The sequence below is a fragment of the Nocardia sp. NPDC050630 genome (assembly GCF_044457245.1).
Taxonomy (GTDB): Bacteria; Actinomycetota; Actinomycetes; order Mycobacteriales; family Mycobacteriaceae; genus Nocardia.
Genome location: NZ_JBITGN010000015.1, coordinates 1 through 115,343 on the forward strand (window position 1 = coordinate 1; position 115,343 = coordinate 115,343).

Here is a 115,343-nt window from a genome sequence, read left to right on the forward strand (position 1 = left end):
GTCGAGACTCGCGCCTGCGGCGCATGCGCTTCGACGGCTCGGACGCGAGACGGGCCGCGAACGGTCGCTCGTAAGACTCGCTCCGTGGTGGTTGGTGATGGCGGGACGTTCAGCACCTGACGCACGCGTCCCCGAAGATCAAGTCCCGCGCCTGCGGGCGTATGCGCTACGACGGCTCCACCACGAGACCAGCCACGAACACCTCGCTCACAAAACACAACTCCGTGGCGGTCAGTGATGTCAGGATGCTCGACCCGATCTCATCGTTTGCTGCAGGCCGCTCGGCGATCGGATAGCCGGTACGAATCCGCGGCTCCCAACTCATTTATCGACGCACTGCTGCCCAATTGCTCATGGGTTTCGAACTTGTCGGTGCCATGCGGCACTATCTGCGCTATGACCGCGCCGATGCTCGTCGCACTGATGCTGGTGTTCGCCGCCGGGGTAGGGCTCGGCTGGCTCGGGCATGCCGCGCGCGCCGGGCAGCGGGCGACGGCCGCGGAGGCGAGACTGGCAGCCGCCACCGATAACGAGCGGCTACTGCGGCAATCGCTCACCGCGGCGAATGAGGATGCGGCGCGCCGACATTCGCATGCCATCGGCGCGATGGTCGATCCGCTGCGGGAGGCCGTCGGTGCGCTGAACCAGCACATCCAGCAGGTCGAACATCATCGCATCAATGCCTATTCGAGCCTGCGCGAACAGGTCGCGGGAATGCAGCGCACATCACATCAGCTCACCAGCCAGACCAGTCAGCTGGTGGCCGCGCTGCGCGCACCGCAGGTGCGTGGGCGCTGGGGTGAGATCCAGCTGGAGCGGGTGGTGGAGCTGGCGGGTATGACCCGGCACTGCGATTTCGACACCCAGGTGAGCCGGGCCGCGCGCAGCGACGGCACGACCGAACGCACCGGCATGGTGCGCCCGGACCTCGTGGTCGATCTCGCGGGCGGCAGGCAGATCGTGGTGGACGCGAAGGTGCCGTTCACCGCCTATCTCGATGCCACCATGGCCGATGACCCGGACGAGCGCGCCGAACTGCTCGGCCGCCACGCCAAACATCTGCGTGCCCATATCGATCAGCTGGCCGATAAGGGCTATTGGCTGGCCTTCGATCCGGCGCCGGAGTTCGTGGTGCTGTTCGTCCCCGGCGATCCGTTCCTCGATGCCGCGCTGACCACCGATTCCGGCCTGCTCGAGTACGCATTCGGCCGCAACGTGATCCTCGCTACTCCGACAACTTTGATCGCGTTGCTGCGCACGGTCGCCTTCGGCTGGCGGCAGGAGGCACTGTCCCGCGATATGGCAACTGTTCAGCAATTGGGTCGCGAGCTCTACAACCGGCTCGGCATGACCGGACGACATCTGGACCGCCTCGGCGCGCAACTCGGTAAGGCCGTAGACGCTTTCAACTACACGGTCGCCTCGGTGGAGTCGCGGGTGATGGTCACCGCGCGCAAACTGCACGATCTTGAAATAGCCGAACAGGAAGTGCCCGCAATCCATCGGGTCGATTCATTGCCGCGAGCGGTCGGCTTCGCCGACGCCGGCGATTAGCCCTGCGACGGCCGTGCCGTAACACCGCCGAGCGCGGCGGCGGTTAGTGTCATGGTGTGGCTGCTTCCCAACGTGTGCGAACCCGGGTGCCCGCGCCGCATCGTTCGATCCTGCCCTCGGTGCCGGGTATTCCGGCCGGGGCGGCGGTTCTGATCGCGGTGGCGTGCACGTTTTTGGGGTTCCTGATCGATGCCCACGGCGAGAATGACGAGCTGACCGGGACGTTCAACACGTTGTACGTCCTGGGCTGTGTCGCGGCTGTGCTCGCCGTTCGCTTTCGCGGACTCTTCACGACGATGGTGCTACCACCGCTGTTGCTATTCGTCACGGTGCCGCTGGCTTATCAGCAGCTGCTCGGTCATGCCTCGACCGGCCTCAAGGACATTCTGCTGAATCTGGCGATCCCGCTGGTGAATCGCTTCCCGATCATGGCGCTGGCGACCGTGCTGGTGCTGGCTATCGCCGCCGGGCGGATCCTGCTACACAGGCGCGAAGAAGCCGCGGGACGTGCCGACGAATCCCGTCGCGGCACCAGCTGGGGGCGCAGCAATGCAACCAAACGCCCCAGGTCCGAGCGCACCGGCGCCGGTGCGCTCGCCGATGCCGCGCGCCGCCGCACCCGCCGCGCCCAGGTCGATACCTCCGACCTCGATACCGATCTGCATCTACCGCGCCCGAGTCGGCGCGGAAGTTCGGAAGTGGCAGACACCCCGCCGCGCGTCGGCAGCGCCGCAAAGAGCGCCCGGGGCGACGAACGCCGCGAGCGCCGATCGAGCACCCGCGCCGCCCGCCCAGCCACGGCAGCGGCCCGAGGCGAGGCCGAACCCACCCGAGCCGCACGACCGGCAGCGGCAGCCCCTCGGGCCGAGGCCGATGCGAACCGGGCGGCAGCAGGCAGGCGGCGCGGCGACGCCCCACCGCCACATCCGCAGCCCAATGTCCGCTACCGCGAACGTGATTCCAGCCGCACCGAGCGCCGTCGTCCGGAAAATCTCTAGCCGGACGCCATCCTCAGCGCAGCTCAGCGACGCGACGTCCGCAACTCCCTCGGCAGTGCGAACACCAACGTCTCGTTGGCCGTGGTCACCGGCTGCACTTCACCGAAACCGTGCTCTGCCAACATATCCAGCACACCGCGCACCAGAATCTCGGGCACGGACGCACCGGAGGTGATACCGACCGTGCGCACACCTGTCAGCCATGCCGGGTCGACCTCGCGGGCATAGTCCACCAGGTACGCGGCCTTCGCGCCCGCGTTGAGCGCGACCTCGACCAGGCGCACCGAGTTCGACGAGTTGCGCGAGCCGACCACGATCACCAGATCGCATTCCGGCGCCATCGCCTTGACCGCGACCTGACGGTTCTGGGTGGCGTAGCAGATATCGTCGCTCGGTGGATCCTGAAGTCCAGGGAAACGCTGCCGCAGCCGCTGCACCGTCTCCATGGTCTCGTCGACGCTGAGCGTGGTCTGGGAGAGCCAAATCACCTTGGACTCGTCGCGCACGGTGACCTGATCGACCGCATCCGGACCGTCGACGAGCTGCACGTGCTCGGGGGCCTCCCCCGCGGTGCCCTCGACCTCCTCGTGCCCTTCGTGACCGATCAGCAGAATGTCGTAGTCGTCGCGGGCGAAGCGCTTGGCTTCCTGATGCACCTTGGTCACCAGCGGGCAGGTCGCGTCGATCGTGCGCAGGTTACGGGCGGCCGCCGACTCGTGCACCGCGGGTGAGACACCGTGTGCGGAGAACACGACCAGTGCCCCCTCGGGCACCTGGTCGGTCTCATCGACGAAGACCACACCCTGCTCACGCAGTGTCTCCACCACGTGGCGGTTGTGCACGATCTCCTTGCGCACGTAGATCGGCGCGCCGTGCTTCTCGAGCGCCTTCTCCACCGTCTCGACCGCACGGTCCACACCCGCGCAGTAGCCGCGCGGTTCGGCTAGCAGCACGCGCTTACCACCGTCGGCATCGGCGGATCCGGAACCGGCCGAGCTGGCGATTCCGACGTTCAAAGGGATGGCCGAAGACATGCCCCTCAGCTTACGTGCGGCCCGAGGGATAGTAGGTGGCCGGTCAGGTTGTTCTCGACACACTCGCACCGTGCGAAAAAATGGACGGATGATGCAGAACCCCCGGCGCGCGCGGTCAGGCCGGGGCAGACAGCACGCAGTGCGCCGCGCGCGAATTAGATTCCGTGTCTGTGACACCAGTGCTTTGCATAGCATCCCGTATCGGGCAGGCTAGGAGCATGTTTCGACCACCGTTCCTGGCCCGGGTCGCCGCCGGCGCCGCCGTATACGCCATCGAAGAAACCCGACGGCTACCAACTGCCGCAATGAATTTCCCGATCACTGCGATCAGCCAGGTGCTGCAGACCACCATGCACGTCCAGCAGTTCGTGACCAGCCTCGCGCTCAAGGGCGACGGCGTATTCGACCGTCTCACGAACACCCCGGTCGAGCAGCCCGACTGGGCCACTTTCGACGAGGACACCGAGCCGGAGTTCACCACTCCCGCCCACACCAGCCGTTTCGACCTGTACGCCGAGGATGAACCGACCGACTTCGCCGCCGACGCCGCTCGCGCCGGTGAGACCAACGGTCACGCCGCACCGGCGCAGCCCATCGCCGTGCCGGAAACCGAGGTTTCCGAAGCGCCCGAACAACAGCCCGAGCCCGAGATCGTCGAGCCCGAGGTGGCCATCCGCTACGACTACGCCAATATGACCCTGGCCCAGCTGCGCGCCCGCCTGCGCATGCTGACCGTCGAGGATCTGAACGCGCTGCTCGAATACGAACAGCAGACGCGTGCCAGAGCGCCGTTCGTGACCATGCTGACGAACCGGATCGCCACCGTGCGGGCCCAGTGACGGAACCCGCCGCGTCTTCGTCGACGGTTGGCCGGGAATCCGCCGGCCAACCCGACCGAGCGGCTCCGGCCAACTCCGCCGAACACCCGTGGCCGGTGCGTTCGGTCGCCATCAAAGTCGCGCAGTGGATCGATCGGCTGGGCAGCATCTGGGTGGAGGGGCAGATCACCCAGCTCAATCTGCGTCCCGGCACCAGCACCGCATTCCTGGTGTTGCGCGATACCGCCGCCGATATGTCGCTGTCGATGACCTGTCATCCGGATCTCATCCGCCGCTCCGCCGTACCGCTGCAAGAGGGCAGCCGGGTTGTGGTCTACGGCAAGCTGGCGTTCTTCACCGGCCGCGGCACGATTTCCTTGCGCGCGATGGAGATTCGCCCGGTCGGCATCGGCGAACTGCTGGCCCGCATCGAACGGTTGAAGGCATTGCTCGCCGCGGAGGGACTCTTCGATCCCCGGCTGAAGCGGTCGATCCCGTTCCTGCCCAAGACAATCGGCCTGATCACCGGCCGCGCCAGCGCCGCCGAACGCGATGTGCTGACCGTTGCCCGAAACCGTTGGCCCGCAGTGCGTTTCGAAATCCGCAATACCGCGGTGCAGGGTCCGACCGCGGTGGCGCAGATGGTGCAGGCGCTGACCGGACTCGATCGCGATCCGGCCGTCGAGGTCATCGTGCTGGCCCGCGGCGGTGGCAGCGTCGAAGATCTGCTGCCCTTCTCGGATGAGACGCTGTGCCGCGCGATCGTCGCCGCGACCACACCGGTCGTCAGCGCGATCGGACACGAACCCGATAATCCGCTGTGCGATCTGGTCGCCGACCTGCGCGCCGCCACACCCACCGATGCCGCGAAGCGCATCGTGCCCGATGCGGCCGCCGAACTGGCCGGGGTCCACGATATGCGCGCCCGCGCCGCCGCCGCACTACGCGGCTGGGTCGACCGGGAGACCAGGGCATTGGCCCAGCTGCGTTCGCGACCGGTGCTGGCCGATCCATTGCGCGAACTCGACCGCCGCTACGACGAAATCGAACGCCTGCGCACCGCCGCCCGCCGCACCGCCGAACATCTGATCAGTACCGAAACCACCGCAACCCGCCACCTGCGCGAAAAACTCACCGCGGTGGGCCCGGCCGCGACGCTGGCCCGTGGCTACGCTGTCGTGCAGCGCGTCAGCGGTAAGGAGCGGCATGTGGTCCGCTCGATCGAGGACGCGCCCGCGGGCAGTCAGCTGCGGATCCGGGTCGCCGACGGCGCCATTTCCGCCGCCGCGCTGGGCACCCAGGCGTTGGGTACCCAACCCTCGGGCAAGACCGACACAGGGAGGAACTGACCTTGGCCGACCCCGGCAAGGACGACGAGTTGGCCGAGATCTCCACCTTCGGCTACGAACGCGCCCGCGACGAACTGGTCAACGTCGTCAAAATGCTCGAACAGGGCGGCCTCGACCTAGACGAATCCCTCACGCTGTGGGAGCGCGGCGAAGCCCTGGCCGCCCGCTGCGAGCAACATTTGGCAGGTGCGCGTCAGCGGGTCGAGAACGCGCTCTCGCGCACCGACCTCGAAAGCGATGAATGACCATCCGCCGCGCGACCCCCGATATCCGCACCAAGGACATGGCGGCCAGCCGCGAGTTCTACCGGCGGCTCGGCTTCGAAGAGGCCATGGACCTCGGCTGGGTGGTGACGATGGCATCGCCGACCAACCCGACCGCCCAGGTCCTGCTGGTCGGCCCGGAAGCCGAGCAGCAGCAACCGGATATGAGCGTCGAGGTCGAGAATGTAGACGCCGTGCACGCCGAGTTGGTCGCCTCGGGCGCGGACATCATCTATCCGTTGCGTGACGAGCAGTGGGGCGTGCGCCGATTCTTCGTCCGCGACCCCAGCGGCACGATCGTCAACGTGGTCAGCCACCGCTGACGCGCGATTCGAATCGGCGAATCCGTTGCGCAGCGCGCCCCTGTGTCCGATGATGCGCACCCCGGCTGGTCCCGCCCACCGATTCACCCCCGGCGCTGGCTTCGGCCCTGCGAAATTGTGCACGGCGCCAGAGTCCGGAGCCTGCCCGGGGCCGGACGAGGCCCTTGCCCTGCGAATTGGGTGAGCGGCTAGCGCTGTAGCGGCTGAGCTGCATCTATAGCCGCAGCCAACGTGGTGAAGGCGGCGTGGTTGCCCGCGCCGGTGATCAGCACACGGGACTTGCCGAAGTCGGCGATCCATGCGGTCTCCGAACCCTGCTCGGCGTAGACGACCCACTTCTGGTCGCCGACCTGCTCGGTGCCGGTGCCGTAGCGGGAACCGAGTACGAAGCGCGACAGCGCCTCTTCGGTCGCGCTGCTCTGGCTCATCCGCATATAGGTGCCCTGCGGTGTGATGTAACCGACAGTGCTGACCGGTCCGCCGCCGGAGCTTGTGATGGTGTCGCGGCTACCGGAGTTCGGCGTCCAGTGTTCGGGCAGGCTCGGATTGCGGATCGGGAAGGGCATCGTCTTCGCGTCGTTGGCGAGTGCGGCCGTCACATCGAAGTGCGGAATCTGGCCCTCGGTCGGCCCCTTCGCAGCGAAACTGCACTGGCTGGCGAGCCCGGCGAAGACCACGGCGATCAGCACCAACGGGATCAGTGACCAGAACAGATCCCGGTAGTCGTTCAGAATGCGGGGCTTTTGGTACGACACGCTCCCAGTATCCACGCCCAGTTCGGCACGCTCGTCCACAGGTGGTCCGAGATCTGGAACGGTAGTACCTGATCGGGAACGGTCACGCTTCTGAGAGAATCAGCGGTAGCAACGACCGTAGGAGGCACACCGTAATGACGGCATCTTCGCCCGCACCCAGCCGCCGCGAGGCACCGGACCGCAACCTCGCGCTCGAACTGGTCCGGGTCACCGAGGCCGGTGCGATGGCCGCGGGCCGCTGGGTCGGCCGTGGTGATAAGGAAGGTGGCGACGGTGCGGCCGTCGACGCCATGCGGCAGCTGGTCAGCTCCGTTTCCATGCGCGGCATCGTGGTCATCGGTGAGGGCGAGAAGGATGAAGCGCCCATGCTCTACAACGGTGAGCTGGTCGGCGACGGTACCGGTCCCGAGGTCGACTTCGCGGTCGACCCGATCGACGGCACCACCCTGATGTCGAAGGGTTCGCCGGGCGCCATCGCGGTGCTCGCGGTCGCCGAGCGCGGCGCGATGTTCGACCCGTCGGCGGTGTTCTACATGCACAAGATCGCGGTCGGCCCCGATGCGGCGGGCGTGATCGATATCTCCGCCCCGATCGGCGAGAACATCAGCCGGGTGGCCAAGGCTAAGAGTCTGTCGAAGTCCGATCTCACCGTCTGCATCCTGGACCGGCCGCGCCACGCCGAACTGATCCAGCAGGTCCGCGACGCGGGCGCCCGCATCCGCCTGATCTCCGATGGTGACGTCGCTGGTGCGATCGCCTGCGCCCGCCCCGACTCCGGCACCGATATCCTGGTCGGCATCGGCGGCACGCCCGAGGGCATCATCGCCGCCGCCGCCATGCGCTGTATGGGCGGCGAACTCCAGGGCATGCTCGCCCCGAAGGACGACGAGGAACGCCAGAAGGCCATCGACGCGGGCCACGACCTCGGCCGCATCCTCACCACCAACGACCTGGTCGCGGGCGACAATGTCTTCTTCTGCGCCACCGGCGTCACCGATGGCGACCTGCTGCGCGGCGTCCGCTACTTCCCCGGCGGCGCCTCTACCGAGTCCATTGTCATGCGCTCCAAGTCCGGCACCGTCCGCATGATCGATGCCTACCACCGGCTCACCAAGCTGCGCGAATACTCCTCGGTCGATTTCGTCGGCGACGAGGATGCGGTGCCGCCGCTGCCCTGATCTTCTCGTCGGCATCGAGCCCGGTCCGTTTCGGATCGGGCTCGACGCATTTTCCGCGCTGTGCGCGATCAGTGATGACACCGGTAAGCTCCGGAATCCCCTACAGACCAAGGAGTTCCGATGGCGATCCTCGGGAAACTGTTGAAGAATCGGCGCGCCGGAGACCATGGTCTCGCCTGGCATCTGCCGAACCTCGCGGCGGAGGCGACCTTCGAGGTCAACAGCCCGGATTTCACCCATGAGTCGCCACTACCCGAGGTGCACGCGTCCAAGCGGATCGGCGGCCGAGACGTATCCCCCGCGCTGGCGTGGACCGCACCCGACGGTGCGGCCCAACTGCTGCTGGTCGTCGAAGATCCGGACGCACCAACAGGATTGCCATTCGTGCATTGCGTAGCCCTGTTGGAACCGACGCTCACTGAACTGCCCCGGGACGCGCTGCGCGCCGATGATCCCGCACCGGGCGTCAGCATCCTGCGCTCCGGCTTCGGCCACGGCTACCGTGGTCCGGCCCCGATCAAGGGCCACGGACCGCACCGCTACGCCTTCCAACTCTTCGCCCTGACCGAGCCGATCACCACAGTCGGTGGCAAGCCCGCGGCGAAGGCGAAACCACGCGAGGTCTTCTCCGCCGCACAGGCCGTCGCCCGTGGCCGGATCGATGGATTCTACGAACGGCCGTGAACGAGTGGTTTGTCTACGCGGCGGTCCCGAGGTCGCAGCGTCCAGGAGGCGATCGTCAACGTGGTCAATCCGAGCAACGCGATTACCTCGCCTCGCTCGTAACCAGTCGTCAAGTGGGAAGCGATGGCCCCGGTGTATACGAAGAACACCCCCGCGTACGCCCACCCCTTGCAGAGGCCCATGCGCGGCGCGAGCAGTGCCGCCGCGCCCAATATCTTCCGAATACCCAGTAGGAGAAGGAAATACGTGGGATAGCCAAGGTCCACGACAACGTCGCGAATGAACTGGATGCGCGCGATATCCCAGACGCCGCCGACTCAAAGTTCCGCCGCGACCACCCGATCACCCGAGCGACCCCCGGCAGCGCCCCACCCAAGTCGCCGATCCAATGAACACACTCACGACGCCCCCCGCCAACACCCACGAATCAAGATCAGGTGGCACTGATGGCGGGGCTTCTCGGCCGATGCCGCCGCCAGTTCCACCTGATCTTGATCGCTGGCGTGTGGGTGGGGTGGGTGTGGGTGGCGGGTGTGAGTTAGGGGTGGTTGAATTCGCCGGCGTTTAGGCCAGCGGTGAATGCGGACCACTCGGCGGGGGTGAAGGCCAGGGCGGGGCCGGTCGGATTCTTCGAGTCACGCACCCCGACCAAGCCTCCATCAAGGAACGCGACCTCCACACACTGACCATTGGACTCGCTGTAGCTGCTCTTGAACCAGCGTGCCCCGGACAGGTCAACGGTCACCGTACTTCTCCTTCGCTACCTGTCGGAGCAGGTCTCGCGTGTTCTTCTCATCGAGCGCTACCCGTCGGATAGTGTCAGCCATTTCAGTGTATCGCTGCACCAGCTCAGGCTTCTCGAGGTACAGGTCGCTACTCATACCACCGTCGAGGTAGACCACGGGCGGCTCGATCGGCTGGCCCTTACTATCGGTGCCGAAGTCGAGGATCACGAACGAGCTGTGCAGAATGCCACGCGTGAATCCCGCTGCGTAGGGATGTATTCGGAGGCTGACGTTATCGAGCTTGCTGACCTCGGCAAGCTGCCGCAGTTGCGCCGCCATCACCCGTGGACCTCCGACGATCCGGTGCAAGGCGGATTCGTCGAGCAGTATTTCCAGCGCAAGCGGGGTGGCTTTCCGGGTGACAACCACCTGGCGGCGCAGGCGCACCTCTACCCGATGCTCGACCTCATCGCGGGTCCCGTCGTGGAGGAACGCACCGATCAATGCACGGGCGTAGTCGGCAGTTTGAAGAAGACCGGGCACCTGCACTTGATACGACGTCAGCCTGCGCGCCGACCGCTCCATACCGACGTACATGTTGAATGCGTCGGAGAACAATCCGCCGAGCGAGGTGACCCCGTCCTCATCCTTGGCCGCGGCAGCACGCGAGGCGAGGTCTACGGCTTGCTTCGTCTCGTCGCCATCCACCTCGTACAGCGAACACAGCTCGCGCACATCCTGTCGCCGTGGGTTGACGGTGCGCCCAGTTTCCAACCGTTGTAAACCGTTGTAGCTCAGTTGAACCGCTCTAGCGGCGTCCTGAATCGCCAAGCCTTGCCCCTCGCGCTTCTCGCGTAGAAAACGACCCAGCTGTCGACGCAGCAGTGTCGGTGATTCGTCCCCAGGCATCCGGTCCGCCCCTCAAAAGTGAACGTACTTGCGCTCGATTTTCGAACATCGTTGTACCGCAAGTCCGCACCGCATCCATGGGCTTTCAACTGATTGATCCGAACATTCGGTTCTGCCCGGTGTGGGCGCGCATCCGGTGGTGTGCTGTATACGCGCCCGGTGAGAACTCTCTTCCCTCGTCAGGAGTTGTTTCGGGGCACCGGGCGCACCTACAACCGTCGATGATCCGGGAGGTCGGCAGATGCCGAGCCGAGAGCTGCCACAGCGTGACCCGTTCGTCGGGCCGCCAACCACCTACAGCGGTGCACCGGCCGATGTGGTCGAACTGTTCGCCGATGCCGTCCGCGAATGGGCGCAGATCACGCCCACCGAGTCGTCCCGGTGCCGGGGTGTCGAGTCCCCCGGCATCGGGCGCGCCAACGGAGAGGTCGCGTGATGCGCCGAGACGCGTTGCGCACCACGCGAACCCGAGACGGCCGCAAGGTCGCGGTCTGGCAGCTGGTCCACAGTTCCGCTCGCATCCTGCGCGTGCAGTTCCCGCACGAATCGTTCACCGCACATCGGATGCCCTCGCGCACGCTGCTTCCGGACGCGCAGCCGGGAACGATCGTATTCGACGCCTACTCCGACCTCGCCGACGCACGCGAGCTGCTTCCCACTCACGACGACCTCTGGGACGCATTGCGCGATGACTACTGGGCCGCTCTGTTGTGCGGAATCGACTGCCCAAACCAATCGGGGCACAGCACAAATGACTGAGACCCCGCCCCAACGCAAGGACATCGACCCTACCGTGCGCGCACTGCTCACCGCGTTCCATCAAGATACCCAGCACAAACTCGAACTCGCACCGGTGGATACCCGCCCGCTGTGTCAGCGCGCGGACGGTTCCGAGTGTGAGGTGGGCGAAGACGGCTGGCCCACCGAGTACGACAACCCGGGTACCGGTGAGTGACCACTTTGCGTTCTACCGACGCCGCGCCCGCACGGTCCGTATATGGCCTCACATACCTTTCGCCCAGCTCGCACACCGACGCACCGCACGAAACGCCGTGCCCCGAACACGAAGGAATGCGGGAAACCCGGCAGGTGTGCGGGTCTGCGGTATTCCGGCGACGGGTGTGCGAATCGCCTCAGGCGTGGCAGCCCCATGGCGTGCGTCCGCGGCATAGGGTCGGAATTATGACGACCGAGGAGATGCAGTACCGGATCGAGCACGACACCATGGGGGAAGTTCGGGTTCCCGTGGACGCGTTGTGGCGGGCACAGACGCAGCGGGCCGTGGAGAACTTTCCGATCAGCGGGCGCGGGTTGGAGCGGGGGCAGATCCGGGCGCTGGGCCTGCTCAAGGCCGCGTGTGCCAAGGTGAACAAGGATCTGGGGCTGCTCGATCCAGCGAAGGCGGATGCCATTATCGCTGCGGCCAATGAGATCGCCGAGGGTCTGCACGACGACCAGTTCCCGATCGATGTCTTCCAGACCGGCTCGGGCACCAGTTCGAATATGAACGCCAACGAGGTGATCGCCTCGATCGCGAAGGCCAACGGCGTGACCGTGCATCCGAACGACGATGTCAACATGTCGCAGTCGTCGAACGACACCTTCCCGACCGCGACCCATCTCGCCGCCACCGAGGCCGCGATCAAGGATCTGATCCCGGCGCTGGACCATCTGCGACTGGCGCTGCTGGACAAATCGACCGAATGGCGCACCGTGGTCAAATCCGGCCGGACCCACCTCATGGACGCGGTGCCGGTCACCCTCGGTCAGGAGTTCGGCGGCTACACCCGTCAGGTCGCGGCGAGTATGGAACGCATGATGGCGGCGCTGCCCAGGCTCGGTGAGCTGCCCATCGGCGGCACCGCGGTCGGCACCGGTCTCAACGCGCCCGCGGGCTTCGGCGCGAAAGTCGTTGCCGAACTGGTGGTGTCGACCGATATCGACGCACTGTCGGAGGCACAGGATCACTTCGAGGCGCAGGCCGCCCGTGACGGTCTGGTCGAGGCGTCCGGCGCACTGCGCACCATCGCGGTCAGCCTCACCAAGATCGCCAATGACATTCGCTGGATGGGTTCGGGCCCGCTGACCGGCCTGGGCGAACTCCAGCTGCCGGATCTACAGCCCGGCAGTTCGATCATGCCCGGCAAGGTGAATCCGGTACTGCCCGAGGCGGTTACGCAGGTCGCCGCGCAGGTGATCGGCAATGACGCGGCCGTCGCGTTCTCCGGTGCGAGCGGCGCGTTCGAGTTGAACGTCTACATCCCGGTGATGGCGCGCAATCTGCTCGAATCGATTCGACTGCTGGCCAATGTGTCCCGACTGTTCGCCGACAAGTGCATTCGCGGACTGATCGCCAACGAGGATCATCTGCGCACCCTCGCGGAATCGTCACCGTCGATCGTGACGCCGCTGAATTCCGCCATCGGCTACGAAGAGGCGGCCGCGGTCGCGAAAGAGGCGCTGAAGGAAAAGAAGACTATCCGTCAGACCGTGATCGATCGCGGCCTGCTCGACGAGAAGCTCACCCTGGAAGAACTCGATCGCCGCTTGGATGTGCTGTCGATGGCCAGGGTCGAGGACGGAAAGTAGATCGGAATCAGAAAACGCGGTCGAGCGTCACGTTGGACACTTCACGCCGATTCGACGTGACGCTCGAGCGCATACGCGCAGGTACCCGAGCTGGTCGTCACGGAATGATGCCGAGAGCCGCGAGAAATGTGACGACGGTGAGAAAAGAAACCGGCCGACGCACGAAACTGTGCGCCGACCGACTCGCTTTCTGGACGTAACCGCGACAATCAGGCCAGCGATCCGGTCCGCAGATGCGCGAGTTCCGCGCGCGCCTTCTCGCCGTCTTCACCGATATCGGTGCGGGTGAAGAACTGCCACCGCTCCAGCAGCGGGCCGAAAACCAATTCACCCTCCTTGGCACGGTCGTAGATGCCCGCCTCGGCGAGCACATCGTCGCTGCTGCGCCCATCGGACAGCGTCACCGACGGCACCTGGAAACGCGTCACGCTGTCGGCGATGGCGCGCATGGTCTGATCCGGTGCGACGCCGAACGCCGCGCTGACCAAGTTGGCGAAGAAGATCGACTGCAGCTCGTCGTCGGCCGCGATGCGCTCGGCGATGGCGGTGACCATCTTGTTCGCCCCGAGCGCGGCGGTGTTGCGATGCCGGATGGCGGCGGCCGCCTCTTCGAAGGCACAGGTGGCGAGCACATCGAGCAGGTGCAGCGCGGGACGCCGGAAGCCCTTGGTCATATGGTCCATGCGCAACCGCTCCAACTGCACCGGGTCGACCGACCGGGTGACCATGAGGTAGTTGCGGATCATGATCTCGTGCCGGTTCTCCTCGGCCGTCCACCGGCCGACCCAGCGCCACCACGACCCGGTGCGCAGGTACTTGCCGATCTCGCGGTGGTAGGAGGGCAGGTTGTCCGCGATGAGCACGCTGACCGTCAGCGCCAGCTTGGCGGTCTCGCTCAACTCGGATTGATCCGGCTCCCAATCGATTCCGCCGAGGAAGCCGAAATTGCGGCCGTCGTCCCACGGCACATAGTCGTGCGGCTGCCAGCCGTCGGCGGCGGCGATGTGGCGGCGCAGATTCAGCTCCACCTCGTCGGCGAGGGACGCGAGCAGTTCGCGATCGGTCAACAGAGTTTGCACTAGCACAACCTAGCGGCTGGGCCCCGCGATGCGGGGATCTACGAATAGGGAATCGGTACCGGCGTCCGAGCGTACAAGCACCAGCTCTTTCGAGCGAACCGCGAGCACTGACCAATAATGGCACGCCGATAACGGCACGTCAGCGCCCGGACGCCGGTGCGAATCAGGACTTCGGCGTGACGGTCGTATTGCCGTCCACCCAGGTAATGGTGCCGCCGACGAAATCGCTCTGCTTACCGCCGGGGATGTCCTTCTCGTCGCTGGTCGGGTAGCCGAGATCGCCGTCGGGGCCGCCGTTGTCCTCCCACGCCTTGCGGATTTCGCCCCATACGATGTGCGCGCCGTTGTCATTGCTCCAGACGATCGCGCCGCCGGTGAAGTCCTGCCACTTGCCGTCGTTGGGGGCATCGTCCTCCGTCTTCAGCGGCGCGCCGAGCGGACCGGTCGGACCGCCGGACCGCACGTACTTGTCGAAGATGATGCCCGAGACGGTGATATCGCCGCCCTGGGTGGCGATCTTGGTCTCCTCCGCCGCGTCGGATATGTGCTCCTCGCCGTGCGCGGCCGCCGAGGTGGTCGTCATGGATGCGGCCGAGTTGTTGTCCTTGTTGTCGTCTTTGCTGCAGCCGGTGGCCAGCAGCAGTGCCGTGGCCGCGGTGACCGCGGTGAATCCAGCCGTTCGTCGAGCGAAGTGGTGCATTTCCATCCTCTCGAAAGTGGCTCTATCGATGACACCGCGGAGGCGGTGACGTCGCGCGTAGCCTAGGCCGAAGTCCGGCAACGGCCCGGCGAATCCTTCCGAGACTCGCCGGGCCGCCGCTGAACAGGTATCACGCGGATATTACCCGTCCGATTGTGATGGGAAACACACCCTGGATAGTTGCTGCCGTTCGCTATGCGCTCGGGCCGTACTCCTCCAACATCTCGGTCACCAGCGCCGCGATCGGCGACCGTTCGCTACGGGTCAGCGTGATGTGCGCGAAAAGCGGGTGGCCCTTGAGCTTTTCGATCACCGCGGCGACACCGTCGTGCCGACCGACCCGCAGATTGTCGCGCTGGGCCACATCGTGGGTGAGCACCACGCGCGATCCGGTGCCTAGTCGGCTGAGCACCGTCAGCAGGACATTGCGCTCGAGCGACTGCGCCTCGTCCACGATCACGAACGAATCGTGTAGCGAGCGTCCGCGAATGTGGGTGAGCGGCAAGACTTCCAACATGTCGCGGCTGAGCACCTCCTCCATCACCTCGCGACTGGCCAATCCGTCGAGGGTGTCGAAGACGGCCTGCGCCCACGGGCCCATCTTCTCGCTCTCCGATCCCGGTAGATAGCCGAGATCCTGCCCACCGACCGCGTACAGCGGACGAAACACCACCACCTTGCGTTGTGTGCGCCGCTCGAGCACCGCCTCCAACCCAGCCGTCAAGGCCAGCGCCGACTTGCCGGTACCGGCCCGCCCGCCGAGCGAGATGATCCCGACGCTCTCGTCCAATAGCAGATCCAGCGCGATGCGCTGTTCGGCCGAGCGGCCGTGCAGTCCGAACGCCTCGCGTTCACGGACCAACTGCACCCGCTTGTCCGGCGTGACCCGGCCAAGGGCGCTGGAGCTCGCGCCGAGCAACCGGATTCCGGTGTGGCACGGCAATTCCCGCGCCTCGTCCAGGTCGATCACGGCCTCGGTGTAGAGCTGATCGATCTGCGTTTTGGAGACATCCACCTCCACCATTCCGGACCAGCCGGAGGTCACCACGTCCTGGGCGTGGTATTCGTCGGCGTGCAAACCCACCGCACTCGCCTTGACGCGCAAGGGAATGTCCTTGGACACCAGCACCACCTGACGGCCCTCGGCCGCTAGATTGAGCGCACAGGCCAGAATGCGGGAGTCATTGGTGTCGGTGCGGAATCCGACCGGGAGTACCGCGGGGTCGGTGTGGTTGAGTTCCACCTGCAGCGTTCCGCCCTCGGTGCCGATCGGCACCTGCTGATCCAGCCTGCCGTGCTGCAGACGCAGATCGTCGAGGTTGCGCAGGGCTTCCCGCGCGAACCAGCCCAGTTCGTGATGGTGGCGCTTACCTTCGAGTTCGCTGATCACGACCAGCGGTAATACGACATCGTTTTCGCCGAACCTGGTGAAGGCCCAGGGATCCGACAGTAGAACCGAGGTGTCGATGACGAAGGATTTAACACCGGAATTCTGGGAATGCGAGGGGCGGGCCCCCTTCGCGGCGGCTTCGCCTTTCGCGGAGCTGGAGTGCGCCGAGGGAGCGGGAACGGAGCGTGCAGCAGTCACGGTGGGCTCCTTTATGTTCGCGCGGCACCCGCACGAACGATCTCGCTGGACCGGTCCGTCCTGATGGGATCCGACTTGCGTCAGATGCCACGAGGGCCGGGTGCCGGCCCCCTCGTACTGAGTAACTCAGTCACGGTTCAGGACCTCCCGTACGAGCCACAACGACGCGGCCCGCACCAACGACGCTACCGCCGACTGCCCGGTCTCCGCTCGGGCACTGGTAGGCGTGTCCGTGAATTTGTCGTTAACCCCTGCTTCGTGTGCGAGATAGAGTCGCAGGTATGGCCGGTAACGAGGAGTTGGAGAAGCTGTCGTCCAAGGAGCTGCACGACCGTGCGGTCCGGCTCGCGGCGCGGCGCGGCGACATCAAATATCTATGGCGGCTACTGAAGTCGATTCCGGCCGCCGAGGCAGCCGCGGGCGATCTCGGTGAGAGCGAGGCCGACATCAAATACGTGCTGCCGATGATCGACGACTACATCCATGCGGGCGACGGCAAGATCGCCGAGGTCCTGCGCCCCTACTACCTCGACTACCTCGCCAAACACACCTGACTCCCCGCACCCGGCCCTCGGCGAAAGCGCCGACGGTGATCGAATGGCGGCTGTCGCGGCGCTGAGCCACCATGCGACTACCAAACCTCGAGTGTGATGGATCAGCCGCGGGGCAACGCAGCGCGGATGAGTCCGACGGCAGTGCCGCGCAGGACGTTCTCCCAGGAGAAGTGGTCGTGCCACAGGATGATTCGGCCGTCGCGCAGTTCGAAGGTGCCGCAGACCCAGAACGCGATCCGAAGCGGGCCCACGCGTAGGATGTCCGTGCGATCGGTCAGCACACAGTCGCCGTCGGCGGCGATGTGATGCATTTCAGCGGCGAAGCCGATGGTGTCGCGGTTCAGTCCGCGCAGGATCTTGCGTGTGAGGCCGCCACCGACCGTCGGCAGTGAGGTGTTCTTCCAGACGACATCGGGGTGCAGGAGGTCCAGCGCCTCGTCCACAGCACCGATCTCGAGTGCGGCGAAGAACTCCCGCACCGTGGTGATCGCGTCCTGTTTCAGTTCCAGTTCGTCGGTCATGCACTGAGCGTAGGCGGTGGCCTCGCATTCATTCGCCCATGCCGCTAGGGTCGGCCACGGTCCGCGATGAGGACACCCAGACCATCGAGAATTCGGTCGATGCCGAAGCTCAACGCATCGCCCGGGCCGCCGGTCGCGGGTGAGGCGCCGGTGGCGGCGGCCTCCTCGGCGAAGGCGGCCGCGACCAACGGATAACGGTCACCGGCGGCGACCAATATCTCGGCGAACTGGCCCGCGATCTGCTGCGCCGTCTCCTGTCGATCCGCAGTCGTCGCCTGCTGCACGAGGCTGCGGATGTGTCCATTGAGCAGCACGATGGTGTCCAGCCGCTCCGGCCCGGTCAACCCGGTGCCGTCGAGCGCGGTCAGCGCGGCGTTCACCCAGCCCATTTCATTGGGGCCGATCGCGCGCACACCGATGGTCAGACTGATCGACCAGGGGTGCGCACTGTAACGCTCGAAGATCGTCTCGGCCCAGCGGCGCAGTCCGGCCCGCCACCACTGCTCATTCGAACTCTGGTGCGCCGCGACGACATCCGGCGGATCGCCCATCGCGACATCCACCATCAGCGCGGTGAGCTGTTCCTTGCCGGGCACATACCGGTACAGCGACATCTTGGTGAAGCCGAGGCGTTCGGCCAGCCGCTGCATGGACAGATTCGCCAGTCCTTCGGCATCGGCGAGCGCGATGGCCTCCGCGACGATCCCCTCCAGTGACAGCGCGGGCTTGGGTCCACGCTTGGGCCGCTGCTGGGTGCCCCAGAGCAGTTCGACGGTGGTGGGTGCAGGCATTTCCACATCCTTACGCATCGCGTGTTGACAAGTAACTGTGTCCACCATACTCTAATTCGTGTCCGGCGGATACAGATTCCACTGGACACAGATAAAGCCTCAGGAGACATCATGCGCAGCAAGACCGTCCTCATCTCCGGCGCGAGCATCGCCGGCCCCGCCCTCGCCTACTGGCTGACCCGCTACGGATTCGCCGTTACGGTGGTCGAGCGCGCGCCGCACCTGCGACCCGGCGGCCAGGCCGTCGACTTCAAGGGCGAAACGCACCGGAATCTGCTGCAACGGATGGGCATCCTCGAAGAGGTCTACGCACACCGGACCGGCACCACCGACACCGTGTTCGTCGACGACAACGGCGAGCAGCTGGCCTTCATGTCCGGCGATTTCACCGGCGGCGATGTGGAGATCCTGCGCGGTGATCTGGCGCGGATCATGTACGAAAAGACCTATCAGAGCTGCGAGTACGTCTTCGGTGATTCGATCAGCACGCTGACCGAGACCGATTCGGGAGTATGGGTCGAATTCGAGAAGGGCGCGCCGCGCAGTTTCGATCTGGTGCTCGGTGCCGATGGAATCCATTCGCGGGTACGGCGATTGGCATTCGGTCCGGAGAAGGACTTCGTCGAGCACAAGGGCCACTACTACTGCGTCGCGGGTGCGAGCCCTTGGGCCACCAGGACCGAAGGAAAGCCCGAGCGCGCGACCGCCTTCGGCTACAACGCTCCGGGCCGGTTGGTCATCACCGGCGGGCCGAAGGCGCAGCAGCTGTACATGTTCGTCGCACCTGAACTGGACTACGCCCGTGACGATGTCGCGGCACAGCGGCGGATCGTGCGGGAAACCTTCGCCGGAATGGGCTGGCAGGTACCGCGGATGCTTTCGGAAATGGCGGAATTCGACGATTTCTACCTCGACGCCATCGCCATGGTGCGGCCGATGAAGAGCTACGCCAACGGGCGGATCGCACTGGTCGGCGATGCCGGATACGGAAATACGCTGGCGGGCTTCGGCACCGGCGCGGCAGTTGTCGGCGCGTATGTGCTCGCGGGTGAGCTCGCCATGGCCGACGGCGACCACACGGTCGCGTATGCCCGCTACAACGAGATCATGCGCAAATACACCAAACTCGCGGACGCCGCCGACGCCGGTCGGTTCCTCTGCCCGAAGACCGCGCGCGGCATCAGGTTCCGCAACTGGTTCCTCGGTTCGAAGGGAATGGCCATGATGGAAAAGATGTCCGAGAATGCCAAGACCGTCGACCTGAAGGACTATCCGGCGCTGGTCGGCGCCGCGGATGCGCACTGATCGGCCGACCGGATGGTCTGGCATGGCGAGATCGGCCGTGTTTCGATGGAACCGGGATGGGGCCGAGTGCGTCTATAGGGTCAGACGGCACTGACGGAAGGGGCTGGCTCGGCCATGACAGGACAGATGGACGGCCGCGCGATCACCAATCCCGAGAACGCGCAGAACTTCTCGCACGCGGAGATCAAACAGGCTGCTGACCAGATGAATCCGGCCGCACTCGACGGTGCGATCGATGCCTGGTCGGCCATCGCAGCCGCGGTGACCAAGGCCGGACAACAGTTCGAAGCCGCGATTCAGCAAGCGGTAGACCAACATTGGGAGGGCGCCGCGGCCGACCGGGCGGTGCGCGGCATTCGAGAGTATGCCGCGCGGGTCGGTGAGCTGGGCGAGTCGCTGGATCAGCAGTCGACACCGCTATCGGCGGCGGCGAGTGCGGCAGGACGGTTCAAGGTGGCCGTGCCGCCGGTGGTGGATAGCTCTGGGCCGGAGCTGCGGAATTCGCGGGAGGAGCAGGCTCGGGATGATATGAGTACGTTTTATATCCAGCCTTATGGGAGTACGGCGCTGTTGATTCCTACGTTGCCGGCGCCGGTTGATCCGATTTCTGGGGTGGCGTGGGCTTTGTGGGGTGGGAGTGGAGGTTCTGGGAGTACGGGTAAGGCGGAAGAGAGCGGTGGGGGTTCGGGTAAGGCAGGTGGGGGCGGGAATACAGGCGAAGCAGACGGAACCAGCGCAGCTGGGGATACGGGCACATCGAAGGACACCGGTGCGGCAGGGGATACAGGCACTAGGGAGGGCACCAGCGGGGCCGGGAATACGGGCAAGGCGGAAGAGAGCGGCGGGGGCGGGGATCCGGGTAAGGCAGATGGGACCAGTGGGGGCGGAGATTCCGGTAAGGCAGGCGGGACCAGTGGGGGCGGAGATTCCGGTAAGGCAGGCGGGACCAGTGGGGGCGGAGATTCCGGTAAGGCAGGCGGAACCAGTGGGGGCGGAGATTCCGGTAAGGCAGGCGGAACCAGTGGGGGCGGAGATTCCAGTAAGGCAGGCGGAACCAATGGGGGCGGAGATTCCAGTAAGGCAGGCGGAACCAATGGGGGCGGAGATTCCAGTAAGGCAGGCGGCAGCGGGGGCGGGGACACAGGCAAAGCAGACGGAACCAGCGCAGCCGGAGACACAGGCAAGGCTGGGGATATAGGCACGAGGGGCGGCACCAGCGGGACCGGGAATACAGGCACGTCGGAAGACACCAGCGGGACCGGGAATACCGATAAGGCAGAGCGCACTAGCAGAATCTGGGATCCGAAAAATAGCGTGGACACAGGCAAGGTGGATGCCTCAGGCAAGACTGGAGCTGTTACCGAGCAAACTATTTCGTTGACTCAGAACAATGGCTCGTCGACCATGCCCGGCTCCTCTACGCATACATCTACAACTTCGGCCGCCCCTTCGTCCGGCCCGCCGATTTCACCGACCACCGTCACGTCCGGCGGGATCGAGCCGGGGACCTCGATCTCGACGAGTGCTTCCCCGAGTCCTGCGGGTGCGCCTAGCCCCGACGGCGCACCCAACCTCGGCAGCGGACCCAATCTCGGCGGCATACCTAACTCCGGCGGCGCACCTAACCCCGGTGGCACACCTAACCCCGGCAGCGGACCCAATCTCGGCGGCATACCTAACTCCGGCGGCACACCTAACCCCGGTGGCACACCTAACCCCGGCAGCGGACCCAATCTCGGCGGCACACCCAACTCCGGCGGCACACCTAACCCCGGTAGCGGACCCAATCTCGGCGGCACACCCAACCCGGGCGACGCACCTAATCCCGGCGGCACAGCTAATCCTGGCCGCGCACCCAGTCTCGGCAGCACACCCAACCCCAGCGGCGGGCCCAATCTCGGCAGCACACCCAACCCCGGTAGCGGACCCAATCTCGGCAGCACACCTAACTCCGGTGGCGCACCCAATCTCGGTGGCGCACCCAACCCGGGCGAGGCACCTAACCCCGGCAACACACCCAACCCTGGCGGTGAGCCAAATCTCGGCGGTGCACGCTACCCCGGCAGCGCACCTAACCCCGGTGGCGCACCCAATCTCGGTGGCGCACCCAATCTCGGTGGCGCACCCAATCTCGGTGGCGCACCCAATCTCGGTGGCGCACCCAACCCGGGCGAGGCACCTAACCCCGGCAACACACCCAACCCCAGCGGCGGGCCCAATCTCGGCAGCACACCCAACCCCAACGGCGGGCCCAATCTCGGCAGCACACCCAACCCCAGCGGCGGGCCCAATCTCGGCAGCACACCTAACTCCGGTGGCGCACCCAATCTCGGTGGCGCACCCAACCCGGGCGAGGCACCTAACCCCGGCAACACACCCAACCCTGGCAGCGAGCCAAATCTCGGCGGTGCACGCTACCCCGGCAGCGCACCCAACCCCGTTGGCACACCCAATCTCGGTGGCGCACCCAACCCGGGCGAGGCACCTAACCCCGGCAACACACCCAACCCCGGCAGTACACCCAACCCCGGCGGCGCGCATAGCACCAGCGAGACTCCGAGTCCTGGCAAGTCGGTGCTGGGAACCACACCGGGAGCGACGGCGGCTCAGCCGAGCGCCAGTACGCCGAGTCGGGTGGGTGCGGTGGGTACCGACGGATACTCCGGGATGTTTCCGCCGGGCGCGCGGCCCAGACGGGGTGAGGACGGTGAGCACAAGTCGGCTAGGTACTTGCGCACCGAGGAGCACGGCGAGGAGTTGATCGGCGAAGTGGAGAAGACCGTGCCGCCCGTACTCGGAGCGCAATGATGACGCAGTGGACCTTGTCCGCCGAGCAATTCGCGGCGGCCTGGTTCGGCACCGGCCTGGATCGCATGCCTTTTCCGTTTCGCTTCACCAGCCGCTTTCCCCGACTCCACGAATATCGCGCCTACCAGCGCCAATTCTGTGCGGAGCTGGCCCGCGAGGACAATGCGTCGCTGCAGCGCGCCATCGGGGTGCTCGCCAAACCCGACTGGCGCATCGAACTGTTCGGCATCGATAACGCACGCGGTGCGATCGAACTGCGCGCCATCGGCTGCGCCACCCGCACCGGACCGGGCGTCATCGCATTGCAAGCGCCCGCACCGGATGGCGGCAAGGTTCGGCTGCGGCGCGTCCGGGTCGACCAACTCGCCACCGAACTGATTCGCCTGCTCCCCGATCCGCCACCCGGCACCGCGGCCGAAAAGAGCTATCTCCTCGACGATCTCAACGACGACCGCCCCGACCCATTCGGCAACTCCCCATCCCGCGCCGTCCAGGATCGCTACCGCCGCTTCTGGCGCCAACCATGTGATTCCAGCGGCACCGTCACCGTCCTGGTCGGCCCCCGCAATGCCGAACCCTTGCGCACCGGAAAACTCCGCTGGATCGACACCAAGGCCGGCCGCTACTGCGAAGTCCCTGCCAACCGCGCCCTCATGATCCGCCCCGCCACCAGCGCCGACATCACCCGCTACCTCGACGACTCGATCGTCCGAGCCAAAGCCCGCGTCGACCAATAGGCCCCACGATGCGCCGGTCCATCAAGGCACGGTTGGATGCGGGCGGCGAGGGACAGCAGGATCGACATCGGACGCAACTCCGGCCTTCTTCCAGACATAGGCAAGCAGTCCGGAAATCCAGCGGTCGAGGACTCGATCTTGGCTGCCCATGGGTGCGGCCGGTCGGCGCAGCAAGGTCGAGGCAGGACAACCGGCTACAGCCCGAGCATTTCACAGCACGGCCGGGGATTGGTACGTAGAGATCAACCGGGCGCGCGGACCAGGGCGCGGGGTATGCCAAGGCGACCCAGGGCGAGCGGCAGCCACCGCCCCGCGAGGAGGACAATTCAAGATCAGGTGGCACTGGTGGAGGGGCTACTCGCCCGATGCCGCCATGGATACCACTTGATCTTGGTTAGCTGGCCGGGGCTACTTTTGGGCAGCGGCTAGGTGGGCGGATACGAGGGTGACGAGGAGGGTGTCGAGGTCGAGCCAGGGGAAGCTGGGACGGTCTTGGCGCAAGGTGATCAGGCCGTGCATGGCGGCCCAGAGGCAGGTGGCGGTCGCGGTCGGGTCGATGCTGCCGCAGGTTTGGGCCGCGTCGGCCAGGAGTCGGAAGAGCGGCAGCCCGGGCATCTGGGCATCGGTCGGTTCCCAGCCCGGGGTACCCGCCGTGCCGAACAGCACGCGGTAGTGGCCCGGGTTCTGTAGGCCGTATTCGCAATAGGCGCGACATATTTCGGTGAGGCGGGTGGGGCCGTCCGACGATGACGCTACCGATAGCGCCGCGCGCAATTCGGCGAAGCGGACCTCGTATACCGCGGTCAGTAATTCCTGTCGGTCGGCGAAGTGCAGGTACACACTCTGCGGCGCGATTCCCGCCGCCCGCGCGACGGCACGCAGCGACAGCGATTCCTGGCCGTCCAATGTTTCCAGCAGGCGACTCGCCGCCGCCACGAGTTCCTCGCGCAGGCGGCCGCCTTCGCCACGGCGGTTGCGGTCCCGCGCGGTGGTTTTCTTCGCCGTCACCTTGACAGGCTAACAAGACAGGTGTCAACTGACAACCATCAGTAGACATCTGTCTTGTTAGGAAAGCTCATGTCCGTCATCGTGACTCGCGTTGTCCACGCCAGTGTCGTGCTCGACTTCGACGGTGCCAGAATCCTCACCGATCCGTGGTTGTCCGAACGCCGCTTCTACTACCAGGGCGAGCCGCGCAGCATCGCCACCGCCGTCGATCTCCCGGAGTTGGCGGGCATCGTGATCAGCCACGCCCACTACGATCACTGCGATCTGGGGGCGCTGCGGAGCTACCCGGACAAGAATGTGCCGTTCGCCGTCGTGCGTGGCCTCGCAAAACAGGTGCGGTCGGCTGGTTTTCACAATGTCGTCGAGTTGGATCCTTGGCAGACAACGCATCTCGGCCCAGTGGAGGTGACCGCCACGCCCGCTAGCCATGGCGTCCCCGAGGTCACCTTCATACTGCGCGCCGACGGCCACAGTATCTTCTTCGGCGCGGACACCCTCCGCATCGCCGAACTGGACGAAATCACCGATCACTTCAAGGATTTGGATTTGGCGTTACTGCCCATCAACGGCCTGCGCATCCGACCCGCGTTCAACCATCAGGTCGTCATGGACGCCACCGAAGCCGCCGACCTCACCCGCGCCCTACACCCTCGGCTCGCCGTCCCCATCCACTACGCCTTCACAAGCGGCACTCTCGGCGACCGACTGATGACCAAATCCACCCGCAACCGCCCCGACCTCTACCGCGATGCCACTGCCGCCCTGGCCCCGGACACCACCGTTCATATTCTCAGCCCCGGCCAACCCCTCCCCCTCTGAATGACCGCCCGCCCATCTGTTGCCCCACCGACCTATCCCCTTCATCGAACGGTGCACGCGCAGACAACCGACGAGGGGCAGCCACTGCCGATCCACATCCGCTCACCCGATTCATGTTCGAGCAGCCCCGTACAACCGACAGAACAGGAGCCCAACCAAGCATCCGGCGGACGAGTCCGCTGCCCGGTTGGAACCGGCTAGGCGTCCGCCGACGGAGACGCTTTCGGTCTTGTCCACGAACGAATTCGCCTGGGAGTCCCCGCGCGAATGGATACCCTTGGCGCGCAGCCGGATTCCCAGGCGAATATGACAGCTCAGCCGAAACGAATTCGCCTGGGAATCCCCGCGCGAACGGATACCGTTGGCGCGCAGTCGGATTCCCAGGCGAATATGACAGGTTCAGCCGAGCAGGTGCCAGTCCTCGAGGCCGTTGTAGAGCGGCAGGTCCCGAGCGAGCTTGGTGACGCGGGCACGCAAGGTGTCGACGTTGGAGCCCCCGGCCAGTGCGGTGGCGATGATGTCGGCGACCTCGGTGAATTCGGCATCGCCGAAGCCGCGGGTGGCCAGGGCGGCGGTGCCGATGCGCAGGCCGGAGGTGACCATCGGCGGGCGCGGGTCGAACGGAACGGCGTTGCGGTTCACCGTGATTCCGATTTCGTGCAGCAGATCCTCACCCTGCTGACCGTCGATCTCGGAATTGCGCAGGTCGACGAGCACCAGGTGCACATCGGTGCCGCCGGTGAGGACGCTGATGCCCTTGTCCTTGACATCGGCGCCGCCGAGTCGCTCGGCCAGAATCTTGGCACCGGAGAGGGTGCGCTCCTGGCGCTCCTTGAATTCGGCACTCGCCGCGATCTTGAACGCGACGGCCTTGGCGGCGATCACATGCATGAGCGGGCCACCCTGCTGACCGGGGAACACCGAGCTGTTGAGCTTCTTGGCGTACTCCTGCTTGGCCAGGATCAGCCCGGAGCGCGGACCGCCCAGGGTCTTGTGCACGGTGGAGGACACCACATCGGCGTAGGGCACCGGCGAGGGATGCAGACCCGCCGCGACCAGCCCCGCGAAGTGCGCCATATCGACCCACAGCTTCGCGCCGACCTCATCGGCGATCTCCCGGAACGCCGCGAAGTCCTGGTGCCGGGGGTAGGCCGACCAGCCCGCGACGATCACCTTCGGGCGCGAGCTGAGCGCGGTCTTGCGCAGCTCCTCCATATCAATGCGGTGGTCTTCCTTGCTGACCCCGTAGGAGTGCACCTCGTAGAGCTTGCCGGAGAAGTTCAGCCGCATGCCGTGGGTGAGGTGGCCGCCGTGCGCGAGGTCGAGGCCGAGCAGCCGGTCGCCCGGCTCCATCAGCGCCATCAGCACCGCGGCATTGGCCTGTGCGCCGGAATGCGGCTGCGCATTGGCGAATTCGGCGCCGAAGAGTTCCTTGGCGCGGTCGCGGGCCAGGGTCTCGACAACGTCGACATGCTCGCAGCCACCGTAGTAGCGACGGCCCGGATAACCCTCGGCGTACTTATTGGTGAGCACGCTGCCCTGCGCCTGCAGCACCGCGCGCGGCACGAAGTTCTCCGAGGCGATCATCTCGAGGGTGTCGCGTTCGCGGGCGAGTTCGCCTGCCATCGCGGCAGCGAGCTCGGGATCGAGCTCACCGAGGGATTGGGTATTGACAGAGGCGGTCGTCTGCGTCACCTGGCCGAGTCTATTGTCCGGCCGCGCCGCACCGATCAGGGGGTTCTGTGTGTCGGTATGCATCGCAACCTCCGTGGTCCGGGTGCCCCGGAGTGCGCACCCCGAGGCCCATGAGCCCGGCACCCAGGCGCGCGGTGCGGGGCGAGGGTGCTTCCCGGTGGTTGCTTCCACCTCGAGTGCGCCAGTCGCGGTCCCATCATCTTATCCGTGGGTCGGTGACGGGCCGATACCTCGAGCCCCGGGTACGGCGGACCGCAACAAGGCGGTGAGGTGCAGTTGCGCATCGTCGAGCGGCCGGGTGGATTTCAGCGCCCGCGATTGGATGACGGCGCCCTCCAGCGCACTGATGACGAATCCGGCCAGCGAACGCGCGTCCTCGGCGGGTAAGCCCTTGTCGCACAAGGCGTTCGCGAGTCGGTCGGTCCAGTCGGTCAAGACAGTGCCCGCGGCGGCCTGTACCCGCGGTTCGGATTCGGCGAGTGCGGCACCGACGATCGGACATCCCGTGGAGAACGCGGACTTTTCGAGCGTGCGCCGCCACCAGCCGATGAGCGCCGCGATCCACTGCTCGGCGGTTCCGGAGCCGGTGATCTTGTCGGTCACCGCGACCAGACGCGCGCCCGCCGTCTTGGTCGCGACCTCGACCAGCTCGCTCTTACCGGATGGAAAGTGCTGGTAGAGCGAGTTACGGGAGGCATGACTGCGTTCGAGCAGCGTGGCGAGCCCGGCGGCGTGCACGCCCTGTTCGCGCACCAGCTCGATGGCGCTCTCGATCAGCCGGTCGCGCGGACCCAAGGTCACCGCCATCCTCCTTGCTCATGCTTGCATGAACCGATCGGTCCATGCTGCAATCATGACAGATGTGGACCAATCGGTTCACCGAAAGGACGGGATTCATGAGAGAGCGAAAAATCGACACAGCCGCCCGGGCGGTCATGGCGAAGCCGAGCGCCAGCGAGGCGCAGTCATGAGCGCACCGACCGACCTGTCGCAGCTGTCGGGACTCGAACTGCTGCGTATCGCGATGACAACCGACTCGCGGCCGCCGTTCATCGGCGATCTGCTCGGCCTGGAAGTCGAAGAACTCGAATTCGGCAAGGCGGTCTTCGCGCTGCGAACCCGGCCCGATTTCGCCAACCCGCTCGGCACCACACACGGCGGAATCTGCGCCACCCTGCTCGACTCGGTTATGGGCTGCGCGGTGCACACCACGCTCGATGCCGGTGTGGGCTACACCACGCTGGAACTGAAGATCAACTACATCCGCGCGGTACCCACCGACGGCCGCCGCCTGATCGCGACCGGCACCACCATCCACGTCGGCCGCACCACCGCGACCGCCGAGGGTCGCGTTGTGGACGACCAGGGCAAGTTGGTCGCACACGGCACCACGACCTGCGTCATCTTCCGCTCGAAGGAGCACAGCCATGACTCAACGCAGCACAGCAGCAGCCGCACGCAAGTTCCGTCGTGAACGGCTCGTCGGGCGCTATCTCGTCAACCCCACTGTCGGACTGCTGGATCGAATCGGTATCCGCTCCTCGATGATCGCCGAGTTGGAGACCATCGGCGCCAAATCCGGACAGCCGCGCCGCGTGCCGGTCACCGTCTCCATCGATGACGATGGCGCATGGCTGATCTCCCAGCACGGCCATCGCGCGGGTTGGGCCCGCAATATCGCCGCGAATCCGCAGGTCCGGCTGCGTCAGGGCAAGCGCTGGCACACCGGCACCGCGGCCTTCGTCCCCGATGACGATGTGATCGCCCGCGCCCGGTCCTTCGCCAAGGGCCACGCCGCCGAATCGGCCACAGCCTGGACGATCAAGGCACTGGAATCCGACCCGATCTCGGTCCGTATCACGTTTACCGCAGCCTGAGGATGCCTCTCACGCTCGCCGAGCGGGGGCGCGCGATAGACGTAGTCTCCAAGTGCACGCCCGTTGTGGCGACGGCAGCCCTGTGTACTGGGTGCGCGGGCCCAAGGAGAGCGTTCGGCTGCGGCGATCGCTTCCGGAAGAAGCCGCAGGTCGACCGTGCCTCTTGTGCAAGGCTATTGGAGGTAGACCGGCGTTAACGCCACGGCCTGCGCCACCGGTTTCACTGGCGAGATTGTCCACGCCACGACCCCGAGGACGCGCCATGCTGAACCCGATCTCGATCCCCACGTCCCCGCTCGATGCCCTCCTGCGCACCTTCTCCCAGTTGATCTGCACCATCTCCAGTGGCGGCTGCGCGGTCATCCAGTAATCACATGGCGCGAAGGGCCCCGGGGGTGAGGGGTTCGTCGAGCAGGCGGCGGAAACGGTCGGCGCGGTCGTCGGCGTCGACGGCGCGGTCCAGCCAGCTGCCGAGCAGGCGGTAGCCCTCGACGTAGGTGCTGATGTAGGCGCGCCACAGGGGTGAGGACAGGAAGCGCAGCGATTGGCGGGCGCGTTCCTGGGTGGTCAGGCCCCAGCGCTGCAGGAATTCGGCGACCTCGTCGGCGTCGCGGCGCTGGTCGTGCAACAGCAGTGCGGCGTCCTGCCTGACCCCGAGCAATTTGGCCGAAGCATTCGAAAGCTGTTCGGCGCGTTCACCTTCGAAACGCAGCCCTAGATCGGCGTAGATCTCCTGCGCCCACTTGCCCCAGCCTGGTCCGACGATCGAGCGCAGCGCCAAATCCGCCAGGCCCTCCGCCATCAGGCACTGCGGGGTATTCACCAGGAACAGCGTCTGCTCGGCCTGCCCATCGGCCACCAAACCGGCCTCCTTGCGGCAGTGCTCGGTGTGATGGCCGGGATAGGCCTCATGCGCGATGAGGCCGGGCAGATGCGCCATATGCTGTTTGAGATCGGAGTTGATCGCCACCCGGGAGTGATAGTTGCCCAGGTAATAATTGAACCCGGACCAGGGCTTATCCCCCACCACCTCATAGGTGACGCGCTCATGGTCGGGCAGCGGATAACGCTCGCGCACCCGTTCCCGCAACGCGCTCGAGAACGCCTCGACGCATACGCTCAAGCGCTCCGGCGGAATCTCATCGGCCTTGCGGAAAGCGGTCACGCGCTCGGCGAGGGGGCCGTCACCGACCAGCACCTCGTCCATCTGGCGGTGCGCGTCGCGGTAGTCCTCGACATCGCCGGGCGCGATATCGACATCGAAGTACGCGCGTACCTCGTCGACGAACCCGATATCGTCGCCCGCGAACTTACGACCGGAGCATTCCAGCGCGCGCAGGTGCACATCGAGGAATTCCGTCCGCTGCCCTGACAATCCGGCCGCGGGTAGTTCCGCACGCAAAGCTGCCGCCCGACGCGCCAACTCGCGCGGTTCGGGAGCGGGCGCGTTCTCCACCTCGCGACGCAGCGCCGGATCACCGGTATATGCGTCGACGAAACCTTCCTCCAGCCGGTCGAATGCCAAACCGAGCCGCAGGTACTCGGTCACGAGGGGATGCGCTTCCATGTCCGCCGACATTAGCCGCTGACGGCCATGTCATCGACCGGTCACCACCCCCTATCGGCACCCCGCGTTTCCCACGATGTTGACGCAGAGCAGAATTCGCCTATGCGAGAGCTGGACCGAATCTCATACAGTCGGCGCGCGACGTATGCGTGTTTGTCCGAACGGAGTGTCGGGTAAGTGGCACGAATGAGCGAGCCGAGTCCCTATGTGGAATTCGACCGGAAACAGTGGCGGACGCTGCGTAAATCGACTCCTCTGGTGCTCACCGAGGAAGAACTGATCGGTCTTCGCGGCCTCGGCGAACAGATCGATCTGGAAGAGGTCGCCGAGGTCTACCTCCCGCTCGCTCGCCTCATCCACCTGCAGGTCGCCGCACGTCAGCGGCTGTTCGCCGCGACCGCGACCTTTCTCGGGGAGACCCATCCCGATCAGCAGGTGCCATTCGTCATCGGTGTCGCGGGCAGCGTCGCGGTCGGAAAATCCACCACTGCCCGTGTACTACAGGCGCTGCTCGCGCGGTGGGATCACCATCCGCGTGTGGATTTGGTCACAACCGACGGATTCCTATATCCGACCGCGGAACTGACTCGCCGCGGCCTCATGCACCGCAAGGGTTTTCCGGAAAGTTACGACCGCCGCAAACTACTGCGCTTCGTCACCGAAGTGAAATCCGGTGCGGCCGAAGTATGTGCGCCGGTGTATTCACATATCTCCTACGACATCGTGCCGGGCAAGTTCCACTGCGTGACTCAACCCGACATTCTCATCGTGGAGGGTCTCAATGTGCTGCAGACCGGTCCGCGGTTGATGGTCTCGGATCTGTTCGACTTCTCGATCTACGTCGACGCGCGCATCGAGGACATCGAGAACTGGTACGTGCAACGGTTTCTCACACTGCGCGAGACCGCCTTCGCGGATCCGAACGCGCATTTCCACCACTACGCGGGCTTCACCGACGACCAGGCGACGGCCGCGGCGAAGGAGATCTGGAACTCCACCAACCGCCCCAATCTGGTGGACAACATTCTGCCCACCCGGCCGCGCGCGACACTGGTGCTGCGCAAGGACGGCGACCACAGCATCAACCGGCTGCGGTTGCGCAAGCTCTAACCGAAGCGACTGCTTGCAGGTCGCTCGAAGGGCTCACAGCCGCCAGGCCGCGTCCAATCGGGCGGCGACGTCGATATCGCGTACCGCGGCGATATGCGGTTTGCGGATTTCGGTCGCGATATAGCGCGCCACGAAACGTCTGATCTCGTGATCGACGCTGGCCAGGATGCGCAGCAACTGTCCGCGTTTGGTGGCGGTGGCCACATTGATCCGGACATCGCTCGGGCGCGGTTCGGCGATATCGATGATGACGCGCAGCGGTTCGGCCGTCCGCACGCTCAGGTGCAGGTGAATATTGCCGTCGATGTGGAAGCGGTGCCGGTCGACGGCGAGATCGAGCAGCAGATCGACATCGAGCGGGATGACGAGTTCGAAGGAGATGACCTCGTCGACGAACCGTTGCAGCTTCGGCTCCCCGAGTCGTACCTGCGCGGCGACCTTCGCCAACTTGGCCGGCCCGACACCGATCGGGCCGAAATCGAAGCCGGCACCGGTCAACTGGTCGAACGCACCGGAGATGCGCTGCTCCGAGGCCGCGTATTCCAGAAAGCGCCGACCGAATTCCTCATACCCGATATAGGACATGTCCCCATCCACTCACCGCGGGTTCACTTTTCGGCCCCAACCCGGATCGCCGAAACGACCACAACGGAGCGAGTCTTACGAGCGAGGAGTTCGCGGCCAAAGACCCAGCAAATTAAACACCGAAGCGGCGGTGTCGAGCGGCGTAGTCGCGCAAGGCGCGCAGGAAATCCACCCGCCGGAATTCCGGCCAGTACGCCTCGGTGAACCATATTTCCGAGTATGCGCTCTGCCACAGCAGAAATCCGGAGAGCCGCTGCTCACCGGAGGTTCGGATGACCAGATCGGGATCCGGCTGACCGGAGGTGTAGAGGTGCTGGCCGATGGAGTTCACCGATATCGACTGCACCAGATCCTCGCCGGTCTCCCCCGCCGCGATCTCCTGGCGGACCAGCTTGCGGACCGCATCCGCGATCTCCTGCCGACCGCCATAGCCGACCGCGACGTTCACATGCACACCGTCGCGTCCGCTGGTGCGTTCTGCCGCGGTGCGCAGTCGCTTGGCGACCAGTTCCGGGAAGCCGTCGAGCGTGCCGACGATGCGCACACTCCAGTTCTGTTCCGGTGCGGACAGCTCCTCGACGACATCGGTGATCACTTCGAACAGGGTCTCCAGTTCGTCGGGATCGCGCTGCAAATTCTCGGTGGACAGCAGATAGACGGTCACCATCTCGATGCCCTCGTCCGCACACCAGCCGACCAGTTCGGCGATTTTCAGCGCGCCGACCCGATGTCCGTGGCTCACATCGGTGAAACCGTTTTCTCTGGCCCAGCGCCGATTACCATCGCACATCACCGCGACGTGCCGAGGATGTTGTTTGCCGGCCAGCTGCTTGGACAGCCGCGCCTCGTAGATGCGGTATGGCAAACCACGCACCTGACTCGGAAGCTCCACGGCGACCAACCCTACGCCTCAGCGGCGCGATCTCGGCATCGACTGTGTTCGACTACGGTGTTCGCGGAACCTCAAAACTTACGGTACCGTAGGTTACCGACGGGTATCACTAGGAGGTAACTCGTGTCCGAAATGGTCGGCGCGACCGATGCGACACCGGTGGCGATCCCGGGCACATCAGCACTGCTCAAACCGCGGATGCGCGGGTGGATTCACACCTGGGCGGTCGGCATCGCGGCAATCGCGGTGCTCGTATTGGTCTGGAAAGCCGCGAGCGTCTCAGCGACGGCAGGCTGGTCCACTCTGGTCTACGGGTGCACCGTCTGTGGATTGTTCGGCATCAGCGCCGTCTACCACCGCGTGACCTGGGCCACCGTGAAGGCACGCATTCAGATGAAGCGTGCCGATCATTCGATGATCTTTCTGTTCATCGCAGGCAGCTATACGCCATTCGCATTACTCGGCCTACCCGGACGGACCGGACAGATACTGCTGCTGGTGGTATGGCTGGGCGCGCTGGCCGGGGTGGCATTGAAACTCTTGTGGCCGACCGCTCCCCGCTGGGTCGGAGTACCGCTGTATCTGCTGCTGGGTTGGGCGATCGTGCCGGTGGCCGGACAGCTCAATACAAATATCGGCATCGCACCACTGATCCTGTTGCTCATCGGCGGCCTGGTCTACAGCGGCGGCGCGATTCTCTACGCGACCAAATGGCCGAACCCGTGGCCTCTTGTCTTCGGCCACCACGAGTTCTTCCATGCCGCGACCGTGCTCGCCGCCCTCTGCCACTACGCCGCGATCTGGTTGGTCGTGCTGCGCTGAGAGCGTCTGGGCATCCCCTTATTGACCGGGCACCCCGGACACAGCATGCCCGGGCCTAACCTGGCCGGCCAGCCGGAACATCGCGGATATGCCGAATTGCCCTTTGCGGCAATAGAGTTGGGGACGGATCCAGAAGATGGCGGGGCGATATGGCACAGCAGACGATCGAGACCGGTAGAAAGCAGGCCGTGAGCGAGCGGGGGATCGGCTACCGCTGGGGCGTTGCGATCGCGCAGCATCGGCGGGTCGTCGTCGTGGTGTGGTTGGTGCTGATCGCCGCGTGCGCGGTCGCCTACCCGCAGCTCAACGGTCGCCTGGAGGCGATGGAGTTCCATGCCGACAAGGCGGAATCGACGCGGATCACGGAACTGCTCGCCGCGCACTATCCCGATCTGGGAGCCGAACAGGTTGCACTGGTCTTCGATTCCGAGCAGCGGACCGTCGATGATCCGGCCTATCGGGCGATCGTGGAGCGGGCGGTAGCGGATCTGCGTGGAGTGCCCGGGGTGCGGGTCGCGATGGGTCCGTTCCAAGGGGATCAGAAGTCACAGATCTCGGTGAGCAGGCATGCGGCGCTCGCGGTCATCGGAATCGACGGCTCGATTCCGGTGCGGGCGGAGTTGGCCGGTGAGCTGCAGGAACGTGCGCGACGGTTTTCCGCTGACGGGGTGACCGTTGGGCTCACCGGCTTTTCACCGGTGCTGCGGGATCTCATGGAAATCGAGGTGACCGATTCCGGGCAGGCCGAGGCGCTGGGCCTGCCGGTGGCATTCGTGCTGCTCATCCTCGCGCTCGGCACGGTGGTCGCGGCATTGGTACCGGTCATGGTGGCGTTGAGCGGGCTCTTGCTCGCGTTCGGCGGACTGTTTCTGCTGTCGCATGTGATGGCGACCAGTTCGTTGTTGCTCGCGGTCGCGACGATGATCGGCACCGGCATCGGGCTGGACTATGCGATGTTCGTGGTCAGCCGGTTCCGTGAAGAGCTCGCGAAGCCGGGCGGCAGTTCCGCGGCCGGTGTGGCGCATGCCTGCGGGATCGCGATCGCCACGGCGGGCAAGACGATCGTCGCCTCGGGTTTCATCGTGATGATCTCGCTGTGCTCGCTGATTGTGGTGCGCGCACCGGTGTTCCGCGGCATCGCGGTCGGCGTCGCGATCGCGGTGGTGGCAACGCTGATGGTGGCGCTCACACTGCTGCCCGCGGTGCTGGCAATGCTCGGGCCCCGGGTGAATCGCGGCGCGCTGCCCGCGCGGTGGCAGCCGTTGGAGACCCGGCCCGGATCGGATGCCGATCCGGCAAGCGGGCGCTGGGCGCGGTGGAGTCGGACCGTGATGGCGCGGCCGGTGATATTCGGTACCGCGGCCGTGCTAGTGCTGCTGGCGGCGGCCGCGCCGCTGACCGGAATTCGCTACGGCATGGATATGGGCACCGCGGCGATGGGCGACACCGCGTCCGGCAAGGCGAGCAAGGTCGCCTCGGAGAATTTCGCGCCCGGACTACTCGCGCCGATCACGATCGTGATCACCGGTTCCGGTGATACGCCGCTGCCTGCCGCGGCGAACGGCGAGGTGCAGAACTTCCTGACCGCACTGCGCTCGGATGAGCGCATCCAACAGGTGCTGCCGATCCAGCGAGACGGGCGCGTCTTCGCGATGGTGGTGGCCAAGACCGCATTCGATTCCACCGAGGCCGATCAACTCGTCCGGGAGATTCGCGACCGGGCCACCGCACTGCCTTCAGACGTGCTGGTCGGCGGTGCGACGGCGGAGTTCGCGGATATGTCCGACGAGATCACGGGGAAACTGCCACTGGTGGTCGCGCTGGTTCTATGCTGCTCGTTCGTGTTCCTCATTGCTGCCTTCCGCAGCATCGCGCTACCGATCAAGGCAATAGTGATGAATCTGCTGGCCACCGGCGCGGCCCTGGGCATCACCGTGGCGGTGTTCCAGTGGGGCGTCGCGGAGTCACTGCTCGGATTCCGCAGCACCGGATTCATTCAGGTATTCCTGCCGACCATGGTCTTCGCAATTCTGTTCGGGCTGTCGATGGACTACGAGGTGTTCCTGATCCGCCGGATCAAGGAATTCTGGGAGGACTCCCCGCGAACCGCGACCGATAACGAATACGCCGTGGCGGCCGGGCTCCAACACACGGCCCGCCCGATCAGCGCGGCGGCGGCGATCATGGTGGTGATCTTCGGCAGCTTCCTGACCGCGAGCGTGCTGGAGCTGAAGCAGATCGGGTTGGCGCTCGCGGTGGCCGTCGCGATCGATGCGGCGCTCGTGCGATTGGTCTTGGTGCCCGCGCTGATGAAGTTCTTCGGAACGTGGAACTGGTGGCTGCCCGCGTCGGGGGCGCCGGTGCGCGTCGGGGTTTCGGTGCGCAGGCAGGCGCCAGCGCAGGCTGGTTCCGCTCCGGATGTCAGGGCACCGTGATCACCAAGCTGGTTGTTTGGGCGCTGAAGGCGCGGTGGGGGTTGGCGGCGGTGGTGATCGCCGCGAATCTCGGTGGGCTCGCGGTGATCGTGACCGAGTTATGGCTCAGTGGATTTTTCGGCCGGATCGGGGATGACTGGCGGCGCATCATCGGGTTGGCGTCGATCTATCCGGTGGTGGGTTTCCTGGCCGGGGTCGGGCTCGCCGTGCGCGATCGGACCGTATATTTCGGGTGGCTCGATGACGGGCGCAAGCCCACCGCCGAGGAGGCGCGACGACTGCTGCGCCTACCGATCGCGATAACCACCCGCGCCCTGGCGATATGGCTGCCCGGCGTGATCGTGGCGGCCTCGATGCTCTCGCATCTATCCGCCCACAACAGTGCGGCGGTGACCACGGCGCTGTTCACCCTGGGCGCGCTGCAATCTGCCGGATTCACTTTCCTGATCGTCGACAGATTGATCCGTCCGACCATTCCGGTGGTGTCGAGGGTGCTCGGCCCCACCGCGCATTGGAGTTCCTCGGTGCTGATGCGAGTCGTGATGACCTGGGCGGTGGCGGGTGCGATGCCGCTGCTCATGCTGATCACGGTGCTCGCCGATCCGGCCTCCGGCGCACCGGACCGCGTCCGCGCCGCCATCTACCTCTCCATTGTCGGCATCGGATCCGGCGCGCTCGCTACCACGATCCTGGCCCGTTCGGTCGCGACCCCGATGCGCACGCTGCGCCGGGCGCTCGATCGGATTACCAGGGGCGAGTTCGACGTTCGGGTTCCCGTCGGCAGCACCAGCGAGATCGGGCGGCTGGAGAATTCGGTCAATGAACTCGCCGTCAATCTGCGTGAACGCGAGCGAATGCGGGATGTATTCGGTCGGCACGTCGGTGCGGAGGTCGCCGAGCGGGCATTGGCGGGCGCGAGTGTCGATCTCACCGGCGACGTGCGCGAGGTGTCGGCGCTGTTCGTCGATGTCACCGGATCCGTCGAGTTGTCCAGTGGTCTGACGCCGCACGATTTCGTAGCCAAACTCAATCGACTGCTCGCCATCGTGGTTGCGGCGACCGAGGAGAACAACGGGCTGGTCAACAAGTTCGAGGGCGATGCGGCACTGTGTATCTTCGGTGCGCCGATCGCATTGCGGGATAATGCGACACCCGCGCTGCGGGCAGCGCGGCGCATTCGCGACGAGGTCACGGCCACCGGCGAGCTCGATATCGGCATCGGCGTCGCACGCGGGCGGGTATTCGCGGGTGATATCGGCTCCGATACGCGGTTGGAGTACACGGTGATCGGCGATGCGGTCAATGAAGCGGCACGGCTCACCACCGAGGCGAAGGAGGTGCCGCGCCGAATCCTGGTAAGCGGTGCGGTCACCGAGGCCGCAGCCGAGCACGAGCGCGCGAAATGGGTTCTCTACGACAACATTTCGTTGCGCGGAATGCCCGAACCCACCGCGTGCTGGACCGATGCGGAGGCCGCTTCGACCCCTGATGGCGCGGAGCCCCCCAGCGATGCGGCAGCCATCAGTGGGATCACCGAAGTACGTACGGCAACCGACTCCGCTTCCCACGATCGCTGATCGCTGGACCGGGTGGCCTCGGCCGGATTCAGGGCGGCGCCTGCGCCGAGCCGTTCCCGGCGGGTCGTTCGGGCAATCGGCCGGAACAATCTCCGCCGCGATATCGGAGACGTCGCGGCCATCGGTGCCCACTCCCACCGTGGGCGCATTGCTGCACCTAAGCCCCGCCTGTGGGGCTAGCGGCGGTGCAGGGAGGCGCGTAGTTCGGGTGGGGTGGTTACTGGGAGATCGCAGACGGAGCCGCGGCAAACGTAGGCGGCGGGGGCGCCGTTGACTGGGGAGCGGTCGGTCAGGAGGGGTACCGAGTTGGGGGGTGCGGCGATTATGACGGTGCCGCCTGGGGCTTCGGTGCGGGCGGTGGTGAGCAATTCTGTTGCCGAGCTCGCGTTGTCGGGGAGCGCGATAGCTACTTGGAGGGGGCCGCGGAGGGCGGACTCGGCTACGGTCAGCCATTGGCCTGCCGAGCGTGGGGCGCGGGCGAGGACGACGGCACCGCGTTGCAAGGTTTGCTCGGCCAGTTCGCGGTAGCGAAGGGCAGGGTCGGCGGCGCTGATGGCGGCGGCCGTGAGCAGTGCTTCGGCCAAGGCGGATGCGCCCGCGGGGGTCGCACCGTCGATGGGATCGCGAGGGCGGGCGACGAGGGTTTCGGCGTCGTCGGCGGTGTCGAACCAACTGCCGGGTGCGGCGGGGTCGGCGAAGTGTTGGATCGCCTTGTCGAGCAGGCGCTGTGCGTGTTCGAGCCAGTCGAGTCGACCGGTGGCCTGGTGTAGGGCGAGCAGGCCGGTGACCAGCCAGGCGTAGTCCTCCAGAACGCCTGCAGATGTGCCGACCACTCCGCCGAGCGAGGCACGGCGCACCCGGCCGTCGACCACATGCTCGGCCAGCAGGAAGCGAGCGCAGCGGGCCGCGGCTTGCACCCAATCATCTTGTCGCAGTGCCGAACCCGCTTCAGCAAGCGCGGTTATGGCCATGCCGTTCCAGGCGGTCACCACCTTGTCGTCGCGGTCCGGCTGCGGACGTCGCGCACGGGCCTCGCGCAGTGTGGCGCGGACACGTTCGAAGCGTTCGACACCAGTCCCATTGTCGGACAATGCATCCGGATCGGCATACCTGGTGAGCACCGAGGTGCCCTGTTCGAAGTTCCCAGCGGTAGTTACCCCGAAAATCTCTGCCGCCCAAGCACCTTCGATAGGCCCGAGTTCACCGATCAGCTCGGCGGGGGTCCAAACATAGGTCGCCCCTTCGACACCCGGTCCGCCCGGCTCCAAGTGGGTGTCGGCATCCAGCGCGGACGCGAACCCACCCTGGTCGGTGCCGAGGTCATCGAGAATGAACTCGACTGTCTCGCGAGTAACCCTGTGTGCCAAGGACTCTCGCTCGGGGCTTCGGCGCGCGAGGTGTGCGTAGGCGCGCAGCAGTTGCGCGTTGTCATAGAGCATCTTCTCGAAATGCGGCACCACCCAGGCGGCATCGACGGAGTAACGGGCGAACCCGCCGCGCAGCTGGTCGTAGATGCCACCGCGCGCCATGGCTTCGGCCGTCCGATTCACCACATCGAAGGTCGCGGCATCGCCGGTGCGCTCCCAACTTCGCAACAGTCCCTCCAACAATGCCGATGGCGGAAACTTCGGCGCACCACCGAACCCGCCGTGCTTCGGATCTTCATCGCGCAGCACCGCCGCGACCGCATGATCGAGCAGTTCGGCCGAAATCGTCAGATCGGCCTCGGGCAGCCCGGCGGCCTGCGCCCGCAGCGCATCGGCTACCTGCGCAGACGCCTTGTCCACCTCGTCACGCCGGGTGTTCCAGGTATCGGTAATGGCCGTGAGCAACTGGGTGAACGACGGCATCCCGCCGCGCGGCACCTTCGGGTAGTAGGTGCCGCAGTAGAACGGCTCACCGTCCGGTGTGAGGAAGCACGTCATCGGCCAGCCGCCCTGACCGGTCATCGCCACGGTGGCATTCATATAGACCGCGTCCAGATCCGGCCGCTCCTCACGATCCACCTTGACGCACACGAAGTTGTCGTTCATCTGCGCCGCCGTGCGCGCATCCTCGAACGATTCGTGCGCCATCACATGGCACCAGTGGCAACTCGCGTATCCGATCGACAGCAGCACGGGCACGTCCCGCTCCCTGGCCTCGGCCAGCGCACGGACATCCCATTCCTGCCAGTGCACCGGATTGTCCGCGTGCTGGCGAAGGTACGGAGAGGTTGCGTTCCCGAGCCGGTTCACCCTGTCAGCTTCTCACGGCATGCGGTCCACGTCAGGTATGCGGCATGTGCACGGCGATCTCGCGCCGTGATCGCAGGTCGAGTTTGGCGAGGATATTCGATACGTGGGACTGAACCGTGCGGCGGGACAGGAACATTTGCGCCGCGATACCGGAATTGGAGCAGCCATCGGCGACCAGCGCTGCGACCTTGCGTTCGGTATCGGTCAGCGCCGCCCAGCCGGATTTGGGGCGGTTGCGCCGACCGCGCACACCGCGCCGAAGCCCGTACGGTCGCACGCGTGCGACCGTACGGGCGCTATCCCACGATGCGCCGAGTCGGCTGTAGATGCCGATCGCGGTGTCCAGCGAGTGGCGGGCCTCGCGATCACGTCCCTCGGCTGCGAGCAGTACGGCGGCGTTCTCGTGTGCCTGCGCTTCGTAGAGCGGCCGTCCGGACCGCAGGAAGGCCTCGGCGGCCGACAGCAGGCTATCGGGATCGCGCTCGGCCAGACCTCGACACAGCAGCGCTGTCCCACTCCTCGAGGCGGTCGGTGCTCGCGCCACGAGTTCGTCGGCGGCGGCCGCCACCGACAGCGCCGCATCCGTATCGCCGAGGTCCGCGGCCAGTCGAGCGATATCCGGGAAGATGTAGTACAGCGTCGCCGCGGCCAAGCGATCGGCCAGTCGCTGATGGGTGTCGACGAGCAGCTTCAACGCCAAGTCAGGATGGCCGTGCGCCTCGTGTGCCAACGCTTTGGCCCATAGGTGCAAGTGCGCGTATCCGGTGGTGCCCGCGAGGTCGTCGCGGATGGGAATGCTGTCCACGTCCGGCAGGAACGTGCCGCGGTGAATACCGATGAGCGCCGCCATGGTTTGCGCGACGGTCGAGTACCCGAGCACGTCCGGTGCCGCTGTGCTCGCGCGGCATTCGACTACGGCGTTATCCCAGCGACCCGCCAGCAGATAGAGCCGCGCCTTGGCGACGAGGTTCGAGGACAGATACACGCCATGGATGCGACGATTGTGCGCTATCGCCTGTCCCAGCACGTCCTCGGCATCGGTCAGGCGATCGAGCTCGATCAGACAGTGTGCCCGCAGCGCATATGGATCGAACTGGTCAGCGCCGGTGCCATCGGCCCAGGCAGTGGGTATCCGAGTGCTCAGCTCCAGCGCGTCAGCGAGATGGCCCCGGGAGTACCGGACCGCACCAACGGCCGCGAGGCCGTATCCGATGGTGCGGGGATTCCCACTGGATTCCCCCATCGCGATCGCCTTTCGCCCGGCCCGCTCGGCCGCATCGAACCGCTCGAGGAGCACATTGTGCACCGCGGACATGCCTTGGAAACGGCCAGCCGCCTCGACATCGAGAGTCATGGTGCGCAGTGCTGTTTCGGCGGTATCGACGGCATCGGCGACCTGCCCCAGAGCCTGACAGGCTTGGCCGAGCAGCCAGCGCATTTCGATATCGTCGCCGTACTTCGCGAGCGCGACACGCACTTCGGCCGCGGCCTCGGCAGCTCGTCCGCTCCGCAGCAGCGCCTCGACATACAGGCGGATCAGCCGTGGATTGTCGGCCGTTCTCGCGCGCAGCAACAGCCGCACCGCCAGCTCGGGTGCCCGAACGGCCAGTTTGTCGGCTACGGCTACCAGCCATTCGACGCCGGTGTGGTCCAGTTCGTAGTCGGCGACCGCCAGATAATGTGCGATCCGCTCGATAGGCGCATTGGTCGCCTGCAGAACCTCCGCGGTCCGGCGCAGCAGACGGGCGCGCACCGTCGCGGGCAGCTGATCGGAGAGCACCCGGCGGATCAAATCGTGCCGGAACACCACTTCGGAGTCGACGAGTTCGAGCAGTCCGGTCACCATCGCATCACTGACGACGCCCCAGACATCCAGGAGGGGGTGGTTCAGCACCGCCGCCAATTCGGCGACGTCGACGACTGGGCCGAGCGCGGCCGCGGTAGCCAACACGTTCCATGCCCGGCGCGGCAGAAAGTCCAGGCGCCGCGAAATCGCCTGGGCCAGTGTGATGGACGGGCGCTGCCCAGGGACCGCCTCCGCGGTGTCGGCGACCACCGTGATCGCCTGTTCGCGCAGCAAGGAGAGCACCAATTCGGTGATATAGCGTGGATTTCCGCGCGCGCCCGCCACCTCCCGCAGCAACGCGGGTCCTGGGTCGGCTCCGACGATATGCGACACCACTTCCGCGGCCGCCGCGTCGGTCAGGCCATCGAGCCGGATCAGCGTGGCGCGGCGTTCGGCCAAAAGTGCGGTCAACGGCGAGTCCTGAGGCTGTGGACGAGCCGCGAGTACCAGCAGGAGCGGCAGATCACCGATGCGCGCGGACAGCCGCTGCAACACCGACACGCTCCACGGGTCGGCCCAGTGGACGTCGTCCATGATCAGTGCGAGGGGGCCGCTGGCCGAACAGGTTTCGATGTGCTCGACGATCGCCTCGGCGATGGCGCTCTCGGACCTCGCCGGGACGTCGACCGCTCGATCGTCGCCGTCGAGCAGACGCCGGATCGGATCTATTCCCGACGTGTCGGTGTTGTGATCGAGCCAGGAGGCCAGTGCGGCGAACGGCACGGCCTGCTGAAGTTCTCGGGCGGCCCCCATGCGAATATGCAGGCCCGCCGCAGCGCACCGCACCCTGGCCGCGTCCAATAGAGATGTCTTGCCGATACCAGGTTCGCCCTGTACCAGCACCATGGCACCGTGTCCCGCTACGACCCGGTGTGTGAGGGCCGCCAGCATCTCGATCTCGCCGTCACGACCGACGAGCACTGTCGTGCCGGACTCCTTGGCAGGCCTGGCCGTCAACGAACCGCACATGCCGCAGCTCGATGATCCGGATCCGCCACCACGTCGACATGCCCCGAGGGGGACACGGTGACCGACGGCAAATCCCATTGGCGTGCTGGTTTTTCGGCGCGGGAGACGATCTTCCATCCGAACGGCATCAGGTGGACGCGTTCCCCGTATTCCCCCAGTCGTTCGGCGAGATCCGACAGCACATCGAGGGTGTCGGCGATGTGGGTGAGAAGGTCCGGTGGCTGGGCGGACGGCCTGAATCGACTACCTGCCGTCGCGCTGTGCGGGGTTCCAGCGATCACGACATAGGCAGCCTCGCTGACCATGCACAGGTACCGGATCGCGCGAACGGCCTCGGCGGTCAGGGGACAATCGCCCGGCTCGACGACGACCCGCACGACCAGACAATCGACGAACAGCTGCGTCACCCCCACCGCCGAGGGATCGACGGCTACGGCGCAGGGACCGGGTGTCACCGGAGTGTATTCGAAGCTGCGCCAACGACTTCCGACTGCCCTCATCCAACGGTCCCCCGCCGTCGACGCTGCGGGAGCTCGGTCATGGTCAGTACCCGTCCCGGTCCGGTTCCGTCGTCGGCGACCACGATTCCGCGCATGTGAACTCCTGACTATCGTCCGCAACCAGCTGGATCGGGTCGGCACCGAGCGCCGCGGCGGCCCGATCCGGACATCAGCTATCGGACCGTAACCGCCGCCGCGGCTGCCTCGGTTGTCCTGAAGCGCATGAGCATTGTCCGAATGCGCACAACTCGGAAACGGGAAGTTCTCGCTCCGGCGGTGATCCGCGCGGTTCTGCTCTAAACTTCTTCTCGAATCGGGGTCGGCACCCAGGCCACCGATGATCGTCGAGTCCGGAGGCGATATTCATGACTTCAGCGGCTATCGCCGACTCCACCACGACAAGTGTGGTGGATCCCCATGAGCGAGCCGACTATTGGGCCGATCTGATCAGCACATACCACTGCCGGCTCGGCTATAGATTTCCGCGCAGAACGGACTTCACGGGCCATACCCAACTGCGGCGCACCGCCGCCTACCAGCTCGTCGGATGGAACTCGGATGCCGTCACCTACCTGCGCAATCCGAGCCACATCCGTGCCGACCCCGATGACGACTATCGGCTGATCGTTCCTTTCGCCGGGCGACTGTCCTTCCGCACCGACGACGGGTACGGGATCCTCGCCCCAGGAACAATGTGCCTGGTGGCGGTCGACCGGCCGTACGCGATGTCCATGTCCGATGGCACGCGGGGGATGATCATCACGATTCCGCGCAAGGAGATACAGCATCGCCTCAACCGCATCGTGCCACCCAACCACCCGCTGGATCTCACCTCTGGGCTCGGGCGGGTGACCGACGGGATCCTCGACGGCCTGTACACCGAATGCACCGCGCTCACCGACCTGCAATTCGACGCGGTGTTCGAACGGATGGTGGACCTGCTGTGCATGCAGATCCTCGGCGACCCGGCGAGCTCACCGTCCCAGCTCACCCATGTCGAAGCGACCGCGCGCCGATATATCCACGACCACGCCGCAGATCCCGGACTCACCGGCACGCGCGTCGCCGGTGAGCTCGGCTGGTCGCTTCGTCAAATTCAAATGGCGTTCAGCAATGTCGGCACTACACCCAGTGAAGTCATCCGGGAAGAACGCCTGAAGCTGGCGCGCGATCGCCTGCGCAGCCCCGCCTATCAGCATCGAAGTATTACCGATATCGCCTCCGACCTGGGCTTCGGTTCGATCAGCAGTTTCACGAAGGCCTTCCGCCGCCGCTTCGACACCACCCCCGGCCAACTTCGCCAGGGACTGACCGGCCACGCCGCACTCGAGCTCCCTCGACTGGCGATTTCCGGACCAGCAAGCGCCGCCGCCGACCGCTGAATCGAAACCGTTATCGTCGCAGCGTGGACTCCCTGCGCCAGCTGCGGTACTTCGTCGCCGTCGCCGAAGAACTGCATTTCGGACGGGCCGCCGAACGCCTCGGTATCGCGCAGCCGCCGCTGAGCCAGCGCATCCGCAAGCTGGAGCACGATCTCGGCGCGCGGCTGTTCGACCGGGACAGCCGACGCGTCGAACTCACCGAGGCCGGCCAGATCCTGCTGGTGGAGGCCCGCGATCTGCTCGCCCGCTGGGATCGGGCACAGCGGCTGGTTGGTAAGGCGCATCGAGGTGAGATCGATGCGCTGCGGGTCGGTGTCCCACCCGAATTGGCCGGGCGGGTGCTCGCCGCGATGCTTACGGCGTTCGAAAGCCGTGACGTCCGAGTCGACCTACAGGAACTGACCACCGCCGAGCAGATCCGGCTGCTCGCCGACCGCCAGCTCGACGCCGGACTGCTGCAACATCCGGTCGACGTGGTCGGACTCGAACTCGGCCCCGAGGTCGACACACCGCTCGGCGTGGTGCTGCCGCGCGATTCGCCGCTGGCCACCCGCTCGGCGCTCACCCTCGCCGACCTGGCCGGACTCGGTCTGGTGATCTTTCCGCGCGCCGCCGCGCCCGGCCTCTACGACGCGACCCTGCGCACCTGCTGGGAGCACGGGTTCCGGCCCACCCGCGTTCAGCACGCCCGCAATCCCGAATTCGTGCTCGGTATGGTGCTTTCCGGTCGCGGCGTCGCCTTCGACCAGGGCATGGTCGCGCAAAAGGAACCGCGCGTCGTCTGGCGACCGCTGACCGACGCACTGAACTGGCGACTCTCACTGGCCTGGCCAGCGGCGGCACCGCATCCGCTGGTGCGCGAATTGGCCGAGCTGATCGTGACGGTCATCAAGGGCGACGGCGCATCACGGCCCGCGCCCGCTCAGGAGGTGGCGCAGCGGCCCTGGAACGTCGTATTCGGCAGATCGTGACGGATGCGGTGAATCGCCGACCGGGCAGCCGCGCCGATCGCATGATCCACCTCCGGCAACCGCTGGGCGAGCGTATCCGCCCTGGTGAAAACCGCTACGGCATAACGACTTCCACCCGGATAGGCCACCACGCCGATCTCATTGCGAATCGCGGGCAGTGATCCCGTCTTGCCCCACACCGACACCTCCGGCGGAAAAGCTGCGGCGAGACGGTGCCAGTTGAGCTGCTGGCCCATGAGTTCGCGCACCCACCGGCAGGCGGCAGGATCGCCCGCGCGATCCTGGCCGAGCAGGGTGAGCAGGCGCGTCATCTCCCGCGGCGTGCTCGCGGTGGTACGCAACGGATCCATCGCACGGGTGCCGAGCACATCCGACACGCTCAGGGTCGGGAAGCGCCGGGCGAATTCGGCGGTATCGGAGGCGCCGATATCCTCCGCCATGGTCTGCACGATGTATCTGGGCGACCCGACGATTCGAGTCTCGGTAAGCCCCAATTCGCGCACCAGCGAGCGCACATTGTCCAGGCCGACGCGATCGAAGAGCAGGTCGGCGGCGGTGTTATCGCTCACGGTCAGTGCGAAGAACGCCGCATCGCGAAGACTGAATTCAACATCGTCCAGACATCCGGCGGTGCCGATACCACCGAGCCGGTCGACCGCGGTGGCCCGCACCCGATCCGTCGGGTCGAGCTGGCCCGCGACCACCTGCCGCGCGAACTCCAGCACCAACGGCACCTTCACCACCGAAGCGAGCACCACCGGTTCATCGGCACCGAGCCCCACCTCACCGGCGCAATCGAAGCATCGGGCGTGCACCCAACCCTGGACACCGGCCTTACCGAAGATCTGCTCCACGACTGCCAAACTTCCACATGGAATCGCGCGGAGTCAGCTTGACTCTCCCACCGATGGAGGGTTCAGGCTCGTCACCGTCCGAGATTTCGATACCGAAGGGCTCACGATGAAACTCGATCTGGCAAAGAGTGATCGACACTACTACGCCGCCACCCCCGAACCCGAATTGCGCACCTTCGACACCTACGGCTACCTGACGGTCACCGGCTCCGGCGCACCCGGCGGCGAGAATTACACCGAGGCAGTGCGGAGGCTGTATCGAACCGCCTACGGCGCCAAGAAGATCGCCAAGACAGACGGCCAGGATTTCGTGGTCCCGAAGCTCGAGGGCCAGTGGTGGGTGAACTCCGATGAGCCGCCGCTGTCGGTGCCACGCGAACAGTGGCAATGGAAGCTGATGATCCGCATGCCCGAGGTGATCAGCGCCGAGATGGTGTCCGGCGCGACATTCGAGCGGCTGACCGAGGGTGCCGCGATCCACGTCATGCATATCGGACCGTATGCCACCGAACCGCAGACACTGGCCAAGATGGAAGCGTTCATGGCCGCCGAGGGCTTGGTCATGAACGGCCGCCATCACGAGATCTACCTCTCGGATCCGCGCCGATCACCCGACGCGAATACCCGCACCATCCTGCGTCATCCCGTGCGTCGCGCCTGAGATCGACTGTGCGACAAGCGGTTACCAGGTCCGGCCGAGATAGCCGAGCAGTCGACGGTGCGCGGGCGCGTCCACGGGTACCGTGACCTCCTCGTCGAATATCCCCGAATTGCGGAACCTGTCGAGCCCACCCATGGCGTGCATGGCGGTCAGCACTTCGGCACACAGTTCGTCATCGGCGAGGTCGGGGCGGTCGATGGCCACGGCGATATCGACACCGTGCGCGACGACCTCGGTGAGATGGACCATGGCGGCCGCCGGACCAGGTAGCTCACCGAGCGCCAGGAGGACGGTGCCGGTCAGGGCGTCGGGGCGATGCCAGGCGGCGCGGTCCACCTCGGCGGCCGCGGCGAAGGCACCCTGCGGATCGACGCCGAGCCAGTCGTCCTCGATTCCGGCGCCCGCATCGGTGCCGCTGACCTCCGCCGCGAACCGGTGCATATTGCCGACGGCATGATTGAGCACCGCATGCACATCCCAATCCTGACAAGGCGTCGGCGCCGCGAGCCGGTCCCCATCGACGGCGGCGATCACGATCGCACCCGTCATATCCAGTGCGCGGTCGATCTGTCCGATCACATTGTCCATAGGCATCCTTCGCTCGAAGCGTCAGCAGAAGAGGTAGCACAATCAGCCGACATCCAAACTCGATCCAACCCCGCCCAGATCACGGTATCCAGCACGACAAAGACGCTAAAGGGTTGCGCCGATGCCTTTCCGTCGCAGCATATGGTCGAATGCACCGAGCCCTGGCAAGTTCCGTCCAGCATTGCGGACCGCCGGCGCGCAGGGCCGACGGTCCGCGGTGACGTCATCGGCGTCACTTGCCCGCACCATCGCGGCGACCGGCTGGTGACCGTCAACGTCCACGGCCTCGACGCCCTGGTCGCCCGGCAGTAGTACCGGCCGGGTAGTTCATCGCGCAGATCCTCGAATGTCATTGGTATGTCCTCACTTCACAGCTGTGCCCGAAAGCACCTGCGGCCGGTGGATCGTGCCGCGACTACACCAATGACGAAACAGCAGCGGCAAATGTAACAGCGGCCGCCCGAAGTCTCGGACGGCCGCTGCGAAATCAGCTTTTATCAGGCCCTTCATCGGACTCGACGTCGGTGTTGTCGAGCCGGGTTATACCGGGTTCGGTGCCCTCGTCCGCCGCCTGATCCGGCTCCGGATGGTCGGGCTCGAAGGTCGCGGGCAGGCCTTTGATATGCCGGTTCATCGAGCGCACCAGCAGTACGGTTCCGGCGAGCAACAACAGAATGATCACCAGACCCAGCGGCGACGCCTTGCCGAATTCGGGTCCGGTTGGTGTGCCGGGAGATTGCGCGAGGAAAACCAACATCACCGGTGCTCGTCTTCGATACCGGCGAACAGATCGGTCTCGGGCAGTGTGGAGTCGACCCTGGACTTGGCCAGTTCGAACTCCTCGGTGGGCCACAGCCGCTGCTGCATTTCCATCGGAATCGCGAAGAACGCGCCGTTGGGATCGATCTGGGTCGCATGTGCGCGCAGGGCGTCATCGCGCTGCGGGAAGTACTTGGCGCACTCGATCTGGGTGGTCACCCTGGTCATGCCGTCGGGGCGGCCCTGGCGGTAGGCGCGCGTGCGTTCGAGCCACTCCTGCAGCGGGAACGGCTCGCCGATGCGCTCGTATTCGGCGGCGAAGACGTCCAGGCGCGCCATGGTGAAACCGTGGTCGTAGTAGATCTTCAGCGGCTGCCATGGCTCGCCCGCATCCGGGAAACGGTCCGGATCGCCCGCCGCCTCGAACGCGGCCATCGACACCTCATGGCAGCGGATGTGATCGGGATGCGGGTAGCCGCCGTTCTCGTCATAGGTGGTCATCACGTGCGGTTTGAATTCGCGTACCACGCGGACCAGTGCCTCGACGGCCTCCTCCAGCGGTACCAGCGCGAAGCAGCCCTCGGGCAGCGGCGGCGGCGGATCGCCCTCGGGTAGGCCGGAGTCCACGAAACCGAGCCAGGTCTGGCGCACGCCGAGTGCGGCGGCCGCGGCCTCCATCTCCTCGCGCCGGATCTCATCGATCCGCTCCAACACGCCGGGGGTGTCCATTGCCGGATTGAGGATGCTGCCGCGTTCGCCGCCGGTCAGCGTGACGATGAGGACATCGTGGCCCTCGTCGGCATACCGTGCGGTCGTCGCGGCACCCTTGCTCGATTCGTCGTCGGGGTGCGCATGAACCGCCATGAGCCGAAAGCCACTCACGTCTCGTTCACCTCATCAACCACCGTCATACCTCGTACTCTCCGCCGCCGGGGTCCGATCTGCCTGTCCCTATAGTTCCATTCGACAGACTTTTGTTCCGACGTACCCCCCGGAGTGAGACGGCATGAGTGAAACGCCTGGCGACACGCCGATCGACCGACGTGCCGACCGGTACGGAACCGCGCCACGCCCGACACGCCGCTGGATTCCGTTAGCACTGGGCGCGGTCGTGCTCGCCGCGGGTCTCGGGGTCGCCTACGTCGGCTTCCAGAAGTACGGACCCGAGGATATCGACGCCGAACAGCTCGGCTATACCGTCGTCGACGACTCCACCATCTCGGTCCATCTCAAGCTCACCCGCAAGGATCCGCAGCAGCCGGTCGTGTGTTTCGTACGCGCGATGGCCAGGGACGGGTCCGAATTGGGCCGCCGCGAGGTGCTGATCGAGCCGTCCGACAGCGGCACCATCGAGCTGACGACCGTCGTTCGCGCCTCCGCCCGGCCGGTGTCGAGCAGCATCTACGGCTGTAGCGATGACGTGCCGAAGTATCTGCGGGCGGGTTGATTCGAGGCGATAAACAACCGAGGCGTCCACAAAATGAACGCCGACCTGCGTGTTTGTGATTCATGCTAAAATGGTGTGATACACGGTTCCGGGGCTCGGAGCCGTGTTTGCTGCATTGGCGGCCAGCGCTGTCAGTTCCGGGTTAGTGAGCTTGCCGGACCTGAAGCCTGTCGGGGTTCGATGAACTTCCCCAGGATGGCACTAGCCGTCGGCTGGTGCGTGCCCGCCCCCTGTGGGCACTGCAGCGGATCAGGGAACCCGGCCTCGGTCGGGAACAACTACTAGGGAGTGATCGAGATGACTGAGACGCAAGTGACTTGGCTGACCCCGGAGTCGCACGACAGGCTCAAGGGTGAACTCGACGCGCTCATCGCCAATCGTCCGGTCATCGCCGCCGAGATCAACGAGCGCCGCGAAGAGGGCGACCTCAAGGAAAACGGCGGATATCACGCCGCTCGTGAAGAGCAGGGTCAGCAGGAGGCGCGCATCCGGCAGCTGCAGGAGCTGCTGAACAACGCCAAGGTCGGCGTTGCGCCCACCAAGTCCGGCGTCGCATTGCCGGGTTCGGTCGTCAAGGTCTACTACGACGGTGACGAATCCGACACCGAGACCTTCCTCATCGCGACCCGCGAAGAAGGGCTCAACGATTCCAAGCTCGAGACCTACTCGCCGAATTCGCCGCTCGGTGGCGCGCTCATCGATGCGAAGGTCGGCGACACCCGTGAGTACACGCTGCCCAACGGCAAGACCATGAAGGTCACACTGGTCAGCGCCGAGCCGTACCACAGCTGAGCGCGGGGCGGGACGAACTCGGCCCGAGCCGAATCCGCCCGAAGCCGCCACCCAGCCAGACAAGAGCGGCCGCGCCCGGATAGTCCGGATGCGGCCGCTCTTTGTGCTGACAGTCGGGGTCATCGCATTCGCCGCGGCGCCCCGACCTGGTTCCATCAGTTCGCCAGTGCCTGTTCGACGTCGGCCAGCAGATCGCTGACGTCCTCGATGCCGACCGAGAGTCGCACCAGATCGTCGGGCACCTCCAACTGCGAGCCGGCGGTGGAGGCGTGCGTCATGGCGGCCGGATGTTCGATCAGCGATTCCACGCCGCCGAGCGATTCGGCGAGGGTGAAGATCTTGGTGCGCGAGCAGAACTCGTGCGCCGCATCCTTGCCGCCGCTGAGCCGCACCGAGATCATGCCGCCGAAGCGCTTCATCTGCTTATCGGCGATGGCGTGGCCCGGATGCTCGGCCAGGCCGGGGTAGATGACCTGCGAAATGGCCGGATGCCTGGTCAGGAACTCAGCGATGGTCTCGGCGTTGTCGCAGTGCCGATCCATCCGCACCGCGAGGGTTTTGGTGCCGCGCAGGGTGAGATAGGCGTCGAACGGGCCGGGCACCGCACCCGCACCGTTCTGCAGGAAGGCGAATGCCGCATCGAGTTCCGGATCATTGGTGATCAGCGCACCGCCGACGACATCGGAGTGTCCGCCGAGGTATTTGGTGGTCGAATGCGTGACGATATCGGCGCCGAGCAGCAGCGGCTGCTGCAGGTACGGTGTGGCAAAAGTGTTGTCCACCACCAGTTTCGCGCCCGCGATATGCGCGACCTCGGCCAGCGCCGGAATATCGCCGATGCTCAGCAGCGGGTTGGTCGGTGTTTCGATCCAGATCAGCTTGGTGTTCGGGCGAATCGCGGCGCGCATCTCGTCGACGTTGAATACGTGCGCGGGCGAATGCTCGATTCCCCACTGGCTGAAGACCTTGTCGATCAACCGGAAGGTGCCGCCGTAGGCGTCGTCCGGGATGACGATGTGGTCACCGGGGCGCAGCGTCGCCCGCAGCGCACAGTCGGTGGCGGCCATGCCGGAGGCGAATGCGCGTCCGTAGCGGCCGGATTCGAGCGCGGCGAGGTTCGCCTCGAGCGCGGTCCTGGTCGGGTTGCCGGTACGGCCGTACTCGTAGCCTTCGCGCAATCCGCCCACCCCGTCCTGGGCGAACGTCGAACTCGCGTAGATGGGCACGTTCACCGCACCGGTCCGCGCTTCGGGTTCGTATCCGGCGTGCACGGCTCTGGTGGAGAATCCCAGCTCGGTCATGGGGTCAGCCTAACCCCGGGCGATCTGCGGGCTATCGACTGGACCACCCGTTGTACCCGATCCCGGTTTTCGGCGCGGCGACCGGCGGTAGGTTGAGCTCATGCTGAGCGTTGATGAACTATTCGCGATCGATGCCCTGTTGACCGAGGACGAGCGCGAGATCCGCGATACCGTCCGCACGTTCGCCAACCATAGGTTGCGGCCGCAGATCGCGGAATGGTTCGAGGCCGGGACGTTTCCGGCCCGTGAGCTCGCGCCGGAACTGGGCAATATCGGGTTGCTCGGTATGCACCTCGAGGGCTACGGATGCGCGGGACTGTCGGCGACCGCGTACGGTCTGGCCTGCCAGGAGCTCGAGGCGGTCGATTCGGGTGTGCGCAGCATGGTTTCGGTGCAGGGTTCACTGGCCATGACCGCGATCCACAAGTTCGGCTCGGAGGAACAGAAGCAGCAGTGGCTGCCGGATATGGCGGCCGGGCGCGCGCTCGGCTGCTTCGGACTCACCGAACCGGATTTCGGCTCGAATCCGGGTGGCATGCGGACCAGGGCCAAGCGCGACGGCACCGACTGGGTGCTCAACGGCTCCAAGATGTGGATCACCAATGGGTCGGTGGCCGATATCGCGGTGGTGTGGGCGCAGACCGAGGATGAGGGCAAGCAAGTGGTGCGCGGCTTCCTGGTCCCGGCGGGCGCGCCCGGATTCACCGCGCGCGAGATGCATCACAAATTGTCGCTGCGCGCGTCGGTGACCGCGGAACTCGACTTCGACGATGTGCGGCTGCCCGCCGATGCGGTGCTGCCGCAATCGCGCGGGCTGAGTTCCCCACTCGCCTGCCTGAGCGAGGCGCGCTTCGGCATTATCTTCGGCGCTCTCGGCGCGGCCCGCGACTGCCTGGCCGCGACCATCGAGTACGCCCGGACCAGGGAGGTATTCGACAAGCCGCTGGCCGCCTACCAGCTGACCCAGGCGAAGCTCGCGGATATGGCGCTTGAGTACGGCAAGGGCCAGTTGCTCGCGCTACAGATCGGCCGGTTGAAGGATCGCGGCGAGGTGCTTGCCGAGCAGATCAGCGCGGGCAAGCTGAACAGCACCCGGGAGGCCATCGCCATCGCCCGCGAATGCCGAACCATTCTCGGCGCGAACGGCATCACACTGGACTATCCGGTGCTGCGGCATGCGAACAATCTCGAGTCGGTGCTCACATACGAGGGCACGGCGGAAGTGCACCAGTTGGTGCTCGGAAAGGCGCTCACCGACTCGAATGCGTTTCGGTAGGAGCCTTATTGTTCGGGCGGCCGCTTGGATGAAAACGCCACAGTTTCATAGCTGCTGGCCCTGGTTGCTGGCATAGGCAGATGCTGTCACTCATCCCCGCGTTTCCCGATGGGCAACGCGCGGACTTCAAGCCTGATATCGAGCGGCCGCCCCCTGCCACACCGGACTTACGCCGCTATGCTCCCCTGCCGAACGCTGACCACTCCCGCGCGGCAAATCACGCGAATCCCCGTGCGCGGCTGGCATATTCACCATCGCAGACTGGTCGCCCTACTTTCACAACCCGGATTACACCGCGTAGAGAACATTGTTACTGCCTGTCATCGTGGTGCCATCTCGACGTCACCGAATTGCCAAGGAACGAGGCGCAAGCTATATCGCATCGAAATGTCCCTGGAGGTACACGATGCACGCGCTCTTACCCGCCGCCTCGAACTCGTTGGGAGCCAGCCATGTTCGTGCGCAGTAGCGCCCCGATCATCCAGGGCGCGCGAGCACTGCCGGATCAACGCGAATTGGTCGCCGCCTTCGGCGGACATCCGGTCGAGCCGGGGCAAAATCATCCGCTCATTCCGCTGGCACACGCACTCGCCGACCTGCACCGGCAGCGCCACGACGATCCGCTCGCCACCGCCGGAATAGATTGCCGCCGAGCCGAACTCGTCTCCGCCATCGACACCTGGGTGATCAGACGAGTGCCGCAGCGGCAGTCGACCGCGCATATCCGCGCCGAATCCATCGGCGCGACCATGGATCGAATGGCCGCCGCCTACGTCCACGCCAGCCACCTACTGCACACCGCCGAAAAAGTCTCCGACGATCGCGTCCACGCCGCTTGGTACCGCCTGGCCCAACTCGCCGACCACTGGACCGACCTCACAATCGGCGCCCCCCAACGCCACACCGCGTGAGATCAAGATCAGGTGGCTCTGGTGGCGTGGTCCTCTCGGGCCGATGCCGCCACAGACACCACCTGATCTTGATTCAGATGGAGCCGGTGCTGAGGAAGCCGAGGAGGTCGTGGCGGGTGATTACGCCTACGGGCTTGCCGTCTTCGACGACCATGAGGGCATCGGTGTCGGAGAGGGCCTTGGTGGCGGCTGAGATGGGTTCGCCGGAGCCGATCAGCGGGAAGGATGGGCTCATGTGTTTGGCGACTGAGTCTGTCAGGTGCGCGCGGCCTTCGAAGACCGCGGACAGTAGGTCCCGTTCGGTCACGCTGCCCGCGACCTCGCCCGCCATTACCGGCGGTTCGGCGCCGACGACCGGCATCTGCGAAACCCCGTACTCGCGCAGGATCTCGATCGCATCGCGCAGAGTTTCCGAGGGGTGGGTGTGCACGAGATCCGGCAACGCGCCCGACTTGCCGCGCAGCACATCGCCGACCAGGGGCTCCGCCGCGCCGTCCATCCGATCACGCAGGAAGCCGTAGGAGCTCATCCACTGGTCGTTGAAGATCTTCGACAGATAGCCGCGGCCGCCGTCGGGCAGTAGCACGACCACCAGCGCATCCGGATCGCGGCGGGCGACCTCGATGGCCGCGATCACCGCCATACCGCAGGAGCCGCCGACCAGCAGGCCCTCCTCGCGCGCGAGCCTGCGGGTCATATCGAAGGAATCGGCATCGGAGACGGCGATGATCTCGTCGGGCACGGCCGGGTCGTAGGCCGATGGCCAGAAGTCCTCACCGACACCCTCGACCAGATACGGCCGACCGGTGCCGCCGGAGTACACCGAACCCTCGGGGTCGGCGCCGACGATCTGCACCTTGCCGCCGGAGACCTCCTTCAGATACCGACCGGCGCCGGTGATGGTGCCGCCGGTACCGACGCCTGCCACGAAGTGGGTGACCTTGCCGTCGGTATCGCGCCAGATCTCCGGTCCCGTGGTCTCGTAGTGGCTGTCCGGACCGCCGGGGTTGGAGTACTGATCCGGCTTCCACGCGCCGTCGATCTCGCGGACCAGCCGGTCGGAGACGCTGTAGTAGCTGTCCGGGTGGTCCGGGGGCACCGCGGTCGGGCACACCACGACCTCGGCGCCATAGGCGCGCAGCACGTTGCGCTTGTCCTCACTGACCTTGTCCGGGCAGACGAATACGCACTTGTAGCCGCGCTGTTGCGCGACAAGCGCGAGTCCGACACCGGTATTTCCGGAGGTCGGCTCGACAATGGTGCCGCCGGGCCGCAGCGCGCCGGAGGCCTCGGCCGCCTCGATCATCTTCACGGCGATGCGGTCCTTGGAGCTACCGCCCGGATTCAGATATTCGATCTTGGCCGCGACAATGCCGGCGTTGGGACCCACCACCGAGTTCAATCGAACCAGCGGCGTATTGCCGATGAGGTCAACGACGTGATCAGCGATGCGCATGCCCCTATCGTTGCAGAAGGAGTCGGTATCGGTGCGAGCGCGTCCAGCGCGACAAATCGCACATGACGGCGGTCACTTCCCTAGGATCGCAAACATGAAGCAGCCGAACATCGCTCGCGTCGCGACAGTTCTGGCCGGAGCGGCAGTGGCCGCCGGAGTCGTCGGGGCCGGGCCAGCCAAGGCCGCGACCGTGCAATTCCCACAGGTGCCGACACTGGCGCACGGCGGCCTGTGCTGGACCACGATCCGCACCTGGGCCGATACCAGTGCGCAGTGGCCGGGCCGGGCAGTACTCAATGTGCGCGCGGATCCGGCGATGGGTCTGGGACCCGGTGACTATCCACTGGCGCCGCTGTGCGAGGTCTACACCACCGTCGCCTGGCGCAACCTGAACACCGGCGCGACGGGCAATTACGACAACAACGTGGTCACCGGCCTCTACGGCAGCATTCAGTACGCCCTGTTCCAGGACACCGGTCCCGGCCGCGTCGAGGTCACCGTAACCACCGACACCGCCAGCGTCCCCGCGCACGCGTGGTTCGACGTTCCCGGCGACCCACCCGTCTGAGCCGCGCGTCCCGAATTCTGCGCCGGCCCTGACCGTGCGTACCTCGGGACCGTCGGGCCGTGAACCGAACCGTCGACGCCGAATTCTGTGCGTGGCTCAGCTCGCGTTGCCTCGAACTACAACAACTGATTTCGTAGATACATGGGTAACTCATCGGGTACGCCCAGGAGCTGTGGCGCACTGAACCGCCAGCCCGCGACGAAACCCGCACCACCAGCAACCGGTCGGCAAAACGCCCGGGGAGGCGGGGAAGCTACGCCCAGAAGCTGTGGCGCACTTAACCGCGAGCCCGCGACGAACCCCGCGCTACCACCAACCAGTCGGCAAAAGGTCGGGGGCGGCGTGGGAGCTACGCCCAGAAACTGTGGCGCACCGAACCGCGGACTCGGAACGCGACTGCCGTGACTCCCAACGACCGGCAAAAGGCGCGGGGAGGCGGGGGAGCATGGAAGACCGCGACCGTGACCGGTGCCGCAACTGTATTGGCCGGTTCCGGCGCCGGGACCGCATGGTGGGCAACCTATCGACTGCTCATGGCACAGGCGGGGGTCGCGCGCGGGGTCATCGGGCGCGATACCTCGAAACCGCCCGAGGCCGACGGCATCTACACCGCGGGCTGCCTGGCGCCACAGCCGTGGCGCACCGGTCTGCATGCCGACGTGCATCTGATGATCTTCGGCGATTCGACCGCCGCCGGGGTCGGCTGCACATCATCCGAGGAAGTTCTGGGCGTGCGCATCGCCCGCGGCCTCGCCGAGGCCACCGGACAGCGAATCCGGTTGAGCACCAAAGCCATATCCGGCGCGACCTCGAAAGGTCTGTCCGGACAGGTCGACGCCATGTTCATCGCAGGGCCGCCGCCGGATGCCGCGGTCATCCTCATCGGCGCCAACGACGTCACCAAGAAGCACTCCATCCGCGCCTCCGCGCGTCGGCTCGCCGCCGCGGTGGCCCGGCTGCGCCGTGCCGACAGCATCGTGGTGGTCGGTACCTGTCCGAATCTCGGCACTGTCGCGGCAATCCCGCAGCCACTGCGGACCGTGGTGCGAAACTGGAGCGTCCGCTTGGCCCGGGCTCAATTCGTCGCGACCAGGGTGGCCGGTGGCATCCCGGTGGCAATGGGTGATCGGCTCGCCTCGGAGTTCCGTGCCGCACCCGAGCAGCTTTTCTCCGAGGACGGATTCCACCCCTCGGCCGCAGGCTACGAACTGGCGGCGGCGCTGTTGCTGCCGGTGCTGATCGCGGCGCTCGCGGAGACGACCCCGGGTTCCCGCCCAACAGGACGCGACGTAGATTCGAATCGAACGCACAAGTAACAAACGGTTCGAAGACCGCGTTTCGGACACTGTCCTGGCGCGCCCTGACCGTCCAACAAAGGAGTCCTCATGCCTGAGGCCGTCATCGTTTCCTATGCTCGCTCGCCGATCGGCCGCGCCGGAAAGGGCTCGCTGGTGAGCATGCGGCCGGACGACCTCGCGGCCCAGATGGTCCGCGCGGCTCTGGACAAGGTTCCCGCGCTCGACCCGACCCAGATCGACGATCTGATCCTGGGCTGCGGCCAGCCCGCCGGTGAGGGCGGTTTCAACATGGCCCGCAGTGTGGCCGTGCAACTCGGCTACGACACCCTGCCGGGCGTCACCCTGAACCGCTACTGCTCCTCCTCGCTGCAGACCACTCGGATGGCCTTCCACGCCATCAAGGCCGGCGAGGGCGATGCGTTCATCTCCGCCGGGGTCGAGACCGTATCGCGCTTCCCGAAGGGCACCGCCGACGGCTGGCCCGACACCCACAACCCGGAGTTCGCCGAGGCCGAGGCCCGCACCGCCAAGCGCGCCGAAGGTGGCGCGGACGTGTGGACCGATCCGCGTACGACCGGGATCCTGCCCGACATCTACATCGCCATGGGCCAGACCGCGGAGAACGTCGCCCAGTTCACCGGCATCAGCCGGGAAGATCAGGACCATTGGGGCGTGCGCTCGCAGAACCGCGCCGAGGAGGCCATCAAGTCCGGCTTCTTCGAGCGGGAGATCACCCCGGTGACCCTGCCCGACGGCACCATCGTCACCACCGACGACGGCCCGCGCGCCGGCACAACCTACGAGAAGATCTCGCAGCTCAAGCCGGTGTTCCGCCCGGATGGCACCATTACCGCCGGTAACGCCTGTCCGCTCAACGACGGTGCTGCCGCGCTGGTCGTCATGAGCGACACCAAGGCCAAGGAGTTGGGCTTGACCCCGCTGGCGCGCATTGTCGCCACCGGCGTGTCGGGCCTGTCCCCGGAGATCATGGGCCTCGGCCCGATCGAGGCGGTCCGCAAGACTCTGAAGACCGCCAAGATGACCATCGACGACCTCGACCTGTACGAGATCAACGAGGCGTTCGCCGTCCAGGTCCTCGGCTCCGCCCGTGAGCTGAACATGGACCTCGACAAGCTGAACGTGTCCGGTGGCGCCATCGCCCTCGGCCACCCGTTCGGCATGACCGGCGCCCGCATCACCGCCACCCTCATCAACAACCTCCAGACCCACGACAAGCAGTTCGGCCTGGAGACCATGTGTGTCGGCGGCGGTCAGGGCATGGCGATGGTCATCGAGCGCCTGAGCTAATTTCCCCGCAACGAAAGGCGGCCACCGGGATTCCGGTGGCCGCCTTCGTGTTGATCGGGCTAGTCGTTATTGAAGTAGCTCAGCAGGCGCAGGATTTCGATGTAGAGCCAGACCAGGGTGACAGTCAGGCCGAGGGCGACGCCCCACGCGGCCTTCTCCGGGGCCTGGGCGCGGATGAGCTGGTCGGCGGCGTCGAAGTCGAGCAGGAAGCTGAAGGCGGCGACCGCGATAACGACCAGGCTGAAAACGATGGCGAGCGGACCACCGTCGCGCAGGCCAAGGCCGCCGTCGATGAAGAAGCTGGCGATCAGATTGCCGACGATCAGGACCAGAATGCCGATCATCGCGCCGAAGATCATCCGGGTGAACCGGGGGGTCACGCGGATCGCGCCGGTCTTGTAGACCACGAGCATGCCGGCGAAGACGCCGAAGGTGCCCAGCACCGCCTGGGCGATCATGGCACTGCCGCCGACCCCACCGAATTCGATATTGGTGAACATGAACGACAGCGCGCCGACGAACAGACCCTCGAAGACCGCGTACGAGAGCACGATGACCGGGTTGTCCATCTTCCTGGCGAATGTCGCGATCAGCACCAGCACGAAGCCGACCAGACCACCGCCGATGACGAACAGCGGCGCCAGCGAGGTGTTCGCGTTGGTCAGGCCATAGGAGATGATCGCCGACAACGCGAGCACACCCAGTGTGATGGCGGTCTTGGTGACCACATCGTCGATGGTCATGGCCCGGGTGGTCGGGGCCTGCTGATACTGGGGGTACTGCGGGTACTGGCCGTACTGCTGGGTCGTCTGGCCCGCGCCCGTCACCCCTGACCCGAAGTTGGCATAGCCACTGCCCTCTTGCCGAGGGAGCTGTCTGAAAACCGGATTGCTAGTAGTGCGCACCGTGAATGCCTTTCTGGAGTCGTGGCTCACGTTGCCGTGGCCGTCAGTCCCGAGCCGTCTCATGCGAGCCGGTCGCTCGATATCCAACTAGTTGTCCAACGTGTATCGACCCGGCCGAGTTCCCGAGCGACCTTTCGGTACGGACAAATCGGACTCTACTACCGCTGGACGTCGCGCAGTCCACGCACGGATCGCGTCACCGTGAATTTCCGATTGCGGCCGATCACCTCGGTCTGGCCCACCATCCGCTGGACCACGCCGCGATAGTTCAGATGTGAGTTGTAAACCGTCCACAGCTCGCCGCCGGGACGCAGGACCCGGCCGGTTTCGGCGAACATCTTTATCGCCGAACCGGTATGCACGGCGGCACCGACGTGGAACGGCGGATTGCACAGCACCAGATCTGCGCTGTTGTCGGCGGCCGAGGACATGGCGTCGTCGCGCACCACGGTGACCCGATCGGCGACCTCGTTGACCTCGGCAGTGGCCCGTGCCGACGCCACCGCGGCGGCGGACTGATCGGTGCCGACCACCCGGATGCCTGGTCGCGCCTTGGCCAGCGCGACCGCCAGAATTCCGGTACCGCAACCGAGATCGATGGCGTCGCGGGCATCGGGCTTCATCCATTTGAAGTGCTGCAACAGGAATCGTGTTCCGATATCCAATGTGGCGCCGGAGAATGCGGCGCCGTGCGCGACCACGTCGATATCGATATCGTCGATTCGCTCGCACACCGGAAATGGCGGCGCGGCAACGGGTTTCGGACCGCTCACCAATAGCGTGCGGGATTTCTGCCGACCTCGGCTGGCGCGCACCTGCGAGAACGATTCGGCCAGTACGTCGTTCATGGCCTTGGTCAGATACTTGTCGCGCCCGCCGGCGAATACGACCACCTCCGGATCCGCATAGCGGGCGATGGCGTCGGCGACCTCGGTAAGTCCGGCGAGCGCGCGCGGTAATCGCAACAGCACGACCTTGGCGTCGGCGAGCAACTCCTTGGAAAGCGCGTGGCCAGCATAGCGATCCGCGAGACCTAGCGCGCGGGCATTGTTGGCCAAGGCGAGTTCGCCGGTGAGCAGGTCCTGATGGACCCGCACGTCGCGCAGCTCGTGCCCGGCGATCGCGCCGAGGGTGAGCGCACCGTAGGCGTCACCGATCACCGCGATCCGGCCGCTGCCAGCGGCGTCGATGGCCTCGGCGGCGACGTCGAGAATCAGCCGGTCGGCGGCATCCACGGCGTAGAGGTTCAGTGCCTCCACATCCGGATACCGCCGCAGCCGGCCAAGTACGTCCTCGACATTTCCCACACCTCAAGTGTGCTAGATCGTTGCCGATGGATCGCGGCCACCCCGGCATGTCGGCGACACCCCGATGCCAAACACCGGGTCATCGCAAATCCCCGACGGCGCAGAGCGCGGCCAATACCATCAGCCACATGCGTAACAGGATGGTGCTGTTGGTCGCCGCCGCGGCGACGGTGCTCGTCGGCTGCGGCGACGGCGGATCCAGCGCGAACACCACGACCGCCGCGCCGACCACGACCGGCACATTCACCGATGCGCCCGATACCGCGCCGCGGGATGCGCTGCCCAAGCGCGGGACTCCGTCCAGCGACGCGGGCGTGACCGTGACCGATATCCGGATCGGGCACCACGCGGGTTTCGATCGGGTGGTCTACGAACTCGGCGGCGCGGGCACGCCCGGCTGGATCGTGCAGTACACCAGGCAGGCCACCCAGGATGCCAGCGGCAAGGTCATCGATGTCGCGGGACGCTCGATTCTGGAGGTCGAGATCACCGGGTCGGCATATCCGTTCGACAATGGTGTGACGCCGTATTCGGGTCCCGATCCGGCCACCGATCCCAGCGCGCCGGTAGTCGCTGGGGTGTACCGAAGTGGCGTATTCGAGGGCACGACCCGGTCGTTCGTCGGGGTGCATGCCGACCGACCGGCCTTCGAGGTCAGCACACTGACCAATCCCACTCGGCTGCTCATCGATATCGCGAATACCTAGCCGGTGCCCAATACGGCCGGGGGGTATTGATGCTTGCCTAGCGGCGCTCTCTAGAATGACGCTGTGGTCGAATCGCAGCCGCCTTCGCGCACCACCGGACTCGTCCGGGTGCTCGGCGTCTTGGTGCTGCTCGCGGGCATTGTCGCCATGCATGCCGGAGTTTTCGCGGTCGCGCCCGCCGACGACCACCACACGATGGCGACCATGGCGCTGCCCGTCGACCACGACGCGACCGCCGGACCTGCCTGCACTGAGGACGGTTGCGGCCACGCACACGGCGGCATGCACGCCTGTGTCTTCATCCTGACCGGCGTCGCGGTTGCACTGATGCTCGTCCTGCTCTACTGGATCACCCTCGATCGACCGGGTGGCGGTGTGTCGAAACCGCGCCTATGGCAGCCGATGCGCGAATGCGCACCACCGTGGACCGTACTGTCACTGGCCGAATTGTCGATTCTGCGGATCTGACAGACCCACCGCGCCCGTAACCACGGACGCGGCTGCCGCCTGTCCGAAACCGTTCATTCGCAATTCATCAGGAGCACAGACATGTTCATCACCCGTAGCCGAATCACCATCGCCATTGCCGCAACGACCACCGCCGCAGCGCTTTTCGCGGGAGGTTGTAGCAATGACAACTCCGGTATGGATCACGGCTCGTCCTCGAGTCCGGCCACCTCCGGAAAGCCCGCTGCCCGAAGCGATTTCAACGACGCCGACGTGACCTTCCTGCAGATGATGTATCCGCACCACGCGCAGGCGGTCGAGATGGCGCGACTGGTCCCGAGCCGCACCCGCAACGAGCAGGTGCGCACCCTCGCCACGGGTATCGAACAGGCGCAGTCCCCGGAGATGGCGCAGATCACCGCGTTGCTGGAGAGCTTCGGCAAACCCGCGCCGAGCACAGCGGGGCACGGCGGACACAGCATGCAGATGCCGAGCATGACCAGCACCATGAACATGCCCGGCATGACATCGATGCCCATGACCGCCATGCCAACCACCTCGAATATGCCGGGCATGATGTCGAACGAGCAGATGAACGCGCTGGCAGCGACTTCCGGCGGCGATTTCGACCGGCAATGGCTGCAGATGATGATCGAGCATCACAACGGCGCGATCACCATGTCGAACACCGAACTCGCCGGCGGTATCAATCCGGATGCGAAGGCGCTCGCCACCGCCATCATCGCCGCCCAGCAGGCCGAAATCGGCACCATGCGCGGGTTGCTCGACCAGCGCTGACGCGGTGTCGCGGAGCACGCAGGGACCATTGCGGTCCCGCGTGCTCCGAATGGTCCCTGACCAGCGCTTTTTACGGCCTTTCGATATCGGTTGGTCATCGATATCGGTTCGGTCGGCTGACGTCGACGGGCGCGAACAAGTACGGTCTTTACGTCCGGCTTTCCACGCGCCTCCAGCGGCCGGATGTTCGGAGGGGAGAGGGGAAACCGAGATGCGAGGACTAGAGCGGACCGGCCTTGTCGCCGCGGCGGCGGCCACCGCGGTCGGTGTCCTGACCATCGGCGCGTGCTCGAAGCAGATCCACGGCAGCGCGCAGGTCAACCAGACCGAACTGGCCGCCTACGCCTCGGAGGTCACGGCATCATCGGTGGCCGCATCCTCCTCCCGCGCCGCGGCGGCCGACCGCGCGGCGGGCACCGCGTGTGACACCTTCACCAGCGCGAACAGTAGCTCGATCCACACCTTCAACGACTACATCGACGCGAGCAATGCCAAGGGCGTCAACGATCCGGAGACCAACGCCAAGGCCAATGACGCCGTCACCGCGCTGCGCAATAACGCGCGCACCATCGACTCGAAGGTCACCTCCGAGGTGCCGCTGGCCGTAGCGGGTCCGCTGCGCAGCTACCGCGACGACACCAACGCCCTGGCCGACACACTCGATCGGCGCGCGCCGACCGATACCCTCAATGCCGCGATCGATAAATTCAACGCCACCAAGAACATCGCAGAGGATGCGTGTAAAGCCTACTGACGCAAGCTGATCGGTGCCGACCAGGCGCACCGGCGGATCCAGGAGTTGCTCGGCGATGAGTTGGCTTCCGGCGCGCGGCCGCGGCACTGAGCGCCGAAATTCGACAGATGCCAACGGCGGCAATGGTCGCCGAGGAATTATGTCGGGGATGAATCAAGCGCCGGGTGGGACGGTCGGTTGCCAGGGTGCGGGCTGGTCCGGGGTGCGCGGCTGCGGGCGGCGGCGCTCGACGAGCACGAGGGCGATGCCGGTCAGCGAGGCTGCCATGGCGACGAGCGCGAAAATGAATGCGGCGCCGGGAAAGCCGACCGCACCGATGACCGCGGCGGCGACGGCGACGAGTCCGCCGATGATCAGCAGGACGAATCCCGGCCAATTCCTGGCGTCCGCCAACGTAATTCCCGGCCGGGGCTCGGTCGCGCGGGCGATATCCGGAGCGTCGTCGAGCGGGGGAATTTCCCACGGCCCTTCCGCTGTCATGGTCGTACCTCACATTTCGGTGTCAGGCTGGGTGCTTATGCCCGATGCCTATAAGGTGCCCCCGACTTGGTGATCCGAAACAGGCAGGTCGGCTAGCCGACGGTGCTGCCGAGCACTTGTGCGAACGCACGAGTGAGCTCGGCGGCCGGGTCCGGCGGCGTGATCTGCGCGCCAGACGATGATCTGATCGGGTCGCACGAGATGTGCACCGCCGTCGGTAATTCCGACTTGTTCCGGCCGGTCCCGCGCTTCGATCACCACCGCGGGAAGGGGTAGAAGCAGACGGTCGGCAACCTGGTGTCCGGCAGCTGGCCACGTCGCACTGCGCCGAGGGCGATGTGAGCTAGCGGCTCTGGAAGGCGGTTCGATAGTTGTGCGGGCTGGTGCCGACTACCCGTTTGAAGCGGTCGCGGAACGCGGTGGGTGAACCGAAGCCGACCTGGGCGGCGATGCGGTCGACCGGATGATCGGTGGCTTCGAGCAGGTATTGGGCCTGGCGAATGCGGGCGCGATGCAGCCATTGCAGCGGGGTGGTACCGGTCTGTTCGCGAAAGCGGCGGTTGAGGGTGCGTGAGCTCATACCGGCGTGGATCGCAACATCTTCCAGGGTGAGTGCGGTCGCGGCGTGCTCCTCCAGCCAGCGCAGCAGCGGTTCCATCGACGCACCCTGCGGTGTCGGCGGCTGGTCGTGCACGATGAACTGCGCCTGTCCCCCTTCACGTTCCAATGGCATGACGGCTAGGCGGGCGGCATCGGCGGCCACGGCGGAACCGTGATCGCGTCGGATCATGTGCAGGCACAGGTCGATTCCGGCGGCAGCGCCCGCGGAGGTGAGGAATTGACCGTTGTCGACGTAGAGCACATCGGGGTTGACGTCAATGGCGGGATAGCGGGCGGCGAGGGTGGGGGCCGCAAGCCAGTGCGTGGTGGCACGCAGTCCGTCGAGCAGACCGGTGGCGGCGAGGATGAATGCGCCTACGCAGATCGAGGCGATGCGGGTGCCATTGGCGGCGGCCGCGCGCAGCGCCTCGATGACCTCGTCGGGAACCGCAACGGTGGGGTCCGCACAGCCGGGCAGGACGATCGTGTCGGCCTCGGCCAGTGCTTCCAGTCCCCAGCGAGCCTTGATGGTGAACAGTTCGGTTTCCACCGTCGGCGTGGCTGCGCAGACGCGGACCCGGTAGGCGGGACGACCGTCGGGTAGGCGGCTGCGGGTGAAGGATTCGATCGGCGTGGAGAGGTCGAAGGGCAGGACCTGGTCCAGTGCGAGGACTGCCACGGTGTGCATGCGGATACCGTAGGCGAACGACAGGTTCCCGCCAACTGGTGTGACCTGCGACATTGCTGTTCCCTGCAGATCAGCACCATTGGCGAGAATCCGTTGATCTCTGGCAATTTCGCCAGTTCCGGCGTAGCCAGGCGATCATTACCGTCAACAGCACCGACAACATGAAGGAGCCGATACGGTGCTCGCCCAGTTCGTTCTATTCGACGGATTCGACCCGCTGGATGTCATCGCACCATTCGAGGTGCTCGATGCCGGACGACTCCTGACCGACGGCGAATCGACGGTCGAATTCGTCTCCGCCGAGGGCCCGCGCCAGGTGACCAGCGGCATCCCTGCGATCTCGCTCGCGGCAACCGCCCGACTGGATCCGGATCGAGCGGACCTCGTCGTGGTCCCCGGCGCGGTCGGCAAGCTGCCCGATGGGCCGAACGATCAACGGCCGGACACCATTGCGATGATCCTGGCCCGCAGCCTCGGCACCGATCTCCCCGCACTACTGCGGCAAGCAATCGAGCGCACGGATACGACGGTCGCCACGGTCTGCGGCGGGTCATTGCTTCTCGCGATGGCGGGCCTGATCACAGGGCGTTCGGCGACAACCCATCGCATGGCAATGGACACTCTCACCGCCACGGGCGTCAATGCCATCGATGCCCGCGTGGTCGACGACGGCGATCTGATCTCCGGTGCGAGCGTCACCTCCGGCCTCGACCTCGGCCTGTACTTGCTGGAACGCGAACTCGGTCCGCGCATCGCGCATGCGGTGGAAAAGCTCATCGCTCACGAGCGCCGCGGCACCGTCTGGCGCAACACCGGCCACACCCCCGCCATCGCAATCTGAGCGCCGCCCGTGACGAAACTTCTACTTTCCCTGCATGTTCTGGCGGCCATAATCGCCATCGGCCCGGTAACGGTGGCGGCCAGCATGTTCCCCGCCACCGTCCGCCAGGTCCAGACCGACCCGCACCGCTTGGCCGTCGCACGCAACCTGCATCGCATCTGCCGCGTCTACGCCACCATCGGTCTCGCCGTCCCGGTCTTCGGGCTGGCCACCGCCGCCAGTCTCGGTGTCCTCAGTGATATCTGGCTCACCGCATCCATTGCCCTGACCGGTGCGGCCGCCGGAATCCTCGCGCTGGCGATCCTGCCCGACCAATCCCGTATCCTCGCCGCCCTCCCGAAAACCATCCCCGCCACCGCCCAATTGGCCATGCTCACCGGCATTTTCAATCTGCTGTGGGCGGTGGTCACCGTCTTGATGATCGTTCGCCCCGGTTCGACAACCGGGGCATGACCTGGATTTCAAGGCACGAGGACGACCTTGCCGGTGACGGAGCCGGATTCGGCGAGTTCCATCGCACGAGCGGCCTCGGTCAACGGAATACGAGCGGCCACTTGTGCACGCAAGCTGCCCGCCGCGGCCAACTCGAATACCGCGCCGAGATCCGCCGCGATCGCGGCGCGGAACCGGGTGCGGTTGCGGCTACCAGCCCAGATATTGAAGAAGTGCGCATTTCGCCTGTTGGGCAACACGTTCCACCAGATCAGTCGGCCCACCAGCGCGAGCACCGGGAGACGTGAGTTACCCGGATCATTCTTGGTGGCCGCGGTGCCATAGGAGACCAGCGTGCCGTGCGGCGCGAGCAGACGGAACGAGTCGACGATCCCCGGACCGCCGACATGATCGAAGACCGCGTCGACCCCCTCTGGTGCCAGCGCTCGAACCTGCGCAGCCACATCGCCGCGGTAGTCGACCGGCACCGCGCCCAGCGCTGTCACGGCCTCGGCATGCCGTGCCGACGCCGTGCCGATAACCCGAATATCCGCGTGGCGGGCGAGCTGCACCAGCGTCGAGCCGACACCACCATTGGCGCCGTGCACCAGAATGGTCTGGCCCGCCCGGACCTTGGCGATGCGATGCAGCATCTGCCATGCGGTAATGCCGTTCACGACGAAGGTTTCGGCCGCCGCGGGATCCAGGCCGTCGGGCACCGGAACCAGTTCGGCTGCCGTCAGCACGATATGACTCGACCAACCACCGACCTTCGTCAATGCGGCGACGCGTCGGCCGAGCAATGCCGTATCCACGCCGGGTCCGATCGCGGTCACCGTGCCGACGAGGTCATAGCCGGGCACGAACGGGAACGGCGGCTGGTCGTAGTACTTCGCGCGGCGCATCTGCTGTTCGGCGAAGGAGACGCCGCTGGCCTCGACGGCGATCATGGCCTGACCATCGGCCGGGGCGGGCAGCTCGCGGTGGGTGACCTGCAAGCCCGCTGGGTCGACAGGGCCGGGCAGCAGAATCTGGGTTGCCAGGGTGTTCATGGTTTCCACCTTTCACAGTGAGTGACTGAACAGTCACCTTTAGGTTGAAAAAAGTGCCCCCGCAGGGGCAGACGTCAGGACAGCGACGACCTCAGATAATCGTCATTTCGTCGGGTCGACATGCCGAATACCGGCACTCAGCATGCGCGCCCAGTCGGCATCGAGACCATCGAGCTCCAGCGTGGTGATCAGATGACACAGTTGGCCGTATGCGATGAAGCGCTGCACCGCCGCGTCATCGGCGCCGGAGCGCGTTTTCGCGAAGGTTGTCACGCGCTCGAGCCCGCGGCGCACCGCATCGGCGACCTCCGGAATATCGACCGCCGACTGCGCATGGACCTGCAGCAGCAACAGATTTCGATCGGCGATCAACTCCGCATACGCCCCGCCCATTTCGTGCAGGATCGCGTCGGGCGCGGCGCCGTCGACCCGCGCGGCACCCGCGGCCAGCGCCCGCTCGACGAGCTCGTAGCACCGGTCCAATGCCGCGACGAAGAGCGCGATCTTGCCGGGGAACAGCTTGAATACGTACGCGGGCGAGATATTCGCCCGCGCCGCAACGGTATTGATCGGCGTCCCGTGATATCCGGTCTGCGCGAATGCGGCGATCGCGGCATCGACCACCGCCTCGCGCCGGATCTCCGACGTAGAAAGAACAACACCGCGCCTACTCATATGAGTGACTATACACTCACTCCTCCCCTTCCCGTCCACCATCGAGATTCGCCGGACCAGCGCTGCACCCGAGCCGCTCCGGCGGGCGCCGAGTACGAGCGGGGCGTGCAAGGACCGTAATCGACCGTGCCCGAACGGGATTGGAGCCGCAGGCGACGGTTTCCTCAGTTCGGTGTCGCGGCAAGGTCGTAGACCGCGACATTGCCGATGTGAACTGCCTGGTAGTGCGCCGCGACCCAGTCGCCGATGTCCTTGTGGCCGATGGGTCGCCACGGCTCGTCTTCCGAGGCCGGCGCGTTATCGCCTTGGTCGTGCACTCGCCAGGAATCGGGCAGTTGAACCTCCTGTGCCAGGTAGTAGCGGACCTGGTGGGTACGGACGAGTTCCTGGAACTGGTCGAGGGTTGGCACCGGATCCTCGGAGGTGAAGCCGCCGATCGCGATAACCGCTGTGCGGCTGGCCAATTCGAGGGTCGCCGCGGTCGAGGAGCGGTCAACGGCCGCCGACCAGCGGGTCGTGGTGTCGCTCAGCATGCGCACCACTTGCGGCTCGGTGAAGTTGCCGCCCATGATCCGGCCCATCGGGGATTGCTGCTGGGAATCGGGCTTACGTGCCTTCGCCGGACCGACCGTCGGCCCGCCGCCGGTATGCGACTGCGGCAGCGTCGCCACCGCATATGCCGTCGAACCACCCAGACCGGCGATGACGCCGGCGATCACCAGCACCGAGACCACCCGGTCCCGCTGGCGCCGCCGCCCCGCGACCGGAAGCGATGCGACAACCAGTCCGACCGCCGCGAGCACCGCGATCACCATAACCGTCCAGCGCAGCCACGGCTGCCAATCCGAATTCCGCTGCAGCACAACGAATGCCCATACACCGGCAGTGAGAATTAGTGCTCCGGAACCGATTCGACCGAATAACTCGGCGCGGCGACGCCACATTTCGTGCGCACCGAGTGTGAACATCCCGGCCACGGCGGGCCCGATCGCCAAGGTGTAGTAGGCGTGCATGCCGCCCTTCATGGTGGAGAAGGCGATGCCGTCGATGATCAGCCACAGGCCGAAGGTCAATGCCGCGCCACGGACCAGATCGGTGCGCGGTGCGCGCCACCGCGATGCCAGCACCAGGACGAAGGCGAGGATCGCCGCGGGCAGCAACCAGGAGATCTCATAGCCGATTTCGCCGGTGAACAGCCGGTCCGGGCCCGAACCGAAACCGCCGAACCCCTGTCCGCCGCCGCCGGTGGTGTGCGGCATTTCGTAACCGGGTGGGAGCTCGAAGCGATTGCCGCCCTTGTGGTTACGGCCGAGGAAGCGGGCGAACCCGTTGTAGCCGAGCACCAGATCCATGAAGGTGTTATTCGTCGATCCGGCCAGATACGGCCGCGAGGATTCCGGCCACAGTACGGTCAGCAGCACAAACCAGCCGGACGAGACGACCAGCGCGGCCGCGGCGGCCAGCAGATGCCACAGTCGGGTGCGCAGCTTGGTCGGCGCGACGACCAGATAAGCGATGCCCAATGCGGGCAACACCATCAATCCCTCGAGCATCTTCGCCAGGAATGCGAAGCCGAGCGCGACACCGGCCAGCATCAGCCAGCGCACACTCGCCTGCCGCAGCGCTCGGATCGTGCAGTACGCGCCCGCCGTCATGAGCAGGACCATCACCGCATCCGGATTATTGAACCGGAACATCAACGCGACCACCGGGGTCACCGCGAAGACGGTACCGGCGAGCAGTCCCGCACCGCGGCTCTGCGCCGCCCTGGTCACCGCGCCATACATCAGCGCGACCGTCGCGACGGCCATGAGCGCCTGCGGTATCAGCATGCTCGCACTGCTGAAACCGAACAGCTGACCGGAAAGCCCCATCACCCACTGCGATACCGGCGGCTTGTCGACCGTGATGAAATTCCCGGGATCCAGCGAGCCGAACAGCAGCGCCTTCCAGTCCCGCGAACCCGACCAGGCCGCAGCGGCATAGAAGCCATTGCCCATGGCATTGACGGTGATATTCCACAGATAGGCCACCGCCGTCGCGATCAGTAGCACCGCCAACCCAGCGCGCTCCCACCGCCGTATCGGTGGCAACGCTGTCGCGGGTGCGGGCGGGTTCTTATCGGGCGGCGTCGTATCGGGTGGGGTGGTTTCGGGCAGGGACGCCGGAGCACTGGTCACTGTCACCTGGGGAGTATCACAGCCGTCCCGGTGGACCCCCTTTGCGTTTCCTGGCAGTCCGCTGTGAGCCTGTCCCTAACCGCTGTGACCATGGGATCGGACCGGCTCGGCGGTCAAGTGGCCGGAATTTCGCGTTGGAACCAGTCGAGAATTTGCGGGAGCGCGACGCGGGCAGTGGCGGAGTGGTCGATATCGCCGAGGTCGGTGAGGGTGGCCCGGTCGGTGCGCATGGCTTGCTGACAGTGTTCAGCATTCGCATAGAGCACGTTTCGATCGCCAGTGGCGGCGTAGAGGTGGACCGGAACGCGCGGAGTCCAGTCGCAGGTGCCGTCGCTAGCGGATACCGCGTCGCGCGCGGGTCCGGTCGGATCTTGTGCCAAGGCAAGAAACTTCGGCGTCAGCAAAAGCTCGGGGCGCACGGGTAGGGCGGTGCCGATGGTGATCTCGTTGTGTTGTCCGTCGAAGAGTTGTTCGATGCGATCGGCAATGGGTTCCTGGAAGGCGTCGGCGGGCCGGTCGTAGAGGTGGTAGATCCGGTTCATCGCGGTGATCCAGTAGGCGAGAAAGAAGACCGCGGCCGCCGGGAGGACCCGCCCCTCGATGGCGCCGGGTGTCTCGACGCGCTGAACGTCGTAGGGGCCGCTGATCGGTGCCAGCGCGGCGAGTCCGAGGCCGGGTGCGTCACCGGCCTGTAGCGCCTTGCCCAGCGCCGTCGCGGCTTGGCCGCCCTGGGAGAAGCCGGTGACGAGGACAGCCGGGTCGAGGTCGTGCCGCTGTCCGGCGGCCATGGTGCGGGCCGCGCGCAGCAGATCGAGCGAGGCGCTGACCTCCGAAGGCGCATGGGTGTAGGGATGTGCGCCAGGGCCTTCGCCGAGGCCGAGGTAGTCCGGCGCGACGGCCGCGTAGCCCGCCGCTGCGAACATGATGGTGCGGGCTCGATCAGGGCGCGTGTCGTTCATCGAGGGCGCGTCGCTCTTCAGCACCAGCGTGCCGTGCTCGTAGGTGACCACACGTAGTCGCCGAGAATCGGTACGCGGCAGGACGACAAGCCCGCTCGCCGTTGTCGGATCCCCATCCGGCGTGACGGTTCGGTAGACGACGCGATAAGCGTCGACGCCATTGCGTACGGCAGTGCTGATATTCGCGTCGGCCAGATAGGTCGCAGCCTGTTCCTCCGACAGCTGTGCGACCGGCGTGCTGCTGACCACCTCGCCGCGCGCGACCGCCGGTGCGTTATCGGACCCGCAGGCCGGGGCAACCAGCAGCGCCGCGGCGAGCAGGGCGATTACCGAATGCGGTGTGCTGCGCATGAATCGGGTTCCTCTCGAGCGAACACACACACCATCGTGCCATCGGTGTTTCCGCGACTCGCCAACCGACCGAGCATATTTGCCAAGAGTTCGCTGTCATGTTATTAACCAGGCGATTGTCAGCCGTTTCGGCCCAGCTAACCGAGCCGATGGCGTGTTTCGTTTGCAGGTCCCGGTTTGTGAGCGAAGGAGCGTTGCGGTGTTTGCGAAAAGTTCGCGTCTTCTCCTACCGATTATCTTGTCCGCGGTACTCATCGGCACTCTCTTCGGCGTGCGCACTCCGGCACTTGCCGACGATGCCCATCCGGACGGCAGCGTCCCACCGGCCGGTGCCAATGATTGGACCTGCCGTCCGTCGGCGGCGCATCCACAACCCGTTGTCCTCGTGCACGGCACCTGGGGGAATCAGAACTCCTGGGATGTGCTCGCACCACAGCTGAAGGCGCAGGGATACTGCGTGTTCTCGCTGAGTTACGGGCGCGCGATCTCCAGCATCCGAGGTGCGCAACCCGGCGTCTACGGCACCGCGGATATGCGCAATTCGGCCAGGGAAATCGCGAGATTCGTCGATGAAGTACGTGCGGCCACCGATGCACCGCAGGTGGATATCGTCGCCCATTCCCAGGGCGGCCCGCTGGTGCGGCAGTTCATGCGCTTCGAGGGCGGCGCGGATCAGCGGAATCCGGCGGATAACAAGGTGGACCATCTGGTCACCATCGCGGCGACCAATCACGGAACCACCGCGGAAGGGCTCGGCTTTCTGCTGCCCACCGGAAGTGCACAGGCGCCGATCCTCGGCCTGATCACTAGATATCTGGGCACGGCGGCGTCACAACAACTGATCGATAGTGAATTCTTGCGCAGCCTCAATGCCGGAGGCGATACCGAGCCGGGAGTCAAGTACACGGTTATCGCCAGCCATCTCGATCGGGTCGTCACTCCACCCGAGGCCACCTTTCTCACCGCCGGAATCGGGGCGACGGTCGACAATATCTGGGTGCAGGACCTGTGCCCGGACGACGAGTTCGACCACGGTGCGCTGCCGCGATCCCCGACCGTCGGCTACGTCGTGCAGAAAGCATTGGATCCGTCGTACGGCGGCCGCCCCTGCCAGGGCTGACCTGCGCGGACTACCGGCCCCGGCGCAGTTGCGTTAACGCTGTTATCGTCGACAGCGCCCATGGTGCTCCGGTGGTGGGACCGTGCGCCGCACCGTCCCCCGCGAGAAATGAACTCTGGTGAAATACGTTCCGCGTATCGTCCTGTTTCTGGCGATTCCCGCCCTGCTGTTCCTGGTGCCTTGGTGGACCTTGATCGGCGCCACCACCGACGGGCCGCTGTTCTGGCTCGGTTCGGCGGTTTTTCTGGCCGGTTTCGTATGTCTGCCCGCATCGATGTTTCTCGGTCATGGACCGAGGCAGCATGATGCCGCGTCCATTGTCGGCGACACGTTGCTCGGCTTGATGTGGGTGGTTTTCAGCTGGTCGGTGATCGGCAATGTGGTCGGACTCGGATTGGCCGTCGGTGGCATGGACGATCCGGTGCGGTCCAGGATCGTCGCCGCCGGGGTATTCGTGATCGCCGCCGCACTGTCGGTATGGGGTGTCGTCGAGGCGCGCCGGGTACCTCGGGTTCGCACTGTCGATGTCGCGATTCGCGGGCTCGGACCCGCACTCGACGGACTGCGCATGGTGGTCATCACCGATACCCATTACGCCGCGCTGGACCGGTTGCGCTGGTCGGAGCAGGTCGTCGAGGTGGTGAACGCCCAGCAGCCCGATATTGCTTGCCACGCAGGCGATCTCGCGGACGGTTCGGTCGAGAAGCGGCATCCGCAGGTCGATCCGCTCGGCAAGATCGACGCTCCGCTCGGCCGGTTCTACATCACCGGCAATCACGAATACTTCGGCGACGCGCCCGGCTGGATCGAGCATATGACCTCGATCGGCTGGCAGCCGCTGCACAACCAACACGAGACGATCACCCGCGGCGGCGACCGGCTGGTACTGGCGGGCATCGACGACCCGACCGGCGTCAGCGTGCCCGGTCACGGGCCCGACCTTCCCGCCGCTCTCGCTGGCGCGGACCCGGACGCACCGGTGATCCTGCTGGCCCATCAACCCAGGCAAGTTGCCGAAGCCGCGGCGGCGGGGGTCGCCCTGCAAATCTCCGGCCACACCCACGGCGGCCAGATCTGGCCCTTCCACTATCTGGTCCGCCTCGAACAACCCGTAGTCGCCGGTCTGAGCCGCCACGGCGAGCACACCCAGCTCTACACCAGCCGTGGCACCGGGTTCTGGGGTCCGCAATTCCGGGTCTTCGCGCCCAGCGAAATCACCGTCCTGGTCCTGCGCAGCGCCTGAATGAAACCCGCCCGGTACGGGTATAGCGTCACGTAGTGAACGCTATCGGGCACGCGCTAGCCCTGGCCGGGTCGATGACCTGGGAGATCCTCTGGGCTCTTATTCTCGGCTTCGCACTGTCTGCCGTCGTGCAGGCCGTGGTGCGCAAGTCGACCATTTTGCGCCTGATGGGCGACGATCGGCCGCGCACCCTCGCCATTGCCGCCGGACTCGGCGCGGCCTCCTCGTCGTGCTCGTATGCGGCCGTGGCGCTGGCACGTTCAGTGTTCCGCAAGGGTGCGAATTTCACCGCCGCGATGGCGTTCGAAATCGGATCCACCAATCTCGTCATCGAACTCGGCGTCATCCTGGCGCTGCTGATGGGCTGGCAGTTCACCGCGGCCGAATTCGTCGGTGGGCCGATCATGATCGTGCTGCTCGCGGTGTTCTTCCGATTGTTCGTGCGGTCCAGGCTCGTCGAGGAGGCGCGTCGCCAGGCCGACCGCGGTCTCGCCGGATCAATGGAAGGCCATGCCGCCATGGATATGACGGTCGCCGCCGAAGGCTCCTTCATACGAAGGCTGCTCTCGCGGCCAGGGCTGATAGCAGTCTCACACGTATTCGTGATGGAATGGGCCGCGATTCTGCGCGACCTCGTCATCGGACTGCTCATTGCGGGCGCGATAGGCGCATGGGTGCCGGAGAGGTTCTGGCAGAACTTCTTCCTCACCGATCATCCACTGTGGTCGGCCATTTGGGGACCGATCATCGGGCCACTGGTGGCGATCCTGTCGTTCGTCTGCTCGATCGGCAATGTGCCGCTGGCGGCGGTGCTGTGGAACGGTGGCATCAGCTTCGGCGGCGTCATCGCCTTCATCTACGCCGACCTGCTGATCCTGCCGATCCTCAATATCTACCGCAAGTACTACGGCACCCGCATGGCCATGATCCTGCTCGGCACCTTCTACACCGCGATGGTCGGCGCCGGATACCTAGTCGAAATCCTCTTCGGCACAGCGGATCTCATCCCCACCGAGCGCGACGCCATGGTGATGGCGGAAGGCATCCGCTGGAACTACACCACCTGGCTCAATATCGCCTTCCTCACCCTTGCCGCGGTCTTGGGGACGATCTTCGTGCGCACCGGCGGAATCCCGATGCTGCGCATGATGGGCGGCTCCCCCGACACCGAGCACGATCACATGACGTAGCGACGCCAGGCCTGTTCGACTTGGGCGGCCATATCCATGGTGTAGGCACGCACCCATCATGGTTCGGCGCTGAAGGCAATGCGGTTTTTGAGCAGGGCCGCCGTGGCCGCGCTGTAGGCATGACTGGCTTCCACCGGACGCAGGGTCGGGTAGTTCGACCGATGCGTCACGATCACTCCGTTGGGCAGAGTTATGGTGCGATCCGGGACCGTGGCGACGCAATTGCCGCCGGATTTGGCGACGAGGTCGATGATCACCGTCCCGGGGCGGAGCGAGTCCAACGCGGGAGCGTCCAGCAGTATCGGGCCGCGGGAACCGCGGTGCACGGCGGCGCAGACAATAAGGGCGGGCGATTCGGCGGTGAGATGAGCGAGCAGCCCAGCAGGATCAGGTAGGAATGCCTTGGCACCGCGCAGGATTGCCGCGGATTCCTGTTCCTTGCGGTTGCCCATTGCGGTCGGCTCGTCGCCGTGGGCGGCCGCCGCGGCGATCGCGGCGAGTCCGGCCTGTCCGCAGCCGAGGATCAAAGAGCGCACGGGTCCCTCGGTCGATCGGAGTTGGCGCGCTTGCTCATAGGCGATCTCGCCCGCTATCCGGCTCATCGCGGAGAGCGCATCGATATCGGGACGGGAGTGCGGAACGGCTTCATAGCCGACGGATTCGATACCGCGTGCGCGCAATGCCGCAATTACGTCCCGGCGGTGCAGCGGGTCCTGGAACCCGATGAGAGTCATACCGGGACGTACCGAATCCAATTGGTAGGCCGGAGGTTTCACCCAAACCACAACATCGCAGCGCGCGAAAATCTCCGCGCGATCGCCCAACTGAGCCCCCGCCGCAACATAGTCCGCGTCGTCGAACCCGACGGACCGGCCCGCATCGCGCTCCACGATGACCCGCACGCCCGCGAGTCCGCGCACATCCTCCGGTATCAGCGCGACGCGCCGCTCCTCAGCTGCGGTCTCCCGCAAGACTCCGACAATCATTGTCCCACAGCATGTTCGATGATGAGCAGACCGCGCTCGGCCAGCACCTTGGGGTAGGTAAGCCCATTCTGGATCGCGGACAAAAGCTGTTCGAGCCGGTCGAACAATTCGTCGACCAGATCCGCCGACTCACGCCCAGGCGCCTTGCGCGGCGCGAGCACATTGAATCGGACACCGAGCCGCTCGGATCCGGTCCGATCCAGCGCGACACTATCGATTCCGGCACCGGCGAGCAGCAAATCCTCTATCTCCGCGCTGGTTTCGACGCCCGCCTTGCCGAGGACCGCCTCGTCGAAGACCACGGTGAGAAACATGCCGTGCCGACTACCCAGCGGCCGAATAACTTTCGCACCCAGCCGAGTATTTATCGCGTCGATGTGACGGTGCGCGCGATCCAACTGCTCGACCATCCGTATGCGGTTCTGCGCGAAATAACTCTCGGGTGTGTGCTCGACAACCGCCCGCGCCAGATGCGTCGACTCACGCTGGAAGGAAATGGTCAGCCGCTGGCGAATCCTGGCCAGCCATTCGGCGTCGCCCGAGCAGGCCGCGCCCAATTTGCACGGCCCGAAGGCGTTGTAGCCCTTGGAGTTTCCAGTAATGGTGAGCACTTGATCGTATAACCGACGCACGCCGTCGTCGGACTCGACCGCCACCGCGGCGATCGGAATGTGCTCTTCCACCATGCAATCGAAGGCCATATCGCAGATGACCGGTACCCCACTGGCAACCAGCACCCGACCGATCGCCAGCAACTCCTCGGCCGAATAGTCGGTGAATACCGGATTCCCTGGCAGGGTGAGCAGCACCCCGCACAGTTCGTCACGTTCGGTGAAGTAGTCCAAGCAGGATGCCAGCAAGGCCGGATCGATCTTGAAAGAATCGTCCGGCGCGACCGGGCACGCCTGCATCCGCAGACCGTACTTCTCGACGTGAATGCCCGAACTCTTGTAGAGGCCTTCCGGGTACACGATCACACCACCGGGTCGGGCCAGTGTCGCGACCGCCTCCTCCAGCAGCATGGTGCTCGAGTACGGGCAGACAATGACCTCCTCCGCCGACACCCGGACTCCAGGCACCCCGTCGATCGGCTGCGCCAATCGTCCGAACAGTTTCTGCGCTGCCAAATCTCGCAAGACGAGCGGCTGTCGCTTGTGATACAGCGTGCCGTCGGCGTATTCGTCCGGTGGCTGGGTATGCATCAGTTCGCGCCAAGCCAGATCCAGGGCGGCTACGGCACTGTCGGCCAGCGGCAGCCCGGTCTCGCCGTGGTAGGCGTCCAGCACGTCCGAATACGTCCGGTCGCCCGTCCCCGGAAACTGCGGTCGCGCACCCAGGTGCCGACGCACTTCCCGCTTGCGCTCCTCGGAGCGATTGGTGCGGGCGGCCAGGCTGGGTGCCGGTGTCCGCCAAGGCAGCCGATCGTGGTCAGCCTGCCGAGTCACGACACCTCACTTTCGAAAGACGGCTCTCCCGGCGCGGTCATCTCGCGCCAACTCTGTTCCAACGCCGCACGAAACAGGACGCGGCAATCACCTTCGGTGAGACGTTCGTAACCGGCGAGCGCCGGTGACGCGACGATATCGTTGACGACAATGCCCGAACCGGCGATCCTGAGCTCATAGAGGCGCTCGAACCGGCGCACCGCGAATGCGACATCGTGCTTCAAGGCCGAGAACCGGGTCGCCACACGCGCCTGCCGGGAATAGTCGTATTCACCGACAGCGACGTACTTTTCGTCGACGATGAGCATGCTCTGCGCATTGCGCGCGTGCTCGCGCTTGACCAGCACGCTCTCCACACCGGAACGCGCCTGCTTCCACAATTTGTCGTCATAGGGCCACACATCCTCGATCGTGTCGAGGACATACATGCGTCTCACATCGATGCGGGGCGGATGGGTCGTATCGGCCAGGCGCAGGATCGCGGCGTGATAGTCATCGCCGACATCGCCGCCGATGGTCCCGAGGTCGGCGGTGTGGATCGCACGCACGGACGCCTTGGCCTGCTCGAGGATGATCAACCAGTCGCTGACGGTATTCCATTCCCAGACGGTCGCGCTGCGCGATGGGATCTGCGCCAGGATTTCCTCGGCGCGCTCCAACTGCCGATCCGCGATCATGCGCAGCGGTTCGATCTCCTCCCGCGCAGAGGTCGCATCGATCAGACTGCCCGCGATGCCGAGCGCCCGCTCGACCAGTTCAGGGTCCTTGCCGAGCAGCACATTGAAACGCATGCGCAAATCGTGATACGCGCCGCCGACGAGATCGTCGGCGACACCGTCGGTGGTGGGCAATTCCTGGCCGAGCGCCAGGCTGAGCCGTTCGCGCAGCGGTAGCGGTGGCACCCGAGTCCCGTTCTCGATCTGCTGGATCAGGCTGCGCGAACAACCTGTTTTGGCCGCGAGTGCGGCTTGGGTGAACCCGCGTTCCGTGCGGAGCCGACGGACCAGATCCCCGACCTGCTCACCGTCCGGCCCTGAGCCAGCCATTGCGTCTCCATCCTTGCGCTCGGATTCTTCAATGCTCACGATGTGTCATCCGACGACATCATAGCCACGTTACGTCGCAAAACAGCGGTGGCAATATTGAAAGTTTTCTGATCGATCGCTGGAATGCGCACGGACGGGCGGATATTGCGCGAAGCGGCTCCGATACCAAGGCGCTTGGTTCTGCGTTGTGCCACTCAAAGCTGCTCGCGCGGGGCAGATTACGGATACATCGATCCGAATCTGCCTGAAACTAAGCAATATTGACTAATAAATATCATTCGATAGCTTCTATGCTTAGTTGACATCCAGAAGTGGCGATCCATAGCATTGTTGTCAGCGTCACATCTGATCCGGCGATCGATTTCCGGGACAGATGAGTTCGATCGACCAAGGGAGGGGTCATGACACTGAGGCGGACCGGCTGGTTGATCACCAGCGACATCACCCCCGAAACAGCCCGCTACACCGGCTGCGGCTGGGTTCTGAGCTGGCTGCCCGGCCGAATGCTGACCCGGGAGCAGGCCATGACCGGCATGGTGCTCGACGAGACCCTGAGCGATCCGGATCCGGAAGACTACGTGCTCGCCATGGAAATCGCCGCCATCCGGGCCGCCGACCTCGGCCTCGAATTGGCCAAGGCGGTCGTGCTGCTGCACGCCCGCATAGTCGAACGCGACCGGCGGCAAGCCGGCGCCGACTGCCGCATCGCGGTACCGACCACACCGGCCGCGTAACGGTAGTTGGCGCCGCGGAGGGGTCGGCGCCACCTGACGTTGCGCCGAAACCGGGTCCGGCGAGTCGAACTCGCCGGACCCCGTTTCACACATGGCGAAATCGCTCGAGGGCGCCCACCCGTCAGCGAATTTCGGGTTGCGCCCCCTGCTCGCTACCGCACCGAACCGAATGTCTGCTTGAAGTCGGGGCACTCGACCAGCGGTTGGTGGGTACAGGTGGCGGCGTGACGGAGGCTGTCGCGCATGCGAATGAGGCGGGCGATGTCCTCGTCCAACTGCCGGGCCTTGTCCGCCATATGGCGGCGCAGTTCGGTATCGGCTGGCGTGGCCACGAGGAAACGTGCGATCTGCGCGAGGGTGAAACCCGCTGCGCGAGCACAGGATACGAGCGCCAGACGGTCGACGACCTCGGGCCGGTAGGTGCGCCGCAAACCGTTGCGCCCGTCGGATTCGATGAGCCCGCGCTTCTCGTAGTACCGCAGCGCCGACGGCGCCAATCCGGACCGCGCGGCCACTTCCGCGATATCGAGCATCAGCACTCCTTGACTTGAAGCATGCTTCAAGTCAGACGATAGGCCAATGAGCGAAACAAAGGAAGAGCTGCACCCGCAAGTTCAGGCGTATCTGGACCGTCTGGCCCGCGCCGATTTCGGCTCGGTGCACACCTTCACACCGGCCCAGGCCCGCGAGGGATGGCGGCGACAGATCGCCCTACTCGGCGAACCGGAACCCGTTGCGAATGTCGAGAACCGCACTGTCCCGGGCATAGGTGGGCTCCGGATTTACACACCGGATGGCGAAGGCCCGTTCCCCGCATTGGTGTTTTTCCACGGCGGCGGCTTCATGCTCGGCGATCTGGACACCCATGACGGACTGTGCCGCAGTCTGGCCAACGGTGCGGAATGCGTCGTGGTCTCGGTCGACTATCCCTTGGCTCCGGAACACAAGTTTCCGGCAGCACCCGAGGCCTGCTACAGCGCGACACAGTGGGTCGCCGACCATGCGGCGAGCATCGGTGTCGACGGCACTCGCATTGCCGTCGGCGGCGACAGTGCGGGCGGCAATCTGGCGGCGGTTGTCGCGCACATGGCACGCGATAACGATGGTCCGGCGCTGATTTTCCAGCTGCTGATCTATCCCGATCTGGATTTCCGCAGAACGAATTTCAGCATCACGGAGTTCGCGGGCAAGTACGGCAATATCAGCCGCGACGCCCAGCACTGGTTCATGGACGGCTACCTGAACAATGCCGAGGAGAAGCTCGACCCGCGGGTTTCCCCACTGCTTGCCCCTGATCTGGCCGGACTACCTCCGGCACTCATCGTCACCGCCGAATACGACGCCCTGCGGGACGAGGGCGAACAGTACGGTGAGCGACTCGAGGAGGCAGGGGTTGCGGTCGCGGTCACTCGCTATCCGAGGATGATCCACGAATTCGTCCGGCATCCCTTCGACGACAGCAAGCGCGCCCGACTCGATGCCGCGACGGCACTGCGAAAGGCATTCGCTCGGTAGCGAAATTGCTCAGGTGGTGGTGTCGGGATTCGTAGGTGCTCGCGAAATGACAACGGGCATCCGCCACGACAGGCGGACAGGATTGTCGGACGCGCGACGCAGAAGCAGCCATTGCGCGACGGCGGCCATAGTCGAACCGAGCGAGGTCACCACGGCGAGAAATCCCCAGTGGGTAAGACCAGCGGATGCATAGCTGCCGGTACTGGTGCCAGGGACGACCAGTTTGCCTCGACCGGTAGCCCAGTTCAATATCTGTCCGATCTGGCCGCCCAAGTCATAGGTGCGGCCAGTCATCGCCTTGAGTTCGGCGCCTTTGCCATTGAGGTAGATCAAGCACAGGATCACGAAAAGTGCGGCACACGCCAACGAAATCATCGTCAGACGGGCGAGAAGTTCGTGGCCGAGTCGAATGTTCAGCATGATGGCGCAAATCGCGATGATGATGGAGGCACTGGCGAGAATGGCCCACATACCGGTGACCGGCGGGGTTTTGGGCGCCACTTTAGACCAGGCGTTCATGGCATTCGTGGTTATTTCGAGCCGACCGAAGGCGTTGGCAGCGACCCTGCCGTCGGGCCCCTGCGCGGTGATCCACGATTGGAACAGCAGGAGGAGGGTGGCGGTACTGCCAACCGCTGCCAGCAAGTAGCCCCAATAAGATCGGAGCGGTTCCAGCCGCGCCCGGAGATCGGCCCACTCCGCGGCGCGGCCTTGCCTCGGTCTCGGCGAAGCGGTCGCGCGTCGAGATGTAATGGCTCGGGAGGCGTTCGGCTGCTCCATGAACTCAGCTTAAAGTGGCGAAGAACACGCGAACTCACCTCCAGTGGGAACCACACGCGCGGGAACAGATCCGATAGCAGAACTGTTCCCCATCGCGGGGATTCGAACGAGAGCGAGGACGGCCGTGCGGGTCGAGATCTGGACCGATATCAACTGCCCCTTCTGCTATCTGGGCAAGAAGCGGTTCGAACAGGCACTGACGGACTTCCCGCACCGCGCCGACGTCGAGGTGGTGCACCGCTCGTTCGAATTGGATCCGACCCTGCCCGCCGACGAATCCGGCCCAGTGATCACCAAGATCGCGCACAAGTACGGCATCAGCGAGGCGCAGGCGGCCGCCAATGACCGCGGCATCGGCGCACAAGCCGCCGCGATCGGCCTGCCGTACCTGACCGAGGGCCGCGACTACGGCAACTCCTTCGATATGCACCGTCTGCTGCACTTCGCACTCGCCGAAGGCAAACAGGACGCCCTCCTCGATGCCCTCTACCGCGCGAATTTCGCCGAAGAGCAGTCCTTGTTCGCCGATAACGAGCGCCTGGTACGCCTCGCCGTTACCGCCGGACTCGACGAATCAGCCGCCCGCACCGTGCTCGACGACCCGAATGCCTACGCCGAAGCCGTCCGTGCCGACGAACAGGAAGCCGCCCAACTCGGCGCCGGGGGTGTGCCTTTCTTCGTCTTCGACCGCAAATACGGCGTCTCCGGCGCCCAACCTCCCGAAGTCTTCGCCCAAGCCCTGGACCAGGCGTGGGCCGATCGGGAACCGGTCATTCGAACCATCGGCGGCGGCGCGGTCTGCGGGCCCGACGGATGTGCGCTGCCGGCAGGCAATTAACTTGCGGGACAGTTCTATTCGGCTTCTTCCGCGGTCGACTCGACAGGAGGACCGAGCCGCACTACACCGGCCTCGAGATCGATCTCTACGCGCGGACGGTGCACCTGACCGTCGCTGTCCGCACTGCCCTCATCGGTCAGCTTCTGCCCAGGAAACAGTTCACCCATAACGCCCATAGTTCGACGATAGCCTTATCGGTTTTGCCTCGAATTTCCGAAGAAGCGCATCAATTTCCATTGACACCCGTGGTGAGCCGAACCACGACCTTGTCATCGGTGACCTCCTGCACCGTGGCGCTGAGCCCATTGGCGGGTTGGGTCTGCCCGACCGGAATATCGACCTGCTGACCGCCCACCTTCAACGTGACCGTATTACCTTTCACCGCAACGAGTTCTGCCTCGATCCCCAGCACACTCGCCTTGGCATTCACCCCACGCGTGAATGTGACCGTGCAGCCACTGACCTGACACTCGGACTTGTACCCGGTCCCTTCGGACGAACAAGCCGCCCCGGCAAGCGGCGCGAGCAGGGCAAACGCGGACAATGCGAGCATCCGTGGCACAGACATGCGGGCCAGTGTAGGTGCGATCGCCGTGCGCAGCGGGATCATCGCTGGCGATGTTCGCGAAATCGTCGCGCTGATCCGGGCACGGTTCGTCACTCGGTTCCTTCGCCGCGGGCTTCCCCGCCGACGCCGAGGTCTATGCCGAGGAATACCCGCACCTGAACGAGGCGCATCTGCTCGCCGAGCGGCAGCAGCGCATCGATCGGGACGCATTCGAGGTCGGTCTCGAATCACTGCTGGATGGGCTCGGGGGGCGGTACCGGTTACTGGCGCGCACTCGGTAGTTCGAACCCGATGCGCTGGTAGGCATCCCGACGTGTCTGTCTATCGGGTCACAACCGGCGTGATCATCGAGGCCGTGCCCGCGCAGCGCCGTTGCCGAGATACGCGTCGTGAAAACACCTACGAGAGAGCACATTTCATAGAATTCATCGTTCTCGACGATGGGCTGATCACGGCTGTTTCACAAGTTTCGTGTGCATGGTGTCACGTTGCCCAGCAGACCGAGGAGTCCTAACGTAACTTCCTGTTAACAGACGATGTCGTCTGTACCAATTCCTATTATTCGTCCCAGGAGGACATGCCCCGCAGCGTCCGCTTCCGCTAATCCGGAAGTGGCACAGCAGGTGTGGTTAGAAATGGCACACACAACGCCTTGGCAAGAAAAAGATGTTCAGCTCGGTCGCTCCGAGAACGATGACGATCTCATCGGCGAGGTGACCGCACCACGTTTCGACCTACGATCGGACTGGGCCTATCTCTGCGCCCCGGGTCTGGGTCTGCTCACCTTCCTACTGCTGTTCCAGCCCTGGATTTCGGCAACCGGGCCCAATGGCACGATCACCTCGAATGCGTTCGGCCGAATCGATGGATTCACCACCGGCTCATTCCAATCCGTGGTCAGCATCAGCAGCACCTGGGCCGTACTCACCACCCTGGCGGTCGCCGGCACGGTCGTTTCGACGGTCATGTATTTCCGGGTTCGCAACCGGCTGCTTTCCTACTCGGTGCTCGGCTGCAGCACTGCGGCAGCCCTTTTCGTGCTCGCCGCATTGGCCTACCTCAACGGCAAGGTGCCGGAACTGCGCGAAATCACCGAATCCGCGAACCATACTGGACTTTTCAGCTGGCTCTTCGGCAATAATTCGCTCTTCGGCGATAATTCGGCATCGAACCTCGTGGGCAGTGAGCACCGAATCGCCAGCGCCGGTCTCGATTTCGCCGCGACGCTCGCCGCCATTACCGCATGCGGTGCCGCATTGGCCGCCGGTGCGATGAGCCTGCGCAAACAAGGCTTCACAGTTCGCCTGATCTCCACTCCCCAGTCGGATGTCACCGCAACGGAAAACGCCCCGGAGCCGTCGACCCAGCAGGAAACCAACGTATTCCTCTGGGAACAACTCGCATTCGACGACGACCTGGCCGTCTACGACCCCCAGGTCCGCCGCCGGATGGTCCGCCGAACCAGGACGGCCGACCGCCGCCCATCGGCCCGCGAAACGGCACTGAGCAGGTAAGGGCATACGAGAGGGCCGGGCAGCCAATAGGCGCCCGGCCCGCTTGCATTGTGTTCGATGACTTCCGATGCGTGCCCGATCACGGGAACGGCGAGAAGAAGCCGATCACCGCGCCGATGGCCGTGCCGATCGCGCATCCGACGATGGCGCCGACCAAGAAGAACCAGATGCCGATCGCAACGCCGACCAGGCAACCGATGGTTGCGCCGACAGCGACCGAAATCGGTCCCCAGGCCTGATGTACGCCGGGCATATTCTGGGAGTTGACAGCCTCAGTTGTCGGTCCACCGACCGGCGTGAGGGTCAATTGGGTGCTGGTGCTGTCCAGCGACGGTGTCACCGCAAGACTCTGTCCGGCCTCGGTACGCAGTGTGGTGGGGATGCTACCGATTACCGCACCATTGTCCGCGAGGACCGTGACAGCATCGGGTGCGAGGACGAATCTGCCGGAGGCCAGGCTCACCAGGGCGCTGGTGTGGTCGGCCGCGAGGGTAGTTGTGTAGGCGATCGGGCCATCCGCAGCGTTGAGGCTGACATCGGTCAGCATCCCCTCACCATGTGCGGTGGCAGTGGCTATGCTGGTCGCCGCGACGGCCATAAAGGCGGTCGTTATCAATTTCTTGATGAACATTGGACTTCCAATCATTTCCGATTTCCATTGACGTTCCCCGACAAACGTCACCCCGATAGCTACAATGATGCTCCGCCGATTTGATTGATGTCGATAACTTGTTTCCGTAATCGGAGTCGGTTTTCACCCCCTAGGGATGCGCGATCGGATTCCAATCGAGAGTTTCTCGTCGATCGCCCGGTCGCACTACGCGCAGACCCGCCGGATGCCGAAAAATATAAGGCCGATCGGCGCGACATTCAGGTACCGCACTACTCGATACTTCGCCGCTCGACCCGCCCACACTCATTGCATGTCCAGCGGTAAGAACATCATCATCTGTCTCGACGGAACAGGCAATCAGGTCCGCGCCAGCGGTTGTACGAATGTGGTCCGTCTGTTCGAGATGCTGGACCTGAGCGATGCCACGAAACAGATCGCCTACTACGACCCGGGCGTCGGTACGTTCAGCGCTCAGGGCGCATGGACGCCACCGGCCCGATGGTTTTCCCGAGTGCTGGGACTGGCGGTCGGCAGCGGCCTACGTTCGAATCTCGCGGAGGCTTACTCCTATCTGATAGCGCACTGGCACCCGGGCGACCGAGTGTTCATATTCGGATTCAGCCGCGGCGCGTATACCGCGCGAGCGCTGGCCGGACTACTGCACGAGCCGGGTCTCTTGCGTCCGGGAAGTGAGAATCTCGTCCAGTACGTCGTCAGCGCCTATACCCGCAAAACCACGAACTGGCCGGAACTTCGCCGATACGCCCGCACCTTCTGCTCGAAGACCAACGACGGCGGTTTCTCGATTCCCATCGAATTCCTCGGGGTATGGGACACGGTCAAGGCCGCCGGACTGCTGCGCTGGGAATTGAAATGGCCCTTCACCAGGCAGGTGCCCAATGTGGTCAAGGCGCACCACGCCGTTTCCATCGATGAGAAGCGCCGTCCGTATGCGGAATATCTGGTCACGCCGAAGGGAAACCGGCCTATTCTCACGGAGGCCTGGTTCGCTGGTGTTCACTCCGACGTCGGCGGGACCTTCGAGGACGATCCGAAGCTGGCCGAAATCGCGCTCAAGTGGATCACCGACGGTGCGCTCGAGGCCGGATTGCTGCTACGCGCAGGGGCGTACCTGGAGACCTGCGCAATAAGTCTCGATCATGCCAGCGGCAGCGTGCACCGGATGGGCTGGATCTGGGCACTGCTCACCTACCGCCGACGCAAGGTTCCGGCGAGTGCTCGCGTGCACGCGAGCGTGCGATCGCGGTGCGAAAGCGACACGACGTATGGAAAACGAATCCCCCGAGATGTCATATGGGAGGACGAGCAATGGACGAAACTGCGAATTTAGTAGAGTATTCGAGCGGAATCTGTCCACCGCCCCGGCGCAGGCTGCGTACCTTCGCTTTCGATCCGATGTCGACGCGTCTGTCCGGGCAGTTCCTCACCCTCGATATCCCGTTCGAGCGAATCCGGGGACCGGGCCCCGACGGCGCGCTGGTGCAGGTGGTCGATTTCGACGCCAGTCGTAATGCGTGGTATGAGCCGGTCGACCTGGACGATCCGTACATATTGGCGCAGGACGGAATTCGTCCGACTGAAACCGATCCCCGCGCGCATCAACAGGTCGTCTACGCGGTCACGATGAGTGTCATCGAGCGGTTCGAACGGTTCATGGGACGTCGATTCCGGTGGCACCGCGACCAGATTTTGCGTCTGGTCCCGCACGCCTTCGAGGGGCAGAACGCCTATTTCGATCCACGGCGGCGCGCCTTGCTGTTCGGCTATTACCAGGCCGATACCGAGAATCCGGGCGCGAATCTGCCCGGACAGGTCATCTTCACCTGCCTGTCGAGCGACATCATCGCGCACGAGGTGACGCATGCGATCGTGCATCGAATCCGGCGGCTGTACAACGAATGCACCAACCGCGACGTCTTCGCTTGGCACGAGGCCGTCGCCGACTTGATCGCGCTGTTCCAGCATTTCGCCCACCGCGACGTGGTGCTCAACGCGATCGCGACCACGTCGGGAGAACTCGAAAAAAGCGCGGGCCTGTTGGATTTGGCGAGAGAGTTCGGTGAGTCCACCGGACGCGGCGCGGCATTGCGTTCGGCGATAGCGGACCGTAGTCGCACGCCCGACCGATTCCGCGCGGCACAGGAGCCGCACGAACGCGGTGCGTGTTTCGTGGCAGCGGTATTCGACGCGTACTTGGACGCTTACCAGAACGCGATCGCGGACTTACTGCGGATCGCCAGTGGCGGCACCGGAGTGCTGCCGCCGGGTCGTCTACACCCGGATCTGGTATCTCGGATCGCCGATGAGGCGGTCAAGACCGCGGACCGGATGCTCGGGATGGTTGTGCGCAGTTTCGATTATCTCCCGGTACTGGACGTCAATTTCGGCGATGTCGTCCGGGCGATCGTCACCGCGGACCGCGGACTCTATCCGGAGGACCGGCAACACCTGCGCAGCACTCTCGTGGAGGCGCTGCGGCGGCGCGGCATCTGGCCGATAAGTGTCACATCGCTGACCGATGAAGCGCTGGTCTGGCAGCGGCCGGATACCCCGCTGAATCTGGGCGACGGCGATCACCCGGTGGATTTGTCCCGGGTCATCCTGTCCGCATCGAAGGATCTCGACCCGATCGGCATTCCGGGTGAATTGCGTACCCCCGCCGTACCCGACGGCAACGGTACTTCCGGTCGGGACGACTCCCCGACCTGGCGGTCGGTTTTCGAGCAGGTCGCCCAACAGCTCATCGGCTGGGCCAAGTCGAATGCCGCCCGAATCGGGCTGGATCCGAACCTCGAGATCAGCTGCGAAGGCATCCACGTCTCGTATCGAATGGCCGGTGATCGGCTACCGCGTCCCGAATTGGCCATTCAACTGCTGCAGCGTCGCGCGGATCTCGAAGATGCGGACCAGGGCAACCAACAACCGGTGATTCGCGCCGCCACCGCGCTCGTCGTCAGCGCCGACGGGAGCGTGGACTACGTGATCGCCAAGCCGCTGCCGTTCAGTGACGAATCGTCGACGGCCGACGACACCGCTATCGCGTTCCATCGAGCGGGCAAGCTGCGGCTGGCCGCGATGCGGGAATGGTTCGACCGACTGGAAGCCGACGACGCACTGAGTGCCTGGACCACCGAGCACGCGATCCACCGCCTCGACTTCGCTGCTATCCACGAGCACACAGATCAGTAGGTACGAAATGTCGACCCCGACAACCATCGCCGTCCGGATGTACAACGTCGGATTCGGTGACGCGTTCACCGTGACCGTGCGGCGCAAGAACGAAACCTGGCGCATGCTGGTCGACTGCGGCGTGCACAGCCAGGGCCAGGCGCGCCCGATCCGTGATTCGGTGCAGGCCATCATCGCCGACCTCGCCGCGGCCGATCCACACCACCGACCGCATCTCGACATAGTGGTCGCCACCCATCACCACGCCGATCACATCACCGGATTCGCCTGCCGGGAATGGGAGCAGGTGAGTGTGGACGAGGTGTGGGTGCCATTCATCGAGGATCCGGATGACGAAGACGCGCGCCGGATCCGCAGTGGTCAGGTCGAGGCCGCGAACGGTCTGCGGGCGCTCATCGAGCGGCGCGGCAACGGGCATCGCATGTCGGCATCGGTCGAACTGGCACAGGCCTTCGCGGTGAACTCGCAGGGCAATGCCGCCGCGACCGATCGTCTCCTCGGCCGCAATTTCAGCGGATTCGCCGCACCGCACCGGGTGCGGTACCTGCCGAGCAAGAACGAAACCGAGAACACGATCGCCGTCGATCGGGTCGGGCTCGTCGCACATATTCTCGGGCCGCCGCGCGATGCCCGATTTCTCGAGCGCATGGATCCGCCTTCGAAACAATCGTGGCCCCTGGTGCGCGCGGGTGCCGCCACGGCTACCGACGGCGGGCCGACACCGCTGTTCAACCGGCGCTACATCGCGCGAAATCCCTTACCGGACCGCCTGCTCCAAGCGAAGGCGGCATTGGGCCTGGACGAACTCGTCGACGATGACGATCGACTGCTGCGCGCCGCCTCGATTCTGGAGAATGCGGTCAACAACACCAGCGTCTTCTTCGTGCTGGATATCGCTGGAACCCGGCTGCTGTTTCCCGGCGATGCGCAACAGGGTGCATGGGAGCACGTCCTGTCCGATCCGCGCACTATCGATCTGGTTTCCCGCCTGGCCTTCTACAAGGTCGGACATCACGGTTCGCATAATGCCACACCCCGGCATTTCGTCGAAACCGATTGGCAGACAGATGGTTACGCGATGATTCCGTTCGGACTCGTCAAGCGGTGGGCGAAGACCATACCGAAGAAGTCGCTGGTCGATTCGCTGGTGAGTCACGATCACATCGTCATCAGGGCCGACGAGGCACCCGATGCCGTGCCCGGCAAGATCGCCGTGAACGGTGACCTGTGGACCGAGGTGACGCTGACGGCCTGATGCCGGGCCAGGCGCCGCTCAACCAGCGTTGCCTCAACATCCCGATAGCACGGCGCACCGCATACCCAATATGGTGAGCCAAATATTTGCTGTAGACACGGTATCGACCGTTATCCCCGATCCGGCCACCCCGGCCGCTTAAGCTATTTGCGCCGCAACATGCGACAAATTGCCGAGAAGCGCTCGTCCAGGAGGTGCGGAATGCCGGAAGCCGGTCGTTGGTGCCGATCACGCCCGATCTTGATTGCCAGTATGTTGCCAGTCGCCGTCTTTCTCGGCACCGGAGTGGCCGAAGCATCCCCGGACAACACCGCGCAGACACCCGTCACGCCACCGGCGGCAGCGGACCGGCTAACACTTGTGCAGTATGCGCAGGGACAAGAACTTCCGTTGCCGGCCCTACTCGAGCTATTCGGCCGGTCACCGGTCGACATAGCAGCGGCGGTCGACACGCGCCGTGGCGATCGACCTGTCGGCCGAATGAATCCGATCGCCGCCGACAGTTGGACCCGAGTCGAGCCGGTGGACGCGCCGGACTCACCACCCGCCGTGGATCAGAAGCCGATACAGGCGTTCTGCCAGTACGTCCCCGTAGATCCCCGCAGATGTATCGTCACTGTGGTCGACGCGGGCGTCGGTGCGGCCATCGGTGCGGGCCTCGCCGCGGGAGTGTCCGCGCCCGTCGCGATAGGCGCCGGAATGGCCGGCGCGGCCGCCGGGTTCGTCGCCGGTATCCCGTTCCTGCCGACCGGCTTGGTTGTCGGCCCGCTCCTCGGCGCGGGCGTCGGCGCCGCCGTCGTCGCCGGACCTGCCGCCGTGCTCGGTGGTGCGCTCGGGGCGGCGGTCGGGGCGATCGTGGGCATCACCACGCCCCTCCCACAAGAGGACGGCCTTACCGATGGAACCGGCGTGGCCACCAACTCACCGAAATAAACGTGGTCATCGATCCAGTCGTGCGTTGAGAATCCTGGCGATCTGGGCAATCGCACCGGGTTCGGTCATTGCGAGGTGGGTCGCATCGATGTCGAAGGTCGAAATCTGCCCGCGGACCACCTGCGCCCATCCCTCGTGCCCCTCGGCATCGGATCGCCTGTCACGTGTCGCGGTGAAATAGAGCATGTCACTGTCCAAGACCGCGGGCCGCCACTCACCGGCAGCCCGGATCGCCAGGTTGTAGGCGTCGGTCAGGCGCTCGATCCTTGCGGCGTCGACACCGAGGTCGACCCCCAGGTGCCGTTCGATCAGATCAGCGGCCTCCTCGGCGGTCGCATCGGCGCTCACGAAATCGACGCCCAAGACCGGGCCGAGATTGCTGATCAGTTCTCCAGCCGTGACGGCGGACAGCGTCGACACATCGACACCCCCTACCTCGGCGTCCAATAGTGCGAGCAGCGCAACCTGCTCACCGGCGGCGCGCATTTCAACGGCAATGGTATGGGCGATCGCGCCACCCAGCGACCAGCCGAGCAGGTGATAGGGGCCGTGTGGCTGAACCGCGCGAATCTCGGCGAAGTAGCGTTCGGCCATCTCTTCGATCGACGTCGGACCGGGAACCTCGCCGCCGACTTGTGGCGCCTGAATGCCGTAGATCGGTCGGCCGTCATGCAGGTACCGGTCGAGTGTGCGGTAACACCACGACAGACCCACGGCCGGGTGGATACAGAACAGTGGCGGACGCTCACCGTCGGTCCGGATCGGCAACAGCACATCGAAGCCGACATCGGTCCGGTCGACGGCGGGACCGGAGCGCATTCCGGATTCGATCCGCCTCGCCAGGTCGGCCGGGCAGGGATCCGACAGCATCCAGCTGATCGGAACCTCGTAGTCGAGTTCTTTCCGCAACTCGCTGACCACCTGGACCGACTTCAGCGAGTTACCACCCAATACGTAGAAGTCGTCATCCGCGCCCACTCTGTCCACACCGAGTACCGCCCCGAAGACTCGTGCGACCTCCCCTTCCAACCACGACGCGGGCTCCCTGAACTCCCCTACCGCGAGCATCGGCTCCGGTAGCCGGGTGCGGTCCAACTTGCCCGACGCGGTGAGGGGCACCGCGTCGATCACCGTCACCGTACTGGGCACCATGTAGTCGGGCAGTTCGGTTGCCGCGTGCGCCAAGACCGCCGCGGTGTCGACCGTGGCGCCCGCGGCGGGCACCAGGTAGCCGACGAGATGCTGCACCGCGTCGGTGGAGTGCACCACCACAATCGCTCTGGCGACGCCGGGGTACTCGGCGAGTACCGCCTCGATTTCACCGAGTTCGATACGCAGGCCGCGCAGCTTCACCTGGAAATCGGTGCGGCCCAGGTATTCCAAGTCGCCGGTATGGCGCCAGCGCACCAAGTCGCCGGTGCGGTACAGGCGCTGGCCGTCACCGTACGGATCGGGCACGAACCGTTCCGCGGTGAGGCCCGGACGCGACTGATAGCCGCGCGCGAGTTGGGCGCCCGCCAAGTACAGCTCCCCAGCGACACCGGGCGGTACCGGATGTAACCGGTTGTCGAGTACGTATGCGCGCGCGTTCCATACCGGTGCGCCCATCGGCATGCTCCCGCTGTCGGCTTCGGTCACCCGATACGCGGTCGCGCACACGGTGAACTCGGTCGGCCCGTACAGATTGTGCAACTCGACCCCGGGCACGGTTCGCCGCACCGCGGCCGCGACCTCGGGGCCGAATGCCTCACCGCCCACCAGGAACGTCCGCACCGACGCCAGCGATTCCGCAGGCGCCGCATCCACGAATACCGCCAGCATCGACGGGACGAACGCGGCGATCGTGACCCTTTCGGTGGCAATGGTTTCGGCGAGATAGGCGGGGTCGGTATGCCCGTCGGCTCGCGCGATCACCAGTCGCGCCCCCATCGCCAGTGTCGCGAACAACTCCCACACCGACATGTCGAACGTGGCCGGGGACTTCTGCAGCACAACGTCATTCGGCGTCAGCGTGTAGGTCCCGTTGACCCACCGCACCTGGTTCACCACCGAACCATGCAATACCGCAACACCTTTCGGTCGCCCGGTCGAGCCCGAAGTGAAGAGCACGTATGCGATGTTGTGCGGGCGCAGCGGTGCGAGTCGATCGGCGTCGGTGACCGGCGCGTCATCGAATCCGGACAGCTCCAGCCCATCCAGGGACGACAGCTCCAGCACCGGCGCGGCGATCGACAGCATGTACGCGATGCGGTCGGCCGGCAGGTCCGGATCGAGCGGCACGTACCCACCGCCTGCGGCGTGTACCGCGTACATGGCGGTGACCTGGTCCAGTGAACGCCGCATCCGCAGCGCCACCAACGACTCCGGACCCACCCCGCGCGAGATGAACCACCGCGCCAACCGATATACGCGGGACGCGAATTCCGCATAGGTCAGCGACTGGTCACCGAATGTCAGCGCGGTCCGGTCCGCATACTCCTGCACGGAGTGGGCGAAGACCGAGGCGAGCGTCTCGCCGGAAGGAAGCGTGCGATCGGTCGAATTCCACTGCCTCAGCACGGCTTCCCGCTCATCGGCGCCGAGCAGATCTACCTCGTGCACCGGCTGCGCCGAATCGGTCACCAGTGCGCCGAGCAACCGCAGCAGCCGATCGACGATCGAGGTCACTGTCGTCGCGTCGAAGAGGTCGCTCGCGTAGATCACCGCGCCGCTGATGCCGGCCGGGGCACCGGCGGAGTCGTAGGAATCCGACACCGTGATCTGCAGATCGAACAGTGCGGTGTCGCTGTCGGCCGACACGGCCGACACGGAGAGCCCCGGAAGTTCGAACTGGGCCCCGGCGAGGTTCTGGAATGCCAGCATCACCTGAAACAGTGGATGGTGGGCGTGCGACCGCGCCGGGTTCAGCTCCTGCACCAGCCGCTCGAACGGAATATCGGCGTGCCCGAACGCGGCCAGATCGGTCCCGCGCACCTGCTCTAGCAACTGGGTGAGCGTCATCTCCGGGGTCAACCGGGTCCGCAACACCAAGGTGTTGACGAACATCCCGACCAGATCGTCGAGTTCGGGCTCGCCGCGTCCCGCATACGGAGTGCCGATCGCTATATCGTCCGTACCGGCCAACCGGGCCAGCGTGGCCGCGAGCGCAGCGTGGAAAACCATGAACAGCGTCGTGTTGTGTGCACGCGCGACCTGCTGCAATCCCGCATGCAGATCGGCACCGACGGTTATCGGAACGCTCGCGCCCGCACGGGTCTGCACGCGCGGACGCGGTCGGTCGGTCGGCAGCTCGAGCAGAACCGGCAGTTCCGCCAATTCCATTGTCCAGTAGTCGATCTGGGCACGAAGCAGCGATTCGGGATCGTCTTCGGTACCCAGCACCTTCCGCTGCCAGATCGCGTAGTCGGCGTACTGCACCGCCAGCGATTGCCAGCTCGGCGTCTCGCCGCGCAGATGTGCCGCGTACGCGGTCATCATGTCCCGTGCCAGCGGGCCCAGCGACGACCCGTCGCAGCAAATGTGGTGCGCCACCACGGCCAGGACCCGCTCGTCCCGGCTGATTTCGAACAACCGTACCCGCACCGGCGCCTCGACCGTCACATCGAACACCGTCGAGACGAACGCCGACAACGACTCGGCCAGTTCCGGTTTCGCGACCGAGGCCACGGTCATCGGCGCAATCACCTCGGCGGCGGGCAGGACAACCTGCGACGGCTCCCCATCGACATATGGGTATACCGTCCGCAGCACCTCATGCCGGTTCAGCACATCCTCGATGGCCGCACACAGCGCGTCGAGATTCAGCTGTCCGGACAGCCGTAGCAGGATCGGAATACTGTAGGCGGCCGAGTCGGGCTCGAGCCGGTTCAGGAACCACATCCGCTGCTGCGCGTACGACAGGGGAATTCGCTGTGGCCGCGATTGTGCGGTCAACGCCACCCGACCGGTATCGGCCCGCGATTCGGCGCGCGCGGCCAACCTCGCGACCGTCGGCGCCTCGAAAATCATCGACGCCGGGATGGTCGCGTCGAGCGCGGCACCGATCCGCGCGGCTACCCGGGTGGCCGCCAGGCTGTCGCCACCGAGTTCGAAGAAGTCGTCGTCGGCGCCTACCGGACCGCCGATGTCGAGTACGTCGGCGAATACGCTGGCCACTATTTCCTCCCCCGGTGACGCCGGGGGTCGAAATCGCTTGGCCTGGACGACGGGTGCGGGCAGGGCCGCGCGGTCGAGCTTTCCATTCGGCGACAGGGGGATCGCGTCGAGGATCATTACCGCGGCGGGCACCAGATACGACGGCAGCACCTCGGCCAACGCCGCCCGCAACTCCTCGCTCGACAGGCTCGCCCCGGTTTCGGGTACCGCGTAGGAAACCAGCATCACCGGACCCGCGCCCGCCCGCCATGACACCGTGACCGCGTATGCCACCTCCGCGCGCGAGCTCAGTACCGCGTCGATCTCGCCCGGCTCGACCCGGTAACCACGGATCTTCAACTGGAAATCGTTGCGCCCCAGGAACTCCAGCGCACCATCGGAATTCCAGCGCACCACATCACCGGTGCGGTACATGCGGCGTCCCGGTTCCCCGAACGGGTGCGCCACGAACCGCGCCGCGCTCGTCGCCGCCTTGTCGAGGTACCCGCGCGCCAACGCCGACCCCGCCAAATACAACTCCCCGGCTACCCCAACCGGCACCGGCTGCAGTCGGGCATCCAAGACCAGCGCCTGTATGCCAGGCAGCGGGGCACCGATCGTCGGCCGCTCACCGGGGCGCAGCTCACCCGTCGCGGTGGCGACGACCGTGGCCTCGGTCGGCCCGTACAGCGCCCGGAACGTCCTGGCGCCGGCGACATCGGTGCCCGCCCATCGTTTCACCAAATCCGCTGGGACCTCGTCGCCGCCGGACAGCACTACCCGCAAGTCGTCCAGCCCGGCCGGACCCACCGACGCGAGTGCGGCAGGGGTCATGAAGGCGTGGGTAACCCGCTGCGCGCGCAGGAGTTCTGCCAACTCGACGCCGCCGTAGATCTGCGTCGGCGCCACAACCAGTGCGCCGGCACGGCTGACCGCCATCAGGATCTCCAGCAGGGCGGCGTCGAACGACGGCGACGCGAAATGCAACACCCTGGACGTGTGCCGGAGCTCGTGATCGGCACGTAGCGCCGAGACGAAGTCGGCGATGCCGCAATGGGTGACGGCGACGCCCTTCGGCACCCCGGTGGATCCGGAGGTGAAGACCACATAGGCGACGTTCGAGGTCCGCAGTGGTCGCAGCCGCTCGTCATCGCCGACCGGGCCACTGGCCAACCCGTCGATCCGCGCGGCGACGGCCACGTCGTCGAGCACGATCCAGTCCACCGAATCGGGCATTTCGGCATGCACCGAGGACACCGTAAGCCCCAGCGCCGCACCCGAATCCGACACCATCTGCTCGATCCGGCCTGCGGGATAGCTCGGGTCCACCGGCACGTATACCGCACCCGATTTCACCACCGCCCACCATGCGACGACGGAGTCCACCGACCGCGCTGCCGCCACCAGCACCGGACTCTCCGTTCCGGCGCCGCGGCTGATCAGCAACCTCGCCAGCCGACTCGATCGTTCGTCCAGCTCTGTATACGACAACGTGGTGTCCCCCGAGACAACAGCGATCCCGTCGCCGTTATCCCGGACGGCGGAGGCGAACACCTCCGGCAGCAATCCGGACGGCTCCAGCGCCGCAACGGCGTGTTCCCCCACCCGCGAGGTGAGCGCCGAGCGTTCGTCGGCTTCCAGCCAGTCGATATCCCCGACCACTATGGCCGGATCGTCGGCGACGGCCTCCAGTACCCGCTCCAGCCGTCGCAGGATCGCGGCCGCGGTCGCCTCGTCGAACAGATCCCGCGCATAGGTCATCATTCCCGAGATACCTTGCGCGACACCGGCATTACCCGTTGAATCGGACAGCACCAGTTGCAGGTCGAACTGGCTCGCCCCGGTATCCACATCCGCCCGCGCAACCCGGACATCGGGCAGCACCACATCGACCGTCGACACGTTCTGGAACGCCAAGGCCACCTGGAACAACGGATGCCGCGCCGCCGATCGCTCCGGGTTCAACTCCGCCACGATCCGCTCGAACGGCACGTCCGCGTGCTCGAACGCCAACAGATCCGTCTCCCGGATGCGCATCAGCAACTCGGCGAACGACTCGCCCGTATCCACCCGGGTACGCAGTGCCAACGTGTTCACGAACATTCCCACCAGATCGTCCAGACCAGGCTCGCCCCGCCCCGCGACCGGGGTGCCGATCACTACGTCATCGCTGGCACTCAACCGCCCCAATACCGTTGCCAGCGCCGCATGCATCACCATGAACAGCGACACCCCCCGCGACCGTGCCAGCGCGAGCAGCCGCTCGTGCAGCCGCGCCCCGATCTGCACCGGTACCCGGCCTCCCGACAGCGATGCGACGGCCGGGCGTGGTCGGTCCGCGGGTAGTTCCAGCCGGTCCGGTGCGCCCGCGAGCGTTGCGCGCCAGAACTCCAGCTGCCCTGACATCAACGACGCCGGATCGTCCGGGGAACCCAGCATCTGCCGTTGCCACCACGCGAAATCCGCGTACTGCACGGCGAGTGGCTCCCATTCCGGCGCGTGCCCGGCCAGTCGCGCGGCATAGGCCACCATCACGTCACGGGCCAGTGGCCCCATCGACTGACCATCGCCTGCGATGTGATGGACCACCAGCACCAGCAGGAATTCTCTTGTGTCACTGTCCTTTTCGGCACCAAGCTCGAACAATCCCACGCGCATCGGCACGCGGGCGGTCACATCGAATCCGCGTCGTACGAACTCGCTCACCACATCCGGCACCGAATCGGCCGGCACGCGCACCGGCTCCACCGGCACCGCGGGTTCGTCGAGAACGACCTGTCGCGGCTCACCGGAGGTTTCCGGATATATCGTCCGCAGTACTTCGTGACGTGCGACCACATCCGCGAGCGCGGTCGCCAGCGCTTCGGTATCCAGCCGTCCCGACAACCGCAGCATCACCGGAATGTTGTACGCCGCAGAGTCCGGCTCGAATCGGTTCAGGAACCACATCCGCTGCTGCGCGAGCGACAGCGGCACCGGGTCGGGGCGCACGCCCGGCAGTAGTGGCAACCGGCCGCCACCGTTGAGTGCCCCCGCGAGCTTGGCCAATCCGCCGACGGTCGGCGCCTCGAACACCGACCGCACCGGCACGCGGACGTCCAGGGCGGCACCGATGCGCCCCACCACCAGCGAGGCGCTCAGCGAATCGCCGCCCAGCGCGAAGAAGTCGTCGTCGACTCCCACCCGGTCCACATCGAGCACCTGCTCGAATATTCGCGCGACCACTTCCTCTATCCCCGGTGCGGGCGCCCGGAATTCGCGTGCGGCGGCCATCGGCTCGGGCAACCGCTCGCGATCCAGCTTCCCGTTGGCGGTAAGTGGCACCTCGTCCAGCACCATCACCGCGGACGGCACCATGTACCGGGGCAGCGCCTCGGCCAGTGCCGAGCGCAACTCCTCGCCCGATACAGCCATCCCGGTCGCAGGCACGACATAGGACACCAGCAGCACCGGTCGCCCTACATCGCTGCGCGCCACGGTGACCGCGTATGCCACATCGGCACGGGCACCGAGCACCGCGTCGATCTCCCCGAGCTCGATCCTGGTGCCGCGCACCTTCACCTGGAAATCGTTGCGTCCCAGGAACTCCATCTCGCCATCGGCGCTGCGCCGGACCACGTCACCAGTGCGGTACATGCGCTGCCCCGGCTCCCCGAACGGGCATGCGACGAACCGCCCGGCGGTCAAACCCATCCTGGCGACGTATCCATCGGCCAGTCCGGCGCCGAACAGGTACAACTCGCCCGCGACACCGTGTGACACGGGCCGCAGCCAGGTATCCAGGACCACGGCCGCGACGGGACCGACGGGCCTGCCGATCGTGATCGCGGCACCGGGGGCCAGTGCATCGCTTGCGGTAGCCCAGATCGTACTTTCGCTCGGCCCGTAGAGATTGACCATGGTCCGATCCGGCGCCCACCGATCGACCAGTTCCGGGCCGACCGGTTCACCGGCTGTTGCCAGTACGCGCAGCCCGTCGAGCCCCTGGTACGGGACTGTCGCCAGCGCCGAAGGGGTCACTACGGCATGCGAAATACGTTCGCGCCTTATTAGATCCGCCAGCTCGGGACCGGCGTAGACATCGGCAGGCGAGACGACCAGCCGGCCGCCCGAGCCGTGCGCCATCAACAACTCGAACACCGAGGCGTCGAAGCTGGGCGAGGCGAGTTGCAGTACCACCGACATCAGGTCGACGCCGAGTATTCGCCGCTGCGCCGCGACCATAACGGCCAGGCCGCGATGGCTGACGAGTACGCCCTTGGGTGTTCCGGTCGACCCGGAGGTGTAGCTCAGGTACGCGGTCTGATCCCGCCGAATCGGTCCGCCGCGTTCGGCATCGGTGACCGCAATTGCGGGAACCGAGTCCAGCGCGCCGAGCGTCTGCTCATCGTCGAGGACCAGCCAGTCGACGCTGTCGGGAAGATGCTTCCCGACTGACGAGTCGGTCAGCCCGAGCACGGTTCTCGAGTCCGACAGCAGAAATTCGATCCGCTCCGATGGCAAGGTCGGATCTATCGGCAGGAATGCGGCACCGGTCTTCGCGATGGCCCACAGGGTGACCGTCGCCCCCAGCGATCGCGGAAGCACGGAAGCGACGACCTCTCCCCGCCGGGCGCCGCGCCGCAGCAGGATCCGAGCCAGACGTGCCGATCGCTCGTCGAGCTGCCGGTAGGTCATGGTCGCCGTGCCGCACCGCACGGCGATCGCTTCGGGTTCGACGACAGCGGAAGCGGCCAGTATCCGGTCCAAGGTGTCCGGGATCGCGGTGTGCGCAGCCGAAGCCGGCCACGTCGGTCCCGGTTCTTCATCGAGCGGCAGCTGGCCGAGGCGCACATCGGCATTCGCGGCGATCCGGCACAGCAACTCGACGAAGCGGTCGAGGATGCGGCGCGCCGACACGGTGTCGAATTCACGGTCGTGGAATCGGAGGGTGATCCGCAGTCCCTGTTCCGCACCGTGCTCGGACTGCTTCGGTTCCACGACCAAGCTCAGCGGGTACGGGGTTGCGTCCACACCGCTGAGTTCGTCCACCCGCAGGCCCGCCGAATCGACGAGTTGCTGCAGTGCCGCCCGGTCGACGGGAAACGACTGGAAGGTGATGGCCGTGTCGAAGAGTTCGGGCATGCCGACGCTGCGGTGAATCTCGGGTAGGCCGATGTGGTGATGCTCCAGCATGCGGGCGTGCCGCGCCTGAATGCCGGTCAGCAATTCGCGTACCGTCATGGTGGGTTCGAGCGGGACTCGCACGGGAATCGTATTCAGAAACATGCCGAGCGTCTGATCGACCAGCGGCAACTCCGGGGGTCGGCCCGAGACGGAGGAGCCGAAGATCACATCGGTCTCACCGGTCACTACTCGCAGATTCAGGGCCCAGGCCGCGGCGACGGCCGTATTGATGGTCACGGCGGCCTCAGCCGCTACTCGACGCAGTTGCGCGAAACGATCCGCAGTCAACTCCGCCCCGACCTCGGCGGCCGACACCGAGCCCCCCGCACCGGCCTCGCGGGAGACCCGAGTGGGTGCATCGACATCCGAAAAGGCCTGTGCCCATGCGGTTTTGGATGCGTCGCTGTCCTGACGACTCAGCCAGGACAAATAGTCGCGGTAGGAGGGCGCAGGTCCAGCGGAGTCGATATGGGCGGGAGATCCGTAGTAGTCGAGCAGTTCTCGCATCAGCAGCGGCATCGACCAGCCATCCAGGATCACATGGTGATTCGTCACGAGTAGCCGAAAGGCACCCGAATCGAGACGGATCAGCGTGAAGCGCAGTAGCGGAGGAGCCGACAGGTCGAATCCGGCAGCCGCGTCCGCTGCGGCAATCGATTCCGGGTCGGCCGCGGATTCCGCATCGCCACCACCGGTGAGGTCGATCTCCCGGAACCCGATCTCGGCATGGTCCAGCACGATCTGGCACGGACCTGCCGAGGTTTCCACAAAGCCGGCCCGCAGGATATCGTGCCGGTCGACCACGGCCTGAGCGGCACGTCGCAAGCGCTCACCGTCGACCGCGCCGGAAAAACCGATCATCGTCTGGACGGTGTAGTTGTCCCCGGCATTCGGATCGAATGTCGAGTGGAAGTGCACACCGGATTGCATCGGCGACAACGGCCATATATCGGACAGACCGCGGTACTGCCGCTCGAGCCGATCGATGTCGGGTTGGCTGAGCGCGACGAGCGGAAAAACCGACGCCGGGAGTCGAGGGGGCTGCTCGATTGTCACCGGAGCCGCACCGTCGCCCGCAATGGCGGCCAGGGCGGCAACTGTCTTGCCTTCGAAGACATCTCGCGGAGTGAAGGTGAGCCCGGCCGATCTCGCCAACGCCACCAGCCGCATCGAGACGATGCTGTCCCCGCCGAGCGCGAAGAAGTTGCTATCGGCGGACACCGTGTCCAGATGGAGCACATCGGCGAAAAGTTTCGCCACGACCTGCTCCGTATGCGTCGCCGGCGGTCTGCCGCCCGCGGTGTCGGAGTCGAAGGCGCGCTGCTGCAACGCTTTCCGATCAATCTTTCCGGTCGGCGTGTACGGCATCTGCTCGAGCCGCACGATCGCGGCGGGATTCATATATCTAGGTAGCATGCCCGCGAGATCGTCGCCGAGTGCCGCCACATCTATGGCCGCCCCCGGCGCGGCGACGACATAGGACACCAGAACGGGTTCGCCGGCAGGCCCTTCCACCGCAACCGTAGCGACGCTCGCCACGTCCGGGTGCCTGGCCAGGTGGGCATCGATTTCCCCCGGCTCGATCCGCAGGCCATGAATCTTGACCTGCTGATCGCAACGGCCCAGGTATTCCAGTGTCAGCCCGGCGCGTCCGCGCACCCAGCGCACGGAATCACCGGTGCGGTAGATCCGCTCACCGTGGCTGGATCGCGGGTCCGCGACGAAGCGCGACGCGGTCACGCCCGGTCGGTCGACGTACCCGCGGGCGAGTCCGGGTCCACCGATATGGAGTTCGCCCGCGACACCGACCGGCACCGGTCGCAGCCACGTGTCGAGAACCATCGCGGACGCGCCTCGGATCGGGCCACCGATCGTCACCGGCTCGCCGGCTACGAGGGCATCCGACCCCGTCGCCCAGATCGTGCACTCGGTCGGTCCGTAATGATTCATCAGCCGTCGCCCAGGGCCCCACCTGTGCACGGTGTCCGGCCCGGTCGCTTCGCCGACGACCGCGAGCGATATCAATGACGGCGTCCGGGACGGATCCATGGTGTTCAGCACGGACGGGGTGATGATCGCATGCGAAACCTGCTGTGACCGAAGAATTTCCTCGAGGTCGGCCCCGCCGTACACCTCCGGCGGCGTCACCGCCAGACACGCGCCGCTGCCGTGTGCCAACAGCAACTCCGACAAGCAGGCATCGAATCCCGGCGACGCGACCTGCAGCACCACCGAATCCGTGCCCACGCCGAAGGCGTCGGCGTGCGCCGCGACAAGGTCGGCCAGGCCTCGATGGCTGAGGTGGACCGCCTTCGGTTTCCCGGTCGATCCGGAGGTGTAGATCACGTATGCCGCATTGTCGGGCGACAGCATGTCGGCCCCCGACGGCGCAGGTAGATCCGCATGAGCATCCGAGTCCGAAGCGTCCAGAATCAACCAGTCGACAGTGTCCGGAAGCCGCGGTGCCACAATGCCGGTCGTTACCCCCAGCCCGGTCCGCGAGTCGGACAACAACTCCTCGATCCGCGCGACGGGATTGTCGGGATCCAACGGAAGGAAAGCGGCACCTGTTTTCGCCACCGCCCAGATCGCGACGACCAGCTCGGCCGAACGGGGAACGGCCAGTGCGACTATCGACTCGGCGCGCGCACCATGGCCGGCCAGCAGGCGGGCGAACCCGTCGGCGCGACGCTCCAGCTCACGATAGGTCCACGTGATGTCACCGCACCGGACGGCCACGGCATCCGGATACCTGCGCGCGGTCCCCGACAGGATGTCGCGCAGTACGAGCGCCGCGGTCGGCTCCACGCCGGCGACCGAAAGCAGTTCCGCGCGTTCGGAATCCCGGCAGGAGGAGATCGCCGCGACCTTGCCGGCGGGATCGCTGACCATCTGCGTGAGCAGCAACTCGAAGCGTTCGAGCAGCGTGCGGGCATCATCGGAACCGAATCGGTCGGTGGCGAATTTCAGCGCGACCGTGTAGGTGCCGGGCTCGTCGGCGGCCGGTCGTTCGGCGCGATTCGACCGCGGCGGGCTCACTTGCAAACTCAGCGGATACGGCGTGGCATCGTGTGTGTCGATCTCGACGAGCCGCAATCCGGCTGCGGAGAGATTGCGTGCCAACAGTTCCTGGTCGAACGGATAGGACTCGAGCACCGTCGCCGTATCGAACATATCGATGAGACCGGTGGCCCGTTGCAGCTCCGCCAAGCCGATGTGCTGGTGATCCAGCATTGCGGCCTGCTCGGACTGCACGCGGACGAGCAGGGCGCCGACGGTTTCGTCGGGGTCGAGCCGGACTCGGACGGGCAGCGTGTTGACCAGGAGCCCGACCATGCGCTCGACATCCGGAATCTGCGGCGGGCGTTGCGACATCGTATTGCCGAACACCACATCCGACCGTCCGGTGAGGGCGGCCACCAGCAATGCCCACGCCACCTGCAGGACCGTATTGGGGGTGACGCCGTGCGAGCGGCCCAGATCGAGAATGGCAGCGGTGGTCGCGGCGTCCAGGTGCAGGCCGACTTCACCGGCGTGCGCGGTGACGGTCCGATCCGGCCCACCCGTGACCCGCGTCGGACTATCGATTCCGGCGAGCATCTCCCGCCACGCGGCGATCGCCGCGGCGCGATCCTGAGCCTGTAACCACCGCAGATACTCACGGTACGAACGCGCGGGCGTGAGCTCGGCGGTATCGCAATCGGATATGTACAACGAGAGCAACTCGTGGATCAGCAGGGGCATCGACCACCCGTCCAGCACGAGGTGGTGGTTGGTGACCAGCAGCTGGAATAAATCGACGCCGGTGCGCACGAGGTGGAAACGCACCAGCGGCGGGCGGGCGGGGTCGAACGGAGCCGCGGCCGCCGTCGCGAGTCGCCGAAGTGCGGCTGCCTGCTCGCCGACATCGCTGATATCGGTGATGCTCGACTCGACCCACTCGACCCTGGTGTCGCGCAATACGATCTGTCGTGGCCCATCGGCGCTTCCGACGAACGCGGTCCGCAGGCTGTCGTGCCGGTCGATGAGGACCTGCGCGGCCCGTCGCATTCGGTCCCCATCCACCTGCCCGGCAAACGTCAGCGCCGCCTGCACGATGTAGCCATCGACGCCGTCGCGGTCGTAGAGGGTGTGGAATAGCAGCCCGGCCTGCAGGGATGTCAGTGGCCACACATCGGTCATCGACGGGTATTCCCGCAGCCAGTGGTCGACATCGTCCTGCGATACCGCGGTGAGCGGGAAGTCCGATGGCGTGAAGCCGTATGCGGTTTCGGATCGGACGTGATCGGCAAGGGCCGCCAGGGCTCGCGCCCACAGCTCGGCGAGCTCGTCGACCTCCGCATCTGCCAACACCTGCGAAGCGAACTCCCAGGTCGCGTGGAGTTCGAGCCCGTCGCGACCTTCCTCGGCGATCGCATTGATATCGAGTACGGCGGGCAGCGCCATATCTGGATCGCTCGTCGCGGTCAGTGCGGTGAATTCGGTGGTTGGTGCCCAGGGCCCCGAGCGTTCACCCACACCCACTCGCCCCAGGTAGTTGAAACTGATCTGGGGTTCGGGCAGATGTGCGAGCTCCGCGCTCCCCCGGGGATCGAGGTGACGCAGCATCTGATAGCCGATGCCGTTGTCGGGCACCGCGCGCAGTTGCTCCTTCACCTGCTTTATCGCCAGGCCGGCGGCCACACCGCCGGCGAGCGCGTCATCGAGGTCGACGTTGTCGCATTCGATCCGAACCGGGAAGCGGGTGGTGAACCAGCCCACGGTGGCGCTGAGATCGGCGCCGGCTACGGTCCGCTCCTCGCGACCGTGTCCCTCCAGCGAGATCAACTCTCCGGCGGGCGCCGCCGCGCCGCGCCTGCGCCGCCACTCACCGAGTGCCAGTACCAGGGCTGCCAGCAGCGGATCGTTGGCACTGCAGTGGAATCGGTCCGGGATGGTGGTCAGAACAGCCTCGGTAACCGCTGCCGGGATGCGCTGCTGGACCCTGCTCGCCGTGGCTCCAGTATCACGATCCGGGAGCAGACGGCGCGATCCGAGTAGCTGATCGCCACCCGCGAGTACGTCCTTCCACCGGTCCAGCTCCGCCGAGCGCTTGCCCGGTGCCTGCTCGACCAGGCCGTGCACCCATCGCCGGAACGAGGTGGTGAGCGGGCCGAAGTGCGGTTCGCCGCCGTCGGAAATCTGCGACCAGGCCTGCGCCAGATCGGCCAGGATGATGCGCCACGACACCGCGTCGACGGCGAGGTGGTGGATCACCAGCCACATCAGGTCGGGTCCCGAACCGTTGCGATCCTGAATCCAGACGGCCTGAACCAGCACACCGTTGCCCGGATCCAATCGATCCGCGGCGTTGTGCAGGTGCCGTTCGACTTCGGCGGCTGCACGTCGATCGAGCCGTACATCGACGAGCACGGCCTCCGGATCGACCGCGTCCCGATCGAGTACCTCGACATAGTGGTCGGCCGAGTCGCCACCGCGCAAAATCGCGCGCAGCATATCGTGGCGCTCCAGCAGGGATCCCAATGCGCGCACGAGATCCGCTCGATCGACTCGCTCGGGCAGCTGCACGAGCGCGGCCTGCGCGAATCGGTCGTAGTGACCCCGATCGAGCATTGCGCGCATGATCGGCGACAACGGCATCGGCCCAACACCGCCACCGGGCAATTCGGCCAACTCGGGGATGTCGCCGGCTTCCGTCGCCGTGGCCGCCAGGCCCGCGACGGTCTTGTGCACGAACACATCGTGGGTGGAGAAACTCAGGCCCTCGGCCTTGGCCCGCGCCACCAGCCGGATCGACAGAATGCTGTCGCCGCCGAGGGCGAAAAAGCTGTCGTCCGCCCCGACCTCCGGCACGCCGAGCACCTCGGTGAACAGCCTTGCGACCACCTTCTCCTGGGTCGTCGCCGGCGCACGCCCAACCGGTGCGGTCCCGAATTCGGGCTTCGGCAAAGCGCTGCGATCGAGCTTGCCGAAGGCATTGATCGGGAGGCTGTCCAGCGTGAGGATCACCGCCGGGACCATGTGCGGCGGCAGCGAATCGCGGGCGAAGCGATGAAGTTCGGGCGGATCGATCCGATGACCGCTGACCGGGACGACATAGGACGCCAGCACTGTCGTGCCGATGTTGTTGCGCACCGGCACGGTGACAGACCGGTCCACGTCCTCGTGTGTGGTAAGTGCGGCGTCGATTTCACCCGGTTCGATCCGGTAGCCGCGGATCTTGACCTGGAAGTCGCTGCGCCCCATCAATTCCAGCGTCGGCTCGGCGTTGTCGCTGGTCCAGCGCGCGATATCGCCGGTGCGGTACATCCGTTCGCCGGGGCCGTCATACGGATCGGCGACGAAGCGGGCGGCGGTTTCGACGCACAGATGGCTGTATCCACGGGCCAGTCCCGGTCCCGCGAGATACAACTCGCCCGCGGTGCCCTTGGGTACCGGCTGCAGCGTTCGGTCCAGCACCATCGCCGAAACGCCGCGGATGGGGGTACCGACAGTGTGGACGCGGCCGGGTATCAGCATGGCGCCGACGGCGGTCACGGTGGTTTCGGTAGGACCGTATTCGTTATAGACGGCCACCGACGGTGTCCACCGCTCGATGACGTGCGGAGGACACACGTCACCACCGACCACGACCACCCGCAAATCGGTCGTCGGACGCGGGTCAACGGTTGCCAGCATCATGGGTGTCAGGGTCAGATGGGTCACGTGCTCATCGGCCAGCAGTTGCGTGAGCTCCGCACCGCCGCTCACCTCGGGCGGCACGATCACCAGCGTGGATCCGCGCGCGAAGCAGGTCAGAAACTGCTCCAGGGACGCGTCGAAACTGGGTGAGAGGGCGTATGACACGCGTGCGGTGCTGTCGATGCCGTACGTGGCGGCGCGGTCGGCAACCAGATTCGCGAGGCCGGTGTGGGTGACCTGGACGCCTTTCGGGGCGCCGGTGGATCCCGAGGTATAGGTGATATAGGCCACGTTGGACGGCCGCAGTGGGCGGATACGGTCGTTGTCGGAAATCGGCCCGGCGTCGCCTTCGCGCAGGGTTGCGGGGTCGTCGAGAACCACATGGTGCATCGCCAGCGGGAGTCGCCCGCGCAGGGCGTCGACCGCGATCGCCACCGCGGCACCGCTGTCGGCGACGATATGCGCTATCCGCTTCGACGGGTACTCGGGGGACAAATGGACAAATGCCGCACCGCATTTCGCGACGGCCCACGTCGCCACGACAGATTCGACCGAGCGTGGCAGCATGATCGCCACCGCCGTGTCCGGCCCGCAACCAAGATCGATGAGATGCCTGGCCAGCTGGGAAGATCTGGTATCGAGCTCGCCATAGGTCATCATCTGCCCGGCCGAGGCGATCGCGCACGCACTTCGATTCCGGCGCGCGCTCTCGCTCAGCAGGTCCGGCAGCAGCCGTGTTTCGACTCCACCGGGCCCCCGCACCGGAAGCAGCGCGGACCGCTCCTGCACTTCGAGCAGCGGCAGTCTGCTGACCGGGCATCCCACTCCCCCGGCGAGGAACTCGTGCAGAAACATGAGAAACCGGCGGTGGTGACCGGCGAGTTCGGCAGGGCTGTAGATGTTCGGATTTCCCTGGAAGTCGATATGTGTAGTGTGCTTGCCCGCGCCCGGGTAGATATTGACGAAAAGGTCGGCGGTAGGGCCAGAGGTGAGGACGTGCAGGCGGCCTGTCGTGTTGCCGAGCACAATCTCGTTCTCGATCATCATGAGGTTCACCGCTGGACCGAAGGATGCCGCCTCGTCGCGCGCAATCCCCATATCCCCGAATATGTCCTCTTGGCGATAGCGCTGCCGCCGAAGAGCACTGGTCAACTCGCTTTGCACTGCGGAGATCAGCTCACCGACGCTGCGGCCGGCGACCCGCACTCGCAACGGGACCACATTCGCCACCATCCCCCCGGAACGGCGCAGCACGGCCGAGTGCCGACCCGAAACCGGCAGGCTCAGCAATACTTCATCGCTCCCGGTCATCCGCGCGAGATAAGCGGCGAACGCCGCGACGGTGGTCGCAGTCACGCTCAGGCCGTCCTGGGCTGCGATGTTCTCCAGTAGATGCGCGGTGGCGTCCGGCAGCTCTGCGCTGACGAGCGCCGGATGAATGGTGGGCTTGCCTACGCGACCTGCCAAGCTCACGACGGCAGGCGCGCCAGTCAAGTGCTCGTGCCAGTATCTGCGATCGTTTTCGAAACGCGCCGAATCGCGGTATGCCAGATCCTGCTCGACGACGGCCGCCAGGTGCTGCGCCACGCACGGCGCCGCTTCCTCGAACCTCGCCCAAGCGTTGTACAACTCGGTAATCCGGTGCAGCATTGTCACCGCGGCGAATCCGTCGAGTGCGATATGGTGCGCGCGCTGATACCACAGGAAATGGTCCTCGCCGACCTGGAACACAATGCTCGTCATGAGGTCGTCGTTCAGCAGGTCCAGCGGAGCGGAGTAGTCCCGCACCATGATTTCGTGCGCAGCCGCAACCGGATCGGCCTGCCCGCGCAAGTCCATGACCGACACCTGCGGCCGATGTTCCTCGTCGACGAACTGACCTGGCTCTCCGTCGACCTCGATTAGGCGCATATGTCCGGATCCGAACTCACGAGCGGCGGTTCTGCATGCCTCGGCAAGCAATTCCGTGTCCAACTCGCCTACGATCTCGACGAATTGAGCCACAGATATCGGCGACGATTCCGCGAGGTGCTGGGCAAACCAGATTCCCCGCTGAGCCGCGGTCAGTGGAAGAATGTCGAACGACGATGGCCGCGCGTCTCCATTACCGTTCGCGCGCACGCCGGAACCGTCTCCGGAATACTTGCCGGAAAAGTGGAGGGATCCTTTTTGCAGCGCTCTCGGCCAGTTCGGATTACCATCGGCACCACTCTTCGATTGGTCCATCTCGACCTCCACTGATACCGCTCATATCAGGAATCAGTTATATTGCTGCCAGATTGCCGTTATCGGCTTGTTGGAATGTGCAACATAGCGACGAGAACCGGGTCGCATATTCGAGAAGGCGCGGTCATGGCGATCGACACCCGATCCCCATCGACACATGCGCGGCGTTCCCGTCGGTGGACGTCTCTGTCATCGTCCATCGTCCAGTCGCCCGTCGCGCAAGGTCCAGGGACCGGGGACCAAGGAGTGGGTGCCATCCGAAATCCTACAGCAAATATGGCGCAGACACTCGTCGCCCGGTTGATAGGGGGATAACGTGACAGGACAGGCCATTCGAGCTCAAAGTAGCAGCTCAGAGCATCTGACAGCAATAAATTGGCTAATTCCGCTGCGGTCCAGTTAGGTTAGGCTACCAAAAGTCTCCCCGCACAGTCGAGGTTCGAATGCTACGGCACCAGGTCAGACGTCGAATCAGTGCGCGATCCAGGGCTCACGACCACTGGAGCAAACCCCCTACCAGTAGAAAGCTGGCAATTAACGGCATTCGGTTGGAATGATCCCCGAGTGAGCAAGAACTCGGTGTGGTCAAGTCCTCAGACACCGCCGAAATTACGCTGTGAAACCGCCGTCTCCGACTGCGTTCCGCACCGCGAAGAGCTATCCGCAAATTCTTGTTCGCGCAGTTGGCCCGATAGCCGCTTACCTAGCACACCCGATAAACGCTCACCTGATTTTTGCGAAATCGTCGTAGCAGTGACGCACGTCACGCCGCGATGCCGTTATGGAAAGCGGGTCGGCGGCATCTTGTGTTCAGTCGATGCAGCAGCAGGGGACATCGGCGGCGATGGAATCACTCCTCGCTGCGCTCGCCACTCCGAATAGAACGGAAAGACATCATGAGCAAGGTCTGGTTTGTCACCGGCTCCTCTCGCGGCTTCGCCGCAACTTCGCCGAGGCCGCGTTGTCTCGCGGCGACAAGGTGGCAGCGACCGCCCGCAGTACCGAACACCTCACGGAGCTGGTCGCCGCTTACGGCGATGCGGTACTTGGGCTCGAGCTGGATGTGACCGACAGGGCACAAGTCTTCGAGACCGTGAAGCGCGCCGACGAGCATTTCGGCCGCTTGAACCTGATCGGAACAACGCCCCGCTACGTCGGCCTTCGCCGCCTACACCCAGACCCTCGATTCCGGCGACCCGGCTGCCGCAGGCCGCGCGCTCCGCGAAATCGCAGACTCCGCCAACCCGCCTTGCGAGTGTTCTTCGGTTCCGGAGGAAACCTGATCGTTCCGCAGGTCTACGCGACCGGCTCGAGACCTGGACCGCATGGAAGGGCGTCACGGTGGCGGCTCGAGGGCACACGCCCGCAGCCTGACTCATCGACCAGCCTGCGGGGACGGAGCCCGCGAACTGTGTCCAACGCTGGACAACACCGATATCCGCATCACCGTTCAGCTGGCCCCGGCCGGTGAGCCATCTGCCTCGACCCGCCCACTGTGGAATTCGTCTCGTGCCCCCAGTCGGACTCGAACCGACACTTTGCAGATTTTAAGTCTGCTGCCTCTGCCAATTGGGCTATAGGGGCGCCCGGTTAGCGTACCGACTCGTACTGCCGTACCGGAATTCCCTCTGCAGGCTAGTGCATCTCCGGTGGTGGACAGAGTAATGCCGCCAGCGCGCAGTCAGGGACCTAGTCGTAGGCGGCTATCGGTGCGGTGCCGTCAGGAGAGTTCGCGCCTGGCGTGTTGGCTAGCACGGAGTGCCGGCGGCCGTAGGCGAAGTAGACGATCAGGCCGATAGCCATCCAGACGAGGAAGCGCAGCCATGTTTCGACCGAGAGGTTGAGCATCAACCAGAGGCAGGCGAGTACGGCGAGGATGGGGACGAGCGGGACCAAGGGCACCCGGAAGCCACGCGGGAGTTCGGGGCGGGTGCGGCGCAGGATGAGAATGCCGATGGCGACCAGGACGAAGGCGAAGAGCGTGCCGATATTGACCATCTCCTCGAGGGTGCCGAAGTCCACGAAACCGGCGAGCGCGGCACACACGACGCCGACGATGGCGGTCAGTCGAACCGGGGTGCCGTTCTTGCCGGTGTGTGCGAGCTGGCGCGGCATCAGTCCGTCGCGCGACATGGCGAACAGCACGCGGGTCTGGCCGAGGAACATCACCATGACGACCGTGGTGAGTCCGGCGAGCGCGCCGATGGAGATGATGTTCTTGGTCCAGGTGGCGCCGTGCTGCGCGAAAGCCGTTGCGAGCGTCGCTTTGTCGCCCGATAGCGCGGTGTAGGGCACCATGCCGGTGAGGACCAGCGAAACCGCGACGTACAGAATTGTGACGATCACCAGCGAGCCGAGGATGCCGCGCGGCACCGAGCGCTGCGGATTCTTCGTCTCCTCCGCCGTGGTCGCGACGACATCGAAGCCGATGAATGCGAAGAACACCAGACTGGCCGCCGCGAGCAGGCCGTACCAGCCGAAGGTGCTTTGGCCGGCGCCGGTGAAGTAGGAGAACAGCGACTGGTGCAGCCCCTCCCCTTCCGCACCGGACTGCGAGGGAGGGATGTAGGGCCTCAGGTTCGACTTGTCGAAGTAGGTGGCGCCGACAACGAGGACCACCGCGATAACGCTCAGCTTGATGGCGACGGCCACGGCCGAAACCCGCGAGGACACCTTGGTGCCGACCGCCAGCAGCACACCCAGGACCGCGATGAGAAGTACCGCACCCCAGTCGAAGTCGATCGGCCCCAGATGTGCGATCGGCGAATGCGATCCCATCACCTCACCGAGGTACTGCGACCACCCCTTGGCGACCACCGACACCGCGAGCGCGAACTCCAGGATCAGATCCCAGCCGATGATCCATGCGACGAGCTCGCCGAAGGTGGCGTAGGAGAATGTGTACGCACTGCCCGCCACCGGAACCGTCGAGGCGAATTCGGCGTAGCAGAGCGCTGTCAGTCCGCAGGCGATGGCGGCGAAGACGAAGGCCAGGGAAACCGAAGGTCCGGCGACATTGCCCGCGGTCCGCGCGGTGAGTGTGAAGATGCCCGCACCGACCACCACGGCGACACCGAAGACGGTGAGGTCCCAGGCGGTCAGATCCTTGCGCAATTTCGAATCGGGTTCGTCGGTGTCCTGGATGGACTGCTCGACCGATTTGGTGCGGAACAGACCGCCCCATCGAGTTCCTGGGGTCGCCAACAATGTCTCCTTGCCGTAGTCGACGGGTTCTCCGTCGATTTCCTAATGCACACCGGCCATATGTCGGCTCACCCATGGTGTGAGTGCGACGACGATCAGACCGGCACAGATCGCTACTGCTCCGGTGATACCGAAGTACGCGAATTCGTGGTCCGCGTCATAGAACCGAGCCAAAGTACCGGACATTGATGTTCCGATGCCAACGGAGAAGAAGTACAGCGCCATCATCTGGGCCCAGAACGCCTCGGGCGCCAGCTGTGTGGTGACCGAGAGGCCGATCGGGGAAAGCAGCAGCTCGGACACCGCGAATGCGCCCATGATGAGCAGTACCGCCAACACCGGAACGGATTTGCCGCTGCTGCCCGAGAACAGCACGAACAACCAGAACGCCAGGCCCATGCCGATGACGCCGAAGGAGAATTTGCGCGGTGTGCTCGGTGCGCGATTGCCCAGCTTGGTCCACGTCAGCGCGAACAGCGGGGACAGGCAGATGATCCACACCGGCTCCACCGAGCCGATCCAGTTCGACGGTGCGGTCCAGCCGAAGATGGTCCACCGCATCCGCTCATCGGAGTACACCGCGAGCACCGTGAAGATCTGCTGGAACAGCGACCAGAAAACCGCATTCGCGATGAACAACGGAATGAAGGCACGCACCCGGCTGCGCTCGAGCGGCGTCACCCTGCCGCTGGTCAGCATGAGCGCGAAGTAGGCGAGCGAGGCCGCGATGATGACGCCGGTGGTCACCTCGGAGAGGTTGTCCAGGTTCACCAGCCCGGTGATCAATGCCAGCGCGACCACGATGGCCGCACCGGCCACGATGCCCAGAATCGGCCCCACAGCGTTGCGCGGCAACGGGTTGGGCACATGTCTGCCCGCGGTGCCCAGATTGCGCCGGAACACCACATACTGCGTCAGCCCCAATGCCATGCCGACCGCGGCCGCACCGAAGCCGTAGTGAAAGCCCCAATGCCGTTGCAGCAGGCCGGTGAGCAGCGGGCCGACGAATGCACCGAGGTTGATGCCCAGATAGAACAGCGTGAAGCCGCCGTCGAAGCGCGGATCACCCGGCCGGTAGAGGGTGCCGAGCAGCGAAGAGGCATTGGCCTTCAATCCGCCGCTGCCGAGCGCGACCAAGACAAGGCCGACTCCGACACCGCTGAGCCCGGGCAGAGCCGCCAGTGCGATATGCCCGGCCATGACCACAACGCCGCCGTAGAAGACGGTGCGCTCCATACCGATCAACCGGTCGGCGATCCACCCGCCGAGCACTGTGGACAGGTACACCAGCCCGCCGTACGCGCCGACGATCCCGACGCCGGTGCTCTGCGATAGACCCAGTCCACCCTCGGTCGTCGAGTAGTACAGGTAGTACCCGAGGATGGTGAGCATTCCGTAGAACGAGAAGCGCTCCCAGAGTTCGACTCCGAAGAGGTTGGTCAACCCGATCGGGTGACCGAACAGGGTTCGCTCCCGAACTGGTTGCTCTGCCATTGCCGCATCGGACATAGGTCAGACGATCCCATATCAGCAGAGAATGCCCGGCAGCCCTGGCAAAGTTTCCCCGTTCACGGCCGGTGTGGCAGGACATGCCAGAACTCCCGCCGGAGCAATCCGCTAACCGGTACGTCCGTCGTGAAAGTACCCGCTCGTTGCGCTCTTTCAGCGAATCAGAAGCAATCGACTATTTCGTCGACCGCGACTCGGTGACGCACCGCGCTCGACAAGAAAGCCGGAGAATTTCCCGGTAAAGTTCGCCTCGCTGGACGGGGAAACCTCGTTTGTTGGCTGGACGGGGGACCCTGATGAAGCGCTCGAGCGCCCATGCGGCGCTGCTGGTCGCCGTGATCGGCGCGCTGGTTGCGCTGCTCGGCTCCGGATGCGCATCGGTCTCCGCGGTCGACGCCGAGTCCGTCGTTGGTGCGCTGCCGGAACCTCCGCTGACAGCGAATACGCTGCATGCCGAGTTGCGCTTGGCCCCGCTGCGGTGTCAGCTGCCGCCGATAGAGATGAGCGCGGCGGGTCAACGGCAATTCGTGCAGACCGAATTGGACTGCTTGACGAAGGTCTGGGGTCCGGCCCTGCACGCGGCGGGTATGACCCTCGCGCCGCTGCAACTCATGGTGGTCGACAACGTGACGACCGGATGCTCGAAACAGGTTCAGTCCACCGATCCGGCGTTCTATTGCGGCGGCACTGTGTACTGGCCGACCGACGATCCCATCCATCGGGGGTGGGGTTCGCAACTCGGGCAGTACCTGATGTTCGTCGTGATGCACGAATACGGCCACCACCTACAGTCCTCCACCGGCATCTTGCGCACCGCCGATCGAGATATCGATACCGCGGGCGCGAAGTCGCCGCTCGGACTGGAACTCAGCCGACGCATCGAACTCCAAGCTCAGTGCCTGGCCGGGGTGATGCTGGCGGCAGCACAGGCCGGGGGCATATTGCCCCCGGACGAGGCCGCGGATCTGATCGATATCCAATCCGATACCGAGGAGGATCCGACCCACGGCACCGGGTTGAACAGTCGGCGCTGGGTCGAAGCCGGTTACCGCAGCGGCGCGACATCGTCGTGCAATACCTGGACGGCCACGCTCGCCGAGGTGGAGTGACCGGTTCCCGAGCGGGGGTGCGACGGACGGCCAGTGGGGGTACACCGTCTCAATCTCGTCGTGGCGGCCGACGATAGTGGACCTGTGGCGCGACAGCCGCGATAGCCGCGTCAGGCGATGGACAGGGCTATGCCGTCGAGGATGTCGTGTTCGCTGACGACGAGAGCGGAAATATCTGCGCGCCGGGACAGTTCGTAGGCAAGCACCTCGGTGATGACGGCACCGCCGCCGATCACGTCGACGCGACCGGGATGCATGGGGCCGAGAGCGGCGCGCTCGTCGTGGTTCATGCCGATCAGGCGATCGCAGACCTCGCGCACCTGGTCCAGGGTGAGGGTGGTGAGATGGACGCGCTCCGAATCGTATTCGGGCAGA

The 115,343-nt window shown here is 65.5% G+C and carries 98 protein-coding genes, 1 tRNA gene, 1 pseudogene and 1 riboswitch (1 of these 101 running past the window's edge); of the genes and pseudogenes, 53 read left to right on the plus strand and 47 right to left on the minus strand.

From position 1 onward, the window contains the following. Positions 1–396: 396 nt before the first annotated feature. The gene (locus ACIBG0_RS30050; RefSeq protein WP_397036964.1) at positions 397–1,554 is read left to right on the plus strand and encodes a DNA recombination protein RmuC; all 1,158 of its coding nucleotides are present in this window, start codon (positions 397–399) and stop codon (positions 1,552–1,554) included. 56 nt (positions 1,555–1,610) lie between these two features. Next, positions 1,611–2,552: a DUF6542 domain-containing protein gene (locus ACIBG0_RS30055; protein ID WP_397036966.1), complete on the plus strand. Its 942-nt coding sequence runs from the start codon at positions 1,611–1,613 to the stop codon at positions 2,550–2,552. Between the two features lie 23 nt (positions 2,553–2,575). On the opposite strand, the gene ACIBG0_RS30060 is transcribed toward ACIBG0_RS30055, so the two are convergent. Beyond that, positions 2,576–3,586, minus strand: coding sequence for a 4-hydroxy-3-methylbut-2-enyl diphosphate reductase (locus ACIBG0_RS30060; protein ID WP_397036968.1), 1,011 nt, complete (start codon positions 3,584–3,586; stop codon positions 2,576–2,578). A gap of 218 nt (positions 3,587–3,804) precedes the next feature. On the opposite strand from ACIBG0_RS30060, the gene ACIBG0_RS30065 reads away from it, so the two are divergent. The 4 genes from ACIBG0_RS30065 to ACIBG0_RS30080 are packed head-to-tail and all read left to right on the plus strand — an operon-like array spanning position 3,805 to position 6,339. Further along, a complete protein-coding gene (locus tag ACIBG0_RS30065; RefSeq protein WP_397036970.1) occupies positions 3,805–4,425 on the plus strand; it encodes a lipid droplet-associated protein in 621 nt (206 codons plus the stop codon). Continuing rightward, positions 4,422–5,753 carry an exodeoxyribonuclease VII large subunit gene (gene xseA / locus ACIBG0_RS30070; protein ID WP_397036971.1) on the plus strand — a complete coding sequence of 444 codons (1,332 nt, stop codon included), beginning with the start codon at positions 4,422–4,424 and terminating at the stop codon, positions 5,751–5,753. The genes ACIBG0_RS30065 and xseA overlap by 4 nt, the downstream gene beginning before the upstream one ends. 2 nt (positions 5,754–5,755) lie before the next feature. Continuing rightward, positions 5,756–5,998 carry an exodeoxyribonuclease VII small subunit gene (locus tag ACIBG0_RS30075; RefSeq protein WP_397036973.1) on the plus strand — a complete coding sequence of 81 codons (243 nt, stop codon included), beginning with the start codon at positions 5,756–5,758 and terminating at the stop codon, positions 5,996–5,998. Next, positions 5,995–6,339, plus strand: coding sequence for a VOC family protein (locus tag ACIBG0_RS30080; protein ID WP_397036975.1), 345 nt, complete (start codon positions 5,995–5,997; stop codon positions 6,337–6,339). The genes ACIBG0_RS30075 and ACIBG0_RS30080 overlap by 4 nt, the downstream gene beginning before the upstream one ends. A 188-nt stretch (positions 6,340–6,527) precedes the next feature. Here the strand turns inward: ACIBG0_RS30080 and ACIBG0_RS30085 are convergent, their stop codons facing one another. Beyond that, on the minus strand, positions 6,528–7,094 hold the full coding sequence (locus ACIBG0_RS30085) for a DUF4245 domain-containing protein (RefSeq protein ID WP_397036977.1): 567 nt from the start codon (positions 7,092–7,094) through the stop codon (positions 6,528–6,530). A 134-nt stretch (positions 7,095–7,228) separates the two neighbouring features. Here ACIBG0_RS30085 and glpX point away from each other — a divergent pair, with 134 nt between their 5' ends. Further along, positions 7,229–8,272, plus strand: a complete 1,044-nt coding sequence (gene glpX, locus ACIBG0_RS30090; protein ID WP_397036978.1) for a class II fructose-bisphosphatase — start codon at positions 7,229–7,231, stop codon at positions 8,270–8,272. 120 nt (positions 8,273–8,392) lie between these two features. After that, positions 8,393–8,956: a YbhB/YbcL family Raf kinase inhibitor-like protein gene (locus ACIBG0_RS30095; RefSeq protein WP_397036980.1), complete on the plus strand. Its 564-nt coding sequence runs from the start codon at positions 8,393–8,395 to the stop codon at positions 8,954–8,956. Here ACIBG0_RS30095 and ACIBG0_RS30100 read toward each other — a convergent pair. The 3 genes and pseudogenes from ACIBG0_RS30100 to ACIBG0_RS30110 form a co-directional block, all read right to left on the minus strand. Next, positions 8,941–9,258 (minus strand): annotated as a pseudogene (locus ACIBG0_RS30100) (DoxX family protein); the annotation flags it as partial. The gene ACIBG0_RS30095 and the pseudogene ACIBG0_RS30100 sit on opposite strands and share 16 nt — an antisense overlap. A gap of 236 nt (positions 9,259–9,494) precedes the next feature. Continuing rightward, the gene (locus ACIBG0_RS30105) at positions 9,495–9,701 is read right to left on the minus strand and encodes a DUF397 domain-containing protein (RefSeq protein ID WP_397036982.1); all 207 of its coding nucleotides are present in this window, start codon (positions 9,699–9,701) and stop codon (positions 9,495–9,497) included. Next, on the minus strand, positions 9,691–10,590 hold the full coding sequence (locus ACIBG0_RS30110) for a helix-turn-helix domain-containing protein (RefSeq protein ID WP_397036983.1): 900 nt from the start codon (positions 10,588–10,590) through the stop codon (positions 9,691–9,693). The genes ACIBG0_RS30105 and ACIBG0_RS30110 overlap by 11 nt, the downstream gene beginning before the upstream one ends. A 241-nt stretch (positions 10,591–10,831) precedes the next feature. Between ACIBG0_RS30110 and ACIBG0_RS30115 the strand changes: the two genes are divergently transcribed. From ACIBG0_RS30115 to ACIBG0_RS30130, 4 genes are all read left to right on the plus strand, one after another. Then, positions 10,832–11,026 carry a hypothetical protein gene (locus ACIBG0_RS30115; RefSeq protein ID WP_397036985.1) on the plus strand — a complete coding sequence of 65 codons (195 nt, stop codon included), beginning with the start codon at positions 10,832–10,834 and terminating at the stop codon, positions 11,024–11,026. Beyond that, on the plus strand, positions 11,023–11,349 hold the full coding sequence (locus tag ACIBG0_RS30120; RefSeq protein WP_397036986.1) for a hypothetical protein: 327 nt from the start codon (positions 11,023–11,025) through the stop codon (positions 11,347–11,349). The genes ACIBG0_RS30115 and ACIBG0_RS30120 overlap by 4 nt, the downstream gene beginning before the upstream one ends. After that, positions 11,342–11,545 (plus strand): hypothetical protein, encoded by a 204-nt coding sequence (locus ACIBG0_RS30125; protein ID WP_397036988.1) that lies wholly within the window; start codon positions 11,342–11,344, stop codon positions 11,543–11,545. Before ACIBG0_RS30120 ends, ACIBG0_RS30125 begins: the two co-directional genes overlap by 8 nt. 227 nt (positions 11,546–11,772) lie before the next feature. Continuing rightward, the gene (locus tag ACIBG0_RS30130; protein WP_397036989.1) at positions 11,773–13,179 is read left to right on the plus strand and encodes a class II fumarate hydratase; all 1,407 of its coding nucleotides are present in this window, start codon (positions 11,773–11,775) and stop codon (positions 13,177–13,179) included. A gap of 209 nt (positions 13,180–13,388) precedes the next feature. Here the strand turns inward: ACIBG0_RS30130 and ACIBG0_RS30135 are convergent, their stop codons facing one another. From ACIBG0_RS30135 to ACIBG0_RS30145, 3 genes are all read right to left on the minus strand, one after another. Further along, positions 13,389–14,258 (minus strand): acyl-ACP desaturase, encoded by an 870-nt coding sequence (locus ACIBG0_RS30135; RefSeq protein ID WP_397036991.1) that lies wholly within the window; start codon positions 14,256–14,258, stop codon positions 13,389–13,391. Positions 14,259–14,421: 163 nt separating this feature from the next. Further along, on the minus strand, positions 14,422–14,958 hold the full coding sequence (locus ACIBG0_RS30140) for an LGFP repeat-containing protein (protein ID WP_397036992.1): 537 nt from the start codon (positions 14,956–14,958) through the stop codon (positions 14,422–14,424). Between the two features lie 193 nt (positions 14,959–15,151). Then, entirely contained in the window at positions 15,152–16,546 is a 1,395-nt protein-coding gene (locus tag ACIBG0_RS30145) for a PhoH family protein (protein WP_397036994.1), read from the minus strand. 281 nt (positions 16,547–16,827) lie between these two features. On the opposite strand from ACIBG0_RS30145, the gene ACIBG0_RS30150 reads away from it, so the two are divergent. Further along, positions 16,828–17,100 (plus strand): hypothetical protein, encoded by a 273-nt coding sequence (locus ACIBG0_RS30150; RefSeq protein WP_364383958.1) that lies wholly within the window; start codon positions 16,828–16,830, stop codon positions 17,098–17,100. A gap of 101 nt (positions 17,101–17,201) precedes the next feature. Here the strand turns inward: ACIBG0_RS30150 and ACIBG0_RS30155 are convergent, their stop codons facing one another. Both ACIBG0_RS30155 and ACIBG0_RS30160 read right to left on the minus strand, forming a co-directional pair. Continuing rightward, on the minus strand, positions 17,202–17,621 hold the full coding sequence (locus ACIBG0_RS30155) for a limonene-1,2-epoxide hydrolase family protein (protein WP_397036996.1): 420 nt from the start codon (positions 17,619–17,621) through the stop codon (positions 17,202–17,204). A gap of 44 nt (positions 17,622–17,665) precedes the next feature. Continuing rightward, entirely contained in the window at positions 17,666–18,412 is a 747-nt protein-coding gene (locus ACIBG0_RS30160; protein WP_397036998.1) for a TetR/AcrR family transcriptional regulator, read from the minus strand. Between the two features lie 111 nt (positions 18,413–18,523). Here ACIBG0_RS30160 and ACIBG0_RS30165 point away from each other — a divergent pair, with 111 nt between their 5' ends. Then, on the plus strand, positions 18,524–19,717 hold the full coding sequence (locus ACIBG0_RS30165; protein WP_397037000.1) for an FAD-dependent monooxygenase: 1,194 nt from the start codon (positions 18,524–18,526) through the stop codon (positions 19,715–19,717). Positions 19,718–21,099: 1,382 nt separating this feature from the next. On the opposite strand, the gene ACIBG0_RS30170 is transcribed toward ACIBG0_RS30165, so the two are convergent. Beyond that, positions 21,100–21,318: a hypothetical protein gene (locus ACIBG0_RS30170; protein WP_397037001.1), complete on the minus strand. Its 219-nt coding sequence runs from the start codon at positions 21,316–21,318 to the stop codon at positions 21,100–21,102. Between the two features lie 1,042 nt (positions 21,319–22,360). Between ACIBG0_RS30170 and ACIBG0_RS30175 the strand changes: the two genes are divergently transcribed. Continuing rightward, positions 22,361–22,525, plus strand: a complete 165-nt coding sequence (locus ACIBG0_RS30175; protein WP_397037003.1) for a hypothetical protein — start codon at positions 22,361–22,363, stop codon at positions 22,523–22,525. Then, positions 22,525–23,262 (plus strand): ESX secretion-associated protein EspG, encoded by a 738-nt coding sequence (locus ACIBG0_RS30180; RefSeq protein ID WP_397037004.1) that lies wholly within the window; start codon positions 22,525–22,527, stop codon positions 23,260–23,262. The genes ACIBG0_RS30175 and ACIBG0_RS30180 overlap by 1 nt, the downstream gene beginning before the upstream one ends. Positions 23,263–23,670: 408 nt before the next feature. On the opposite strand, the gene ACIBG0_RS30185 is transcribed toward ACIBG0_RS30180, so the two are convergent. Next, positions 23,671–24,270 carry a TetR/AcrR family transcriptional regulator gene (locus ACIBG0_RS30185; RefSeq protein ID WP_397037006.1) on the minus strand — a complete coding sequence of 200 codons (600 nt, stop codon included), beginning with the start codon at positions 24,268–24,270 and terminating at the stop codon, positions 23,671–23,673. Between the two features lie 69 nt (positions 24,271–24,339). On the opposite strand from ACIBG0_RS30185, the gene ACIBG0_RS30190 reads away from it, so the two are divergent. Then, complete coding sequence (locus ACIBG0_RS30190; RefSeq protein WP_397037008.1) at positions 24,340–25,089, plus strand: MBL fold metallo-hydrolase; 750 nt, start codon at positions 24,340–24,342, stop codon at positions 25,087–25,089. A 399-nt stretch (positions 25,090–25,488) separates the two neighbouring features. Here the strand turns inward: ACIBG0_RS30190 and glyA are convergent, their stop codons facing one another. Together glyA and ACIBG0_RS30200 are read right to left on the minus strand one after the other, a co-directional pair. Then, the gene (gene glyA / locus ACIBG0_RS30195; RefSeq protein ID WP_397037242.1) at positions 25,489–26,784 is read right to left on the minus strand and encodes a serine hydroxymethyltransferase; all 1,296 of its coding nucleotides are present in this window, start codon (positions 26,782–26,784) and stop codon (positions 25,489–25,491) included. A 114-nt stretch (positions 26,785–26,898) separates the two neighbouring features. Further along, positions 26,899–26,983, minus strand: a riboswitch (ZMP/ZTP riboswitch). Positions 26,984–26,985: 2 nt separating this feature from the next. Then, positions 26,986–27,585, minus strand: a complete 600-nt coding sequence (locus tag ACIBG0_RS30200) for a TetR/AcrR family transcriptional regulator (protein WP_397037009.1) — start codon at positions 27,583–27,585, stop codon at positions 26,986–26,988. Between the two features lie 166 nt (positions 27,586–27,751). Between ACIBG0_RS30200 and ACIBG0_RS30205 the strand changes: the two genes are divergently transcribed. Further along, positions 27,752–28,258, plus strand: coding sequence for a PaaI family thioesterase (locus ACIBG0_RS30205; RefSeq protein WP_397037011.1), 507 nt, complete (start codon positions 27,752–27,754; stop codon positions 28,256–28,258). Further along, positions 28,212–28,661 (plus strand): nitroreductase family deazaflavin-dependent oxidoreductase, encoded by a 450-nt coding sequence (locus ACIBG0_RS30210; RefSeq protein WP_397037013.1) that lies wholly within the window; start codon positions 28,212–28,214, stop codon positions 28,659–28,661. Before ACIBG0_RS30205 ends, ACIBG0_RS30210 begins: the two co-directional genes overlap by 47 nt. Before the next feature lie 370 nt (positions 28,662–29,031). Here ACIBG0_RS30210 and ACIBG0_RS30215 read toward each other — a convergent pair whose 3' ends face one another. Further along, positions 29,032–30,228 carry a DUF885 domain-containing protein gene (locus tag ACIBG0_RS30215; protein WP_397037015.1) on the minus strand — a complete coding sequence of 399 codons (1,197 nt, stop codon included), beginning with the start codon at positions 30,226–30,228 and terminating at the stop codon, positions 29,032–29,034. Positions 30,229–30,405: 177 nt separating this feature from the next. On the opposite strand from ACIBG0_RS30215, the gene coaA reads away from it, so the two are divergent. Further along, positions 30,406–31,338 carry a type I pantothenate kinase gene (gene coaA / locus ACIBG0_RS30220; protein ID WP_397037017.1) on the plus strand — a complete coding sequence of 311 codons (933 nt, stop codon included), beginning with the start codon at positions 30,406–30,408 and terminating at the stop codon, positions 31,336–31,338. A gap of 33 nt (positions 31,339–31,371) precedes the next feature. Here the strand turns inward: coaA and ACIBG0_RS30225 are convergent, their stop codons facing one another. Further along, complete coding sequence (locus tag ACIBG0_RS30225; protein WP_397037019.1) at positions 31,372–31,923, minus strand: hypothetical protein; 552 nt, start codon at positions 31,921–31,923, stop codon at positions 31,372–31,374. 112 nt (positions 31,924–32,035) lie between these two features. After that, entirely contained in the window at positions 32,036–32,824 is a 789-nt protein-coding gene (locus ACIBG0_RS30230; RefSeq protein WP_397037021.1) for an isoprenyl transferase, read from the minus strand. Between the two features lie 123 nt (positions 32,825–32,947). Here ACIBG0_RS30230 and ACIBG0_RS30235 point away from each other — a divergent pair, with 123 nt between their 5' ends. The 3 genes from ACIBG0_RS30235 to ACIBG0_RS30245 all read left to right on the plus strand — a co-directional run bounded on the left by ACIBG0_RS30235 (position 32,948) and on the right by ACIBG0_RS30245 (position 37,649). Continuing rightward, positions 32,948–33,637 (plus strand): hemolysin III family protein, encoded by a 690-nt coding sequence (locus ACIBG0_RS30235; protein ID WP_397037244.1) that lies wholly within the window; start codon positions 32,948–32,950, stop codon positions 33,635–33,637. 149 nt (positions 33,638–33,786) lie between these two features. Then, positions 33,787–36,072 (plus strand): MMPL family transporter, encoded by a 2,286-nt coding sequence (locus tag ACIBG0_RS30240; protein WP_397037023.1) that lies wholly within the window; start codon positions 33,787–33,789, stop codon positions 36,070–36,072. Continuing rightward, complete coding sequence (locus ACIBG0_RS30245) at positions 36,069–37,649, plus strand: adenylate/guanylate cyclase domain-containing protein (protein ID WP_397037025.1); 1,581 nt, start codon at positions 36,069–36,071, stop codon at positions 37,647–37,649. Before ACIBG0_RS30240 ends, ACIBG0_RS30245 begins: the two co-directional genes overlap by 4 nt. Before the next feature lie 176 nt (positions 37,650–37,825). Here the strand turns inward: ACIBG0_RS30245 and ACIBG0_RS30250 are convergent, their stop codons facing one another. Genes ACIBG0_RS30250 through ACIBG0_RS30260 form a run of 3 tightly spaced genes read right to left on the minus strand, consistent with a single transcriptional unit; the run spans position 37,826 to position 43,156 of the window. Then, positions 37,826–39,886 carry a thioredoxin domain-containing protein gene (locus ACIBG0_RS30250; RefSeq protein ID WP_397037027.1) on the minus strand — a complete coding sequence of 687 codons (2,061 nt, stop codon included), beginning with the start codon at positions 39,884–39,886 and terminating at the stop codon, positions 37,826–37,828. A 31-nt stretch (positions 39,887–39,917) separates the two neighbouring features. Further along, the gene (locus ACIBG0_RS30255) at positions 39,918–42,689 is read right to left on the minus strand and encodes an ATP-binding protein (protein WP_397037029.1); all 2,772 of its coding nucleotides are present in this window, start codon (positions 42,687–42,689) and stop codon (positions 39,918–39,920) included. After that, positions 42,686–43,156 carry a hypothetical protein gene (locus ACIBG0_RS30260; RefSeq protein WP_397037030.1) on the minus strand — a complete coding sequence of 157 codons (471 nt, stop codon included), beginning with the start codon at positions 43,154–43,156 and terminating at the stop codon, positions 42,686–42,688. Before ACIBG0_RS30260 ends, ACIBG0_RS30255 begins: the two co-directional genes overlap by 4 nt. Before the next feature lie 410 nt (positions 43,157–43,566). On the opposite strand from ACIBG0_RS30260, the gene ACIBG0_RS30265 reads away from it, so the two are divergent. Further along, complete coding sequence (locus ACIBG0_RS30265; protein WP_397037032.1) at positions 43,567–44,583, plus strand: helix-turn-helix domain-containing protein; 1,017 nt, start codon at positions 43,567–43,569, stop codon at positions 44,581–44,583. A gap of 23 nt (positions 44,584–44,606) precedes the next feature. Continuing rightward, entirely contained in the window at positions 44,607–45,554 is a 948-nt protein-coding gene (locus ACIBG0_RS30270) for a LysR substrate-binding domain-containing protein (protein ID WP_397037033.1), read from the plus strand. On the opposite strand, the gene ACIBG0_RS30275 is transcribed toward ACIBG0_RS30270, so the two are convergent. Then, positions 45,506–46,408, minus strand: a complete 903-nt coding sequence (locus ACIBG0_RS30275) for a serine hydrolase (RefSeq protein ID WP_397037245.1) — start codon at positions 46,406–46,408, stop codon at positions 45,506–45,508. The genes ACIBG0_RS30270 and ACIBG0_RS30275 overlap by 49 nt on opposite strands. A 106-nt stretch (positions 46,409–46,514) precedes the next feature. On the opposite strand from ACIBG0_RS30275, the gene ACIBG0_RS30280 reads away from it, so the two are divergent. Then, entirely contained in the window at positions 46,515–47,069 is a 555-nt protein-coding gene (locus ACIBG0_RS30280; RefSeq protein WP_397037035.1) for a GyrI-like domain-containing protein, read from the plus strand. A 21-nt stretch (positions 47,070–47,090) separates the two neighbouring features. On the opposite strand, the gene ACIBG0_RS30285 is transcribed toward ACIBG0_RS30280, so the two are convergent. After that, entirely contained in the window at positions 47,091–47,657 is a 567-nt protein-coding gene (locus ACIBG0_RS30285) for a TIGR03086 family metal-binding protein (protein ID WP_397037037.1), read from the minus strand. A 141-nt stretch (positions 47,658–47,798) separates the two neighbouring features. Here ACIBG0_RS30285 and ACIBG0_RS30290 point away from each other — a divergent pair, with 141 nt between their 5' ends. Continuing rightward, the gene (locus tag ACIBG0_RS30290; protein WP_397037038.1) at positions 47,799–47,969 is read left to right on the plus strand and encodes a hypothetical protein; all 171 of its coding nucleotides are present in this window, start codon (positions 47,799–47,801) and stop codon (positions 47,967–47,969) included. A gap of 175 nt (positions 47,970–48,144) precedes the next feature. Here the strand turns inward: ACIBG0_RS30290 and ACIBG0_RS30295 are convergent, their stop codons facing one another. Together ACIBG0_RS30295 and mca are read right to left on the minus strand one after the other, a co-directional pair. Beyond that, positions 48,145–48,414, minus strand: coding sequence for a hypothetical protein (locus tag ACIBG0_RS30295; RefSeq protein WP_397037247.1), 270 nt, complete (start codon positions 48,412–48,414; stop codon positions 48,145–48,147). Further along, positions 48,414–49,280: a mycothiol conjugate amidase Mca gene (gene mca / locus ACIBG0_RS30300; protein WP_397037248.1), complete on the minus strand. Its 867-nt coding sequence runs from the start codon at positions 49,278–49,280 to the stop codon at positions 48,414–48,416. Before mca ends, ACIBG0_RS30295 begins: the two co-directional genes overlap by 1 nt. A gap of 142 nt (positions 49,281–49,422) precedes the next feature. Here mca and ACIBG0_RS30305 point away from each other — a divergent pair, with 142 nt between their 5' ends. Next, positions 49,423–49,863: a DUF4307 domain-containing protein gene (locus ACIBG0_RS30305; protein ID WP_397037040.1), complete on the plus strand. Its 441-nt coding sequence runs from the start codon at positions 49,423–49,425 to the stop codon at positions 49,861–49,863. 297 nt (positions 49,864–50,160) lie between these two features. Beyond that, entirely contained in the window at positions 50,161–50,655 is a 495-nt protein-coding gene (gene greA, locus ACIBG0_RS30310) for a transcription elongation factor GreA (protein ID WP_040695247.1), read from the plus strand. Between the two features lie 155 nt (positions 50,656–50,810). Here greA and ACIBG0_RS30315 read toward each other — a convergent pair whose 3' ends face one another. Continuing rightward, complete coding sequence (locus tag ACIBG0_RS30315) at positions 50,811–51,956, minus strand: cystathionine gamma-synthase (protein WP_397037042.1); 1,146 nt, start codon at positions 51,954–51,956, stop codon at positions 50,811–50,813. A gap of 100 nt (positions 51,957–52,056) precedes the next feature. On the opposite strand from ACIBG0_RS30315, the gene ACIBG0_RS30320 reads away from it, so the two are divergent. Further along, complete coding sequence (locus ACIBG0_RS30320) at positions 52,057–53,232, plus strand: acyl-CoA dehydrogenase family protein (RefSeq protein WP_397037044.1); 1,176 nt, start codon at positions 52,057–52,059, stop codon at positions 53,230–53,232. 452 nt (positions 53,233–53,684) lie between these two features. Next, positions 53,685–54,143: a DUF4254 domain-containing protein gene (locus tag ACIBG0_RS30325; RefSeq protein ID WP_397037046.1), complete on the plus strand. Its 459-nt coding sequence runs from the start codon at positions 53,685–53,687 to the stop codon at positions 54,141–54,143. A 73-nt stretch (positions 54,144–54,216) separates the two neighbouring features. Here ACIBG0_RS30325 and ACIBG0_RS30330 read toward each other — a convergent pair whose 3' ends face one another. Then, positions 54,217–55,599, minus strand: coding sequence for a cystathionine beta-synthase (locus ACIBG0_RS30330; protein WP_397037047.1), 1,383 nt, complete (start codon positions 55,597–55,599; stop codon positions 54,217–54,219). 94 nt (positions 55,600–55,693) lie between these two features. Between ACIBG0_RS30330 and ACIBG0_RS30335 the strand changes: the two genes are divergently transcribed. From ACIBG0_RS30335 to ACIBG0_RS30345, 3 genes are all read left to right on the plus strand, one after another. Further along, positions 55,694–56,167 carry a hypothetical protein gene (locus ACIBG0_RS30335; protein WP_397037049.1) on the plus strand — a complete coding sequence of 158 codons (474 nt, stop codon included), beginning with the start codon at positions 55,694–55,696 and terminating at the stop codon, positions 56,165–56,167. 461 nt (positions 56,168–56,628) lie between these two features. Further along, the gene (locus tag ACIBG0_RS30340) at positions 56,629–57,483 is read left to right on the plus strand and encodes an SGNH/GDSL hydrolase family protein (RefSeq protein WP_397037051.1); all 855 of its coding nucleotides are present in this window, start codon (positions 56,629–56,631) and stop codon (positions 57,481–57,483) included. Positions 57,484–57,552: 69 nt separating this feature from the next. Next, entirely contained in the window at positions 57,553–58,773 is a 1,221-nt protein-coding gene (locus ACIBG0_RS30345; RefSeq protein WP_397037052.1) for an acetyl-CoA C-acetyltransferase, read from the plus strand. Positions 58,774–58,832: 59 nt separating this feature from the next. Here ACIBG0_RS30345 and ACIBG0_RS30350 read toward each other — a convergent pair whose 3' ends face one another. Together ACIBG0_RS30350 and ACIBG0_RS30355 are read right to left on the minus strand one after the other, a co-directional pair. Continuing rightward, positions 58,833–59,678, minus strand: a complete 846-nt coding sequence (locus ACIBG0_RS30350; protein WP_397037054.1) for a Bax inhibitor-1/YccA family protein — start codon at positions 59,676–59,678, stop codon at positions 58,833–58,835. 158 nt (positions 59,679–59,836) lie between these two features. Beyond that, positions 59,837–60,985, minus strand: a complete 1,149-nt coding sequence (locus ACIBG0_RS30355; RefSeq protein WP_397037056.1) for a methyltransferase — start codon at positions 60,983–60,985, stop codon at positions 59,837–59,839. 128 nt (positions 60,986–61,113) lie between these two features. Between ACIBG0_RS30355 and ACIBG0_RS30360 the strand changes: the two genes are divergently transcribed. The 4 genes from ACIBG0_RS30360 to ACIBG0_RS30375 all read left to right on the plus strand — a co-directional run bounded on the left by ACIBG0_RS30360 (position 61,114) and on the right by ACIBG0_RS30375 (position 63,691). Further along, a complete protein-coding gene (locus ACIBG0_RS30360) occupies positions 61,114–61,692 on the plus strand; it encodes a hypothetical protein (RefSeq protein WP_397037058.1) in 579 nt (192 codons plus the stop codon). Positions 61,693–61,755: 63 nt separating this feature from the next. Continuing rightward, positions 61,756–62,160, plus strand: coding sequence for a DUF6153 family protein (locus tag ACIBG0_RS30365; protein ID WP_397037060.1), 405 nt, complete (start codon positions 61,756–61,758; stop codon positions 62,158–62,160). Positions 62,161–62,241: 81 nt separating this feature from the next. Then, positions 62,242–62,937: a DUF305 domain-containing protein gene (locus ACIBG0_RS30370; RefSeq protein ID WP_397037062.1), complete on the plus strand. Its 696-nt coding sequence runs from the start codon at positions 62,242–62,244 to the stop codon at positions 62,935–62,937. A gap of 211 nt (positions 62,938–63,148) precedes the next feature. Then, positions 63,149–63,691: a hypothetical protein gene (locus ACIBG0_RS30375; RefSeq protein WP_397037064.1), complete on the plus strand. Its 543-nt coding sequence runs from the start codon at positions 63,149–63,151 to the stop codon at positions 63,689–63,691. A 153-nt stretch (positions 63,692–63,844) separates the two neighbouring features. Here the strand turns inward: ACIBG0_RS30375 and ACIBG0_RS30380 are convergent, their stop codons facing one another. Beyond that, positions 63,845–64,171 (minus strand): hypothetical protein, encoded by a 327-nt coding sequence (locus ACIBG0_RS30380; RefSeq protein ID WP_397037066.1) that lies wholly within the window; start codon positions 64,169–64,171, stop codon positions 63,845–63,847. A 343-nt stretch (positions 64,172–64,514) separates the two neighbouring features. After that, on the minus strand, positions 64,515–65,459 hold the full coding sequence (locus tag ACIBG0_RS30385; protein WP_397037067.1) for a GlxA family transcriptional regulator: 945 nt from the start codon (positions 65,457–65,459) through the stop codon (positions 64,515–64,517). A 178-nt stretch (positions 65,460–65,637) separates the two neighbouring features. Here ACIBG0_RS30385 and ACIBG0_RS30390 point away from each other — a divergent pair, with 178 nt between their 5' ends. Both ACIBG0_RS30390 and ACIBG0_RS30395 read left to right on the plus strand, forming a co-directional pair. Beyond that, positions 65,638–66,300, plus strand: coding sequence for a DJ-1/PfpI family protein (locus ACIBG0_RS30390; protein ID WP_397037069.1), 663 nt, complete (start codon positions 65,638–65,640; stop codon positions 66,298–66,300). Between the two features lie 9 nt (positions 66,301–66,309). Beyond that, the gene (locus ACIBG0_RS30395) at positions 66,310–66,753 is read left to right on the plus strand and encodes a hypothetical protein (RefSeq protein WP_397037071.1); all 444 of its coding nucleotides are present in this window, start codon (positions 66,310–66,312) and stop codon (positions 66,751–66,753) included. Positions 66,754–66,761: 8 nt separating this feature from the next. Here ACIBG0_RS30395 and ACIBG0_RS30400 read toward each other — a convergent pair whose 3' ends face one another. From ACIBG0_RS30400 to ACIBG0_RS30415, 4 genes are all read right to left on the minus strand, one after another. Then, entirely contained in the window at positions 66,762–67,784 is a 1,023-nt protein-coding gene (locus tag ACIBG0_RS30400; protein WP_397037072.1) for a medium chain dehydrogenase/reductase family protein, read from the minus strand. Between the two features lie 102 nt (positions 67,785–67,886). Next, a complete protein-coding gene (locus tag ACIBG0_RS30405; protein WP_397037073.1) occupies positions 67,887–68,459 on the minus strand; it encodes a TetR/AcrR family transcriptional regulator in 573 nt (190 codons plus the stop codon). A 164-nt stretch (positions 68,460–68,623) separates the two neighbouring features. Then, complete coding sequence (locus ACIBG0_RS30410; protein ID WP_397037075.1) at positions 68,624–70,645, minus strand: ArnT family glycosyltransferase; 2,022 nt, start codon at positions 70,643–70,645, stop codon at positions 68,624–68,626. 107 nt (positions 70,646–70,752) lie between these two features. After that, complete coding sequence (locus tag ACIBG0_RS30415) at positions 70,753–71,949, minus strand: lipase family protein (protein ID WP_397037077.1); 1,197 nt, start codon at positions 71,947–71,949, stop codon at positions 70,753–70,755. A gap of 199 nt (positions 71,950–72,148) precedes the next feature. Here ACIBG0_RS30415 and ACIBG0_RS30420 point away from each other — a divergent pair, with 199 nt between their 5' ends. The 3 genes from ACIBG0_RS30420 (at position 72,149) to ACIBG0_RS30430 (ending at position 75,502) form a co-directional block, all read left to right on the plus strand. Next, positions 72,149–73,069 (plus strand): esterase/lipase family protein, encoded by a 921-nt coding sequence (locus ACIBG0_RS30420; protein WP_397037079.1) that lies wholly within the window; start codon positions 72,149–72,151, stop codon positions 73,067–73,069. A gap of 118 nt (positions 73,070–73,187) precedes the next feature. Then, the gene (locus ACIBG0_RS30425) at positions 73,188–74,312 is read left to right on the plus strand and encodes a metallophosphoesterase (RefSeq protein ID WP_397037081.1); all 1,125 of its coding nucleotides are present in this window, start codon (positions 73,188–73,190) and stop codon (positions 74,310–74,312) included. 35 nt (positions 74,313–74,347) lie between these two features. After that, a complete protein-coding gene (locus tag ACIBG0_RS30430) occupies positions 74,348–75,502 on the plus strand; it encodes a permease (protein ID WP_397037082.1) in 1,155 nt (384 codons plus the stop codon). 56 nt (positions 75,503–75,558) lie between these two features. Here the strand turns inward: ACIBG0_RS30430 and ACIBG0_RS30435 are convergent, their stop codons facing one another. The 3 genes from ACIBG0_RS30435 to ACIBG0_RS30445 are packed head-to-tail and all read right to left on the minus strand — an operon-like array spanning position 75,559 to position 79,018. Then, positions 75,559–76,488 (minus strand): hypothetical protein, encoded by a 930-nt coding sequence (locus ACIBG0_RS30435; protein WP_397037084.1) that lies wholly within the window; start codon positions 76,486–76,488, stop codon positions 75,559–75,561. Beyond that, positions 76,485–77,933, minus strand: a complete 1,449-nt coding sequence (locus tag ACIBG0_RS30440; RefSeq protein WP_397037086.1) for a pyridoxal phosphate-dependent aminotransferase — start codon at positions 77,931–77,933, stop codon at positions 76,485–76,487. The genes ACIBG0_RS30435 and ACIBG0_RS30440 overlap by 4 nt, the downstream gene beginning before the upstream one ends. After that, on the minus strand, positions 77,930–79,018 hold the full coding sequence (locus ACIBG0_RS30445) for a helix-turn-helix domain-containing protein (protein WP_397037088.1): 1,089 nt from the start codon (positions 79,016–79,018) through the stop codon (positions 77,930–77,932). The genes ACIBG0_RS30440 and ACIBG0_RS30445 overlap by 4 nt, the downstream gene beginning before the upstream one ends. A gap of 362 nt (positions 79,019–79,380) precedes the next feature. On the opposite strand from ACIBG0_RS30445, the gene ACIBG0_RS30450 reads away from it, so the two are divergent. Further along, on the plus strand, positions 79,381–79,713 hold the full coding sequence (locus ACIBG0_RS30450; protein ID WP_397037089.1) for a hypothetical protein: 333 nt from the start codon (positions 79,381–79,383) through the stop codon (positions 79,711–79,713). Between the two features lie 152 nt (positions 79,714–79,865). Here the strand turns inward: ACIBG0_RS30450 and ACIBG0_RS30455 are convergent, their stop codons facing one another. After that, a complete protein-coding gene (locus ACIBG0_RS30455; protein WP_397037091.1) occupies positions 79,866–80,246 on the minus strand; it encodes a MerR family transcriptional regulator in 381 nt (126 codons plus the stop codon). A gap of 46 nt (positions 80,247–80,292) precedes the next feature. On the opposite strand from ACIBG0_RS30455, the gene ACIBG0_RS30460 reads away from it, so the two are divergent. Further along, on the plus strand, positions 80,293–81,228 hold the full coding sequence (locus ACIBG0_RS30460) for an alpha/beta hydrolase (protein WP_397037093.1): 936 nt from the start codon (positions 80,293–80,295) through the stop codon (positions 81,226–81,228). A 9-nt stretch (positions 81,229–81,237) separates the two neighbouring features. On the opposite strand, the gene ACIBG0_RS30465 is transcribed toward ACIBG0_RS30460, so the two are convergent. Then, on the minus strand, positions 81,238–81,873 hold the full coding sequence (locus tag ACIBG0_RS30465; protein ID WP_397037095.1) for a hypothetical protein: 636 nt from the start codon (positions 81,871–81,873) through the stop codon (positions 81,238–81,240). A 259-nt stretch (positions 81,874–82,132) separates the two neighbouring features. Here ACIBG0_RS30465 and ACIBG0_RS30470 point away from each other — a divergent pair, with 259 nt between their 5' ends. Next, complete coding sequence (locus tag ACIBG0_RS30470; protein ID WP_397037097.1) at positions 82,133–82,846, plus strand: DsbA family oxidoreductase; 714 nt, start codon at positions 82,133–82,135, stop codon at positions 82,844–82,846. Between the two features lie 14 nt (positions 82,847–82,860). Here the strand turns inward: ACIBG0_RS30470 and ACIBG0_RS30475 are convergent, their stop codons facing one another. Both ACIBG0_RS30475 and ACIBG0_RS30480 read right to left on the minus strand, forming a co-directional pair. Then, positions 82,861–83,022, minus strand: a complete 162-nt coding sequence (locus ACIBG0_RS30475) for a hypothetical protein (RefSeq protein WP_397037099.1) — start codon at positions 83,020–83,022, stop codon at positions 82,861–82,863. A gap of 50 nt (positions 83,023–83,072) precedes the next feature. Continuing rightward, the gene (locus ACIBG0_RS30480) at positions 83,073–83,414 is read right to left on the minus strand and encodes a hypothetical protein (protein WP_397037101.1); all 342 of its coding nucleotides are present in this window, start codon (positions 83,412–83,414) and stop codon (positions 83,073–83,075) included. A 635-nt stretch (positions 83,415–84,049) separates the two neighbouring features. Between ACIBG0_RS30480 and ACIBG0_RS30485 the strand changes: the two genes are divergently transcribed. Then, on the plus strand, positions 84,050–84,928 hold the full coding sequence (locus tag ACIBG0_RS30485; RefSeq protein WP_397037103.1) for a hypothetical protein: 879 nt from the start codon (positions 84,050–84,052) through the stop codon (positions 84,926–84,928). Positions 84,929–85,007: 79 nt separating this feature from the next. On the opposite strand, the gene ACIBG0_RS30490 is transcribed toward ACIBG0_RS30485, so the two are convergent. After that, positions 85,008–85,559: a hypothetical protein gene (locus ACIBG0_RS30490; RefSeq protein WP_397037105.1), complete on the minus strand. Its 552-nt coding sequence runs from the start codon at positions 85,557–85,559 to the stop codon at positions 85,008–85,010. A 292-nt stretch (positions 85,560–85,851) separates the two neighbouring features. Here ACIBG0_RS30490 and ACIBG0_RS30495 point away from each other — a divergent pair, with 292 nt between their 5' ends. The 4 genes from ACIBG0_RS30495 (at position 85,852) to ACIBG0_RS30510 (ending at position 90,939) form a co-directional block, all read left to right on the plus strand. After that, on the plus strand, positions 85,852–86,892 hold the full coding sequence (locus ACIBG0_RS30495) for a DUF2235 domain-containing protein (RefSeq protein ID WP_397037107.1): 1,041 nt from the start codon (positions 85,852–85,854) through the stop codon (positions 86,890–86,892). 65 nt (positions 86,893–86,957) lie between these two features. Further along, positions 86,958–88,751 carry a hypothetical protein gene (locus tag ACIBG0_RS30500; RefSeq protein WP_397037109.1) on the plus strand — a complete coding sequence of 598 codons (1,794 nt, stop codon included), beginning with the start codon at positions 86,958–86,960 and terminating at the stop codon, positions 88,749–88,751. Positions 88,752–88,758: 7 nt separating this feature from the next. Beyond that, positions 88,759–90,006, plus strand: a complete 1,248-nt coding sequence (locus ACIBG0_RS30505) for a hypothetical protein (RefSeq protein WP_397037111.1) — start codon at positions 88,759–88,761, stop codon at positions 90,004–90,006. A 252-nt stretch (positions 90,007–90,258) separates the two neighbouring features. Continuing rightward, positions 90,259–90,939, plus strand: a complete 681-nt coding sequence (locus ACIBG0_RS30510; RefSeq protein WP_397037113.1) for a hypothetical protein — start codon at positions 90,259–90,261, stop codon at positions 90,937–90,939. Positions 90,940–90,945: 6 nt separating this feature from the next. Here the strand turns inward: ACIBG0_RS30510 and ACIBG0_RS30515 are convergent, their stop codons facing one another. Next, positions 90,946–109,146, minus strand: a complete 18,201-nt coding sequence (locus tag ACIBG0_RS30515; RefSeq protein WP_397037114.1) for an amino acid adenylation domain-containing protein — start codon at positions 109,144–109,146, stop codon at positions 90,946–90,948. Positions 109,147–109,990: 844 nt separating this feature from the next. On the opposite strand from ACIBG0_RS30515, the gene ACIBG0_RS30520 reads away from it, so the two are divergent. Further along, positions 109,991–110,617, plus strand: coding sequence for an SDR family NAD(P)-dependent oxidoreductase (locus tag ACIBG0_RS30520; protein ID WP_397037250.1), 627 nt, complete (start codon positions 109,991–109,993; stop codon positions 110,615–110,617). A 39-nt stretch (positions 110,618–110,656) separates the two neighbouring features. On the opposite strand, the gene ACIBG0_RS30525 is transcribed toward ACIBG0_RS30520, so the two are convergent. The 3 genes from ACIBG0_RS30525 to ACIBG0_RS30535 form a co-directional block, all read right to left on the minus strand. Continuing rightward, positions 110,657–110,730: transfer RNA gene (locus ACIBG0_RS30525), tRNA-Leu, on the minus strand. Positions 110,731–110,835: 105 nt separating this feature from the next. After that, positions 110,836–112,350, minus strand: a complete 1,515-nt coding sequence (locus ACIBG0_RS30530) for an amino acid permease (protein WP_397037116.1) — start codon at positions 112,348–112,350, stop codon at positions 110,836–110,838. Positions 112,351–112,392: 42 nt separating this feature from the next. Then, a complete protein-coding gene (locus ACIBG0_RS30535; RefSeq protein WP_397037118.1) occupies positions 112,393–113,844 on the minus strand; it encodes a peptide MFS transporter in 1,452 nt (483 codons plus the stop codon). Positions 113,845–114,155: 311 nt separating this feature from the next. Here ACIBG0_RS30535 and ACIBG0_RS30540 point away from each other — a divergent pair, with 311 nt between their 5' ends. Continuing rightward, the gene (locus ACIBG0_RS30540) at positions 114,156–114,968 is read left to right on the plus strand and encodes a neutral zinc metallopeptidase (protein ID WP_397037120.1); all 813 of its coding nucleotides are present in this window, start codon (positions 114,156–114,158) and stop codon (positions 114,966–114,968) included. Positions 114,969–115,078: 110 nt separating this feature from the next. Here ACIBG0_RS30540 and ACIBG0_RS30545 read toward each other — a convergent pair whose 3' ends face one another. Then, positions 115,079–115,343, minus strand: partial view of an exopolyphosphatase gene (locus tag ACIBG0_RS30545; RefSeq protein ID WP_397037122.1) — the final stretch only. 683 nt of this gene lie beyond the right edge of the window; the window shows 265 of its 948 coding nt (coding positions 684–948); its start codon lies beyond the right edge, outside the window; its stop codon occupies positions 115,079–115,081.

Bases quoted from the DNA above. Each gene is read 5' to 3' on its own strand.
- ACIBG0_RS30050 (WP_397036964.1), top strand. From the start codon at position 397: ATGACCGCGCCGATGCTCGTCGCACTGATGCTGGTGTTCGCCGCCGGG.
- ACIBG0_RS30060 (WP_397036968.1), bottom strand. From the start codon at position 3,586: ATGTCTTCGGCCATCCCTTTGAACGTCGGAATCGCCAGCTCGGCCGGT.
- ACIBG0_RS30065 (WP_397036970.1), top strand. From the start codon at position 3,805: ATGTTTCGACCACCGTTCCTGGCCCGGGTCGCCGCCGGCGCCGCCGTA.
- ACIBG0_RS30080 (WP_397036975.1), top strand. From the start codon at position 5,995: ATGACCATCCGCCGCGCGACCCCCGATATCCGCACCAAGGACATGGCG.
- glpX (WP_397036978.1), top strand. From the start codon at position 7,229: ATGACGGCATCTTCGCCCGCACCCAGCCGCCGCGAGGCACCGGACCGC.
- ACIBG0_RS30095 (WP_397036980.1), top strand. From the start codon at position 8,393: ATGGCGATCCTCGGGAAACTGTTGAAGAATCGGCGCGCCGGAGACCAT.
- ACIBG0_RS30110 (WP_397036983.1), bottom strand. From the start codon at position 10,590: ATGCCTGGGGACGAATCACCGACACTGCTGCGTCGACAGCTGGGTCGT.
- ACIBG0_RS30115 (WP_397036985.1), top strand. From the start codon at position 10,832: ATGCCGAGCCGAGAGCTGCCACAGCGTGACCCGTTCGTCGGGCCGCCA.
- ACIBG0_RS30125 (WP_397036988.1), top strand. From the start codon at position 11,342: ATGACTGAGACCCCGCCCCAACGCAAGGACATCGACCCTACCGTGCGC.
- ACIBG0_RS30130 (WP_397036989.1), top strand. From the start codon at position 11,773: ATGACGACCGAGGAGATGCAGTACCGGATCGAGCACGACACCATGGGG.
- ACIBG0_RS30140 (WP_397036992.1), bottom strand. From the start codon at position 14,958: ATGCACCACTTCGCTCGACGAACGGCTGGATTCACCGCGGTCACCGCG.
- ACIBG0_RS30150 (WP_364383958.1), top strand. From the start codon at position 16,828: ATGGCCGGTAACGAGGAGTTGGAGAAGCTGTCGTCCAAGGAGCTGCAC.
- ACIBG0_RS30155 (WP_397036996.1), bottom strand. From the start codon at position 17,621: ATGACCGACGAACTGGAACTGAAACAGGACGCGATCACCACGGTGCGG.
- ACIBG0_RS30160 (WP_397036998.1), bottom strand. From the start codon at position 18,412: ATGCCTGCACCCACCACCGTCGAACTGCTCTGGGGCACCCAGCAGCGG.
- ACIBG0_RS30165 (WP_397037000.1), top strand. From the start codon at position 18,524: ATGCGCAGCAAGACCGTCCTCATCTCCGGCGCGAGCATCGCCGGCCCC.
- ACIBG0_RS30170 (WP_397037001.1), bottom strand. From the start codon at position 21,318: ATGCCGCCGAGATTGGGTCCGCTGCCGAGGTTGGGTGCGCCGTCGGGG.
- ACIBG0_RS30180 (WP_397037004.1), top strand. From the start codon at position 22,525: ATGACGCAGTGGACCTTGTCCGCCGAGCAATTCGCGGCGGCCTGGTTC.
- ACIBG0_RS30190 (WP_397037008.1), top strand. From the start codon at position 24,340: ATGTCCGTCATCGTGACTCGCGTTGTCCACGCCAGTGTCGTGCTCGAC.
- ACIBG0_RS30205 (WP_397037011.1), top strand. From the start codon at position 27,752: ATGAGCGCACCGACCGACCTGTCGCAGCTGTCGGGACTCGAACTGCTG.
- ACIBG0_RS30210 (WP_397037013.1), top strand. From the start codon at position 28,212: ATGACTCAACGCAGCACAGCAGCAGCCGCACGCAAGTTCCGTCGTGAA.
- ACIBG0_RS30215 (WP_397037015.1), bottom strand. From the start codon at position 30,228: ATGGAAGCGCATCCCCTCGTGACCGAGTACCTGCGGCTCGGTTTGGCA.
- ACIBG0_RS30225 (WP_397037019.1), bottom strand. From the start codon at position 31,923: ATGTCCTATATCGGGTATGAGGAATTCGGTCGGCGCTTTCTGGAATAC.
- ACIBG0_RS30235 (WP_397037244.1), top strand. From the start codon at position 32,948: ATGGTCGGCGCGACCGATGCGACACCGGTGGCGATCCCGGGCACATCA.
- ACIBG0_RS30240 (WP_397037023.1), top strand. From the start codon at position 33,787: ATGGCACAGCAGACGATCGAGACCGGTAGAAAGCAGGCCGTGAGCGAG.
- ACIBG0_RS30265 (WP_397037032.1), top strand. From the start codon at position 43,567: ATGACTTCAGCGGCTATCGCCGACTCCACCACGACAAGTGTGGTGGAT.
- ACIBG0_RS30280 (WP_397037035.1), top strand. From the start codon at position 46,515: ATGAAACTCGATCTGGCAAAGAGTGATCGACACTACTACGCCGCCACC.
- ACIBG0_RS30285 (WP_397037037.1), bottom strand. From the start codon at position 47,657: ATGGACAATGTGATCGGACAGATCGACCGCGCACTGGATATGACGGGT.
- ACIBG0_RS30290 (WP_397037038.1), top strand. From the start codon at position 47,799: ATGGTCGAATGCACCGAGCCCTGGCAAGTTCCGTCCAGCATTGCGGAC.
- ACIBG0_RS30295 (WP_397037247.1), bottom strand. From the start codon at position 48,414: ATGTTGGTTTTCCTCGCGCAATCTCCCGGCACACCAACCGGACCCGAA.
- mca (WP_397037248.1), bottom strand. From the start codon at position 49,280: ATGGCGGTTCATGCGCACCCCGACGACGAATCGAGCAAGGGTGCCGCG.
- ACIBG0_RS30305 (WP_397037040.1), top strand. From the start codon at position 49,423: ATGAGTGAAACGCCTGGCGACACGCCGATCGACCGACGTGCCGACCGG.
- greA (WP_040695247.1), top strand. From the start codon at position 50,161: ATGACTGAGACGCAAGTGACTTGGCTGACCCCGGAGTCGCACGACAGG.
- ACIBG0_RS30315 (WP_397037042.1), bottom strand. From the start codon at position 51,956: ATGACCGAGCTGGGATTCTCCACCAGAGCCGTGCACGCCGGATACGAA.
- ACIBG0_RS30320 (WP_397037044.1), top strand. From the start codon at position 52,057: ATGCTGAGCGTTGATGAACTATTCGCGATCGATGCCCTGTTGACCGAG.
- ACIBG0_RS30325 (WP_397037046.1), top strand. From the start codon at position 53,685: ATGTTCGTGCGCAGTAGCGCCCCGATCATCCAGGGCGCGCGAGCACTG.
- ACIBG0_RS30330 (WP_397037047.1), bottom strand. From the start codon at position 55,599: ATGCGCATCGCTGATCACGTCGTTGACCTCATCGGCAATACGCCGCTG.
- ACIBG0_RS30335 (WP_397037049.1), top strand. From the start codon at position 55,694: ATGAAGCAGCCGAACATCGCTCGCGTCGCGACAGTTCTGGCCGGAGCG.
- ACIBG0_RS30345 (WP_397037052.1), top strand. From the start codon at position 57,553: ATGCCTGAGGCCGTCATCGTTTCCTATGCTCGCTCGCCGATCGGCCGC.
- ACIBG0_RS30360 (WP_397037058.1), top strand. From the start codon at position 61,114: ATGCGTAACAGGATGGTGCTGTTGGTCGCCGCCGCGGCGACGGTGCTC.
- ACIBG0_RS30370 (WP_397037062.1), top strand. From the start codon at position 62,242: ATGTTCATCACCCGTAGCCGAATCACCATCGCCATTGCCGCAACGACC.
- ACIBG0_RS30375 (WP_397037064.1), top strand. From the start codon at position 63,149: ATGCGAGGACTAGAGCGGACCGGCCTTGTCGCCGCGGCGGCGGCCACC.
- ACIBG0_RS30380 (WP_397037066.1), bottom strand. From the start codon at position 64,171: ATGACAGCGGAAGGGCCGTGGGAAATTCCCCCGCTCGACGACGCTCCG.
- ACIBG0_RS30385 (WP_397037067.1), bottom strand. From the start codon at position 65,459: ATGCACACCGTGGCAGTCCTCGCACTGGACCAGGTCCTGCCCTTCGAC.
- ACIBG0_RS30400 (WP_397037072.1), bottom strand. From the start codon at position 67,784: ATGAACACCCTGGCAACCCAGATTCTGCTGCCCGGCCCTGTCGACCCA.
- ACIBG0_RS30405 (WP_397037073.1), bottom strand. From the start codon at position 68,459: ATGAGTAGGCGCGGTGTTGTTCTTTCTACGTCGGAGATCCGGCGCGAG.
- ACIBG0_RS30415 (WP_397037077.1), bottom strand. From the start codon at position 71,949: ATGCGCAGCACACCGCATTCGGTAATCGCCCTGCTCGCCGCGGCGCTG.
- ACIBG0_RS30435 (WP_397037084.1), bottom strand. From the start codon at position 76,488: ATGATTGTCGGAGTCTTGCGGGAGACCGCAGCTGAGGAGCGGCGCGTC.
- ACIBG0_RS30450 (WP_397037089.1), top strand. From the start codon at position 79,381: ATGACACTGAGGCGGACCGGCTGGTTGATCACCAGCGACATCACCCCC.
- ACIBG0_RS30455 (WP_397037091.1), bottom strand. From the start codon at position 80,246: ATGCTCGATATCGCGGAAGTGGCCGCGCGGTCCGGATTGGCGCCGTCG.
- ACIBG0_RS30460 (WP_397037093.1), top strand. From the start codon at position 80,293: ATGAGCGAAACAAAGGAAGAGCTGCACCCGCAAGTTCAGGCGTATCTG.
- ACIBG0_RS30475 (WP_397037099.1), bottom strand. From the start codon at position 83,022: ATGGGCGTTATGGGTGAACTGTTTCCTGGGCAGAAGCTGACCGATGAG.
- ACIBG0_RS30480 (WP_397037101.1), bottom strand. From the start codon at position 83,414: ATGTCTGTGCCACGGATGCTCGCATTGTCCGCGTTTGCCCTGCTCGCG.
- ACIBG0_RS30485 (WP_397037103.1), top strand. From the start codon at position 84,050: ATGGCACACACAACGCCTTGGCAAGAAAAAGATGTTCAGCTCGGTCGC.
- ACIBG0_RS30490 (WP_397037105.1), bottom strand. From the start codon at position 85,559: ATGTTCATCAAGAAATTGATAACGACCGCCTTTATGGCCGTCGCGGCG.
- ACIBG0_RS30495 (WP_397037107.1), top strand. From the start codon at position 85,852: ATGTCCAGCGGTAAGAACATCATCATCTGTCTCGACGGAACAGGCAAT.
- ACIBG0_RS30500 (WP_397037109.1), top strand. From the start codon at position 86,958: ATGTCGACGCGTCTGTCCGGGCAGTTCCTCACCCTCGATATCCCGTTC.
- ACIBG0_RS30505 (WP_397037111.1), top strand. From the start codon at position 88,759: ATGTCGACCCCGACAACCATCGCCGTCCGGATGTACAACGTCGGATTC.
- ACIBG0_RS30510 (WP_397037113.1), top strand. From the start codon at position 90,259: ATGTTGCCAGTCGCCGTCTTTCTCGGCACCGGAGTGGCCGAAGCATCC.
- ACIBG0_RS30515 (WP_397037114.1), bottom strand. From the start codon at position 109,146: ATGGACCAATCGAAGAGTGGTGCCGATGGTAATCCGAACTGGCCGAGA.
- ACIBG0_RS30520 (WP_397037250.1), top strand. From the start codon at position 109,991: ATGGAATCACTCCTCGCTGCGCTCGCCACTCCGAATAGAACGGAAAGA.
- ACIBG0_RS30535 (WP_397037118.1), bottom strand. From the start codon at position 113,844: ATGGCAGAGCAACCAGTTCGGGAGCGAACCCTGTTCGGTCACCCGATC.
- ACIBG0_RS30540 (WP_397037120.1), top strand. From the start codon at position 114,156: ATGAAGCGCTCGAGCGCCCATGCGGCGCTGCTGGTCGCCGTGATCGGC.